This window comes from Streptomyces yaizuensis (assembly GCF_034961445.1).
Classification (GTDB): Bacteria; Actinomycetota; Actinomycetes; order Streptomycetales; family Streptomycetaceae; genus Streptomyces; species Streptomyces yaizuensis.
In genome coordinates this window covers 345,383-450,329 of the sequence record NZ_BSBI01000006.1, presented here as the reverse complement: position 1 = coordinate 450,329, position 104,947 = coordinate 345,383, and the positions used below count along the sequence as shown (strand labels likewise).

The 104,947-nt window shown below is 73.0% G+C and carries 88 protein-coding genes and 1 rRNA gene; 41 read left to right on the top strand and 48 right to left on the bottom strand.

Annotation, left to right across the window (positions count from 1 at the left end):
• Positions 1-67, bottom strand: a 16S ribosomal RNA gene (locus tag SYYSPA8_RS17655); the annotation flags it as partial.
• A gap of 885 nt (positions 68-952) precedes the next feature.
• Between SYYSPA8_RS17655 and trpS the strand changes: the two genes are divergently transcribed.
• Positions 953-1,951 (top strand): tryptophan--tRNA ligase, encoded by a 999-nt coding sequence (gene trpS, locus SYYSPA8_RS17650; RefSeq protein ID WP_323448142.1) that lies wholly within the window; start codon positions 953-955, stop codon positions 1,949-1,951.
• A 69-nt stretch (positions 1,952-2,020) separates the two neighbouring features.
• Here the strand turns inward: trpS and proC are convergent, their stop codons facing one another.
• From proC to SYYSPA8_RS17630, 4 genes are all read right to left on the bottom strand, one after another.
• A complete protein-coding gene (gene proC, locus SYYSPA8_RS17645; RefSeq protein WP_323448141.1) occupies positions 2,021-2,830 on the bottom strand; it encodes a pyrroline-5-carboxylate reductase in 810 nt (269 codons plus the stop codon).
• A gap of 188 nt (positions 2,831-3,018) precedes the next feature.
• Complete coding sequence (locus SYYSPA8_RS17640) at positions 3,019-3,861, bottom strand: class I SAM-dependent methyltransferase (RefSeq protein ID WP_323448140.1); 843 nt, start codon at positions 3,859-3,861, stop codon at positions 3,019-3,021.
• 163 nt (positions 3,862-4,024) lie between these two features.
• Positions 4,025-4,528, bottom strand: coding sequence for a hypothetical protein (locus tag SYYSPA8_RS17635; protein ID WP_323448139.1), 504 nt, complete (start codon positions 4,526-4,528; stop codon positions 4,025-4,027).
• A gap of 229 nt (positions 4,529-4,757) precedes the next feature.
• Positions 4,758-5,099, bottom strand: coding sequence for a peptidase (locus SYYSPA8_RS17630; RefSeq protein WP_323448138.1), 342 nt, complete (start codon positions 5,097-5,099; stop codon positions 4,758-4,760).
• Between the two features lie 138 nt (positions 5,100-5,237).
• Here SYYSPA8_RS17630 and SYYSPA8_RS17625 point away from each other — a divergent pair, with 138 nt between their 5' ends.
• Complete coding sequence (locus SYYSPA8_RS17625) at positions 5,238-7,415, top strand: serine/threonine-protein kinase (RefSeq protein WP_323448137.1); 2,178 nt, start codon at positions 5,238-5,240, stop codon at positions 7,413-7,415.
• A 143-nt stretch (positions 7,416-7,558) separates the two neighbouring features.
• On the opposite strand, the gene ilvD is transcribed toward SYYSPA8_RS17625, so the two are convergent.
• The 3 genes from ilvD to SYYSPA8_RS17610 form a co-directional block, all read right to left on the bottom strand.
• Positions 7,559-9,412 (bottom strand): dihydroxy-acid dehydratase, encoded by a 1,854-nt coding sequence (gene ilvD, locus SYYSPA8_RS17620; protein WP_323448136.1) that lies wholly within the window; start codon positions 9,410-9,412, stop codon positions 7,559-7,561.
• A 386-nt stretch (positions 9,413-9,798) separates the two neighbouring features.
• Positions 9,799-10,665, bottom strand: a complete 867-nt coding sequence (locus SYYSPA8_RS17615; protein WP_323448135.1) for a sugar phosphate isomerase/epimerase family protein — start codon at positions 10,663-10,665, stop codon at positions 9,799-9,801.
• A 167-nt stretch (positions 10,666-10,832) separates the two neighbouring features.
• Positions 10,833-11,789: a Ppx/GppA phosphatase family protein gene (locus SYYSPA8_RS17610; protein ID WP_323448134.1), complete on the bottom strand. Its 957-nt coding sequence runs from the start codon at positions 11,787-11,789 to the stop codon at positions 10,833-10,835.
• A 41-nt stretch (positions 11,790-11,830) separates the two neighbouring features.
• Here SYYSPA8_RS17610 and SYYSPA8_RS17605 point away from each other — a divergent pair, with 41 nt between their 5' ends.
• Positions 11,831-12,718, top strand: a complete 888-nt coding sequence (locus tag SYYSPA8_RS17605) for a hypothetical protein (protein ID WP_323448133.1) — start codon at positions 11,831-11,833, stop codon at positions 12,716-12,718.
• 25 nt (positions 12,719-12,743) lie between these two features.
• Here SYYSPA8_RS17605 and SYYSPA8_RS17600 read toward each other — a convergent pair whose 3' ends face one another.
• Positions 12,744-14,372, bottom strand: coding sequence for an RNA polymerase sigma factor (locus SYYSPA8_RS17600; protein ID WP_323448132.1), 1,629 nt, complete (start codon positions 14,370-14,372; stop codon positions 12,744-12,746).
• A 358-nt stretch (positions 14,373-14,730) separates the two neighbouring features.
• Between SYYSPA8_RS17600 and radA the strand changes: the two genes are divergently transcribed.
• Both radA and disA read left to right on the top strand, forming a co-directional pair.
• Complete coding sequence (radA, locus tag SYYSPA8_RS17595) at positions 14,731-16,227, top strand: DNA repair protein RadA (protein ID WP_323448131.1); 1,497 nt, start codon at positions 14,731-14,733, stop codon at positions 16,225-16,227.
• 157 nt (positions 16,228-16,384) lie between these two features.
• Positions 16,385-17,509, top strand: coding sequence for a DNA integrity scanning diadenylate cyclase DisA (gene disA / locus SYYSPA8_RS17590; protein ID WP_323448130.1), 1,125 nt, complete (start codon positions 16,385-16,387; stop codon positions 17,507-17,509).
• A gap of 129 nt (positions 17,510-17,638) precedes the next feature.
• Here disA and SYYSPA8_RS17585 read toward each other — a convergent pair whose 3' ends face one another.
• On the bottom strand, positions 17,639-18,535 hold the full coding sequence (locus SYYSPA8_RS17585) for a hypothetical protein (RefSeq protein WP_323448129.1): 897 nt from the start codon (positions 18,533-18,535) through the stop codon (positions 17,639-17,641).
• A 173-nt stretch (positions 18,536-18,708) separates the two neighbouring features.
• Here SYYSPA8_RS17585 and SYYSPA8_RS17580 point away from each other — a divergent pair, with 173 nt between their 5' ends.
• The 6 genes from SYYSPA8_RS17580 (at position 18,709) to cseC (ending at position 24,533) form a co-directional block, all read left to right on the top strand.
• Entirely contained in the window at positions 18,709-19,320 is a 612-nt protein-coding gene (locus SYYSPA8_RS17580) for a phosphatase PAP2 family protein (protein ID WP_323448128.1), read from the top strand.
• Between the two features lie 592 nt (positions 19,321-19,912).
• Positions 19,913-20,818, top strand: a complete 906-nt coding sequence (locus SYYSPA8_RS17575) for an HhH-GPD family protein (RefSeq protein ID WP_323448127.1) — start codon at positions 19,913-19,915, stop codon at positions 20,816-20,818.
• 273 nt (positions 20,819-21,091) lie between these two features.
• Positions 21,092-21,742, top strand: coding sequence for a SigE family RNA polymerase sigma factor (locus SYYSPA8_RS17570; RefSeq protein ID WP_323448126.1), 651 nt, complete (start codon positions 21,092-21,094; stop codon positions 21,740-21,742).
• A gap of 116 nt (positions 21,743-21,858) precedes the next feature.
• The gene (locus SYYSPA8_RS17565) at positions 21,859-22,488 is read left to right on the top strand and encodes a hypothetical protein (RefSeq protein WP_407706023.1); all 630 of its coding nucleotides are present in this window, start codon (positions 21,859-21,861) and stop codon (positions 22,486-22,488) included.
• Between the two features lie 9 nt (positions 22,489-22,497).
• Positions 22,498-23,190: a two-component system response regulator CseB gene (cseB, locus tag SYYSPA8_RS17560; RefSeq protein WP_323448124.1), complete on the top strand. Its 693-nt coding sequence runs from the start codon at positions 22,498-22,500 to the stop codon at positions 23,188-23,190.
• Positions 23,187-24,533 carry a two-component system sensor histidine kinase CseC gene (gene cseC, locus SYYSPA8_RS17555; protein ID WP_323448123.1) on the top strand — a complete coding sequence of 449 codons (1,347 nt, stop codon included), beginning with the start codon at positions 23,187-23,189 and terminating at the stop codon, positions 24,531-24,533. Before cseB ends, cseC begins: the two co-directional genes overlap by 4 nt.
• A 99-nt stretch (positions 24,534-24,632) precedes the next feature.
• Here cseC and SYYSPA8_RS17550 read toward each other — a convergent pair whose 3' ends face one another.
• Positions 24,633-25,292: a M23 family metallopeptidase gene (locus SYYSPA8_RS17550; protein ID WP_323448122.1), complete on the bottom strand. Its 660-nt coding sequence runs from the start codon at positions 25,290-25,292 to the stop codon at positions 24,633-24,635.
• A gap of 479 nt (positions 25,293-25,771) precedes the next feature.
• Between SYYSPA8_RS17550 and SYYSPA8_RS17545 the strand changes: the two genes are divergently transcribed.
• Positions 25,772-28,939: an NACHT domain-containing protein gene (locus tag SYYSPA8_RS17545; RefSeq protein WP_323448121.1), complete on the top strand. Its 3,168-nt coding sequence runs from the start codon at positions 25,772-25,774 to the stop codon at positions 28,937-28,939.
• Positions 28,940-29,023: 84 nt separating this feature from the next.
• Positions 29,024-30,664, top strand: a complete 1,641-nt coding sequence (gene dacB / locus SYYSPA8_RS17540; RefSeq protein WP_323448120.1) for a D-alanyl-D-alanine carboxypeptidase/D-alanyl-D-alanine endopeptidase — start codon at positions 29,024-29,026, stop codon at positions 30,662-30,664.
• A gap of 89 nt (positions 30,665-30,753) precedes the next feature.
• Here the strand turns inward: dacB (SYYSPA8_RS17540) and SYYSPA8_RS17535 are convergent, their stop codons facing one another.
• A complete protein-coding gene (locus tag SYYSPA8_RS17535) occupies positions 30,754-33,279 on the bottom strand; it encodes an ATP-dependent Clp protease ATP-binding subunit (RefSeq protein WP_323448119.1) in 2,526 nt (841 codons plus the stop codon).
• Between the two features lie 442 nt (positions 33,280-33,721).
• Between SYYSPA8_RS17535 and SYYSPA8_RS17530 the strand changes: the two genes are divergently transcribed.
• Entirely contained in the window at positions 33,722-34,348 is a 627-nt protein-coding gene (locus tag SYYSPA8_RS17530) for an SCO3374 family protein (protein WP_323448118.1), read from the top strand.
• A gap of 20 nt (positions 34,349-34,368) precedes the next feature.
• Here SYYSPA8_RS17530 and SYYSPA8_RS17525 read toward each other — a convergent pair whose 3' ends face one another.
• From SYYSPA8_RS17525 to SYYSPA8_RS17480, 10 genes are all read right to left on the bottom strand, one after another.
• The gene (locus SYYSPA8_RS17525; RefSeq protein ID WP_323448117.1) at positions 34,369-34,704 is read right to left on the bottom strand and encodes a histone-like nucleoid-structuring protein Lsr2; all 336 of its coding nucleotides are present in this window, start codon (positions 34,702-34,704) and stop codon (positions 34,369-34,371) included.
• A 156-nt stretch (positions 34,705-34,860) separates the two neighbouring features.
• Positions 34,861-35,385 carry an amino-acid N-acetyltransferase gene (locus SYYSPA8_RS17520; protein WP_323448116.1) on the bottom strand — a complete coding sequence of 175 codons (525 nt, stop codon included), beginning with the start codon at positions 35,383-35,385 and terminating at the stop codon, positions 34,861-34,863.
• Between the two features lie 9 nt (positions 35,386-35,394).
• Positions 35,395-35,937 carry a BlaI/MecI/CopY family transcriptional regulator gene (locus tag SYYSPA8_RS17515; protein ID WP_407706022.1) on the bottom strand — a complete coding sequence of 181 codons (543 nt, stop codon included), beginning with the start codon at positions 35,935-35,937 and terminating at the stop codon, positions 35,395-35,397.
• A gap of 185 nt (positions 35,938-36,122) precedes the next feature.
• A complete protein-coding gene (locus SYYSPA8_RS17510; protein WP_323448115.1) occupies positions 36,123-36,305 on the bottom strand; it encodes a hypothetical protein in 183 nt (60 codons plus the stop codon).
• A gap of 9 nt (positions 36,306-36,314) precedes the next feature.
• Positions 36,315-36,899 (bottom strand): hypothetical protein, encoded by a 585-nt coding sequence (locus SYYSPA8_RS17505; protein WP_323448165.1) that lies wholly within the window; start codon positions 36,897-36,899, stop codon positions 36,315-36,317.
• Positions 36,900-37,018: 119 nt separating this feature from the next.
• The gene (locus tag SYYSPA8_RS17500; RefSeq protein ID WP_323448114.1) at positions 37,019-37,819 is read right to left on the bottom strand and encodes a type III pantothenate kinase; all 801 of its coding nucleotides are present in this window, start codon (positions 37,817-37,819) and stop codon (positions 37,019-37,021) included.
• Entirely contained in the window at positions 37,819-38,820 is a 1,002-nt protein-coding gene (nadC, locus tag SYYSPA8_RS17495; protein ID WP_323448113.1) for a carboxylating nicotinate-nucleotide diphosphorylase, read from the bottom strand. Before nadC ends, SYYSPA8_RS17500 begins: the two co-directional genes overlap by 1 nt.
• On the bottom strand, positions 38,817-40,532 hold the full coding sequence (locus tag SYYSPA8_RS17490; RefSeq protein WP_323448112.1) for an L-aspartate oxidase: 1,716 nt from the start codon (positions 40,530-40,532) through the stop codon (positions 38,817-38,819). Before SYYSPA8_RS17490 ends, nadC begins: the two co-directional genes overlap by 4 nt.
• Positions 40,529-41,500, bottom strand: coding sequence for a pantoate--beta-alanine ligase (panC, locus tag SYYSPA8_RS17485; protein WP_323448164.1), 972 nt, complete (start codon positions 41,498-41,500; stop codon positions 40,529-40,531). The genes SYYSPA8_RS17490 and panC overlap by 4 nt, the downstream gene beginning before the upstream one ends.
• 62 nt (positions 41,501-41,562) lie before the next feature.
• Complete coding sequence (locus SYYSPA8_RS17480; protein WP_323448111.1) at positions 41,563-42,471, bottom strand: Rossmann-like and DUF2520 domain-containing protein; 909 nt, start codon at positions 42,469-42,471, stop codon at positions 41,563-41,565.
• 1,174 nt (positions 42,472-43,645) lie between these two features.
• Between SYYSPA8_RS17480 and SYYSPA8_RS17475 the strand changes: the two genes are divergently transcribed.
• Complete coding sequence (locus tag SYYSPA8_RS17475) at positions 43,646-44,785, top strand: DUF5937 family protein (RefSeq protein ID WP_323448110.1); 1,140 nt, start codon at positions 43,646-43,648, stop codon at positions 44,783-44,785.
• Between the two features lie 39 nt (positions 44,786-44,824).
• Here the strand turns inward: SYYSPA8_RS17475 and SYYSPA8_RS17470 are convergent, their stop codons facing one another.
• Together SYYSPA8_RS17470 and SYYSPA8_RS17465 are read right to left on the bottom strand one after the other, a co-directional pair.
• Positions 44,825-45,502, bottom strand: a complete 678-nt coding sequence (locus SYYSPA8_RS17470) for a response regulator transcription factor (protein WP_323448109.1) — start codon at positions 45,500-45,502, stop codon at positions 44,825-44,827.
• 52 nt (positions 45,503-45,554) lie between these two features.
• The gene (locus SYYSPA8_RS17465; RefSeq protein WP_323448108.1) at positions 45,555-46,748 is read right to left on the bottom strand and encodes a sensor histidine kinase; all 1,194 of its coding nucleotides are present in this window, start codon (positions 46,746-46,748) and stop codon (positions 45,555-45,557) included.
• Positions 46,749-46,890: 142 nt separating this feature from the next.
• On the opposite strand from SYYSPA8_RS17465, the gene SYYSPA8_RS17460 reads away from it, so the two are divergent.
• Together SYYSPA8_RS17460 and SYYSPA8_RS17455 are read left to right on the top strand one after the other, a co-directional pair.
• Positions 46,891-47,898, top strand: a complete 1,008-nt coding sequence (locus tag SYYSPA8_RS17460; protein WP_323448107.1) for an SAM-dependent methyltransferase — start codon at positions 46,891-46,893, stop codon at positions 47,896-47,898.
• A gap of 103 nt (positions 47,899-48,001) precedes the next feature.
• On the top strand, positions 48,002-49,144 hold the full coding sequence (locus SYYSPA8_RS17455; protein WP_323448106.1) for an NADH-quinone oxidoreductase subunit D: 1,143 nt from the start codon (positions 48,002-48,004) through the stop codon (positions 49,142-49,144).
• A 77-nt stretch (positions 49,145-49,221) separates the two neighbouring features.
• Here SYYSPA8_RS17455 and SYYSPA8_RS17450 read toward each other — a convergent pair whose 3' ends face one another.
• The 4 genes from SYYSPA8_RS17450 to SYYSPA8_RS17435 form a co-directional block, all read right to left on the bottom strand.
• Complete coding sequence (locus tag SYYSPA8_RS17450) at positions 49,222-50,709, bottom strand: hypothetical protein (RefSeq protein ID WP_323448105.1); 1,488 nt, start codon at positions 50,707-50,709, stop codon at positions 49,222-49,224.
• Positions 50,710-50,866: 157 nt separating this feature from the next.
• The gene (locus tag SYYSPA8_RS17445; protein ID WP_323448163.1) at positions 50,867-51,874 is read right to left on the bottom strand and encodes an ABC transporter substrate-binding protein; all 1,008 of its coding nucleotides are present in this window, start codon (positions 51,872-51,874) and stop codon (positions 50,867-50,869) included.
• Positions 51,875-51,955: 81 nt separating this feature from the next.
• On the bottom strand, positions 51,956-52,645 hold the full coding sequence (locus tag SYYSPA8_RS17440) for an ABC transporter permease (RefSeq protein WP_323448104.1): 690 nt from the start codon (positions 52,643-52,645) through the stop codon (positions 51,956-51,958).
• On the bottom strand, positions 52,645-53,346 hold the full coding sequence (locus SYYSPA8_RS17435; protein ID WP_323448103.1) for an ABC transporter permease: 702 nt from the start codon (positions 53,344-53,346) through the stop codon (positions 52,645-52,647). Before SYYSPA8_RS17435 ends, SYYSPA8_RS17440 begins: the two co-directional genes overlap by 1 nt.
• Before the next feature lie 128 nt (positions 53,347-53,474).
• Here SYYSPA8_RS17435 and SYYSPA8_RS17430 point away from each other — a divergent pair, with 128 nt between their 5' ends.
• A complete protein-coding gene (locus SYYSPA8_RS17430; protein ID WP_323448102.1) occupies positions 53,475-54,623 on the top strand; it encodes an ABC transporter ATP-binding protein in 1,149 nt (382 codons plus the stop codon).
• Between the two features lie 16 nt (positions 54,624-54,639).
• Here the strand turns inward: SYYSPA8_RS17430 and SYYSPA8_RS17425 are convergent, their stop codons facing one another.
• Positions 54,640-55,755 carry an alpha/beta hydrolase gene (locus SYYSPA8_RS17425; protein ID WP_323448101.1) on the bottom strand — a complete coding sequence of 372 codons (1,116 nt, stop codon included), beginning with the start codon at positions 55,753-55,755 and terminating at the stop codon, positions 54,640-54,642.
• A 263-nt stretch (positions 55,756-56,018) separates the two neighbouring features.
• On the opposite strand from SYYSPA8_RS17425, the gene SYYSPA8_RS17420 reads away from it, so the two are divergent.
• The 6 genes from SYYSPA8_RS17420 (at position 56,019) to SYYSPA8_RS17395 (ending at position 60,968) form a co-directional block, all read left to right on the top strand.
• Positions 56,019-57,884 (top strand): phosphatidylglycerol lysyltransferase domain-containing protein, encoded by a 1,866-nt coding sequence (locus SYYSPA8_RS17420; RefSeq protein WP_323448100.1) that lies wholly within the window; start codon positions 56,019-56,021, stop codon positions 57,882-57,884.
• A gap of 60 nt (positions 57,885-57,944) precedes the next feature.
• A complete protein-coding gene (gene folP, locus SYYSPA8_RS17415; RefSeq protein ID WP_323448099.1) occupies positions 57,945-58,784 on the top strand; it encodes a dihydropteroate synthase in 840 nt (279 codons plus the stop codon).
• Complete coding sequence (locus SYYSPA8_RS17410) at positions 58,781-59,233, top strand: nuclear transport factor 2 family protein (protein WP_323448098.1); 453 nt, start codon at positions 58,781-58,783, stop codon at positions 59,231-59,233. The genes folP and SYYSPA8_RS17410 overlap by 4 nt, the downstream gene beginning before the upstream one ends.
• A 247-nt stretch (positions 59,234-59,480) precedes the next feature.
• A complete protein-coding gene (gene folB, locus SYYSPA8_RS17405) occupies positions 59,481-59,840 on the top strand; it encodes a dihydroneopterin aldolase (protein WP_323448097.1) in 360 nt (119 codons plus the stop codon).
• Complete coding sequence (folK, locus tag SYYSPA8_RS17400) at positions 59,837-60,424, top strand: 2-amino-4-hydroxy-6-hydroxymethyldihydropteridine diphosphokinase (protein ID WP_323448096.1); 588 nt, start codon at positions 59,837-59,839, stop codon at positions 60,422-60,424. Before folB ends, folK begins: the two co-directional genes overlap by 4 nt.
• 49 nt (positions 60,425-60,473) lie before the next feature.
• Positions 60,474-60,968 (top strand): DUF3180 domain-containing protein, encoded by a 495-nt coding sequence (locus tag SYYSPA8_RS17395; protein WP_323448095.1) that lies wholly within the window; start codon positions 60,474-60,476, stop codon positions 60,966-60,968.
• Between the two features lie 35 nt (positions 60,969-61,003).
• Here SYYSPA8_RS17395 and folE read toward each other — a convergent pair whose 3' ends face one another.
• The 6 genes from folE to dacB (SYYSPA8_RS17365) form a co-directional block, all read right to left on the bottom strand.
• Positions 61,004-61,609, bottom strand: a complete 606-nt coding sequence (folE, locus tag SYYSPA8_RS17390; RefSeq protein ID WP_323448094.1) for a GTP cyclohydrolase I FolE — start codon at positions 61,607-61,609, stop codon at positions 61,004-61,006.
• 125 nt (positions 61,610-61,734) lie between these two features.
• Positions 61,735-63,756, bottom strand: coding sequence for an ATP-dependent zinc metalloprotease FtsH (ftsH, locus tag SYYSPA8_RS17385; protein ID WP_323448093.1), 2,022 nt, complete (start codon positions 63,754-63,756; stop codon positions 61,735-61,737).
• Between the two features lie 240 nt (positions 63,757-63,996).
• On the bottom strand, positions 63,997-64,536 hold the full coding sequence (hpt, locus tag SYYSPA8_RS17380) for a hypoxanthine phosphoribosyltransferase (protein WP_323448162.1): 540 nt from the start codon (positions 64,534-64,536) through the stop codon (positions 63,997-63,999).
• Positions 64,537-64,687: 151 nt separating this feature from the next.
• A complete protein-coding gene (gene tilS, locus SYYSPA8_RS17375) occupies positions 64,688-65,767 on the bottom strand; it encodes a tRNA lysidine(34) synthetase TilS (protein ID WP_323448092.1) in 1,080 nt (359 codons plus the stop codon).
• Positions 65,768-66,070: 303 nt separating this feature from the next.
• A complete protein-coding gene (locus SYYSPA8_RS17370; RefSeq protein ID WP_323448091.1) occupies positions 66,071-67,204 on the bottom strand; it encodes a zinc-dependent metalloprotease in 1,134 nt (377 codons plus the stop codon).
• A gap of 97 nt (positions 67,205-67,301) precedes the next feature.
• A complete protein-coding gene (gene dacB, locus SYYSPA8_RS17365) occupies positions 67,302-68,711 on the bottom strand; it encodes a D-alanyl-D-alanine carboxypeptidase/D-alanyl-D-alanine endopeptidase (RefSeq protein WP_323448090.1) in 1,410 nt (469 codons plus the stop codon).
• Positions 68,712-68,905: 194 nt separating this feature from the next.
• Between dacB (SYYSPA8_RS17365) and SYYSPA8_RS17360 the strand changes: the two genes are divergently transcribed.
• Together SYYSPA8_RS17360 and SYYSPA8_RS17355 are read left to right on the top strand one after the other, a co-directional pair.
• Positions 68,906-69,400, top strand: coding sequence for an inorganic diphosphatase (locus SYYSPA8_RS17360; RefSeq protein WP_003953602.1), 495 nt, complete (start codon positions 68,906-68,908; stop codon positions 69,398-69,400).
• 160 nt (positions 69,401-69,560) lie between these two features.
• Positions 69,561-71,504 carry a threonine/serine exporter family protein gene (locus tag SYYSPA8_RS17355; protein WP_323448089.1) on the top strand — a complete coding sequence of 648 codons (1,944 nt, stop codon included), beginning with the start codon at positions 69,561-69,563 and terminating at the stop codon, positions 71,502-71,504.
• Here the strand turns inward: SYYSPA8_RS17355 and SYYSPA8_RS17350 are convergent.
• A complete protein-coding gene (locus SYYSPA8_RS17350) occupies positions 71,427-72,170 on the bottom strand; it encodes a DedA family protein (RefSeq protein WP_323448088.1) in 744 nt (247 codons plus the stop codon). The genes SYYSPA8_RS17355 and SYYSPA8_RS17350 overlap by 78 nt on opposite strands.
• 261 nt (positions 72,171-72,431) lie before the next feature.
• Between SYYSPA8_RS17350 and SYYSPA8_RS17345 the strand changes: the two genes are divergently transcribed.
• Entirely contained in the window at positions 72,432-73,856 is a 1,425-nt protein-coding gene (locus SYYSPA8_RS17345) for a glutamate decarboxylase (protein ID WP_323448087.1), read from the top strand.
• Between the two features lie 212 nt (positions 73,857-74,068).
• Here the strand turns inward: SYYSPA8_RS17345 and SYYSPA8_RS17340 are convergent, their stop codons facing one another.
• Positions 74,069-74,710 carry a PadR family transcriptional regulator gene (locus SYYSPA8_RS17340; RefSeq protein WP_323448086.1) on the bottom strand — a complete coding sequence of 214 codons (642 nt, stop codon included), beginning with the start codon at positions 74,708-74,710 and terminating at the stop codon, positions 74,069-74,071.
• Between the two features lie 140 nt (positions 74,711-74,850).
• Here SYYSPA8_RS17340 and SYYSPA8_RS17335 point away from each other — a divergent pair, with 140 nt between their 5' ends.
• Positions 74,851-75,570: a bleomycin resistance protein gene (locus SYYSPA8_RS17335; RefSeq protein WP_323448085.1), complete on the top strand. Its 720-nt coding sequence runs from the start codon at positions 74,851-74,853 to the stop codon at positions 75,568-75,570.
• Positions 75,571-75,654: 84 nt separating this feature from the next.
• Here SYYSPA8_RS17335 and SYYSPA8_RS17330 read toward each other — a convergent pair whose 3' ends face one another.
• Together SYYSPA8_RS17330 and SYYSPA8_RS17325 are read right to left on the bottom strand one after the other, a co-directional pair.
• On the bottom strand, positions 75,655-77,112 hold the full coding sequence (locus SYYSPA8_RS17330; protein ID WP_323448084.1) for an aldehyde dehydrogenase family protein: 1,458 nt from the start codon (positions 77,110-77,112) through the stop codon (positions 75,655-75,657).
• A 148-nt stretch (positions 77,113-77,260) separates the two neighbouring features.
• Positions 77,261-78,169, bottom strand: coding sequence for a helix-turn-helix domain-containing protein (locus tag SYYSPA8_RS17325; protein ID WP_407706017.1), 909 nt, complete (start codon positions 78,167-78,169; stop codon positions 77,261-77,263).
• A 362-nt stretch (positions 78,170-78,531) separates the two neighbouring features.
• On the opposite strand from SYYSPA8_RS17325, the gene SYYSPA8_RS17320 reads away from it, so the two are divergent.
• Entirely contained in the window at positions 78,532-79,050 is a 519-nt protein-coding gene (locus SYYSPA8_RS17320) for an ATP-binding protein (protein WP_323448082.1), read from the top strand.
• A 223-nt stretch (positions 79,051-79,273) separates the two neighbouring features.
• Here the strand turns inward: SYYSPA8_RS17320 and SYYSPA8_RS17315 are convergent, their stop codons facing one another.
• Positions 79,274-79,516: a DUF397 domain-containing protein gene (locus tag SYYSPA8_RS17315; protein ID WP_323448161.1), complete on the bottom strand. Its 243-nt coding sequence runs from the start codon at positions 79,514-79,516 to the stop codon at positions 79,274-79,276.
• Positions 79,517-79,928: 412 nt separating this feature from the next.
• Here SYYSPA8_RS17315 and SYYSPA8_RS17310 point away from each other — a divergent pair, with 412 nt between their 5' ends.
• Positions 79,929-80,555, top strand: a complete 627-nt coding sequence (locus SYYSPA8_RS17310) for a hypothetical protein (RefSeq protein ID WP_323448081.1) — start codon at positions 79,929-79,931, stop codon at positions 80,553-80,555.
• A gap of 32 nt (positions 80,556-80,587) precedes the next feature.
• Here SYYSPA8_RS17310 and SYYSPA8_RS17305 read toward each other — a convergent pair whose 3' ends face one another.
• Entirely contained in the window at positions 80,588-82,645 is a 2,058-nt protein-coding gene (locus SYYSPA8_RS17305) for an FUSC family protein (protein ID WP_323448080.1), read from the bottom strand.
• A 131-nt stretch (positions 82,646-82,776) separates the two neighbouring features.
• Positions 82,777-83,889 carry a DUF2786 domain-containing protein gene (locus SYYSPA8_RS17300; RefSeq protein WP_323448079.1) on the bottom strand — a complete coding sequence of 371 codons (1,113 nt, stop codon included), beginning with the start codon at positions 83,887-83,889 and terminating at the stop codon, positions 82,777-82,779.
• Between the two features lie 207 nt (positions 83,890-84,096).
• Here SYYSPA8_RS17300 and bla (SYYSPA8_RS17295) point away from each other — a divergent pair, with 207 nt between their 5' ends.
• The 6 genes from bla (SYYSPA8_RS17295) (at position 84,097) to SYYSPA8_RS17270 (ending at position 93,036) form a co-directional block, all read left to right on the top strand.
• Positions 84,097-85,059, top strand: coding sequence for a class A beta-lactamase (gene bla / locus SYYSPA8_RS17295; protein WP_323448078.1), 963 nt, complete (start codon positions 84,097-84,099; stop codon positions 85,057-85,059).
• An 80-nt stretch (positions 85,060-85,139) separates the two neighbouring features.
• Positions 85,140-85,688: a sugar O-acetyltransferase gene (locus SYYSPA8_RS17290; RefSeq protein ID WP_323448077.1), complete on the top strand. Its 549-nt coding sequence runs from the start codon at positions 85,140-85,142 to the stop codon at positions 85,686-85,688.
• Positions 85,689-85,793: 105 nt separating this feature from the next.
• Positions 85,794-87,509 (top strand): bifunctional 3'-5' exonuclease/DNA polymerase, encoded by a 1,716-nt coding sequence (locus SYYSPA8_RS17285; protein ID WP_323448076.1) that lies wholly within the window; start codon positions 85,794-85,796, stop codon positions 87,507-87,509.
• Between the two features lie 839 nt (positions 87,510-88,348).
• Entirely contained in the window at positions 88,349-90,151 is a 1,803-nt protein-coding gene (locus SYYSPA8_RS17280) for an ABC transporter ATP-binding protein (RefSeq protein ID WP_323448160.1), read from the top strand.
• Between the two features lie 385 nt (positions 90,152-90,536).
• Positions 90,537-91,856: a glycosyltransferase family 2 protein gene (locus tag SYYSPA8_RS17275; RefSeq protein WP_323448075.1), complete on the top strand. Its 1,320-nt coding sequence runs from the start codon at positions 90,537-90,539 to the stop codon at positions 91,854-91,856.
• Positions 91,849-93,036, top strand: a complete 1,188-nt coding sequence (locus SYYSPA8_RS17270) for a glycoside hydrolase family 26 protein (protein WP_323448074.1) — start codon at positions 91,849-91,851, stop codon at positions 93,034-93,036. Before SYYSPA8_RS17275 ends, SYYSPA8_RS17270 begins: the two co-directional genes overlap by 8 nt.
• A gap of 46 nt (positions 93,037-93,082) precedes the next feature.
• On the opposite strand, the gene SYYSPA8_RS17265 is transcribed toward SYYSPA8_RS17270, so the two are convergent.
• The gene (locus SYYSPA8_RS17265) at positions 93,083-94,297 is read right to left on the bottom strand and encodes a glycoside hydrolase family 26 protein (protein ID WP_323448073.1); all 1,215 of its coding nucleotides are present in this window, start codon (positions 94,295-94,297) and stop codon (positions 93,083-93,085) included.
• 265 nt (positions 94,298-94,562) lie between these two features.
• On the opposite strand from SYYSPA8_RS17265, the gene SYYSPA8_RS17260 reads away from it, so the two are divergent.
• Complete coding sequence (locus SYYSPA8_RS17260; RefSeq protein ID WP_323448072.1) at positions 94,563-95,906, top strand: cytochrome P450; 1,344 nt, start codon at positions 94,563-94,565, stop codon at positions 95,904-95,906.
• A gap of 43 nt (positions 95,907-95,949) precedes the next feature.
• Here the strand turns inward: SYYSPA8_RS17260 and SYYSPA8_RS17255 are convergent, their stop codons facing one another.
• The 4 genes from SYYSPA8_RS17255 to bla (SYYSPA8_RS17240) form a co-directional block, all read right to left on the bottom strand.
• On the bottom strand, positions 95,950-96,927 hold the full coding sequence (locus tag SYYSPA8_RS17255; RefSeq protein WP_323448071.1) for a GlxA family transcriptional regulator: 978 nt from the start codon (positions 96,925-96,927) through the stop codon (positions 95,950-95,952).
• Positions 96,928-97,005: 78 nt separating this feature from the next.
• On the bottom strand, positions 97,006-97,482 hold the full coding sequence (locus tag SYYSPA8_RS17250; RefSeq protein ID WP_323448070.1) for a hypothetical protein: 477 nt from the start codon (positions 97,480-97,482) through the stop codon (positions 97,006-97,008).
• A gap of 84 nt (positions 97,483-97,566) precedes the next feature.
• Positions 97,567-97,848, bottom strand: a complete 282-nt coding sequence (locus SYYSPA8_RS17245) for a hypothetical protein (protein ID WP_323448069.1) — start codon at positions 97,846-97,848, stop codon at positions 97,567-97,569.
• 144 nt (positions 97,849-97,992) lie between these two features.
• The gene (gene bla / locus SYYSPA8_RS17240; protein WP_323448068.1) at positions 97,993-98,940 is read right to left on the bottom strand and encodes a class A beta-lactamase; all 948 of its coding nucleotides are present in this window, start codon (positions 98,938-98,940) and stop codon (positions 97,993-97,995) included.
• A 209-nt stretch (positions 98,941-99,149) separates the two neighbouring features.
• Here bla (SYYSPA8_RS17240) and SYYSPA8_RS17235 point away from each other — a divergent pair, with 209 nt between their 5' ends.
• The 4 genes from SYYSPA8_RS17235 to SYYSPA8_RS17220 all read left to right on the top strand — a co-directional run bounded on the left by SYYSPA8_RS17235 (position 99,150) and on the right by SYYSPA8_RS17220 (position 104,166).
• Complete coding sequence (locus SYYSPA8_RS17235) at positions 99,150-100,238, top strand: CdaR family transcriptional regulator (RefSeq protein ID WP_323448067.1); 1,089 nt, start codon at positions 99,150-99,152, stop codon at positions 100,236-100,238.
• Between the two features lie 223 nt (positions 100,239-100,461).
• Positions 100,462-101,589 carry a glycerate kinase gene (locus tag SYYSPA8_RS17230; RefSeq protein WP_323448066.1) on the top strand — a complete coding sequence of 376 codons (1,128 nt, stop codon included), beginning with the start codon at positions 100,462-100,464 and terminating at the stop codon, positions 101,587-101,589.
• Between the two features lie 130 nt (positions 101,590-101,719).
• Positions 101,720-103,147 carry a GntP family permease gene (locus SYYSPA8_RS17225; RefSeq protein WP_323448065.1) on the top strand — a complete coding sequence of 476 codons (1,428 nt, stop codon included), beginning with the start codon at positions 101,720-101,722 and terminating at the stop codon, positions 103,145-103,147.
• Between the two features lie 275 nt (positions 103,148-103,422).
• Positions 103,423-104,166: a L,D-transpeptidase gene (locus tag SYYSPA8_RS17220; protein WP_323448064.1), complete on the top strand. Its 744-nt coding sequence runs from the start codon at positions 103,423-103,425 to the stop codon at positions 104,164-104,166.
• 28 nt (positions 104,167-104,194) lie between these two features.
• Here the strand turns inward: SYYSPA8_RS17220 and SYYSPA8_RS17215 are convergent, their stop codons facing one another.
• Entirely contained in the window at positions 104,195-104,845 is a 651-nt protein-coding gene (locus tag SYYSPA8_RS17215) for a class F sortase (protein ID WP_323448063.1), read from the bottom strand.
• Positions 104,846-104,947 lie beyond the last annotated feature (102 nt).

Sequence of the window (104,947 nt, the reverse complement as noted above, 5' to 3'; positions counted from 1 at the left end):
GTTCGACTTGCATGTGTTAAGCACGCCGCCAGCGTTCGTCCTGAGCCAGGATCAAACTCTCCGTGAATGCTTCCAGGATATCCTGGTGACACATCACTCGGAGCGGAACCAGAAGACGAGGAATATCGCCTCCGGTTCACAGCGTCCTCGCTGTGTAATTGCCCCCTACCAGACCACCAAGTGGCCGGTCGGAGGACTTTTCAAAGGAACCTCCACCCGGAAGCAGATGCTCCCGGACGGGGTATCAACATATCTGGCGTTGACTTTTGGCACGCTGTTGAGTTCTCAAGGAACGGACGCTTCCTTCGGTCCTGTTTCACCAGGCCCTCCGGGCGCTTCCCTTCGGTTTTTCTTGCCTTTCGGCGTTTCCAACTCTACCAGATCCTTTTCCCGCCTCCCGGTCACCCGGGATTCGGACTTTCAGATCCGGCGGCCAGTTGGACCGGCCTTTCGCCTTTCGGCTGCTCCGACTTTATCAGATCCTTTCGGGCCTGATTCCCGGTCGAACTCGGGTTGTCTTTCCGACCCTTGGGCCGTTCCGACGAGTGAGACTTTAGCGGAATCTCCCGCCCCGACGCCAATCGGGGCGACGCTCCTTCGAGCGTGGATTCCTCATTCCGAAAAGACACACCAGAAACAGGCGACAGTTCGTCGCTTGCAGTGGTGAGGTCTTGCGGAATGGCTGCCCGGGGGACCAACCTGGGTCGGCGCTCACGTCGGGCAACTCGGAGGACACTACGGACTTCGTGTATCCACTGTCAACCCGGGTCCGGATCCCGTACGCTCCCGCCCATGACGACGCGTATGTGCTCCCAGCAGTGGTGGCCCGCCTGACGGCGGCCCCCCTACGAGCATGTACTCAACGGCCGCCGCTCCCGGCGGCCGTTCCTGTATCTCCCCCAGGGGTCGGCCCACCGGGTTCGGTGGCTCCGATCAGGACGGAGAGAACGGCGTGAAGCGAATCTTCAGCGGGCTGAAGCCCACGGGCCATCTGACGCTGGGCAACTATCTCGGGGCCCTGCGCCGCTGGGTCGAGACCGATCAGCACCAGGCGGACGCACTCTTCTGCGTGGTGGATCTGCACGCGCTGACCATGGAGCACGACCCGGGGCGGGTGCGCAGGCTCAGCCGGCAGACGGCGACGCTCATGCTCGCGGCGGGACTGGATCCGGAGCAGTGCACCCTTTTCGTCCAGAGCCATGTGGACGCGCACACCCGGCTCTCCTATCTCCTGGAGTGCACGGCGACGGACGGCGAGCTGCGGCGGATGATCCAGTACAAGGAGAAGGGCGAACGCGCGCGGGCCGCCGGGGAGAGTGTGCGGCTGTCGCTGCTGACGTACCCCGTGCTGATGGCGGCGGACATCCTGGCGTACGGGACGGACGAGGTGCCGGTGGGCGACGACCAGACCCAGCATGTGCAGCTGACCCGGGATCTGGCGACACGGTTCAACCAGAGGTACGGACACACCTTCACCGTGCCCCGGGCCACGCACCCGGTGGTGGCCGCGCGGGTCATGGATCTTCAGGACCCCACGTCGAAGATGGGGAAGTCGCACGATTCGGGGGCGGGCATCGTCTATCTGCTGGACGAGCCGGACGTCGTGCGGAAGAAGGTGGCGCGGGCCGTGACGGACAGCGGGCGGGAGGTCCGCTACGACCGGGAGGCGAGCCCGGGGGTCGCGAATCTGCTGGACATCCTGGCCGCGTGTTCGGGTGGGAACCCGGAGGAGCTGGCCGGTGTATATGAGTCGTACGGGGCCTTGAAGAGGGATACGGCCGAGGCGGTGGTGGAGCTGCTGCGGCCGATGAGGGGGCGGCATGCGGAGCTGGCGGCGGATACCGGGTTCGTGGACGAGGTGCTGAGGAAGGGAGCCGAGCGGGCGCGGGAGATCGCCCGGCCGAGGGTGGACGCGGCCTACGCGGCGATCGGTCTGCTGCCGGCGAGCTGAGCAGCCGGGCGGTCCGCTGCCCCGGGACGGGCGGTCCGGGGCGGCGGTGTCCGGGGACGGGCCGGCGGGTCAGCCGCTACCGGAGGCCAGTTCGCGGCTGCGGTCGCGGGCGGCTTCGAGAGCGGCGATCAGGGCGGCGCGGACACCGTGGTTCTCCAGCTCACGGATGGCACTGATGGTGGTTCCCGCAGGGGAGGTGACGGCTTCACGGAGCTTGACGGGGTGCTCGCCGCTGTCGCGGAGCATGACGGCGGCGCCGATGGCGGCCTGGACGATCAGGTCGTGGGCCTGGGCGCGGGGCAGGCCGAGGAGGATGCCCGCGTCGGTCATGGCCTCGACCAGGTAGTAGAAGTACGCCGGCCCGGAGCCGGAGAGCGCGGTGGCCGCGTCCTGCTGGGACTCGGGGACCCGGAGGGTCTTGCCGACGCCGCCGAAGATTGCCTCGGTGTGGGCGAGGTGGTCGGCGGTGGCGTGGCTGCCGCCGGAGATCACGGACATGCCCTCGTCCACGAGGACAGGGGTATTGGGCATGACACGGACGACAGGGGTACCGGAGGTGAGGCGTTCCTCGATGAAGGCGGTCGGAATACCGGCGGCGGCGCTGATGACCAGGCGGTCGGCGGTGAGATGCGGGGCCAGTTCCTCCAGCAGCCGTCCCATGTCCTGCGGCTTGACGGCGAGGATCAGGGTGTCGGCCCGCTTGGCGGCCTCGGCGTTGGTGACCGGCTCGACGCCGTAGCGGGTGCGCAGCTCCTCGGCGCGGTCGGCCCGGCGGGTGGTGACCAGCAGGTCGGCGGGGCGCCAGCCGGCGCGGATCATGCCGCTGAGAAGGGCCTCGCCGATCTTGCCGGTACCGAGGACTGCGACGGTCTGGGTCATGGCTCTGTACACCTCGCCGGTGGGGGTTCGTGGCCTCATCCTCGCACCGGGGGCCGGGCGGTGCCGGGGGTGTCCGAGGGGCGGAAGCGGCGGGGCCGGTGCGAGGGCGGGCGGCAGGGCCAGGCGGACCGGGCCAGGAAGGCCGAGCCACGAAGGCCGGGCCAGGAAGACCTGAGAAGGCCGGAGAGCTAGGAGGTGGGGCGGGGGCGCAGGGAGATCAGTTCGACGACGTATTCCTCGGTGACGTGTCCGTCGGGGAAGACCTCCGTCAGCGCGGCGCGCTCGCGGCGGAGGACGGCGGCGGCGGTGTCCGGGGCGGCGGTGAGGAAGACCGAGTGGGTGCTCAGGTTGGCGAGGTGGGTGTCGAGCGGGACCCGGCGGGTCCAGTGCAGCCGGTGCTCGGTGGCGCCGGGGGTTCCGGCCGGGAGTCTCCGGGTGGTGCCGGGGGCTCCGTGGGCGCTGTCGCCGAAGGTGTTGTGCAGGCGTTCCGCCTGGGCGGCGACCCAGGGGACGGTGCGGTCGGCGATGTTCCACCAGAGGGCGAGCAGTCCGTCGGGGCGCAGGACCCGCAGGGCCTCGGGGAGGGAGTGGAGGGGGTTGGTCCAGTGCCATGACTGGGCGTAGGTGATCAGGTCGGCGCTGTTGTCGGCGAGGGGAAGAAAGTCGCCGGTGGCGCGGACGAGGGGGGTGTGGGGGGCGCTGCGGCGGAAGCGGGCGGCCATGCCGTCGCCGGGTTCGACGGCGAGGACCCGGGCGCCCCGGTCCGTCAGCAGTCGGGTGGCGATGCCGGTGCCGGCGCCCACGTCGACGGCGTCCGCTCCGTGGAGGGGCCGGCCGATCAGGGTCTCGATGGTGTCGAAGAGGACGGGGGGATAGCCGGGGCGGGCCGTGTCGTACTCGTCGGCGGCCTGGTCGAAGGAGCGCGCGCGGCCGGTGTCGTGCCAGAGGCTGGTGGAGCGGTCGGGGCCGTCAGGACTGCCGGGGTCGGTGTCCGGGGCGAGGCGGAAGCTGCTCTCCGAGTGCGGGGCCATGGGGACCTTTCCGGGTGGGGCCGGGAAACGGCCGTCTCTGCGGATCGGACAAGCGGACCGGACAAGCGGACCGAATCAGTGGAACGGATCAGAGGGTCGGATCAGGGAGCCGGATCAGAGGGCCGGGCGGACAGGGCCCGGCGGGGGCGGGAGGGAGGAGGGGTCAGCGGCGCTTGCGCTTGCGGGCGGCCGGGTTGCCGCTGCGGGTGCTGCGGCGGCGCTCGTGCCGGGTGCGGGCCGTCTCGTACTCCTCGCGGTGGAGCTTCTCGCCCGGGGCCTCGATCAGGGCGCGGCAGAAGTAGGCCAGCAGGATGCCGACGAAGCCGATGGCCTTGAGGCTGTAGAGGGAGTCCGGGCCGGAGGTGCGGGCGGGGCGGCGGGTGAAGCCGGACCAGGTCTTGCGGAAGGCGATGGCGCTGCACACCGAGAACATCACGATGACGAGGGCGTTGACGAAGCCACCGACCCGGGCGATGGTCAGGCCCTGGTAGCCGAGGAGGAGCACGAAGGCACCGGCGGCGGCCGCCGCCAGGGCGCCGATGGCGACGCCCGCGCGGCGCAGCGCGTAACCCCCGTCGTGGTCGACCCAGGTCGTACCGAAGAAGCGGATGGGTTCGGGGCGCGGGGCCGCGACGTCGGGCCGGTCGGGGGCAGTCTCGTCACTCACGGGGTCGATTATCCCCTGCGAGGGGCAGGACCCCAGGGTCACGGGCCCCAGGGTCACGGGCCCCAGGGTCACGGGCCCCAGGGTCGCGGGCCCCATGCCCCGTACCCCGGGCCCGTACCCCGGGGCCCGTACCCCGGGGTACGGGCTCGGCGGCGGGGTCGGGGTCGGGGTGGGCGGCGGGGCGGGCCCGGGTGGGTAGCGGGGAACGGCCCCGGCCGCGGGGGCGTCCTCAGGAGCAGCGGATGGCGACGTATCCGTCGCTGCCCGTCTGTACATAGGCGTCGGAGATGAACTCTCCGTTGGCGATGCAGTCCCAGATGGAGGTGGTGCCGTAGGGGCCGCTGACGCGCTCGCCGGGCTTCTGGCAGTTGATCGGGACGCGGGCGTTGTAGGGCAGGACGCGGACGATGGCGTAGCCGGTGCCGGGGCCGCTGCGGACGTTCACCCGGTGGCCCGGGGCGACCGGGTAGCGCTTGGTGGTGCGGGGCGTGAGCAGGGGTTCGGTGGTGTCCTCTATGCGGTCGAGTCCGTCAAGATCGATCGTTTCAGGACGTACTTCTTCAAGTGCCATTGAAATCTCCCCCGTTGCTGTATGTGCGGATACGCACGGTACGTCGGAGGAAGGCTAACAAGCCACCCTCTGATCGCACGCGCCATCGTTTAAGCTCCGTGAGTCGCGTGCGCGCGCCCACAGGAACAGGGGTAGGAGATGCCGCCGCTGCGCAACCTCGGGCAGCCATCGGAAGCGGAACGTCCGGAATACGCCGGGCAGTACCGCCTTGAGGCATGTCTGGGCACCGGTGGCATGGGGGTGGTGCATCTGGCCGCCTCGGAGTCGGGGCTGCGGCTCGCGGTGAAGGTGATTCATGCCGAGCATGCGTCGGATCCGGAGTTCAGGGCTCGTTTCCGGCAGGAGGTCGCGGCCGCGCGGCGGGTCAGCGGGGCCTTCACCGCCTCGGTGGTCGATGCCGACCCGGAGGCCGGGCGGCCCTGGATGGCGACCCTCTTCATTGATGGCCCGACCCTTTCCGAGCGGGTGAAGCGGAATCCTCTGGAGGGGGCCGAGCTACGGCGGATGGGGGCGGGGCTCGCGGAGGCGCTGCGCGATATCCATCGTGCGGGTGTGGTGCACCGGGACCTCAAACCGAGCAATGTGCTGCTCGCCGCGGACGGCCCGAAGGTCATCGACTTCGGTATTTCCCGCCCTACGGACAGTGATCTGCGGACGGAGACGGGGAAGCTGATCGGGACACCGCCGTTCATGGCGCCCGAGCAGTTCCAGCGGCCCCGGGAGGTCGGTCCGGCGGCGGATGTCTTCGCGCTGGGTTCGGTGCTGGTGCACGCGGCGACCGGGCGCGGGCCCTTCGACTCGGACAGCCCGTACATAGTGGCGTACCAGGTCGTTCACGACGAGCCCGATCTGACGGGGGTGCCCGCCGATCTCGTACCGCTGCTGCGGCGCTGTCTGGAGAAGGATCCGGCGCTACGGCCGACGCCGTACGAGGTGATGGTGGCGCTGCGGGAGGCCACGTCCTCCGCCGCGTACGACACCCAGGCCCATATCCCGGTGCCGCGCACGCCCGATCCGGTGGAGAGCCTGCCCGGGGCGGACGACGCTGTGGGCGGCGCCGCGGGCGGGGGCCGGCGGCGGGTGCGGTGGGCGGTCGCCGTCGCGGGGGCGGTCGCCGTGGCGCTGGCCGTCACCGGGTTCCTCGCGCTGGGCGGCCCGGACGGCGGCGGGGACCCGGGGCCGGCGCGGTCGTCCGAGCGGCCGGTCTTCACCGGCTGGAGCGCGGAGCTGCACCGGGGCGGCGGCGAGAACCGGACGGCGGAGTGCGCGGCGGGGCCGGCGGGGCTGTTCTGCGCGAGCCCCGGGATCACGGCGGCCCGGCTGGACCCGGCGACCGGCCGTGTCCTCTGGTCGCTGCCGGCGGGCGGCGCGCGCGGCGGGGCGCCGGACCGGGGCGACCTGGCCATGACTCCCGTACTCGCGGGCGGGCTGCTCCATGTGGTGGCCCCCGGCGGCGGCCGGCTGACGGCCCTGGACCCGGCGACCGGCACGGTCCGCTGGGACACGGGCCGTGTCTCGTACGCCTCGGTCGGGCACATCGGCGATCTGGTGGTGCTCACCGGGAAGGACGGGCGGACCCGTGCCGTCGACGCGGCGACCGGCCGCGAGCGGTGGGCCCGGCCGAGCGAAGGTGTGGGGGCGCAGTGGGTGTCCGCGCCGGGTGCGGAGGGCGCCGGGCTGCCCGCGCTGACCTGGGCGCTGTCGGCGGACGGCGGCTCCACCCGGATCACGGCCGTGGACCGGGACGGCGGGCGCACGCTGTGGACCGAGCGGCTGACCGGCAATCTGCGCCCGGCGCAGCTGTCCCAGGGGGCTCTGTATCTGCTCTCCACCGACCGGGACGGGTACACGGACGCGGTGGTCCGGCTCGCTGTGCGGGGCCGGACCGCGGGTGGCGCGGTGGGCACTGCGGGCGCGGTGAAGAGGTTCCCCGTCACGGCCCCGGTGGACCAGGGGCAGGCGGCGGTGGCCGGGGACACCGTCTATGTCAGTGGCACCGGGGGCACGGGATCGGTCCTGGCGCTGGACGCGCGGACCGGGGAGCAGCGGTGGCGCCGGGAGACCATGGCGTCCCACCTGTCGCGGCCGGTGCCGGCCGGGGGCACGGTGTACGTGTCGGCGGGTGACGGGCGGTTGCTGGCCCTGGACACGCGGCGCGGTGCGCCGGCCGGGCAGACGAAGCCCCGGATGGACGGGGGCGAGCACACCTTCTCGGCGCGGCTGCCGGCGCCGGTCGTCCGGGACGGGCGGGTGTACGGGACCGCGCCGGACGGGTCGGTCTTCGCCCTGGACGCGGGGCGCCCCGCGCGCTGGTGACAGCCCCCGTACGAGGAGAGAACAGATACCCGGAGACAGGCGGCGGCGGAAAGCGCTCCGGCCCCCGCCCGGGGTGCGGGCGGGGGCCGGAGCGTCATCGGCTGGAGTCGTTCAGTACGTCACAGTCGCAGTCACCGTCGTCGTCACGGCAGCAGGGACACGTCGCGGACCGCGCCCCGGTCGGCGCTGGTGGCCATCGCGGCGTAGGCGCGCAGCGCGGCCGAGACCTTGCGTTCGCGGTTCTTCGGCGCGTACACCCCGTTCAGGGCCTCCCTGCGGGCGGCCAGCTCCTCGTCGGGGACGAGCAGGTCGATGCTGCGGGCGCTGATGTCGATGCGGATCCGGTCGCCGTTCTCGACGAGGGCGATGACTCCGCCGGACGCCGCCTCGGGCGAGACATGGCCGATGGAGAGGCCGGAGGTGCCGCCGGAGAAGCGGCCGTCGGTGACCAGCGCGCACGCCTTGCCGAGGCCCCGGCCCTTGAGGAAGGAGGTCGGGTAGAGCATCTCCTGCATGCCGGGGCCGCCCCGGGGGCCCTCGTAGCGGATGACGACGACGTCGCCCTCCTTGATCTCCTTGCGGAGGATCTTGTCGACGGCCTCGTCCTGGGAGTCGCAGACCACGGCGGGGCCCTCGAACGTCCAGATCGACTCGTCCACACCGGCGGTCTTCACGACACTGCCGTCGACGGCGATGTTGCCCTTGAGGACCGCGAGGCCGCCGTCCTGGCTGTAGGCGTGGGCGGCGTCGCGGATGCAGCCGCCGGCGGCGTCGGTGTCCAGGGACTCCCACCGCTCCGACTGCGAGAACGCCTCGGCGGAGCGCTTGCAGCCGGGGGCCGCGTGCCACAGCTCGACCGCTTCGTCGGAGGGGGAGCCGCCGCGCACGTCCCAGGTGTCCAGCCACTGCTTGATGGACGGGGAGTGGACGGTGTGGACGTCCTCGTTGAGCAGCCCGGCGCGGTACAGCTCGCCGAGGATGGCGGGGATGCCGCCGGCCCGGTGGACGTCCTCCATGTAGTAGGTGCCGCCGGGCGCGACGTTGGGCGCGACCTTCGCGAGGCAGGGCACCCGGCGGGAGACGGCGTCCATGTCGGCGAGGCCGTAGTCCAGCTCGGCCTCCTGGGCGGCGGCGAGCAGGTGGAGGATGGTGTTGGTGGAGCCGCCCATGGAGATGTCGAGGGCCATGGCGTTCTCGAAGGCGGCGCGGGTGGCGATGGAGCGCGGCAGCACGCTCGCATCGTCGTCCTCGTAGTACCGCTTGGTGATGTCCACGACCGTGCGGGCGGCGTTCTCGTAGAGCGCGCGGCGGGCGGTGTGGGTGGCGAGGACGGAGCCGTTGCCCGGCAGGGAGAGGCCGATGGCCTCGGTGAGGCAGTTCATGGAGTTGGCCGTGAACATGCCGGAACAGGAGCCGCAGGTCGGGCAGGCGTTCTCCTCGATCCGCAGGATGTCCTCGTCCGAGATGCTCTCGTCCACGGCGTCGACGATGGCGTTGACCAGGTCCAGCTTGCGGACGGTGCCGTCGACCAGGGTGGCCTTCCCGGCCTCCATGGGGCCGCCGGAGACGAAGACCGTGGGGATGTTCAGGCGCAGGGCGGCCATCAGCATCCCGGGGGTGATCTTGTCGCAGTTGGAGATGCAGATCAGGGCGTCGGCGCAGTGGGCTTCGACCATGTACTCCACGCTGTCGGCGATCAGGTCGCGGGAGGGCAGGGAGTAGAGCATGCCGCCGTGGCCCATGGCGATGCCGTCGTCGACCGCGATGGTGTTGAACTCGCGCGGGATCGCTCCGGCCGCCTTGATCGCCTCGCTGACGATCCGGCCGACGGGCTGGAGGTGGGTGTGGCCGGGGACGAACTCGGTGAAGGAGTTGGCGACGGCCACGATGGGCTTCCTGCCGATGTCCGCGCCGGGTACGCCCGAGGCGCGCATCAGGGCGCGGGCGCCCGCCATGTTGCGGCCATGGGTGACGGTGCGGGACCTCAGCTCGGGCATCTTCGCTCGCTCCTCGGGAAGTCAGAGAGTCTGAAGGACGGAAAGACCAGGTGAACCGGGCGAACCAGGCAAACCACAGCATCCGGGTGAACCGGGCGGACCGGGGAAGCCAGGGGCCCGGACAACCGGTGGGTGGTGTGCCGGCCGGTCGCCGCGCCGGCCCGGTGGGTGGTCCGGCGGCGCGGTGGACAGGGATATGACTCGCCAGGATACGAGCCTACGCCGGATGACCAAGATCCGGACATCATGTCCGCGATACGGAACGATCTGCCCAGGGCGGGCGATTCCCCGCCGATTCCGTACCGACTCCGCGCCGGCTCTGGTTCCCGGCCGGTTCCGGGCCGACTGCACGCGGCCCGCGGATCCCGTGGCCCGCCGCGGAGGGCTCAGGCTCCGCGTACGCCGTCCTGTACGGACCGTACGTCCGTCACCCCCGTGCCCCGCCGGGCGGCGGCGGACAGCTCGCGGCGGGCGAAGTCCAGCGCCTCCGCGAGGTCGGCCTCACGCACGGCGGGCGACTCGGCCCGGCGGGTGTTGACCTCGATCACCACATGGCCCTCGAAACCGGTCCGCACGAGGTGGTGCAGCACCTCCGCGCAGGGCTGGCTGCCCCGCCCCGGCACCAGGTGCTCGTCCTTCGCGGACCCCTTGCCGTCGGCGAGGTGGACATGGCCGAGCCGGTCGCCCATGCGGTCGAGCATCGCCAGGGTGTCGCTGCGGGAGGTCGCGGTGTGCGAGAGGTCGATCGTGAAGTGCCGGTAGTCGTCCTTGGTGACGTCCCACTCGGGGGCGTACGCCAGCATCTCGCGGTCGCGGTAGCGCCACGGGTACATGTTCTCCACGGCGAACCGGACGTCCGTCTCCTCCGCCATCCGCCAGATGCCGCCGACGAAGTCCCGCGCGTACTGCCGCTGCCAGCGGAACGGCGGATGGACGACGACCGTCGAGGCCCCGAGCCGCTCGGCGGCGGCCCGGGCGCGCTGGAGCTTCACCCAGGGGTCCGTCGACCACACCCGCTGGGTGATCAGCAGACAGGGCGCGTGGACGGCGAGGATCGGGACCCCGTGGTAGTCGGACAGCCGGCGCAGCGCCTCGACGTCCTGGCTGACGGGGTCGGTCCAGACCATCACCTCGACACCGTCGTAGCCGAGGCGCGCGGCGATCTCGAAGGCCGTCGCCGTCGACTCCGGATAGACCGAGGCGGTCGACAGGGCGACCTTCACATCGGGGGTACGCGCCACGGGATCTGCCACGGAGACAGGGTACGGGGCGGCGCGGCGCGGCGGTGCGGGCACCGGGACGGACTCGGACGCCACCGTTCCGGCCGGGGCCCGGGGCCCGGGGCCCGGGACGCCGGGGCGGAAAGCGGGCCACGGTCACCGGCCGCCGCCGGGGTGGTCACTGGCTGCCGCCGGCGGCGTCACACCCCGTGGGCGGCGGCGGTCACCCCGTTCGGCAGGTGGTCGAGCCGGCGCAGGATCACGCCCTCGCGCAGCGCCCAGGGGCAGATCTCCAGCGTCTGCGCGCCGAAGAGGTCCATCGCGCCCTCGGCGACCAGGGCCCCGGCCAGCAGCTGCCGGGCCCGCCCCAGGCTGACGCCGGGCAGCGCGGCCCGCTCCTCGACGGTCATGGTGGCGAGCTTGGGCACCCACTCCTGGAGCGACCTGCGGCTCAGCTCGCGCTGGACGTAAAGCCCCTCGGCGTCCCGGGCCGCCCCGGCGAGCCGCGCGAGCTGCTTGAAGGTCTTGGACGTGGCCACGATGTGGTCGGGCCGGCCGAAGCGGCTGAATTCGCCGACCGTACGGGCGATCTCGGTACGGACATGGCGGCGCAGCGCCCGTACGTCCTCGGGGCTGGGCGGGTCGCCGGGGAGGGAGGAGGCGGTGAGGCGGCCGGCGCCCAGCGGGAGCGACACGGCGGCGTCGGGCTCCTCGTCTATCCCGTACGCGATCTCCAGGGACCCCCCGCCGATGTCGAGGACGAGGAGCTTCCCGGCGGACCAGCCGAACCAGCGGCGGACGGCGAGGAAGGTGAGGCGGGCCTCCTCCTCGCCGGTGAGGACCTGGAGGTCGACCTCGGTCTCGGCCCGGACGCGGGCCAGGACGAGATCGGCGTTGCTGGCCTCGCGGACGGCGGAGGTGGCGAAGGCGAGCACCTGCTCACAGCCCTGGTCCTCGGCGGCCTGGACGGCGCGGTGGATCGTGGCCACGAGGCGGTCGACGCCGGTGGCGCCGATGGCGCCGTCCTGTTCCAGGAGTTCGGCGAGGCGCAGCTCGGCCTTGTGGGAGTGGGCGGGCAGGGGGCGGGCGCCGGGGTGCGCGTCCACTACCAGGAGGTGCACCGTGTTCGAACCGACGTCGAGGACTCCGAGTCTCATGGACTGACACGCTACTGCGACCACGGACATACCCTTACCGTGTGCCAAAGAAGAAAAAGGCGAAATCGACTAAAACGCCCAAGAACCAGAAGTCGCGTGTCGTAGCGGAGCCCCAGGACCAGCCCCAGGACAAGGCCCGGGGTGTGGTGTCCCTCGGACTCCCGGCCATGCCCGGGGCCCCCGAGGACGACGAGAAGGGCCTGGACTTCCCGCGGGCGTGGGTCGAGTTCCCGGACCCGGCCGACGACGAGCAGGTCTTCCGCTGCGACCTGACCTGGCTGACCTCGCGCTGGAACTGCATCTTCGGCAGCGGCTGCCAGGGGATCCAGGCGGGCCGGGCGGACGACGGCTGCTGCACCCTCGGCGCCCACTTCTCCGACGAGGACGACGAACGCCGGGTCGCCGGGCACGTGGCCAGGCTCACGCCCGAGATGTGGCAGTTCCACGGGGAGGGCTCCCGGACCGGCTGGGTCGGGGTGGACGACGACGGCGAGCGGCAGACCCGGCGGTGGAAGGGGTCCTGCATCTTCCAGAACCGGCCCGGGTTCGCCGGGGGCGCGGGCTGCGCGCTGCACATCCTGGCGCTGCGGGAGGGCCGGGAACCGCTGGAGACCAAGCCGGACGTGTGCTGGCAGCTGCCGGTGCGCCGGACCTACGACTGGATCGAGCGGCCGGACGACACCAAGGTGCTCCAGGTGTCGATCGGGGAGTACGACCGGCGGGGCTGGGGCCCTGGCGGCCATGACCTGCACTGGTGGTGCACGTCCGCGACGTCCGCGCACGGGGCCGGGAAGCCGGTGTACGAGTCGTACGGGCCGGAGCTGATCGAGATGATGGGCCGGGAGGCGTACGACGTGCTGGTGGAGCTGTGCGAGGCGCGGCTGGCCACCCGGCGGCCGCTGCTCGCCCCGCACCCGGCCGACGGCTGAGCACAGCCGCGCGGGGACTGGGGGATCAGGACGGGTCGGGTGTCGGGGGCTCCGCGGTCTCCGTCGGGGACGGCTGCTCCTCGGAGGGCGTGGGCGTCGGCGACGGCGGTACGGGTGTGGGTGCCACGGTCGGCGGCGCGGTCGTGGGCCGGGGCCTGGGCGGCGGTGGCACCCGGGGCCCCTGCCCGTCGATGGTGACGACGGCCCCGGCGGGCTCGACGCCGACCCGCGCCCGCCACGGCCCGGCGGGCTGCCGGGCGGGAACCACGGACACCAGGACGGTGGTGCTCCCGCCCGGCGCGAGCACTCCCGAGGTCCGGCTCGGCCGGAGCCAGGAGGCATCGGTCCACAGCGACCAGGAGACGGGGGTGCCGCCCCGGGCCCGCAGGGTGATCAGGGTGGCGTCGCCGTGCGGCCGGGCCTCGACCACGAGGTGCCCGGGGGCGCGGGGACCGGGCCGGGCCGGGGCCGCGGGCGGATCGCCGACCTCCACGGAGACATCGGGGGAACGGGAGCCCGCCGTGAAGCCCGGCGCCGGCTTCCCGCCGGATCTGCCGGTGTTCTGGTAGCGGTCGTACCCGTCGGCGGAACCGTCCGTGCCGTCGCCGGTGCCGTTCTCGGCGGCGGTGACCGGGCGGCCGCCACCGTGCCCCTCCCCCGTCAGCGGGGCGCCCCGGTACGCCGCCCAGAGGGTGAGCAGCGGCGCGGCGACGACCGCCGCGACGACCGTGGTGGTCACGGCGCGGGCCCGCAGCCGGTCGCGGCGGGCGGCGTGGTCCTTGGGGTCGAGCGGGAAGCCGTCGGGCCCGAAGCGGGGGACGGCGGGCCGGGCGCGGCGGCCGCGGCGTATCGAGAGACAGACGGCGCTGCGGGGCGCGGGCACCAGCGGCAGGGTGTCGGGCGTACGGGGCTGGCCCGGCCAGGGGGCCCCGGCCCCGGCGCGTTCGGCGGCGCGGCGGCAGCGCGGGCAGTCGTCCACGTGCCGGACGAGTTCGGTGCGGAGGGCCGGGGTGAGCCGGACCCGGTGGTCGCCCGCGAGCCGGGCGACGGCGGGACAGCCGCCGTCCTCCACGACGGCGAGGGCGGCGCGGGTGCGCTCGACCTCGCAGGCGGCGGTGGCCAGCAGCTCCCGGGCGGCGATGGTGTCCAGGCCGAGGACGGCGGCGACCTCGCGGTGGCCGAGGCCGTGCCGGACGGCGAGTTCGAGGGCGTCGCGCTGCTCGGGGGTGGTGCCGGCGGCCTCGGGCCAGGCCAGCAGGGCGAGTTCGGCGCGGCGGCGCTCGGCGGTGGCCGCCGTGACGCGGGGGCGTTCCCCGGGCGCGGGGCGGCCGGTGTGCGCGCCGGCCCGCTCCCGGCGCTGTTCGGCGAGGCGGCGCAGGCAGGCCCAGCGGGCGAGGGCGTAGAGCCAGGCCTTGCGGGTGGGTTCGCGCGCCGGGCAGCGACCGCTGTGGCGTTCGGCGATGGCGAGGACGTCGCGGAGGGTCGCGGAGGCGGCGTCGTGGTCGCAGAGCGCGGAGAGGCAGTAGGTGAACAGCCCGTCGAGGTGGGGTTCGTGGCGGGCGGGGGTCCGGTCGGCCGCCGACCGTGGCGCGCGCCGGGCCGCCCGGTGTGCGCCGGTGGTGTGCGTCGGTCGTTCCAGCCTGCTGCTCGTCACGCCGAGACGGTAGGCGCCGGGCGGACCCCGTTCGTCACTCTTGAGCGGTTTTAGCTCGGACGGGTGACGGGGGCGCTCGACGGGGGTCAGGAACGGACATTTCCGCCCCGCCTGTCCAGATTCGCGTTCAGATTCGGTCGTATATCGACACGGGGGACGTTCGAAGGGGTGCGGACCGTGGGCTGGATGCGGTCGGGATACGGGTGGGATACAGGCGGGTACCGACGCATACGTACGGGTACGGGGTCCCGGTGCCGGGGTGCCCGCAGGGGGGCGCGGACGGTACCGGAGGGGTGGCCGGCTCCCGTTGCCGGCCCACTGTCGGCCCGTTGTCAGTGGGGGCGGTTACGGTTTCCGCATGGCTGCCCGTACGAAATCCGCCAAGGACCGTCCGTCCTACCGCTGCACCGAGTGCGGATGGACCACGGCCAAGTGGCTCGGCCGCTGCCCCGAGTGCCAGGCGTGGGGCACGGTCGAGGAGTACGGCGGGGCGCCCGCCGTGCGCACCACGGCGGCGGGGCGGGTCACCACGGCCGCGCTGCCGATCGGCCAGGTCGACGGGCGGCAGGCGACCGCGCGCTCCACCGGCGTGGACGAGCTGGACCGGGTGCTCGGCGGGGGGCTGGTGCCCGGGGCGGTGGTGCTGCTCGCGGGCGAGCCCGGCGTCGGCAAGTCCACGCTGCTGCTGGACGTCGCCGCGAAGGCGGCGGGCCCGGAGCACCGGACGCTCTATGTCACGGGCGAGGAGTCCGCGAGCCAGGTGCGGCTGCGCGCCGACCGGATCGGGGCACTCCACGACGATCTGTATCTCGCTGCGGAGACCGATCTGTCGGCGGTGCTGGGGCATCTGGACGCGGTGAAGCCGTCGCTGCTGATCCTGGACTCGGTGCAGACGGTGGCCTCCCCGGAGATCGACGGGGCACCGGGCGGGATGGCGCAGGTCCGGGAGGTCGCGGGGGCCCTGATCCGGGCGTCCAAGGACCGCGGGATGTCCACGCTGCTCGTCGGCCATGTCACCAAGGACGGCGCCATCGCGGGCCCCCGGCTGCTGGAGCACCTGGTCGACGTGGTGCTCTCCTTCGAAGGCGACCGGCACGCCCGGCTGCGGCTGGTGCGCGGGGTGAAGAACCGCTACGGCGCGACGGACGAGGTGGGCTGCTTTGAACTGCACGACGAGGGGATCGTGGGGCTCGCCGATCCGTCGGGGCTCTTCCTCACCCGGCGGGCCGCCCCGGTGCCGGGCACCTGTCTGACGGTGACGCTGGAGGGGCGGCGGCCGCTGGTGGCGGAGGTGCAGGCGCTCACCGTCGACTCGCAGATCCCTTCCCCCCGGCGGACCACGTCGGGCCTGGAGACCTCGCGGGTGTCGATGATGCTCGCCGTGCTGGAGCAGCGCGGCCGGATCAGCGCGCTCGGCAAGCGGGACATCTACAGCGCGACCGTGGGCGGGGTGAAGCTCTCGGAGCCCGCCGCCGATCTGGCGATCGCGCTGGCGCTGGCGTCGGCGGCGAGCGACACCCCGCTGCCGAAGAATCTGGTGGCGATCGGCGAGGTGGGGCTCGCGGGCGAGGTCAGAAGGGTCACCGGCGTGCAGCGCCGGCTGGCGGAGGCGCACCGGCTGGGCTTCACGCACGCCCTGGTGCCGGGCGACCCGGGCAGAATTCCCGCCGGGATGCGGGTGACGGAGGTGGCGGACGTGGGGGAGGCGCTGCGGGTGCTGCCGCGCGGGCGCGGCCGCGCGGCGGAAGGAGCCGGCTCGGGCTCCGACTCGGGCTCAGGCTCCGGGGGCAAGGCCGACCGGGGGACGGATGGCGGAGCGGGCCGGGGAGGGCGCGGCGGCAGAGCCGGTGAATGAGGTCGGCGGCGGAGCCGGCGACAGGTCCGATTGACGGGCGCGGCGACACCGACAGCGGCGCTCCGGGCACGGAGCGCACGGACGCCCCACGGAGCGTCGACACTCGCCGGTAGACTTTGCCCTGGTCTCGCCCACCCGTACGAGCCGGAGGAGCGCAGTGGCAGCCAACGACCGGGCAGCAGCACCCGGAAAGTCCGGCGCGGGCTCCGGCAACGAAGCACGGATCCGCGCCGCCCTGAGCGCCGTCGCCCCCGGTACCGCCCTGCGGGACGGCCTGGAGCGCATCCTCCGTGGCAACACGGGCGCGCTGATCGTCCTCGGCATGGACAAGGCCGTCGAGTCGATGTGCACGGGCGGCTTCGTGCTGGACGTGGAGTTCACCGCGACCCGGCTGCGCGAGCTGTGCAAGCTGGACGGCGCGCTCATCCTGGACAAGGACATCAGCAGGATCCACCGGGCCGGGGTGCAGCTGGTGCCGGACGCGTCGATCCCCACGGAGGAGACCGGCACCCGGCACCGCACGGCGGACCGGGTCTCCAAGCAGTGCGGTTTCCCGGTGGTGTCGGTCTCCCAGTCGATGCGGCTGATCGCGCTCTATGTGGACGGCGAGCGGCGGGTGCTGGAGGAGTCGGCGGCGATCCTCTCCCGCGCCAATCAGGCGCTGGCCACCCTGGAGCGGTACAAGCTGCGGCTGGACGAGGTGGCGGGCACGCTCTCCGCGCTGGAGATCGAGGACCTGGTGACGGTCCGGGACGTGACGGCGGTCGCGCAGCGGCTGGAGATGGTCCGCCGGATCGCCACCGAGATCGCCGAGTACGTGGTGGAGTTGGGCACCGATGGACGGCTGCTCTCGCTCCAGCTGGACGAGTTGATCGCGGGCGTGGAGCCGGAGCGGGAGCTGGTGGTCCGGGACTACGTACCGGAGCCCACCGCGAAGCGGTCCCGCACGGTGGACGAGGCGCTGGCGGAGCTGGACGCCCTCACCCATGCCGAGCTGCTGGAACTGCCCATCGTGGCACGGGCGCTGGGGTACAGCGGCTCCCCCGAGACACTGGATTCGGCCGTCTCGCCGCGCGGTTACCGGCTGCTGGCCAAGGTGCCGAGGCTGCCGGGGGCCATCATCGAGCGGCTGGTGGAGCACTTCGGCGGTCTGCAGAAGCTGCTCGCGGCCAGTGTGGACGACCTCCAGGCGGTCGACGGCGTGGGCGAGGCGCGCGCCCGGAGCGTCCGGGAGGGGCTGTCCCGGCTGGCCGAGTCGTCCATCCTGGAACGGTACGTCTGACGCGGACGGGGATCCGCCCGGCGGACCGACGGACCGACGGACCGGCGGGTTGTGCCGGTCCGCCGCCTCATCCGCCCTGCTCTGTGGGGCCGGTGAGGCCGGGTCAGTCGTCGGCGTCAGTCCTTGGCGTCAGTCCTTGGCGAGGACGAACGACCGCTCCCAGGGCGTCTTTCCGGGGTAGGCCAGCTCCAGGACGTACGTACCGGCGGGGACCGCGCCGGCCCTCGGGGTGGCGCACTTCGGCTCGCTGCGGGTGCGGTCCCAGGTCACGGTGTGGCTGATGGTGCTTCCGGCGGGGACGCGCAGCACCGCGCTCTCGCCGGCCGCCGGGCAGTCCTCGGAGGACCAGACGGCGCCGGCCGGGTCGGTGATGGTGAAGACGGCCGTCCGGGGGCCGACGTCCGCCTTGCAGGTCTCCTTGGACTCGTTGGTCACGTTGAGCACGAAGGACGGCTTCTCCTCCGGCGCGAACTCGTTGCGGGTCCCGGGGGTCAACTTCAGTGTGCCGGACGGGCAGTCGGGCAGCGGGGAGCCGGCGGCGACCCGCTGGCCCGCGGGGAACACCGGGCCGGTGCCGTCCGTGCCGGTGCCGGAGCCCGTACCGCCGGTGCCGGAGCCGCCGTTCCCGCTCGCGGCGCCGGTCCCGGTGGTGGTGCCGTCGCCAGTGCCGTTCGTACCGCCGTCGGCGCCGGAGCCGTCCGTACCGCCGTCCGCACCGCCGTCCGTGCCGTCGGTGCTGCCGCCGCCCGGGCCGCCGGAGCCCGATCCCGGGTCACCGGACTCGTCCCGCCCGCCGGGCCGGCTGCTGATCGCCGGTCCGGACTGCGAGGGGCCCGGCCCGATGGTCGAAGGCACGGATTTGGAACTGCCGTTGGCGCTGTCGTCCTTGTCCCCGTCCCCGCCCCGGGTGGCGAACACCCAGATGCCGAGCAGGACGAGCACCGCGACCAGTGACAGCGCGACAGCCCTCCGGCGCCAGTAGATGGAGGAGGGAAGCGGCCCGATCGGATTGCGCAGAGATCCCACGGAGCAAACTCTACGAGAGAACGGGGCCGACTCAGGTCGTACCCGCCGCCCGGAGCGCGCGTTGGGCCGATGATCGGCCCGGAAGGCACCGTTCGGCCCCCGACTTTCGTCGGGGCGGGATCCGTACCTTCGCCCCGGGCGGGGCGGCGGGGCCGTGGCTACGGTCGTGGACCATGGACAGCAGCCTCACCCGCGGTCTCTACCGCGACATCACCGATCTCGCCGACTCCTCGCCCTCGTGGGTCCAGACCCTGGCCGAAATAGGCACCGAGGCGGGGATCGTCGTCTTCGCCGCGCTCTTCGTCGCCGTCTGGTGGCGGGCCCGGCGGGGGAGCCCCGCCGAGCTGGCGATCGCCGTGCTGGGCGGCCTCGGGACCGCCGTCGGATATGTGGTCAGCGAGTCGCTGAAGACGGTCTTCGACGAGGAGCGGCCGTGCCGGGCGGTCGCGGACGCGGCGGCGTCCCTGGCGGCCTGCCCGCCCACCGGCGACTGGTCCTTCCCCAGCAACCATTCCGCGATCGCGGGCGGCGCGGCGGTCGCGCTCGCCCTCGCCCGGCCCCGGCTGGTGTGGCTGACGGCGCCGCTGGCGCTGCTGATGGCGTTCTCGCGGGTCTTCGTCGGGGTGCACTACCCGCACGACGTCGCCGTCGGTCTGGTGGTCGGGGCCGTGGTGGCGGCCGTGGTCACGATCGCGCTGACCGGGGTGGGGACCACGCTGGCGGGTACGGTGCGGACGAGCCGCAGCCGCCCGGTGGCCTGGCTCGCGGGCCCGGGCCGCGACTGAGGCCGTACGCGTACCGCACGCCGCGGCCGGGGACCACCCGGTGCGGGCAGGGCGCCCGGGACGACCTCCGCCTGGGCGGGGACCACGAGGTCGCCATCACCGGCTTCCTCCAGTCGACGGGAACGACCCCGCGTGCGAGGAGCGGCGATCGGGCCCGCGAACCGTACCGCCGTGCGCCGGGGCCGTTGCCGGGGGACGGGGGACGGGGTCGCCACGACCGTAGGCCGACACCGTCGGCACCGCCGGCACAACGCGCCCGTACGCGGACCGGACCCACCGGACCCACCGGACCCACCGGACCCACCAGGTGCCGGGACGGCCGGACCGTACCGCCCGCCGACAGCCGTGCCCGCCCGCCCCGGCACCGCCGCGACCGGGCCGCAGCACCCCGTACCGCCTCCGACCGCCGGCCCCGCGGCCCGGGACCGGGGCCCACCACCGCCCCACCCGGTCCGCCCTCCGGTGGTCACGCGGTGACCGTCCCGTGACCGTCTGGTGGCTCCCCCCGCTGCGCCGCCCGGCCGATGCACCTCCGATGCCCCGGAGCGGATACGGCATCCGCTGCCCGGAGCATGCCAGGATCGGATGTGCCATGACTGACACCACCACAGACCTCCCCGCGACCGATGCCCACTCCCTCCATACGCCCGTCATCTCCTGGTTCGACCAGCACGCCCGCGACCTGCCGTGGCGGCGCCCCGAGGCAGGCGCGTGGGGGGTGATGGTCAGCGAGTTCATGCTCCAGCAGACCCCCGTCAACCGGGTGCTCCCCGTGTACGGGCAGTGGCTGGCCCGCTGGCCCCGCCCCGCCGACCTCGCCGCCGAGGCGCCCGGTGAGGCCGTGCGCGCCTGGGGCCGGCTCGGCTACCCCCGCCGGGCGCTGCGGCTGCACGGCGCGGCCCAGGCGATAGCGGAACGCCACGGCGGCGACGTACCGAGCGATCACGCGCAGCTGCTGGCGCTGCCCGGGATCGGCGAGTACACGGCGGCGGCCGTGGCCTCGTTCGCGTACGGCCAGCGCCATGCCGTCCTGGACACCAATGTGCGGCGGGTGTTCGCGCGCGCGGCGAGCGGCATCCAGTACCCGCCGACGGCGACCACGGCGGCGGAACGGAGGCTGGCGCGGGCGCTGCTGCCCGCCGACGAGGCCACCGCGTCCCGCTGGGCGGCTGCCTCGATGGAGCTGGGCGCCCTGGTGTGCACCGCGCGCAACGAGTCCTGCGGGCGCTGCCCCATCGCCGACCGGTGCGCGTGGCGGCTGGCCGGGAAGCCGGCCCACGAGGGCCCGGCCCGCCGGGGCCAGACCTACGCGGGCACCGACCGCCAGGTGCGGGGGAAGCTGCTCGCGGTATTGCGGGAGTCCCGGGGCCCGGTGCCGAGGCAGGCCCTGGACGCGGTCTGGCACGAGCCGGTGCAGCGGGCGCGGGCCCTGGACGGGCTGGTCGCCGACGGCCTGGTGGAACCGCTCGCGGACGGCCTCTACCGGCTGCCCGCCTGACCCGCGCACCCCACGCCGTCCCCTGCCGTCCCCGCACCGTCCCCGCCGTAACGGATCCCCGTCGTAACGGATCCCCGCCGTCATGTGACAGTCCCTGGTCAGGCACCGGTTTCACCCTCCGGGCCAGGGACTTCTCCCTCGGCTGTTACACAACCGATGGTTGCCCGTGCGCCGTCCGACGGCTTCCGCGCACAGCGCCGTGACAACCGCTCCGTACCGTCCTTGTTCATCAGCGGAAACGCGGGTTGGTCGCGGGGACGGGAGGGGTCGGAGATGACGCACGGCGAGGTACTCGGCTTTGAGGAGTACGTCCGTACCCGGCAGGAGGCACTGCTGCGCAGCGCCCGGCGACTCGTGCCCGACCCGATCGACGCCCAGGACCTGCTCCAGACCGCGCTGGCCCGTACCTACGGCCGCTGGGACGGCATCGCGGACAAGTCGCTCGCCGACGCCTACCTCCGCCGGGTGATGATCAATACGCGTACGGAGTGGTGGCGCGCCCGCAAGCTGGAGGAGGTGCCCACCGAGCAGCTGCCCGACGCCCGTATCGAGGACGGCAGTGACCAGCGCGCCGATCGCGCGCTGCTGATGGACGTGCTCAAGGTGCTCGCCCCCAAGCAGCGCAGTGTGGTCGTGCTGCGGCACTGGGAGCAGATGAGCACCGAGGAGACCGCTGCCGCGCTGGGCATGTCGGCGGGTACCGTGAAGAGCACCCTGCACCGGGCGCTGGCCCGGCTCCGTCAGGAGTTGGAGAGCCGGGATCTGGACTTCCGCGCCCTGGAGCGCGGCGGATCCGGCGGATCCGCTGCAACGGACGGCGTCGGCGACGACGGCTCCGGTGACGACGTACGGTCGTTCCACAGGGGGCGGGGACGGCATGGTCTGCGGGACGAGGAGCGGGGGCAGGAGCGGTGCGCGGCCTGACAGGCGCGACAGAGCCGGTGGGCGTGCCGCCGGACCGGGAGGTCCGGCGGGGCGGCCCGATCGGCGGCCGGCGGACGCCGGGGGGCGGGCGACGAGGACGACCGGCGGTGGGTGCGATGATCGCGCTCGCCGCCTTCGGGCTGTTCGCCGCCGGGTGCTCGGCGGGGGGCGACGGGGTCAAGGACGAGGGTTCGGCCCCCACGGCCCAGGTCGCGGCGGAGACGTCGCCCGGGCCGAAGGCCTCCGGAGGGCTCACGGACGTCCGGGTGAAGGATCCCCTCGAAGTCGACGCGGTGGAGCTGCTGCGCGGCGACCCCAAGGTCGCCGCCTGGCTGACGGAGGATCTGGAGCCGTGCACGCCGGAGGGCTACCCGATCGACGTCTCCTACGGCTTCCTCACCGGTGGCCGTGATCCCGATGTCGTGATCAATGTGCTGACGTGCACCGACACGGTCGGGCTCGCGAGCTTTGTGTACCGGGTCAACGGCGAGCGGTACGAGAACGTCTACCGCACGGAGGAGCCGGCGAGCCGGGCCGTGATCGACCGTGGCGATCTGCTGGTGACCCAGGAGATCCCCGGCGGGAAGGACCCGGACTCCGGGCCGGCCGCGGTGGATCGCACCACGCTGCGCTGGGACGGCACGAAGTTCGACCGGGTGCACTGGGCACGCGAGGTGAACAGTACGACGGTCGGGCAGGACGAGCTGTCCGGCTTGGAGAAGACCGAGACACGGAACGAGAGCTGAGAGCGCCGGATGGCCGACACCCATGTCCTGTTCGTCGAGGACGACGATGTCATTCGCGAGGCGACCCAGCTGGCTCTGGAGCGGCACGGCTTCGTGGTCACCGCGATGCCCGACGGGCTCCTGGGCCTGGAGGCGTTCCGGGCCGACCGCCCGGACATCGCGCTGCTCGACGTGATGGTGCCCGGTCTCGACGGGGTGAGCCTGTGCCGTCGTATCCGGGACGAGTCCACCGTGCCGGTGATCATGCTGTCGGCGCGGGCCGACTCGATCGACGTGGTGCTCGGCCTGGAGGCGGGCGCCGACGACTACGTCACCAAGCCCTTCGACGGGGCGGTGCTGGTGGCCCGGATCCGGGCCGTGCTGCGCCGGTTCGGGCGCGCGGGCGACGCGGACGGCGGCGCTCCGGGCACCGGGGCGGCGGTGCTGACCTTCGGTGACCTGGAGGTCGACACGGACGGGATGGAGGTCCGGCGGAACGGCGCCCCGGTGGCGCTGACCCCGACGGAGATGCGGCTGCTGCTGGAGTTCTCCGCGGCGCCGGGCACCGTGCTCTCCCGCGACAAGCTCCTGGAGCGGGTCTGGGACTACGACTGGGGCGGGGACACCCGGGTCGTGGACGTCCATGTCCAGCGGCTGCGCGCCAAGATCGGCCAGGACCGGATCGAGACGGTCCGCGGCTTCGGCTACAAGCTCAAGGGATGAGGCTGCCCGTCCTGCGCTCCGGCGTCCGCTGGAAGATCGCGATCGCGATCACCGCCGTCGGGGCGCTCACGGCGGCGGCGCTGAGTCTGGTCGTACGGAACGCGGCCCAGGTGTCGATGCTGGACAACGCGCGCGAGGTGCAGATGGAGCGGGTCCGCACCGCCCAGCGGTACTTCGAGCCGCCGGCGAACCAGCCCGCCCGGACCCAGGCCCGGCTGAACGACCCCGCCCTCCCGAAGGAACTCCAGCAGCTGATGAAGGAGAAGCGCCGGGGCACCTATGTGGAGGACAGCGGCGGCACGCCCCGGATCTGGGCGGCGGTGCCGCTCTCCAACGGCGACGTGCTCTCGCTCCAGACCGGGATCAGCCCCAGCAGCCGGACCATCCTCAAGGACCTCGACCGGGCGCTGATCATCGGTTCGGTGTCGGTGGTGGTCGGCGGCGGCGCGCTGGGCGTGCTGATCGGCGGGCAGCTCTCGCGCCGGCTGCGGAAGGCGGCCTCGGCGGCGTCCCAGGTGGCGGAGGGGCAGACGGACGTCCGGGTGCGGGACGCGATCGGCGGGATGGTCCGGGACGAGACGGACGAGCTGGCGCGGGCGATCGACGCGCTGACCGATGCCCTGAACGCGCGGATCGAGGCCGAGCGCCGGGTGACGGCGGACATCGCGCACGAGCTGCGGACCCCGGTGACCGGGCTGCTGACGGCGGCGGAGCTGCTGCCGCCGGGGCGCCCGTCGGAGCTGGTACGGGACCGGGCGCAGGCGATGCGGACGCTGGTCGAGGACGTCCTGGAGGTGGCCAGGCTGGACAGCGCGTCGGAGCGGGCGGAACTCCAGGAGATCGCGCTGGGCGAGTTCGTCACCCGCCGGATAGCGGCGCTGAACCCGGATGTGCCGGTGCATGTGGTGCACGAGTCGTGGGTGAGCACCGATCCGCGGCGGCTGGAGCGGATCCTGCTGAATCTGCTGACGAACGCGGCGAAGTACGGGAAGCCGCCGGTCGAGGTGACGGTGGAGGGCCGGGTGGTGCGGGTGCGCGACCACGGGCCCGGTTTCCCGGAGGCGCTGCTGCGGGAGGGCCCGAGCCGGTTCCGTACGGGGGCGAGCGACCGGGCGGGCACCGGCCACGGTCTGGGGCTGACGATCGCGGCGGGGCAGGCGCGGGTGCTGGGGGCGCGGCTCACGTTCCGCAATGTGGAAGCGGGCCCGCCGCCGTCGCCGGAGGAGGGGGCCGTGGTGGCCGACGGCGCGATCGCGGTGCTGTGGCTGCCCGAGCACGCTCCGACGAACACGGGCAGCTTTCCGATGCTGCCGCTGGACGACGGGGTCCGCGACAAGGAGTGACCGTACCGCGTCACAGAGGTACGGGCGGGGATGGCCGACGGCCCCCCGGCGCGGGTGCGCCGGGGGGCCGTCGGTCGTGGGTGGTGCTGTCGCCGCTGGTCAGAGGGTGATGCCCTCGGCACGCAGGTGGGCGACCGGGTTCACGGCGCTGCCGTAGTTCGGGGTGGTGCGGATCTCGAAGTGCAGGTGCGGACCGCTGGAGTTGCCGGTGTTGCCGGACAGGGCTATCTGCTGCCCGCCCTTGACCTGCTGGCCGATCTTCACGTCGACGCGGGACAGGTGGGCGTACTGCGAGTAGGTGTTGTTGTCGTGCTTGACGACGACGGCGTTGCCGTAGGCGGGGCCGTCACCGGCGCCGTTCGGGCCGGCCTTCACGACGGTGCCGGGGCCGACGGACTTGACCGGGGTGCCGGTCGGGACGGCGAAGTCCTGGCCGGAGTGGTTGCTGGCCCACATGCCGCCGGCCTTGCCGTAGGTGGCGCTCAGCGTGTACGCGTCGACCGGCTTGGCCCAGCCGCTGGTGGAGACGGCGGCGACGGGCTTGGCGACGGTCTTCTTCGCCTCGGCGGCCTTGGTCTGGGCCTTGGCCTGGGCGGCGACGGCGGCCGACACCTTGGCGGGGGACGCCGGAGCGGCCGCCTCGGCGGCGAACGCGGCTCCCGCGCCGAGCACCGCCACCGATCCCACACCGGCTGCCAGCACGGCGGAACGGGTACGGAGGTCGGCAAGACGGGGACGGCGGATGGTGAAGCGCGACATTCGGTATGCCTCCGGGCAATAAGGGACCCGGCACGGGAACGTGTGCCGGGATGGCGTTGCCCTACCTTGGTAACCGAATCGCCCAATTCACCTCAACCCCCCCATCTACGACATAAGGCCGTAGTGGCGGCACAGTGATTCACACCCTTGACACCGATTTGCCATGATCCGCACTCCGTCGGGCCGGGCACCGGGATCCACCCCGAATGCCGTTTAACCGCACGCCCGGGGCCCTGGCACCGAGTGCCGACCCCCGCTGGAAAGGCTGCCGCCCGCGCCGGGACCAAAGTCCCGCCCCGCGCGGGACCGAAGGGCCTCCCCCGCGCCCCGGCCGCGCTACGGCACCGCCTAGTAGGCCCGAAACGGCCTGTGTGCCTTGTCACCGGCGGGCCCGGTCCGGCTGTGGCCCGGGTCACCGGATTCACCGGCGGAAAGTGGCCTGGGCCACTAACCTCGGGCGGGGAGAAGGGGGCTGGGGAGTGAACATCACCGTGCGATGGCGCGCGGTCCTGGTCCGTGGCCGGGGCTTGGCCACCGGCCTGCTCATCGACCCCAGACACATCCTGACCAGCGCCGATGCGGTACAGGGCCGGGAGGCCGTCGAGATCGCCCGCCACGGGACCGGCGACCGCCTCTCCTGCCGGGTGGTCTGGACCGGCGGCCCGGGGGACGGCATCGCCCTGCTCGCGGGCGAGACCGACCTCGTCGCACCCCAGGAACTGGGGCCCCTGCGGCTCGGACGGCTGGACCACAGCCGGCCCCTGACCGGCTGCGGGGTGTACGGCTTCGTGGACGACGGCTTCATGGCGATCCAGGCCACCGGCACCGTCCTCCCCCTCGCCGACCGGGACCACGGCGTCCTCCGGCTGGACGACACCCGCACCGGACGGTTCTTCACGGATCCCGCCGCCGCCCTGGTCTACGCCGGACCCGCGCTCCTCGGCATCGCCACCGGACCAAGCAGCGCCCACGGGGACGGCTGGGACATCGGCTTCGTCCCGATCGGCGCCGTCCGCGACGCCCTGCACGCCGGCACGGACGTCCTGCTGCCGCCCCTGCGCGACCCCGCCACCCTCGACACCACCGACTCCCGTTGGGAGGCCGAGTACGCGCAAGCCCTCACCCGCCACTACGGCCGCCTGGAGGTCTTCGGCGTCGACGAACTCGGCGTCAGCGAGGCCACCTGGGACCTCGACACCGCCTATCTCAGCCTGCGGGCCACCCGGCTCCCCGAGGACGAAGGCCCCCGGTTCGGCGCGGACGGCCCCGCCCTCGACCCCGGCGCCGGACCCCAGCGCGTCGAGGACCTGCTCGGCCGCCGCCCCCGCACCCTGCTGCGCGGCGAGGCCGGCGCGGGCAAGACCACCCTCGTGTGGTGGCTCGCCGCGCACGCCGCACGCGGCACCCTCCCCGCCCGCCTCAACGAACTCAACGGGCTCGTCCCCTTCGTCGTACCACTGCGCAGCGTCCACGCCCGGGGCGAGGGCTTCCCCGGCCCCGAAGGGCTCGCCCACGCCGCCGGGCTCGCCACCGGCCCCGCCCCCGACGGCTGGGCACAGCGGGTCCTCGCCTCCGGGCGGGCCCTCCTCCTCGTCGACGGCCTGGACGAACTCCCCCAGGCCGACCGGCCCGCCGCCCGCGACTGGCTCGCCTCGCTCCTGCGCCACCACGGCGCGACCCGGGTCCTCGCGACCGTCCGCCCCGGCGCCGTCGAGGCCCAGTGGCTCGCCGACGAGGGCTTCACCGACCTGCTGCTCCTGCCCATGAGCGACGGGGACATCACCCGCTTCGTCACCGCCTGGCACCGGGCCGCCCGCCTGGAGTACGCGGCCCTCGACACCGCCCGCGCCGACGCCGAGAACCACCGCCTGGACGAACTGGAACGGAAGCTGGGCCGCGAACTCGCCGGCAACCGCGTCCTGCGCGACCTCGCCCGTACCCCCCTGCTCTGCGCCGTCATCTGCGCCCTGCACCGCAAACGCCGGGGCGCGCTCCCCCACACCCTGCGCGAGCTGTACCGGGCCACCCTCGACATGCTCCTCGGCAACCGCGACCGGGGCCGGGGCATCGAAGCGCCCGAGGGCCTCACCCTCGGCGTCGAGGAACACAAACTCCTCCTCCAGCACATCGCGGTCTGGCTGGTGCGCTGCGGACGCACCCAGCTCACCCCCGAGGAGGCCGTCACCCAGATCGACCTGGCGCTCGCGGGCATGCCCCAGGTCCGCGCCCAGGGCGGCCCCCGCCGTGTCCTCACCCATCTGCTGAACCGCAGCGGCCTGCTCCAGCAGCGCACCGGCGACGCCGTCCAGTTCATCCACCGCACCTTCCAGGACTACCTGGCCGCCAAGGAGTTCGCCGAGACCGGCAGCGTCGGGGAACTCCTCCAGCACGCCGGGGACGAGCAGTGGCGGGACGTCATCCGGCTCTCCGTCGCCCACTTCGACCGCACCCAGGCGAGCGCCCTCATCCGGGACCTGATCGCCCTGGGCGACCGGGAGCCGGACGGCCGCTCCGCCCATCTCCTCGCCGGGTACTGCGCCGTCTCCTCCGTCTACCTCGCGGGCCCGGTCCGCGCCCTCGCCGACGACCGGATCCGGGCCCTGATGCCGCCCCGGGACCAGGACGAGGTACGGGAGCTGGCCTCCTTCGGGGCGGCCGTACTGCCGCTGCTCCCCGGCCCGTCGGACGACGGCGCCGCCGACGCCCTCGTGGTGGAGACCATCGCCGGCGCCGACGACTCCGCCGCCCTCGAACAGCTCGCCGCGTTCGCCGACCACCCCGACCAGGCACCGCGCCGGGCCCTGATGAAGGCCTGGTCGCGGCAGCCCGCCGAGCCCTACGCCCGTACGGTCCTCTCCCGGCTCGACATGACCGGCATCGACCTGGAGGTCCACACCGACGAACAGCTCCGGCTGATTCCGCACTGTGCTCCCGCGTCCCTGTTCGTGGTGCACGGGCCGCACCCGGAGGAGGCGCTGGACACCTGGCTGCCACGCACCGGGATGCGCCATCTCGCTCTCGTGAACAACCCGCTGGTCACCCGGCTCGGCCCGGTCCGTGACCGGGACTCCATCCGCAGTCTCGGCTTCTACGGCTGCCCCGGTCTTGAGACCTTGGACGATCTCGCCGGCCGCCCCCTCGCCATCCTGGCCATCCTGGCCGGGCAGCTGGAGCTCCCCGGCGGGCTGCCGCTCCCCCGAACCCTGATACTCACCGGCCCTCAGGAGGTCCCCTACCCGGCCCTGGAGCAGCACTGGAACGAGATCGAACGGCTGGTCGTCAGCGCCCCCGCGTCGCTCCCGGACCTGCTGGACACCGTCGCCCGGCTGCCCCAGCTGCACGAACTGGCGCTCAGCGAACTGACCGACCAGGCAGCGCAACCGGTGGTCCCCGCGCCCCGGATCACCACGCTCACCCTCCGGCAGGACGCCTGCCGGCTCCCCACCGACCTCCTGCCCCGCCTCTTCCCCGCCCTGCGCAAACTGCGGCTGATCCTGGAGGCGCCGGACGAGCAGAGCGTCGACCTGGCCCCGCTGCGGGACCTGCCCGACCTGTCGGTGAGCATCCGTCACCCGGCGGGCACCCAGGTGAAGGTGACGGGCCGGGAGTTCTTCGGCGACCGCCTGCGGATCACCCAGGACCTCTGAGCCGGACCTCTGAGCCGGGCCACCGCACGCGGGCCGGGGCAGACCCCTTCTCCCGGCTCCTCCCTTCCGGGATCCTCCTGTCCCATGACCGCACGCGAGAACCGACCGAGACCATCGCTGACCCCGCCGCTCCGGGGCCCGGCCCGCCGCCGGGTCCGGCCGCTGCTGACCGCCGCCGTGTGCGTCCTCGCGGCCTCCCTCACCTGGAGCGCCCCCGCCGGAGCCGGCCCCTCCGACACGGGGCTCAAGAAGGCCGTCGACACGATCCTCGCCGACAGCCGGCTGACCGGCGGGGCCGTGAGCGTCGTCATCGCGGACGCCACCACCGGGGAACGCCTCTACCAGCGCGACAGCGGCGACCGGCTGATGCCCGCGTCCAATACGAAGCTGCTCACCTCGGCCGCCGCGATGGCCCTGCTCGGGCCGGACCACCGCTTCACCACCGATGTGCTCTCCCCGGGCCGCCGGGACGGCGCCACCCTCCGTGGCGACCTCTATCTGCGCGGCGGCGGCGACCCCACCACCCTCGCCAAGGACTACGAGCGGCTCGCCGCCGACATCGCCGCCACCGGGATCACCCGGGTCACCGGGCGGGTGATCCCCGACGACACCCTCTTCGACCGCGAACGCCTGGGCCGCTCCTGGGCCGCCGACGACGAGGCCTCGTACTACTCGGCCCAGATCTCCCCGCTCACCGTGGCCCCCGACACCGACTACGACTCGGGAACGGTGGTGGTCGAGGCGGTGCCCGGCGCCCGCCCCGGTGACCGGCCGAAGGTGACCGTGACGCCGAAGACCTCGTATGTGAAGGTCGCCAACCGGGGCACCACCATCGACCGGGGCGGCGCCGACACCCTCTCCGTCGGCCGGGAGCACGGCGGCAACACGATCACCATCAGCGGCTCCATCCCCCTCGGCGCGAGCGTCACCAAGGAGTGGATCACGGTCTGGGAGCCCACGGGCTACGCGACCGCCGTCTTCACGGACGCCCTGAAGGCCCATGGGGTACGGATCGGCAAGGCCCCGAAGCCGGGCCGGGCCACCCCCGCCGACGCGCGCGTCCTCGCCTCGCACCGGTCGATGCCGCTGCGGGAGCTGCTGCTGCCCTTCATGAAGCTGTCGAACAACATGCACGGCGAGACCCTGACGAAGGCCATCGGGAAGGCGAAGGCCGGCAGCGGCACCTGGAGTGCCGGGCTCGCGCAGATCGGCGGCTATCTGCGTACGGAGGGCGTGGACACGACGACCCTGCGGCAGGCGGACGGCTCCGGGCTCTCCCGGATGAGCGTCGTCCCGGCGGAGCAGCTGGCGCGGCTGCTGCTGGGCGTGCGGGACGCGCCCTGGTACGCGGACTGGCACGCCTCGCTGCCGGTGGCCTGTGCTGCCGACCGGGCCGTCGGCGGGACCCTGCGGACCCGGCTGTGCGGAACCCCGGCGGCCCTGAACGTCCGGGCGAAGACCGGTTCGCTCACGGGGGCGTCCGGGCTCTCCGGCTATGTGAAGGACGCGGCCGGGCGGGAGCTGGTGTTCAGCATCCTGCTCAACGACTATCTCGCGTCGTCGGTGAAGAGCGTCGAGGACGCGATCGTGGTGACGCTGGCCCGTTCGGACACGGCGGCGGGGCGGATAGCGGCCGTGGCGCCCGCCCGGCAGGCCCGGGGCGCGGCCGGGGACGGGCCGGCCGGGGAGCTGGAGTGTTCCTGGCGCAAGCCGGTCCGCTGCTGACGCGAGGCAGGGCAGGGGTGGAAAACGGGGGCTGCCCCGGACCGGTCAGTACGGTCCGGGGCAGCCCCTGGTGCGTGTGCCGGGGAGGCTCACGCCTCCTTGGAGAGGTTCGGGCCGGGCCCGCCGGCCGCCTCGATCGGCGGCGCGTCGGGCAGCGCCGACTTCTCCTCGCCACGGAAGGTGAACTTCTTCTCCTCGCCGTCGCCCTCGGTGTCCACGACCACGATGTGACCGGGGCGCAGCTCACCGAAGAGGATCTTCTCGGAGAGGATGTCCTCGATCTCGCGCTGGATCGTCCGGCGCAGCGGCCGGGCGCCCAGGACCGGGTCGTAGCCCTTCTTCGCGAGCAGCGACTTGGCCGTGGGGCTCAGCTCCAGGCCCATGTCGCGGTCCTTGAGCCGCTCGTCCACCTTGGCGATCATCAGATCCACGATCTGGATGATGTCTTCCTCGGTGAGCTGGTGGAAGACCACGGTGTCGTCGACACGGTTGAGGAACTCGGGCCGGAAGTGCTGCTTCAGCTCTTCGTTGACCTTGGCCTTCATCCGGTCGTAGCCGGTCTTGACATCGCCCTGGGCGGCGAAGCCCAGGTTGAATCCCTTGGAGATGTCCCGGGTCCCGAGGTTGGTCGTCATGATGATGACCGTGTTCTTGAAGTCCACGACCCGGCCCTGGGAGTCGGTCAGGCGACCGTCCTCCAGGATCTGGAGAAGGGAATTGAAGATATCGGGGTGGGCCTTCTCGACCTCGTCGAAGAGGACGACGGAGAACGGCTTGCGGCGCACCTTCTCGGTGAGCTGGCCGCCCTCTTCGTAGCCCACGTATCCGGGCGGGGAACCGAAGAGCCGGGAAACCGTGTGCTTCTCGCTGAACTCCGACATGTCGAGGGAGATCAGCGCGTCCTCGTCGCCGAAGAGGAATTCGGCGAGCGTCTTGGACAGCTCGGTCTTACCGACACCGGACGGACCGGCGAAGATGAACGAGCCACCGGGACGCTTCGGGTCCTTCAGACCCGCGCGGGTACGGCGAATGGCCTGCGAGAGCGCCTTGATGGCGTCCTTCTGGCCGATGACGCGCTTGTGCAGCTCGTCTTCCATGCGCAGCAGCCGGGAGGACTCCTCCTCGGTGAGCTTGAAGACGGGAATGCCGGTCGCCGTGGCGAGGACTTCGGCGATCAGCTCGCCGTCGACCTCGGCGACGACGTCCATGTCGCCGGCCTTCCACTCCTTCTCGCGCTTGGCCTTCGCGGCGAGGAGCTGCTTCTCCTTGTCGCGGAGCGAGGCCGCCTTCTCGAAGTCCTGGGAGTCGATCGCCGACTCCTTGTCCCGGCGGACGCCCGCGATCTTCTCGTCGAACTCGCGGAGGTCCGGCGGCGCGGTCATCCGGCGGATGCGCATCCGGGAGCCGGCCTCGTCGATCAGGTCGATCGCCTTGTCCGGCAGGAAGCGGTCCGAGATGTACCGGTCGGCCAGGGTGGCGGCCTGGACCAGGGCCTCGTCGGTGATGGAGACCCGGTGGTGGGCCTCGTAGCGGTCGCGCAGACCCTTGAGGATCTCGATGGTGTGCGGCAGCGACGGCTCGGCGACCTGGATGGGCTGGAAGCGGCGCTCCAGCGCGGCGTCCTTCTCCAGGTGCTTGCGGTACTCGTCCAGCGTGGTGGCGCCGATGGTCTGGAGCTCACCGCGGGCGAGCATCGGCTTGAGGATGCTGGCCGCGTCGATCGCGCCCTCGGCGGCGCCCGCTCCGACGAGCGTGTGCAGCTCGTCGATGAACAGGATGATGTCGCCGCGGGTGCGGATCTCCTTGAGGACCTTCTTCAGGCGCTCCTCGAAGTCACCGCGGTAGCGGGAGCCGGCGACGAGCGCGCCGAGGTCGAGGGTGTAGAGGTGCTTGTCCTTGAGGGTCTCGGGCACCTCGCCCTTGACGATGGCCTGCGCCAGGCCCTCGACGACCGCCGTCTTGCCGACGCCGGGCTCGCCGATGAGCACGGGGTTGTTCTTGGTGCGGCGGGACAGCACCTGCATGACCCGCTCGATCTCCTTCTCGCGCCCGATGACCGGGTCGAGCTTGGACTCGCGGGCGGCCTGGGTGAGATTGCGGCCGAACTGGTCCAGGACGAGCGAGGTCGAGGGCGTGCCCTCGGCGGGGCCGCCCGCGGTGGCCGCCTCCTTGCCGCCCGAGTAGCCGGAGAGCAGTTGGATGACCTGCTGCCGGACCCGGTTGAGATCGGCGCCCAGCTTCACGAGGACCTGGGCGGCGACGCCCTCGCCCTCGCGGATCAGGCCGAGCAGGATGTGCTCGGTGCCGATGTAGTTGTGGCCCAGCTGGAGAGCCTCGCGCAGCGAGAGCTCCAGGACCTTCTTGGCACGGGGGGTGAAGGGGATGTGCCCGGACGGGGCCTGCTGGCCCTGGCCGATGATCTCCTCCACCTGCTGGCGGACCGCCTCGAGCGAAATCCCGAGGCTCTCCAGGGCCTTAGCGGCGACACCCTCACCCTCGTGGATAAGGCCCAGGAGGATGTGCTCGGTGCCGATGTAGTTGTGGTTGAGCATCCGGGCTTCTTCCTGAGCCAGGACGACAACCCGCCGCGCGCGGTCGGTGAACCTCTCGAACATCGTTAATCGCTCCTCAGAGCGGTCAGGCAGTAAGGGGTCGGTCCCCTCCCTGTCCTTCCGCAGCTTAGTCCCGCAAGCGGGGACCGCTCATTCCAACTGCCGACACCCGTCTGTGGCCTCCTGACCCCTGAACGCCGACAACTGCTCCAACCCGATGGTGCGAGACGATGTTCCCGCAGGCCAGGCAGTTACTCGCACCATCACTACGCCGATGGCGAACGTGAGACCGACCTGGGGGCGTGTCGCCCCTCCCCACGAGGAAAGTCTTACCCGCAACCACTGACAGTCCATGCGGCGCGCACCGGTTCCCTCAGCTACGGGCGAACAACGGCACGCCCTCCATGAGCGCCGGACGCCCCCCATTTCGCGACACAGGGTCACATTGAGGACACATTGCGTGACCTGGCGTTACTGATGGGGTCGCGCGGCCGTTTCCGGGGATATGCCGTCGAGCCCGCCCGTCACCGCGCCGGACGCCCTTCCCGGTGAACCGGGGGCTCCGTGGGGTGAATGGGCCCGCTGGTACGGGAGGGCACTCGGGTGGGCGACCGCCGCCGGACCTCCGCTGGGGCTGCCGACCGGGCTGCGCTTCGACACGCTGGCCCTGCCCGCCGACGCGGGGCACGCCGTGCTGCGCACCGGGACCCCGACGGGGCCGGTGGCGCTGCTGGGCGGCCGGATGCACCTGCTGGTGGCCGCCGGGAGCGCGGAGGAGCTGCCGGGGCTCCTGGAGTGGCTCCAGTGGGGCGGGATCACCCTCGGCCTGACCGCCCTGGGCACGGGCGGCCGGCTGACCGCCCCGCCCCCGCCGGGACGGTCCGGTTCCCGGGGGGCCGCCCGCTGGCTGCGGCCCCCCGCGCCGGGGCACGAGGTGGAGCCGACCCTGCCGTCCCTCGCCCCGTTCGGGCGCGGCACGGGGGCCGAACGGGGCGCCGGCCCCGATCTCGTACGGCTCCTGGACACGGTGGCCACACAGTGCCACCGGACCCGTTTGCTGCGCGCGAATGCCCGCACGCACGGATGTGCGAACACGTACAAATACGCAGCCTGCGAATACTCGGCCGATTAAGAGCCCGCTGAGCCCGGCGCTCAGCCGTTCGCCTTCTCGTATGCCTCACGAACCGTGGCGGGCACGCGGCCGCGGTCGTTGACCTCGTAGCCGTTCGCCTTGGCCCACGCGCGGATTTCCGCCGTGTCCTTGTTGCCGCCCGCCGCCACACGGCCCTTGCCCCGCCCGGAGGCGGCGCGGCCACCGGTGCGCCGGCCGTTCTTCGCGTACGGCTCAAGGAGGCCGCGGAGCTTGTCCGCATTGGCGGTGGTGAGGTCGATCTCGTAGGTCTTGCCGTCCAGTGCGAACGTCACCGTCTCGTCCGCCTCGCCACCGTCGAGGTCATCGACAAGAAGGACCTGAACCTTCTGTGCCACCGGATTTCCTTTCATCGAAAAAGCACTACGCGGAAAGGAAACCGCCTTTCCCCGAAAAACACAAACCCTTGGGAGAGGTTCAGAACCTCAAGAACGCGGGAAACGTACGCGATTCGGACATAGGGATCGCCGCGGGGGCACTCCGTCAAGAGGTGATCACAGGTGCAGAAGCATCCGGCTGTTGCCCAAGGTGTTCGGCTTCACACGTTCGAGTCCCAGGAACTCGGCGACACCCTCGTCATAGGAACGGAGCAGCTCGGCGTAGACATCTGTGTCGACGGGGGTCTCCCCGATCTCCTGGAAGCCGTGCTTGGCGAAGAAGTCCACTTCGAAGGTGAGGCAGAATACCCGCCGCACCTCCAGTCTGCGGGCACATCCGAGCAGCTCGTCCAGGAGCAGATGGCCGATCCCCCGGCCCTTGAAGGCGGGGTCGACGGCGAGAGTGCGCACTTCCGCGAGGTCTTCCCACATGACGTGGAGCGCACCGCAGCCGACCACCGTACCGTCGTCGTCGCGTTCCGCGACCCAGAACTCCTGGATGGACTCGTAAAGAGTGACGGTCGCTTTGTCGAGCAGGATGCCTTCCCCGACATACGGATCGACGAGCCGGCGCACCGCGTGCACATCGGGCGTCCGGGCCCGGCGGACGGTGACACCGGCATTCGGGGCGGTATAAGACATGGGCCGACGCTATCGCCCGGCCGGTGCCCCCTCGCCACCACCCCGGTCACCTGGAACTTCGCCGTCGGGCGCGGGGTCTTCGGCCGGGACTTCGGCGGCGACTTCACCAGGCACTTCGCCAGGCACTTCGGCGGCCACTTCACCAGGTGCTTCACCGGGTGCTTCACCAGGTGCTCCGCCGGGGACTTCGGCGGGGACTTCGCCGGGAACGGCCCCGCCGGTGTCGTCGTCGTCCGCGACGATACGGACGGCGGCCCGCAGGGACTCGCGCTGCTCCTGCGACATCATCCCGAAGAAGGCGACGAGTGCGGCCGCGGGGTTGTCACTCTTGGACCAGGCTTCGTTCATCAGTGCGGCCGAGTAGGCGGCCCGGGTGGAGACGGCCGTATATCGATAGGCGCGGCCCTCGACTTCCCGGCGGACCCAGCCCTTCTGATGGAGATTGTCCATTACGGTCATGACGGTCGTGTAGGCGATGGACCGTTCCTGCTGAAGGTCTTCCAGGACTTCCCGGACGGTGACCGGCCGGTTCCATTGCCAGACCCGGGTCATGACGGCGTCTTCCAGATCTCCCAATTGACGGGGCACATTAACACCATAGTTGGAGAATCTGGATTTCCTGGTAATGACGTAACAAAAAGGACGCACGATCGACCGTGAGGTCTTCCGTGCGTCCTCGTGACGCCATGACGCGCCCGCGCTCCGTCATCCGCGCGCGGGCGGGTGGCGGCGCGGGATCAGCTGCCGCTGTCGCCGCTGTCGGACCGGCTCCCGGCGGCGGCGCGGGCGAGCGCCGCGTCCACGAACGCGTCCTCCTTGGCCTTGTTCGGGCCGCCCTGGGTGCGGACGATCGTCACGATCAGGGCGGTGAAGAAGCTCGCCATCACGACGGGCGGCAGCAGCGCGGATACGTAGTCCATGGAGCCAGATTAGACGGCCCGCTGTTGCGGCGGGGGCGCGGGGCGGCGGCGGGGCGGGAAGACCTCGGACGGCTTGGGCACCGGCCGCTCGCCCGGCGGGGCGGGGCGGGGCGCGGGCCGCGCGGGCTCGGGCGCCGGCTTCGGCCTGGGCGCGGGCTTCGGCTCCTGGCCGGAGGCCGCGAGGCCGCCCGGCAGCGCCAGCAGCCGCGCGCGCGGCACCCGGACGCCCTGCCGGGCGGGGAGGGCCGCCCCGGGCCGCTCCGCGAGCGCCCGGCACCGCTCCAGCAGCGCCGCGGCCGGCGGGGTGCCGTCCAGCGCGCGCAGCGCGGCCAGGTCCTCGGGCGCCGGGTCGTGCCCGGCCGCCAGGGCGTCCTGGAGCAGCTCCAGATAGCTCACGGCCGAGCCGGGCAGGGCCGAGCGGTAGCGGGCGAGGTCGGCGACGAGGAAGGCGCGCAGCCGCCCGGCCTCGCGGGCGGCCTCGTCGACGGAGTCGGCCAGCCTGAGACAGTCCTGCGCGTCCTCGGCGGGGAGCGGACCGGGGGCGGCGGCGAGGACGCGGCGGAGCACACGCAGCTCGTCTGCGCTGAAGGCCATGCCGCCGCGGGAACCGTATGGCGTGGGCATGCGCCGACCATACGTGCGACTTCGACAAAATCGACTTAATCAACCCAAGTCGGGCGTGCCGCGCCGCCCCCGCACCTTCACCCGCGCGATCACATGCGCGCGATGTTCCGCTCGTACACCAGACGCAGTCCGATCAGCGTCAGCCAGGGCTCGTGCTCGTCGATCTCGGAGGACTCGCCCAGCACCATCGGGGCGAGACCGCCGGTGGCGATCACCGTCACGTCCTGGGGGCGCTGCGGGGCCAGCTCGGTCTTCATCCGGCGGACGACTCCGTCGACCTGGCCCGCGAAGCCGTACACGATCCCGGCCTGCATCGCCTCGACCGTGTTCTTGCCGATCACGCTGCGCGGCCGGGCCAGCTCGATCTTGCGGAGCTGGGCGCCCTTGACGCCCAGGGCCTCGACGGAGATCTCGATGCCGGGGGCGATCACCCCGCCGGTGTAGGCGCCGGACGTGCTCACCGCGTCGAAGGTGGTCGCCGTGCCGAAGTCCACGACGATCGCGGGCCCCCCGTACAGCTCGACGGCGGCGACCGCGTTGATGATCCGGTCCGCGCCGACCTCCTTGGGGTTGTCCATCAGGATCGGTACGCCGGTCTTGATGCCGGGCTCGACCAGGACCGCCGGGACGTCGCCGTAGTAGCGGCGGGTGACCTCGCGCAGCTCGTGCAGGACGGAGGGGACGGTGGCGCAGATCGAGATGCCCTCGATCCCGTCGCCCAGCTCGACGCCGAGCAGCGGGTGCATGCCCATCAGCCCCTGGAGCAGCACGGCCAGCTCGTCGGCGGTGCGCCGGGCGTCCGTCGAGATCCGCCAGTGCTCCACGATCTCGTCGCCGTCGAAGAGACCGAGGACGGTGTGGGTGTTGCCGACGTCGATGGTGAGCAGCATCAGTGCTCCGCCTCCCGCAGGTCGAGCCCGATGTCCAGGATCGGCGCGGAGTGGGTGAGCGCGCCCACGGCGAGGAAGTCCACGCCGGTCTCCGCGTAGGCGCGGGCGTTGCGGAGGGTGAGCCGGCCGGAGGACTCCAGCAGGGCGCGGCCCGCGACGAGGGCCACGGCCTCGGCGGTCGCTGCGGGCGTGAAGTTGTCCAGCAGGATCAGATCGGCGCCCGCGTCCAGCACCTCGCGGACCTGGTCGAGGGTGTCGGCCTCGACCTCGATCGGCAGCTCCGGGAACGCCTTGCGGACCAGGGTGAACGCCTCGGCGATGCCGCCGGCCGCGACCACGTGGTTGTCCTTGACGAGGGCGGCGTCGGAGAGCGACATCCGGTGGTTGACGCCGCCGCCGCAGCGGACCGCGTACTTCTCCAGGGCGCGCAGCCCCGCGGTGGTCTTGCGGGTGTCGCGGACCTTCGCCCCGGTGCCCTCCAGGGCGTCCGCCCAGGCGCGGGTCGCGGTCGCGATCCCGGAGAGCCGGCAGAGCAGGTTCAGGGCGCTGCGTTCGCCGGTGAGGAGTTCGCGGGTGGTGGTGGTGACGGAGAGCAGCTTCTGCCCGGCCTCGACCCGGTCGCCGTCGTCGACGTGCCGCTCGACCGTGAACTCGTCGGTGGCGACGACCGAGAGCACCGCTTCCGCGATCTGGAGCCCGGCGACCGTGCCGGCCTCGCGGGCGGTGAAGTCGGCGGTGGCGATCGCGTCCTCGGGGACGGTGGCGACGCTGGTGACGTCGACGCCGCCGTCCAGGTCCTCGCCGAGGGCCACATGGGCGATGTCCTCGACCAGGACGGGGTCGAGCCCCTGGGCGGCCAGGAGCGCGGCCAGCGCCGGGTCGAGCCCGCACTCGATCCCGTCGGCCCCCCCGTCGCCGGAACAGCCGCAGCCGTCGCCGCAGCCGGTCTCGATCAGCGGTACGGGCGCGGGGGTCGGCCGGCTGTCGTCGGGCGTGCTCACTGCTGGTGCTCCCTCGGGGCGGTGGATGGGAATTCCGTGGTGTCGGTACGGGTGACGACCAGCGAACGGTCGGGGGCGAGCCGGACGACCAGGTGCCGCCGCCAGGCGGTGTCGTCCCGCTCGGGGTGGTCCTCGCGCCAGTGGCAGCCCCGGGTCTCCTCGCGGGCGAGGGCGGCGGCGGTCAGGACGCGGGCGACGCACAGGAGGTTCGCGGTCTCCCAGGAGTCGACGCCGGGCACGGCGGGCTTGGCGCCGGCGGCCCCGGCGGCGGCGCGGTCGACCTCCTCCAGGGCGGCGGCGGCCTCCCGCAGGCTGGCGTCCGAGCGGAGCACGCCCGCGCCGAGGGACATGATCCGCTGGATGGCGGGGCGGGCCGCCGGGTCGATCGGGGGGAGCGCGGTGGCGGCGGCCGCGCCGGCACCGCGCACGGCACCGGCGGCGCCGGCGGTGATGCCGGTGATGTCAGCGGCGACGCCGGTGATGTCGGCGGCGATCCGCTCCGCGAAGACCAGGCCCTCCAGCAGCGAGTTCGACGCGAGACGGTTGGCGCCGTGCACCCCCGTACAGGCCACCTCGCCGCAGGCCCACAGGCCCGGGACGGTGGTGCGGCCGCTCAGGTCCGTGACGACCCCGCCGGACGCGTAGTGCGCCGCCGGGGCGACCGGCACCGGCTCGGTCACCGGGTCGATGCCGTGCGAGCGGCAGGCCGCGAGGATGGTCGGGAAGCGGTGCTCCCACATCTCGGCGCCGAAGTGCCGGGCGTCGAGATACATGTGGTCGGCTCCCTGCTCCCGCATCCGCCGCATGATCGCCTTGGCGACGACGTCCCGGGGCGCCAGCTCGGCCAGCTCGTGCGTCCCCACCATGAAGCGGACGCCCGCCGCGTCCACGAGATGGGCGCCCTCCCCCCGTACCGCCTCGGACACCAGCGGCTGCTGGCCCTCCGACTCCGTACCGAGGAACAGCACCGTGGGGTGGAACTGCACGAACTCCAGGTCCGAGACCTCCGCCCCGGCGCGCAGCGCGAGCGCCACGCCGTCGCCGGTGGAGACGGCCGGATTGGTCGTGGCCGAGAAGACCTGGCCCATGCCGCCGGTCGCGAGCACCACGGCCGGGGCGCGGACGGCGCCGACGCCGTCGTGCTGGCCCTCGCCCATCACATGCAGGGTGACACCGGCCGTACGGCCGGTGTCGTCGGTGAGGAGATCCAGGACCAGCGCGTTCTCGATGGTCCGCAGCCCGGCCCCGCGCACCGCGCCGACCAGGGCGCGGGAGATCTCCGCGCCGGTCGCGTCGCCGCCGGCGTGCGCTATCCGGCGGCGGTGGTGGCCGCCCTCGCGGGTGAGCGCGATGCCGCCGCCCGCGTCCAGGTCGAAGCGGGCGCCGGTGGCGATCAACCGCTGCACGGCGCCCGGACCCTCCGTGACCAGGGCGTCCACCGCGGTCCGCGCGCACAGGCCGGCCCCGGCGACCAGGGTGTCGTCCCGGTGCTGGGCGGGAGTGTCGCCGTCGCCGAGCGCGGCGGCGATCCCGCCCTGCGCCCAGCGGGTGGAACCGTCGTCGAGCCGGGCCTTCGTCACCACGACCGTGGCGAGCCCGGCGGCGGCGCAGCGCAGCGCCGCGGTCAGACCGGCCACACCGGAGCCGACCACGACGACATCGGCGTCGATGGACCAGCCGGGGGCGGGGGCGTCCAGCCGTATGCCGGTCACGGGCGGGCTCCGAAGTGCAGGGAGATGTTGTCGATCAGCCGGGTGGTGCCGACGCGGGCGGCGACGGCGAGCACCGCGTCGCCCTCGTGATCGGCGCCGACCTCGGTGAAGTCGGCCGGGTCGACCAGGGCCAGATAGTCCAGATCGAGCGGCGGGGTGGCACGGGCCGCCTCGTCCAGGACGATACGGGCCGCCGCCCGGACCGCGTCGGCGTGGCCGGGCACGGCCTGGGCGACCGCCGCGGCATCGGCCGCGAGCCGGGCCTCACCCAGCGCGGACAGCGCCGCCGCGCGCCCCAGCGTGCCGCCGGTGGCCTCTGCCCTGGCACACAGCGCCTGCTGCGCGGCGAGCCGGTCACGGGCCGCGAACAGGGCGCGGGAGAGCGCGAGCGCGGTCTCCCGCTCGGCGGGCGAGAGATAGCGGTTGCGGCTGGAGAGCGCGAGCCCGTCGTCCTCCCGGACCGTCTCCACACCGACGATCTCCACCGGGAAGTCCAGGTCATGGACCATCCGGCGGATCAGCGCGAGCTGCTGGGCGTCCTTCTGGCCGAAGAAGGCCAGGTCCGGGCAGGTGAGATGGAGCAGCTTGGCCACGACGGTCAGCATCCCGTCGAAGTGCCCGGGGCGGCTGGCACCCTCCAGCGGCTCCCCCATGGGGCCCGCCGTGATCCCCACCAGCGGCCTGCCGCCGGGGTACATGTCCGCCACGGCCGGCGCGAAGACGACGTCCGCGCCCGCCTCCCGCGCCAGAGCGAGATCGGCGTCGAGAGTACGGGGATAGCGGTCCAGGTCCTCGCCCGCGCCGAACTGGAGCGGATTGACGAACACCGTCACCGTGACGAACCCGTCCGCGCCCACACGGTCACGGGCGGCCCGCACCAGGGCGGCATGGCCCCGGTGGAGCGCGCCCATGGTCATCACGACGGCGGTACGGCCCGGTACGGCGCGGTCCGCGAGGGTCCGGCGCAGCGTGGCGGAGTCGGGTACGAGGACGAGGTCGTGCCCGGCGGCGTCGTCGCGTCGTGTGGTCGTCACAGGTCGTCCTCCGCCAGTACGCCGAGCAGGTCCTCCGCCAGCTCCGGCCTGAGCAGTCCATGGGCCAGCGCCCGATCGGCCGTGGTCCGCGCCATCGCCCGGTATCCGGCGACAGCGGCCGGGGCGTGCCGCCGCAACTCGGCGATATGCGCGGCGACCGTCCCGGCGTCGCCCCGGGCCACCGGCCCGGTCAGGGCCGCGTCCCCGGAACGCAACGCGTTGTCCAGAGCGGCACCCAGCAGCGGGCCCAGCATCCGGTCGGGGGCCGCGACCCCCGCCGCACGCAGCAGCTCCATCGCCTGGGCGACCAGCGTGACCAGGTGGTTCGCACCCAGCGCGAGAGCCGCGTGATACAGCGGACGGGACTCCTCCGCGATCCACTCGGGCTCACCGCCCATCTCGATCACCAGCGCCTCGGCCGCGAGCCGCAACTCGTCGGGGGCGGTGACCCCGAAGGAGCAGCCCGCCAGACGCTGCACATCCACCGCGGTGCCCGTGAACGTCATCGCCGGGTGCAGCGCCAGCGGCAGCGCCCCCGCCCGGGTCGCCGGATCGAGCACGGCGGCGCCGTACCGGCCCGACGTGTGCACCAGCAGCTGACCCGGGCGGACCGCCCCCGTCTCCACCAGGCCCTCCACCAGCGCGGGCAGAGCGTCGTCGGGGACGGTCAGCAGCACCAGCTCACTGCGGGCCAGCACCTCCGCGGGCGTGACCAGCGGGACATCCGGCAGCAGCTCCGCCGCACGGCGACGGGACGCGTCGGACACACCCGACACGGCGACCGGGCGGTGCCCGGCGAGACGCAGCGACGCGGCGAGCGCGGGGCCGACACGGCCGGCGCCGACGACGCCGACGGTGAGACGGGCGGGGCGGTCCCGGGGGTCGGGGGGGGCGGTGGGGTTCACGCGGTGCCTTCCGTTCCAGTCCGCGGTGGGTACCGGACGATGTGCCGTCATGCTACGCCAGCGGCCTGCCCCTGCTCGGGCCGGAACACCCGCCCCCCACGGGCCCCGGACCACCTCCAGCGGGCCTCCTGCCCCAGCCCCGTACGAGTCCCGGGCGTGCGGTGCCCGACCCGCGTCGGTCCGTGTGCGTGGCGCTCGTCCGGGGGTCCGGTGGCCCGCCCGTGTCGGTACGGGGTCCCGCACCCTACTTTTCCCCGGCTCGGGGTACCGGTCTGCTGTGCTGGCTTCGTGGGTGGGGGGTGCAGGGTCGCCCCCGCAGGGGATCGGCGGGAAGTCCTGCTCGCGCTGACCGTGGGCCTTCGGTCCGCCGACCCCGAGGAGGTGAGCCCGGAGGCCACCACCAACCCGCACCACACGGTGCGCCGGGTCGACCCGAGCAAAATCCAGCCTCTTGGGGGTCCCCCCGGACGGAGTCTGGGGGAGATTGAGGCGCGGGGGCCTCGGGGGCTGGCCCCCGACGACGACCCGAGCAATTCCAGCCGGTCCGGCGATTGAGGACGGACCGGCACCCTGCCCCGCCGCACAGGCGAAGCACCCCGCAGTGTGCGGGCCCGTGTCGGGGACCAGTCCCCGAACCCCTGCGCCTCAAACGCCGGCGGGGCTGAATTTTGCCCAGGTCGCCGCAGGGGCGGACAGGCCCCCGGGCACATGGCATGTGCGGCCCCGTGTCGAGGGCCAGCCCCCGAGCCCCCGCGCCTCAAACGCCGGCGAGGCTGGATTTTGCTCGGGTCGACCCGGCCCGGGTGGTGGTGCGGGTTGGCGGGGCCTCCGGGCTCACCTCCTCGGGGTCGGCGAGCGTACTCACCAAGTCCTGTGCGGGTCCGCCTCCGCCGATCCCCTGCGGGGGCGACCCTGCACCCCCACCCACGCAGCAAGCGAAGGCGGACCCTACCCCCGGCGGGGGGAAAGACAGGTGCGGGACCCCGTACCAACACGGGCCGGACAGCCGGGACCCCGGACGAGCGCGGCGTCCTCGTACCGACGCAGGTCGGGCAGCGCAAGGCCGAACCCGTACAGGCGCGGGACCCCGTACCGACACGGGTCGGACACCGCGAGGCCCCCCTCGGGGGAAAACGGGTGTCCCGGGTGGTGGCCCGGGAGACAGGATGGGGGCGTGAGCGTCACCATCGATATCCGCGGGCTGCCCCCCGACCGCATCGCCTTCGAGGTCTCCCCCCTCGCCGAGCTGGGCGTCGCCCTGCACGCGCTCGCCGAGCCCGCGCACCATCCGGGGCTGCACGGCTGGGCGACGGCCACGGCCGCCGGGCTGAAGCCGGATCTGGCGGAGCGGCTGTGCGAGGCGGATTTTCTCTGGCGGTCGACGTTCTCCGATGTGTTCATGCCGTTCGCCGGGCTGCCGGCGGGGGCGGTGCCCGCCGGGGGCCCGGGTGCGCACGGTCCGCGGACGCTCGCCGGGGATCTCGATCTGCTCGATCTGCTCGATGACGACCGTTTCGTGTCGGCGGCGCTGGAGTTCACGTGCGGCGCCACGTACGCGGAGGGCGGGCCCTCGGCGCTGACGGACCCGGGGCGCCGGGACCGGGCGCTGGAGCTGGCCGCGCACCGGGGTCCGCAGCAGCTGGATTTCACGCGGCGGCTGCTGCGGGAGCCGGGGTCGGTGCGGGCCTGGGTGCGGCGGCTGTTCGAGGACTGTGACCGGGCGTTCTTCGCGGACACCTGGGCGCGGACCGCGCCCCAGCTCGCGGCCGACGCCCGGCACAAGACGGAGCTGTTGCGCCGCAGGGGTCTGGCGGAGGCGTTGCACGCGGTGTCGCCGTCGCTGACGGTGGACGAGGAGGGGGCCCGGATCCACGCCGACAAGATGGCGGAGGGCCGGACCACGGCCGTGGATCCGGCGGTCGGTGCCGGGCTGACGCTGGTGCCGTCGAGTTTCGGCTGGCCGCATCTGATGATCCTGCATGCCCCGGGGTGGCAGCCGGTGATCCACTATCCGGTGGCGGCGCCCGCGCTGCCGGGTCCGGCCACGGTGGATGTGCTCCGGCGGCGGATGGAGGCGCTGGCGCACCCGATGCGGATGCGGCTGTGCCGGAGTCTGGCCCGTGCCCCGTACACGACGAGTGAGCTGGCGGAGGCGTACGGGATCACCGCGCCGGAGGTCTCGCGCCATCTGGGGGTGCTGAAGCGGGCGGGTCTGGTGACGACGCGCCGGCGCGGCCGGTATGTGCTGCACCAGCTGGATGTGGGTCCGGTGGCGCGGCTGGGCAGCGATTTCCTGGAGACGGTGCTGCGCTGACCCCCCAAGCCCCCGAAGCCCCCAAAGCCCCCGGCAGGGTCAGCGCTGCGGGCCGCCGCCGGCCCGCACCAGGCCGGTCTCGTACGCGAGGACCACGACCTGGACCCGGTCGCGGAGGTTCAGTTTGGTGAGGATCCGTCCCACGTGGGTCTTCACGGTGGCCTCGGAGAGCACCAGCCGCCCGGCGATCTCCCCGTTCGAGAGGCCCTGGGCGACGAGCATCATCACTTCGCGTTCGCGTTCGGTGAGCCGGTCGACGTCCTTGTTGCGGGGCTCGGGGCCGCCGCTCGGGAGCATCGGGGAGAAGCGGTCGAGGAGCCGGCGGGTGGTGGAGGGGGCGACGACCGCGTCGCCGCTGTGCACGGAGCGGATCGCCGCCAGGAGTTCCCCGGGCGGTACGTCCTTGAGCATGAAGCCGCTGGCGCCCGCCTTCAGCCCGGAGAAGGCGTATTCGTCCAGGTCGAAGGTGGTGAGGATGAGGACCTTGGGCGGGTTCTGCTGGGCGCAGATCCGCCGGGTGGCCTCGACGCCGTCGAGCCGGGGCATGCGGACGTCCATCAGGACCACGTCGACGGCCGTCGACCGGAGCAGTTCGATGGCCTCGGCGCCGTCCCCGGCCTCCGCGACGACCTCCATGTCCGGCTGGGCGGCGAGCACCATGCGGAATCCGGTGCGCAGCAGCACCTGGTCGTCCACGAGCATCACCTTGATGGACATGTCAGCCGGTCCTCTTCTCTCGGGGTGCGGGTCTGTCGGGGACGGTACGGGGTCACGCGGGTTTGAGGGGGAGCAGGGCGCTGATGCGGAAGCCGCCCCCGGGCCGGGGCCCGGCGTCGAGCGTGCCGCCGACCATACCGACCCGCTCCCGCATGCCGATCAGCCCGTGGCCGCTGCCGTCGGCGCCGCCGTCCTCGTACAGCTCGTGTGCGGAGCCGCGCCCGTCGTCCTCGACCAGCAGGCCGAGCCCGTCGTCGAAGTAGACGAGCCGGACGCTGGCGCCGACCTGGGGCCCGCCGTGCTTGCGGGTGTTGGTCAGTGCCTCCTGCACGATCCGGTACGCGGTCAGCTCGACCCCGCTGGGCAGCGGGCGCGGGGTGCCCTCGATCCGGAAGTCGACGGTGGTGCCCGCCTTGCGCACCTGTTCGACGAGGTCCTCGATCTGCTGCACATCGGGCTGGGGGACGTACTCGCCGGTCTCGGGGCCGTCGCCGGTGCGCAGCACCCCGAGCAGGCGGCGCATCTCGGCGAGGGCCTGGCGGCCGGTGGTGGAGATCGTCTCCAGGGCCTTCCTGGCCTGGTCGGGGGCGGCCTCCAGGACATAGGCGGCGCCGTCGGCCTGGACGACCATCACGGAGACGTTGTGGGCGACCACGTCGTGCAGCTCCCGGGCGATCCGGGCGCGTTCGGCGGCGACGGCGACCTTGGCCTGGGCCTCGCGCTCCTTCTCCAGCTGGAGCGCGCGCTCCTCCAGCTGGGCGAAGTAGGCGCGCCGGGTCCTGATCGAGTCGCCGAGGACCCAGGCGAGGACGAACGGCACGATCAGGATGACCACCAGGAAGATCCGGGTGCCGAGGGTCAGCTCCTCCGTCGGCCAGGTCAGCTGGGAGACGGGGGCGGCGGCGATACCGGCGGTCAGGGCGAGCCGGCGGGCCCAGCGGGGGGTGTCGTGGGCGGCGACCGTGTAGATGATCGCCAGCATGGCCAGGTCGCCGGGGTACATCTGGATGCCCGCGACCAGCTGGACCAGGCCCAGCGCGACGGTCAGGAGCAGCATCTTCTCCGGCATGCGGCGGCGCAGGGCCACCACGGCGCCGAAGCCCAGGGACAGGGGCACGCCGACCCAGCCCGCCTGGTACTGGGTCACCGTGGACAGTTCCAGCAGGGCGACCGCCAGGAGCACGACACCCCAGAAGGTGTCGGTCCCTGTCGGGTGTCTGCGGACGAAGTCATAGACGCGATGCACGTAACCCAGCGTAGGGAAAGGTGGCAGCCGCCGGGGTCAGCCGTCAGGGCGATCCCCGGGGCGGCGGCATACTCCCCAAGGTGGAGACCTCCGGGCGGGCCGGGGGCGTGGATGTGGCGGCGCGGTGAATACGGTGACCTCGATGAACGTGGTGAACGGCGGTTCAGGAGCCGGCATCGGGAACGCCGGGGAGGCGGACGGGTCCGGTGCGTGGCGGGGGTGGCGGGAGGCGACCGCGGCCGCCCTGTACGGACCGGACGGCTTCTACCGGCGCCCCGAGGGCCCGGCGGGCCACTTCCGTACGTCGGTGCACGCGTCGCCGCTGTTCGCCGGGGCCGTCGCCCGGCTGCTGCGGGAGACGGCCGGGCGGCTGGGCGCCGGCGCGGGCCCGGTGGCCCTCGTGGACGTGGGCGCGGGCCGGGGCGAGCTGCTGACGGGGGTGCTGGCGGCGCTGCCCCCCGGTTTCCCGGTCCGGGCGTACGCGGTCGAACGCGCGGACCGGCCCGCCGGCCTGGACGAACGCATCGTCTGGACGGACGAGCCCCCGCGCGGGGTCAGCGGGCTGCTCTTCGCCAACGAGTGGCTGGACAACGTGCCCGCCGACGTCGTGGAGATGGACGGGGACGGGGTGGTGCGCCGGGTGCTGGTGCGCCGGGACGGTACGGAGCGGCCGGGCCCGCCGGTCGACGGCGCGGACGCGGCCTGGCTGGAGCGCTGGTGGCCGCTGGCGGGGCCGGGGGCACGGGCGGAGATCGGGCGGCCCCGGGACGAGGCGTGGGCGGCGGCGGTGGACACGCTGCGGGCGGGGCTCGCGGTGGCCGTGGACTACGCCCATCGCGCCGGGGACCGGCCCTTCGGCGGCACGCTGACCGGCTTCCGGGCGGGGCGCGAGGTCCGGCCGGTGCCGGACGGGAGCTGCGACATCACCGCGCATGTGGCGCTGGACTCCGCGCTGCTGCCCGGGGGGACGCTGACCACCCAGCGGGACGAGCTGCGCGCCCTCGGGGTCACCGGGGAGCGGCCGCCGCTGGCGCTGGCCTCGGCGGATCCGGCAGGGTACGTGCGCGCGCTCGCGGCGGCGGGCGAGGCGGCGGAGCTGACCGCCCGGGGCGGCCTGGGGGACTTCCTGTGGCTGCGGCAGCCGAAGTGAGCCCCGCCGCGGCGGAGCAGCGGCTGCGGCAGCCGAGGCGGACCCGTACCGCAGCCCGCCGCCCCCTCCGCCGGCCGGTCCCGGCCCGGGGGATACTGGCCGCATGACGGAGACGACGTTCGGCATCGGCGGCGCGGCGGAGAGCACCGACATGGTGCTCAACATCGGCCCCCAGCACCCCTCCACCCACGGCGTGCTCCGCCTCCGCCTGGTGCTCGACGGCGAGGTGATCCAGCACGCCGAACCCGTCGTCGGCTATATGCACCGGGGCGCGGAGAAGCTGTTCGAGGCCCGTGACTACCGCCAGATCGTGATGCTGGCCAACCGCCACGACTGGCTCTCCGCCTTCTCCAACGAGCTGGGCGTCGTCATGGCCGTCGAGCGGATGCTCGGCATGGAGGTCCCCGAGCGGGCGGTGTGGATCCGTACCCTGCTCGCCGAGTTGAACCGGATCCTCAACCATCTGATGTTCCTCGGCTCCTACCCGCTGGAGCTGGGCGGCATCACCCCCGTCTTCCACGCCTTCCGGGAGCGCGAGGTACTCCAGAACGTCATGGAGGAGGTCTCCGGCGGCCGGATGCACTACATGTTCAATCGCGTCGGCGGGTTGAAGGAGGACCTTCCGGCGGGGTGGCTGGGCCGGGTCCGGCACGCCGTGTCCGAGGTCCGCTCCCGGATGGACGTGTACGACCGGCTGGTGCTCGGCAACGAGATCTTCCGGGGCCGGACCCGCGCGGTCGGGGTGCTGCCGGCCGCGGCCGTCCACGCGTACGGCGTCAGCGGGCCCATCGCCCGCGCCTCCGGGGTCGATTTCGACCTGCGGCGGGACGAGCCGTATCTCGCGTACGGGGAGCTGGGCGACACCCTGAAGGTGGTCACCCGTGCCGAGGGGGACTGCCTGGCCCGGTTCGAGGTGCTGCTCGACCAGTCGCACAACGCGCTGGACCTGGCGGACGCCTGCCTGGACCGGCTCGCGGAGCTGCCGCCGGGGCCCGTCAACCAGCGGCTGCCCAAGGTGCTCAAGGCCCCCGAGGGCCACACCTACGCCTGGACCGAGAACCCGCTCGGGATCAACGGCTACTACCTGGTCTCCAAGGGCGAGAAGACCCCGTACCGGCTGAAACTGCGCTCAGCGTCGTACAACAACATCCAGGCGCTGGCCGAGCTGCTGCCGGGGACGCAGGTGGCGGACATGGTGGCGATCCTGGGGTCGCTCTTCTTCGTCGTCGGCGACATCGACAAGTAGCGGCCCATCCACCGCATGGCGAAGGCCCCCGGGGAGCGTTCCCCGGGGGCCTTCGCCATGCGGTGGATGGGCCGGTCTCAGGAGCTGACGGCGTTCCGCAGCTCGCCGAGGTCCAGCTTCTCGGTCTCGTCGTGGGCGGTCAGGTCGATGACGTCCCCGGCGGCGCCCCGCGCGGTGTCGTCGGCGGCCGGGCCGTCCTGCGGGGCCGGCTGCGGAGCGGTCTGCTCCGCGGCCGCCGGCGCCGGCGGACGGGCCGGGCCGGGCGCGGCCTTGCGCTCGGTGCGCCGGGCGTGCTTCGGGGCCGCCGGCTCGCGGCCGTTCTTCCGCCGGGCCACCGCTCCGGCCTGCTGCTCGGCCAGGGCCTCCGCGCCGACGACATCGGCGAGGTCTTCCTCCTGCACGGCCTCGATGGCCGTGCGGGCCCGCTCCGGGACGGCGACCTGCCCGGTGTGGTTGCCGAAGAAGTCGAAGTTCCCCTCGGGCCGGGCGCCCGCGCGGCGGGGGCCGTAGGGAACGATCGCGGCGGCAGCGGCGGACGCCGAGGACCCGGAGGGCCCGGCGGACCCTGCGGCCTTGTCTGCGGACGGGGTCGGCTGCGGGAGCTGTGCGGACGGTACGGGCGTGGCGACCGCGGTCGTGACGGGCGCGGCGGCGGGGACGGCGGGGGTCGCGGGGGCGGCGGGGGTGGCGGGGACGGTGGTGTGCACGGACGCGGTGGCGGGCGGGACCGGAGGCGTGGCCTTCGGGGCGGTGGCCGGGGCGGGCACGCTGTCCGGCCGGGGAGCCGCGGCGGGCCGGGGCACGGAGGCCCCCGGCGCGTCGGCGGGCGCCGGGGCGCCACCGCCCCTCGGCGGCTGCCCGGGACCCGGGTCCGCCGGCTTCGGCAGGGCCGGGGCCGGGGCCGGTCCGGCGGTCACCGCCGGGCGGGCGGCCGGCTCGGCGGGCCGGGCCGCGGGCAGTGCCCCGGGCCGTCCGCCGGGTCGTACCGGCTCCCCCGGGGCGCCGACCGGCGCGGCCGGAGCACCGATCCGCTGTCCGGCGGCGTTGCGGGACAGGTTCTCCAGCGCGCGGGCGGCCTGGAGGTAGCGGGCCGGGGTCGGGGTGGAGCCGGCGGCGGGCAGTGCCTTCGGCGCGCCCCCGCCCGCTTTCGCGATTGTGTTCGCACCCGGGCTCGCGTCGACCTCAAGTTGACGACGGTCCTCCAGCACGCTGGCCCGGTCGGTCTCGGCGGTCGCGTACCGGCGGAGCAGAGCGGCGTGCTCGCCCCGCAGTCCGGCCAGCTCCACCCGTTTGGCGCGCAGTTTGGCCTCCAGCCTGGTGCGCGCCTCCCGGAATTCCTCGGCGGTGTTCTCCAGCTCGGCGATGCGCTCCTCGGCCCGCCAGGCGTCGCTGGCCCGGCCCCGGGTCAGATCGGCGACCTGACGGCCCGCCGAGCGGTCCCAACGGCGCATCAGAACGGCGCCGGTGACGGCCGTGGCGGCGGATACGGTGACCAGGGCCTGGAGCAGGACCGGTTCCGTCAGCAGCCACGAGCCGGTGGCGCACACCACCGCAACTCCGGCCACCGCTGAGGGCGGAAGCAGCCTGTGCAGGGGCGGTGAATGACGATGGCGTCCACGTGGCATGGCCAGAAATTTACCGTGCGAACAAGCCGAAGGGGATATCGACCCGGCACTTGTACGCAAGTCGCGTCGAACCGGTCGGGCTATCCGACAGCCATTCCTACTTCTTGAGCAGCCCCCTGGAGTCCAGATACTCCTTGGCCACGTCCTTGGGCTTGGCCCGTTCGGCATCGACCTTACGGTTCAACTCGGCGAGGTCGTCGGTGGTCAGCGCCTGTGTCAGCCGGTCGAGTGCACTCGCTATCCGGGTGTCGCCGGCGTCCTTCGCATTGACGACGGGCAGGACGTTGTCCGCGTTCTGGAGCTTCTTGTCGTCGGCGAGGAAGACCAGCCCTTCGATGACGGCGTCGGTCGTGGTCGTCAGCACCAGGTGCGCCGCGCCGTCCCTGACGGCCTGTTTGGACTGCGGTGTGCCGACGCCCTTGGCGTCGATCCCGGTGACGTCGATGCCGTAGGTGGCCTTGAGGCCGGGCGCGCAGAACGGCCTGACGGCGCACTCGTCGCCTGCCGCGACCTTGACCTTCAGGCCCGATTCGCCAAGGTCCGAAAGACTCTTCAGGTTGTTCTTCTCCGCGAATTCCCGGCTCACCGCGAACGCGTTCTGATCGACCGCCTTCCCGGCCGGAAGCACCTTCAGTCCACGCGGTTCCGCGAGCTTGGAGAGTGCGGCGACGGTGGCGTTCACATCACTGGAGGCGACCGGCTTCCGCTCCGGCGCCTCGGGCCCGTTCACCTTCGCATTGAGAAATTCCGCGAGGGTGGCGGCATATTCGGGTACGACGTCGATCTCGCCCTTCTCCAGGGACGGCTCGTACAGTTCGCGGTTCTTCACGGTGGTGATGGACGTCCGGTAGCCGGCGTCGGAGAGCACCCCCGCGTACAGCTCGGCGAGGATCCTGGACTCGGTGAAGGAGGCGGAGCCGACGACGAGGGAGCCCTTCTCGTCCGATCCGCCGCCGGAGCCCCCCGACTTCTCCAGGCTGTCGCCGCCGCACGCGGCGAGGGTGGCGGTCAGCGCCGTCGCGGCCAGTACCGCCCCGGCGGCCCGTACGGACCGCCGGTGGTGAGGGGCGCCGCCGGGCCGGGTGGTATCACCGGTCGTCAGCATGGTCTTGGGCATCAGCTGCTCCGTCCAGAGGGTTCGCATGAGGGTGGTCCGGGTGGTCCGGGGCGTGGGCGTGGCGCCGGTTCAGGAGGTCGCGCGCCGGGCGGCGGCGACCCGCCGGCGGGGGTCGAGCAGCCGGTCGGCGACGACGAGCACGGCCTCGACCAGCAGCGCCAGCACCGCGGCGAGCAGCGCGCCGGCCACCACCTGGGGCGTGTTGAGGGTGTTGAAGCCGGCCGTGATGATGCGGCCGAGGCCGCCCTGTCCGACCATGGAGGCGATGGTGGCGGTGGCGACGACCTGCACGGCGGCCGACCGCACCCCGGTCATCACCAGCGGGTGGGCGAGCGGCAGCTCGACCCGGAGGAAGACCTGCCGGCCGGACATGCCCATGCCGCGCGCGGCCTCGACCACGGCCCGGTCCACCTCCCGCATCCCGACATAGGCGTTGGTGAGGACGGGCGGGATCGCGAAGAGCACCAGGGCGATGACGGTCGGCGTCTGGCCGGCGGTCCGCAGCGGGGTGAGCATCAGCAGCGCGAGGACCGCGAAGACCGGGATCGCCCGCCCCACGTTGGAGAGGTTGACGGCGAGGGCGCCCCCCTTGCCGATGTGCCCGAGCCAGAGCGCGAGCGGCAGCGCGATCGCGCAGGCCAGGCCGAGGGCGACCCCGCTGACGTACACATGCTCGCCGAGCCGGTGCCACACCCCGCTCTCGCCCGCCCAGTTGGACCCGGTGGCGAGCCAGGTCCAGGCGTCGGCCAGTACCCCCATCAGACGGCCTCCCCGGCCCGGCGTATTCGGGTCCACGGCGTCAGCAGCCGCTGGAGCCCGAGGAGCAGCAGATCGGCGACGACGGCGAGCAGCACGCAGAGCACGGACGCGGTGAGCACCTGTGCCTTGAAGGTGGTCTGCACGCCCTCGTCGATGAGGTCGCCGAGCCCGCCCCGGCCGATGAGCGCGCCGACCGTGGTCAGCGCGACGGTGGAGACGGTGGCCATCCGCACGCCCGCCATCAGCGCGGGCAGCGCGAGCGGCAGCTCGACCTCCCAGAGGATCCTGACCGGCCCGTATCCCATGCCGCGGGCGGCCTCGCGGGCCTCGTCGGGCACGGCGGCGAGCCCGGCCAGGATGTTCCGTACGAGGATGGTGAGGGAGTAGAGCACCAGGCCGGTGACGACGAGCGCGGCGGAGAGCCCGAAGAGGGGCAGCAGCAGCGAGAACATCGCCAGGGACGGGATCGTGTAGAGCAAAGTGGTCAGCCCGAGCAGGGGCCCGGCGAAGGCGGGCCGCGCGCGGGCCAGCAGCGCCAGCGGCAGGGCGACGGCCACGCCGATCAGCACGGAGACGACGGTGATCCACAGATGCTCGACGGTGGCGTCGGTCAGCTCCGGTGCACGGGTGCGCAGATATTCGCCGCAGATCCAGTCATTGGCCGTCAGACAGTTCTCCGTCACGGCCGCGCGTGTACTCATCTCCCCCCGCCTCCCCGTACATTCCGACCATATGTCTGGTGACCTTAACCTGAGCCACTGACAGTCGGCGGTATCCGCCACAGGCGCGCAACACGGCCTTCACACATCACCCACCACAAGGGGGAGTCATGATCCGCTTCGAGCACGTCACCAAGCGATATCCGGACGGCACGACCGCGGTCGACGATCTGTCGTTCGAGGTCGCCCGGGGTGAGCTGGTCACTCTGGTCGGGCCGTCGGGCTGTGGCAAAACGACGACGATGAAAATGGTCAACCGGCTGATCGAGCCCACCAGCGGCCGGATATCCGTGGACGGCGAGGACATCTCCGGGGCCGACCCCGTCGAGCTGCGCCGCCGGATCGGCTATGTCATCCAGCAGGTCGGCCTGTTCCCGCACAAGACGGTGCTGGAGAACACGGCGACCGTCCCCCATCTCCTCGGCTGGAAGCGCTCCCGGGCCCGGGAGCGGGCGGCCGAACTCCTCGAACTCGTCGGCCTGGACCCCGCCGTCCACGGCTCCCGCTATCCGGAGCAGCTCTCCGGCGGCCAGCGCCAGCGCGTCGGTGTGGCCCGCGCGCTCGCCGCCGACCCGCCCGTCCTGCTGATGGACGAGCCCTTCGGCGCGGTCGACCCCGTCGTCCGCGAGCACCTCCAGAACGAGTTCCTGCGGCTGCGGGCCCGGCTCGGCACGACGGTGCTGCTGGTCACCCACGACATCGAGGAGGCCGTCCGGCTCGGGGACCGGATCGCCGTCTACGGCCAGGGCCGGATCGAGCAGTTCGACGCGCCCGCCGCGGTGCTGGGGACGCCCGCGACCCCGTACGTGGCCGATTTCGTGGGGGCGGACCGTGGCCTGAAGCGGCTGTCGGTCACCCCCATCGAGGAGAGCGACCTCGAACAGCCCCCCGTCGTCCGGCTCGGCGACACCCTCCCCCGGGAGCTGGGCGCCCGCTGGGCGGTGGTCCTCGACGAGGCGGGCGATCTGCACGGCTGGATCTCCGCCGAGCAGGCCCGCGAGCGGGGCACGGTCCGGGAGCACGCCCGCCGGATGGACGCCTGGCTGCCCCTGGGCTCCTCGCTCAAGCAGGCGTTCTCGACCATGCTCCAGCACGACGCCGGCTGGATCGCGGTGATCGACGCGGAGGGCGCGGGACAGTTCCTCGGGGTGCTGACCCCGGCCCGGCTGCACGAGGCGCTGCGCCGGTCCATCGACGCCGACGCCCAGGCCATCGCCCGTGCGGAGGTCTCCCTGGAGTCGATCGCGTCCACGGGCTGAGAAGGTCCCCGGCTGCTCAGGAGGCGTGCAGCCGCCCGCTCAGCCACTCCAGGGCGGGCGGCACCTCCCGTCCCCAGGTGTTGAAGTTGTGGCCGCCGGTGTCGAGGATGATCGAGGAGACCCGGGCCGGCGGCCGTACCTTCTTGATGAACTCCACGGTCTCGTCCAGGTTGTCCTCGCCCTTGCGGGAGCTGGTCACCAGGAACGACGAGCCCTTGGGCTGCGGCAGCCGGTCCAGGCTCCACAGCAGGTCGGCCCGGTTCCGCGCGGCCTGGTCGCCGTGGAAGAGGTCGCCGGTGGTCCGGTCCTCGGCCGCCCGGTAGTACGCGGAGAGCCCGGCGCCCGCCGCGTAGCGGTCCGGATGGTGGTACGCGATCTTCAGCGCGCAGTAGCCGCCGGTCGAGTTGCCGATGATCCCCCAGCCGCGCGCGTCCCGGGCGACCCGGTAGGCGGCCGTGACCGCCGCCGGCAGGTCCTCGCCGATGAAGGTCTCCGCCTGCGGCCCGCCGGGGATGTCGACGCACTCGGTGTCCCGGGGCGGCGCCACCGTCGAGCGCAGCATCACCAGCACCATGGGCTGCATCCGCCCCTGCCTCACCTTGGCGAAGGCGGTCTGCGGGTACTTCAGCCCTTTGATCAGGTTCTCCGCCGTCCCCGGGTAGCCGGTCATCGCCACCGTCACGGGGAAGACGCGGTCGCGGTGCTCGGGCCGGAAGTACTCCGGCGGCAGATAGACGTACGCCGGGACGGTGAGCCCGGAGTCCGCGCCCGCCACCGCGACCTTGTGGATCTGGCCGCCCCGCTCCGGCCGGGAGCCGCCCTCGACAGGTGCCTTGCGGCGTTCCAGGACCGTCAGTCCGCCCTTCCCGGCCGGGTGGTCGACCACCACGCCCGGCTCGTCCTCCCGGCCCAGCAGGTCCGACCAGGAGCCGTAGAACAAAAAGGCGTTGTTCGCGAGCAGCCCCACCGAGACGATGATCGCCAGCTGGGTGGTGAGCAGCAGCCCGATCCGCCCCGTGACCGCCCGCCAGGTCCGCCGGGCCAGCCGGGGCCAGAGCCAGACGGTCGCGGCGAACAGCGCGACGGCCGCCCCGAGGGCCGTGGCGAGGACAGAACCACTGGTCAGGTCCATGGATCCGGCATACTCCCGTTCTCGCGTGTGCTCCGGCTCCCCCGGATGCCCGCATCATCAAAATCCTAGGATTTCCCGATTTTGGACGACGGAGTAAACCCGCCGTCCCCGGGCCACGTCTAGGACAACGCACAGCGCCCCCGTGTCACCTGACCGCGGCCTTGGGCGGGGACAGGTCGAGGAGCACACGGGAAGCGATGTCCGACACGGTGAACACGGTAGATGCAGTAGCCAAGAAAGATCAGGAAATATCCCCACCCCCGATGCCTGCTCCCCGCCGTGCGGCGGAGGCGGTACGCCGCACCGGGCGGGCGGTGCTCCGGGCGCTGCGGCACCCCCGGCCCGGTGCCGTCCCCGCGTGGGCCGCCCGGGCCTGCGCCCTCGCCGGACTGGTCGTCGTCGTGACGGGCCTCCTCCCCGCGCTCCGCGACAGCGGGGTGTACGAGGCGGCCACGCTGCTGCCCGGCACCACCGGGCCGTTCCCCGCCGCCCTCCCACCGGCGGCTGGCGTGCTGCTGCTCGTCCTCGCCCACGGCCTCAAACGCGGCAAGCGCCGGGCCTGGCGGGCCGCCGTCGCCGTACTCCCGCTGGGGGCCGCCGGCCAGCTCCTCCACCACGACTCCGCCGCCGGCGCGGTGCTCGCGCTCGCCGCCCTGGCGCTGCTGCTGGCCCACCGGCGGCACTTCGCCGCCCTGCCCGACCCGCGCACCCGCCGCACCGCTCCGGCCGCCCTCGTCCTGCTGGCCGTCGCCTCCCTCGGCCTCGGCCTCGCCGTCGTCGCCGCCCACTCCGCCGCGCCGCGCGGCGAACACGGCCTCGGCGACCTGCTCAAGCACGTGGTGTACGGGCTCGTGGGCGTCGAAGGCCCCCTCCACCACGGCGGCGGCACGGACACCGCCGTCGCCTCCTGCCTGGGGGCCCTCGGCCTGCTCACCGCCCTGACCACGGCCCTGCTCACGCTGCGGACCGAACGCCCGGCGGCCCGGCTCGCCGAGGACGACGAGCTGCGGCTGCGCGCCCTGCTGGAGCGGCACGGCGAGCGGGACTCCCTCGGCCACTTCGCGCTCCGCCGCGACAAGGCCGCCGTCTTCTCCCCCAGCGGCAAGGCCGCCGTCTCCTACCGGGTGGTCTCGGGCGTGATGCTCGCGAGCGGCGACCCGATCGGCGACATCGAGGCCTGGCCCGGCGCGATCGAACGCTTCATGGCCGAGGCCCGCGCCCACGCCTGGACCCCCGCCGTCATGGGCTGCTCGCTGCGCGGCGGCGAGGTGTGGACCCGGGAGACCGGCCTGGACGCCCTGGAGCTGGGCGACGAGGCCGTCGTCGACGTCGCCGGCTTCTCGCTCGGCGGGCGGGCCATGCGCAACGTGCGCCAGATGGTCAACCGGATCGAGCGGGGCGGCTGCACCACCCGGGTGCGCCGGGTCCGCGACCTCGGCCCCGGCGAGCTGGACCGGATCCGCCGCGCCGCCGCCGACTGGCGGGGCACCCCGAACGAGCGCGGCTTCTCCATGGCGCTGGGCCGCATCGGCGACCCGGCGGACGGCGACGCGGTCGTCGCCACCGCCCACCAGGCCCCCGAACCGGGCGCCCCCGCCCCGTACGGCGATCTGAAGGCGGTGCTCCACTTCGTCCCCTGGGGCGGCGACGGCATGTCCCTGGAACTGATGCGGCGGGACCGGGCCGCCGACCCCGGTCTCAACGAGCTGCTGATCGTCGCCGCGCTGAAGGCCGCGCCCGCGCTGGGCGTCTCCCGCGTCTCGCTGAACTTCGCGATGTTCCGCGCCGCGCTCGCCCGGGGCGAGCGGCTCGGCGCCGGGCCGGTGCTCCGGCTCTGGCGCGGGCTGCTGATCTTCCTCTCCCGCTGGTTCCAGATCGAGTCGCTGTACAAGTTCAACGCCAAGTTCCGGCCGGGCTGGGAGCCCCGGTTCGTGGTCTTCCCCGGCGCCCTGGACCTGCCCAGGATCGCGCTGGCCGCGATGCGCGCCGAGGGCTTCCTCGACCTGGAGCTGCCCCGTCCGCTCGCCGGCCGCCGGCGGAGGCGGCCGCCCCGGCCCTGTCCCCATGTGGTGCCGCTGCCGGAGAAGCCCCCGGCCGGAGCCGCCCGGCAGGCCGTGCCCGCCGCGTAGCGCCCGCCCCCGGTCCGGGGGCGGGCCGCGCCTGTCGGTGGACGGCCCTACGCTGGGCGTATGAGGACGTTGAGCGGGTTGCCGGAGTGGGATCACTGCGGGGTCATGGGGGTCGTCAATGTGACACCCGACTCCTTCTCGGACGGCGGACGCTGGTTCGACACCACCGCCGCGATCAAACGCGGGCTCGACCTGGTCGCCGACGGCGCCGATCTGGTGGACGTCGGCGGCGAGTCCACCCGCCCCGGCGCCAGCCGGGTGGACGAGGAGGAGGAGCTGCGCCGGGTCGTCCCCGTGGTGCGCGGCCTCGCCGCCGAGGGCGTCGCCGTCTCCGTCGACACCATGCGCGCCACCGTGGCCGCCCGCGCCGTCGAAGCGGGCGCCGTCCTGGTCAACGATGTGAGCGGCGGCCTCGCCGACCCGCGGATGGTGCCCGCCGTCGCCGCCGCCGAGGTCCCGTTCGTGGTGATGCACTGGCGCGGCTTCAGCGCGGACATGAACAGCCGCGCGGTCTACGGGGACGTGGTCGCCGAGGTCATGTCCGAGCTGCGGACCAGGATGGAGGCCGTGGTCGACGGCGGGATCGCGCCCGAGCGGATCGTGCTGGACCCGGGTCTCGGCTTCGCCAAGGACGCCTCCCACGACCTCGCCCTCGTCGCCCACATGCGCGACTTCCACGCCCTGGGCCGGCCGCTGCTGATCGCCGCGTCCCGCAAGCGTTTCCTCGGCCGGGTCCTCGCGAAGGACGGCACCCCGCCCAGGGCCCGCGAGCGGGACGCCGCCACCGCCGCCGTCTCCGCGATCGTCGCCCACGAGGGCGCCTGGGCCGTCCGGGTGCACGAGGTACGGGCCACGGCGGACGCCGTGCGGGTCGCGCGGGCCGTCGGGGCCGCGCGGTGAGCGGGAGCGACATCGAGGAGGTCGAGGCGGCCAACACCGCCTTCTACGAGACGATGGAGCGCGGCGACTTCGACACGCTCTCCGGGCTCTGGCTGGACGACGAGATCTCCTGCGTCCACCCCGGGTGGCCGGTGCTCTCCGGCCGGGGCGAGGTGCTGCGCTCCTACGCCCTGATCATGGCGAACACGGAGTACATCCAGTTCTTCCTGACCGATGTGAAGGTCGCCGTCGCCGGTGACACCGCGCTGGTCACCTGCACGGAGAACATCCTCAGCGGCGGCCCCGCCGAGGCCGCCGGGGAGCTGGGGCCGCTGATGGGCCAGCTGGTCGTCGCCACGAATGTGTTCCGCCGCACACCCGACGGCTGGCGGATCTGGTCCCACCACGGCTCCCCCGTGCTGACGGAGAGCGACGACGAGGGCGAGCAGGACGAGGAAAGCCCCGCGTAGCGCGGGAATCCCCGGCGTGGGCCGGAGCGCGGGACGGCGCACCGGGGCACGGCCGGGTTTGACCGGCGCGGCCCGGGGCAGGGGCGGATCCCGGACGGTTTGACCGGGGGAGCGGCGGGACACCGCCCCCCTCGGGCGGGCGGCGTCGGTGCCCGCAGGTAGATTCGCATGGACGCGCCGGGTGCGTACGTACGTACACGTACCGCCCGCCGAGCCCGTCGGACGAACGAGAGCAGGAGTGATTCGCGTGGATCGTGTCGCGCTGCGCGGCCTCAAGGCCCGTGGGCACCATGGTGTCTTCCCCCGGGAGCGCGAGGAGGGCCAGACCTTCATCGTGGACCTGGTGCTCGGTCTGGACACCCGTCCCGCCGCGGCCGACGACGACCTGGCGAAGACCGTGCACTACGGCGTGGTGGCCGAGGAGGTCGTCGCCGTCGTCGAGGGCGAGCCGGTGGACCTGATCGAGACGCTGGCCGAGCGGATCGCCGGGATCTGCCTCAAGCACGACGGCGTCCAGGAGGTGGAGGTGGTGGTGCACAAGCCGGACGCGCCGATCACCGTCCCCTTCGACGACGTGACCGTCACGATCACCCGGAGGCGGGCATGAGCGACCCCACGGTGCAGCCCGTCCACCCGTCCGTCGTCGCCCAGGTCGACGCGGCCGACGTGACCCTCTCCAACCCCCGGGTCGCGGTCCTCTCCCTCGGCTCCAACCTGGGCAACCGGCTGGAGACGATCCAGGGCGCCGTCGACGCCCTGGAGGACACCCCGGGCGTCCGGGTCAAGGGCGTCTCGCCGGTGTACGAGACGGACCCGTGGGGCGTCGAGCCCGGCTCCCAGCCCGCGTACTTCAACGCGGTCGTGGTGCTGAAGACGACGCTGCCGCCCGATTCGCTCCTGGAGCGGGCCCAGGCCGTCGAGGAGGCGTTCGACCGGGTGCGCACGGAGCGCTGGGGTCCGCGCACGATCGACGTCGACATCGTGACCTACGCGGGCATCGTCTCGGACGATCCCCGGCTCACCCTGCCGCACCCCCGGGCGCACGAGCGGGCCTTCGTCCTGGTGCCCTGGCACGATCTGGACCCGGCCGCGGAGCTGGTGGGCCACGGCCCGGTCGCCGCCCTGCTGGCCGGTCTCGACCGCAGCGGCGTACGGCCCCGTACCGACCTGGAACTCCGGCTGCCCGAGTAGTCGTTAGGCTCATGGTCCACACAGGGTGACGGAAGGACGGCGGCGGTCCGTGAAGCAACTACGGCTCGGGGTACTGGCCGGTCTCTTCGCCGGGGCGGGCGTGCTGTCCTGGGCGGGCGCACGGCTGTGGGAGTCGTTCGGCACGCTGCCGAGCGTGCCGCTGGCCGCGCCGATCGTGCTCGCCGCCATCGCGGCGGTGCTCTCCGCGACGGCGCTGTCGCTGCGCGCCCGGCTCAGGGCCCAGCGGGAGCGCCGGCCGGGCGCCAAGGGCGTGGAGCCGCTGATGGCGGCCCGCGCGGTGGTCTTCGGCCAGGCGAGCGCGCTGGTCGCCGCCCTGGTGAGCGGGGTGTACGGGGGCGTGGGCGTGGTCCTGCTGGGCTCCCTGGACCTGCCCGTCCGCCGGGACCAGGCGATCTACGCGGGCTTCTCGGTGCTCGCCGGGGCCGCCGTCATCGCCGCCGCCCTCTTCCTGGAGCGCGTCTGCCGGCTCCCGGACGACCCGGACACCTCCCGCCCCGAGGGCACCGGCCCCGCCCACGCCTAGGTCCTCTGCGGGCGGGACTCGGGGCCCTGGACGTCTCAGCGGGCGAGGATGAGGCTCATCGCCTCCGCGCGGGTGGTGGCGTCCCGCAGCTGGCCCCGGACGGCCGATGTGGTGGTCTTCGCGCCGGGCTTGCGGATGCCGCGCACCGACATGCACATGTGCTCGGCCTCGATGACCACGATGGCGCCCCGCGCGTCCAGGATCCGCATCAGGGAGTCCGCGACCTGCGTCGTCAGCCGCTCCTGCACCTGCGGGCGGCGCGCGAACACCTCCACCAGCCGGGCCAGCTTCGACAGCCCGGTGATCTTCCCGGAGTCGGCCGGGATGTAGCCGACGTGCGCCACGCCGTGGAACGGCAGCAGATGGTGCTCGCACAGGCTCACGATCTCGATGTCCTTCACCAGGACCATTTCGTCGTGCCCCAGGTCGAACGTGGTGGTGAGCACGTCCTCGGGCTGCTGGCGCAGACCGGCCAGCAGCTCCCGGTAGGCGCGGGCCACCCGCGCCGGGGTCTCCCGGAGCCCCTCCCGGTCCGGGTCCTCCCCCACGGCTATCAGCAGCTCGCGAACGGCGTTCTCGGCACGCTTCTCGTCGAACTCACCGATCGTGCCCTCGCCGTCCAGCGTCACCGGGTCCGTCATCGTGTGCCTCGTTCCTGTCGCTCTGCGTCCACGGCGCAGAAATGCCGCGTCCCCCCAGGCTAGAACCTGGGGGGACGCGGCATGCATTCCGGGGCGGGTGCGACAGGAGCGCGCCCGCTTTGCCGTCAGCTCTCGGGACGCTCCTCGGGGGCGGTGGTGCCGGCCCCCTTGGTGAGGTCCGCCGCCGCCGTGGCCGCGTTCAGCGCGCCGTTGGTGAGGGCCAGCTCCTTCGGCGAGAGCACCGGGGGCCGCGTCGACGGGGTGCGCCGGGACGAGCCCGTCCACGCCGGGCGGGCCGGGCGCTTGACGATGGGAGCGAAGATCTCCGCGATCTCCTCCTTGCCCAGCGTCTCCTTCTCCAGCAGCTGGAGGACGAGGCTGTCCAGGACGTCGCGGTTCTCGACCAGGATCTCCCAGGCCTCGTTGTGCGCGGTCTCGATCAGCTTCTTGACCTCTTCGTCCACCAGCGCGGCGACCTCTTCCGAGTAGTCGCGCTGGTGCGCCATCTCCCGGCCGAGGAAGGGCTCGGTGTTGTCGCCACCGAACTTGATCGCGCCCAGCCGCTCGGTCATGCCGTACTGGGTGACCATGGCCCGCGCGGTGGTGGTCGCCTTCTCGATGTCGTTGGCGGCGCCGGTGGTCGGGTCGTGGAAGACCAGCTCCTCCGCCGCGCGCCCGCCCAGCATGTAGGCCAGCTGGTCGAGCATCTCGTTGCGCGTGGTCGAGTACTTGTCCTCTTCCGGCAGGACCATCGTGTAGCCCAGGGCCCGGCCGCGCGAGAGGATCGTGATCTTGTGCACCGGGTCGGAGTTCGGTGAGGCCGCCGCGACCAGGGCGTGACCGCCCTCGTGGTACGCGGTGATCTTCTTTTCCTTGTCCGACATGATCCGGGTCCGCTTCTGCGGTCCCGCGACCACCCGGTCGATCGCCTCGTCCAGCGCCTGGTTGTCGATGAGCTTCTTGTCGCTGCGCGCGGTGAGCAGCGCGGCCTCGTTCAGCACGTTCGACAGGTCGGCACCGGTGAAGCCGGGGGTGCGGCGGGCGACCGCGCCGAGGTCGACGTCCGGCGCGACCGGCTTGCCCTTCTGGTGGACCTTGAGGATCTCCAGCCGGCCCTGCATGTCCGGACGGTCGACCGCGATCTGGCGGTCGAACCGGCCCGGGCGCAGCAGCGCCGGGTCGAGGATGTCCGGGCGGTTGGTGGCGGCGATCAGGATGACCCCGCCCTTGACGTCGAAGCCGTCCATCTCCACGAGGAGCTGGTTGAGCGTCTGCTCGCGCTCGTCGTGGCCGCCGCCGAGGCCCGCGCCGCGGTGCCGGCCGACGGCGTCGATCTCGTCCACGAAGACGATCGCGGGGGCGTTCGCCTTGGCCTGCTCGAAGAGGTCGCGCACCCGGGAGGCGCCGACACCGACGAACATCTCCACGAAGTCGGAGCCGGAGATCGAGTAGAAGGGGACGCCGGCCTCGCCCGCGACGGCGCGCGCGAGGAGCGTCTTGCCGGTGCCGGGCGGGCCGTACAGCAGCACACCCTTGGGAATCTTGGCGCCGACGGCCTGGAACTTGGCCGGCTCCTGGAGGAACTCCTTGATCTCGTGGAGCTCCTCGACCGCCTCGTCGGACCCGGCCACGTCGGCGAAGGTCGTCTTGGGGGTGTCCTTGGTGATCAGCTTGGCCTTGGACTTCCCGAAGTTCATGACCCGGGAGCCGCCGCCCTGCATCTGGTTCATCAGGAAGAGGAAGACCAGCACGATCAGGACGAAGGGCAGCAGGGAGAGCAGCACCGAGATGAACGGGCTCTGCTTCGACGGCGAGACGGTGTATCCCTTGGGGATGTCACCCGCCTCGTACTTCGACTGGAGCTTGTCGGCCAGGTCGGAGCCCTGGCTGCCGATGTAGCTCGCCTGGATCTTGTCGCTGCCCTTGACCTTGTTGCCGTCCTTGAGGTCGACCTTGACGATCTGCTCGTCACCGGTCGTCAGCTTGACCTGGTCGACCTGGTTCTTGTCGATCGCCTGGACGACCTGGCCGGTGTCCACTGTCTTGTAGCCGCCCGACGAGCCGACGACCTGCATCAACACGACCACGGCGAGGACGGCCAGCACGATCCACATGACCGGCCCACGGAAGTATCGCTTCACGTCCATCCATACGGAGCGAATTCGCCCCGTCCCTCCTGCCCGTAGGTAAATGCTGCTGTGAGAAAAGACTGTTCTTCGGACGGTACCCCAGCATCGCGGCGGTGACCGCACGCTGTGGGCGACAAACCTGTCCTCCCGGGGTCCAACGCCCGGACCGGGCCCTTGGTTCCCACCGGGTGGGCGGGGACCTGTACGGCGGGCCCGGCACCCGCCCGTGCGGGCGCCGGACGCGGCGGACGGGGGCGGTCAGCCGCCGTAGACGTGCGGGGCGAGCGTGCCGACGAAGGGCAGGTTGCGGTACTTCTCCGCGTAGTCCAGCCCGTAGCCGACGACGAACTCGTTCGGAATGTCGAAGCCGATCCACTTGACGTCGATCGCGACCTTGGCCGCCTCCGGCTTGCGCAGGAGGGTGCACACCTCCAGGGAGGCGGGCTCGCGCGAGCCCAGGTTGGACAGCAGCCAGGAGAGGGTCAGACCGGAGTCGATGATGTCCTCGACGATCAGGACGTGCTTGCCCTTGATGTCGGTGTCGAGGTCCTTGAGGATCCGTACGACACCGGAGGACTGGGTGCCCGCGCCGTAGGACGACACCGCCATCCAGTCCATGGTGACGGGGGTGGAGAGGGCGCGTGCCAGGTCGGCCATGACCATCACCGCGCCCTTGAGGACACCGACGAGGAGCAGGTCCTTGCCCGCGTACTCCGCGTCGATCTTCGCGGCCAGCTCGGCCAGCTTCGCGTCGATCTCTTCCTTGGTGATGAGCACCGACTGGAGGTCGGTGCCCATGTCCTTCTCGTTCACGCGGTCGCTTTCTCTTCGCCGGGGTCCGGGGTCCGTCCCCGGAGCGGCGCCGGGGCCGGATCCGGGGGGCCGGGCTCCGGAAGCCCGCAGCGGGGCTCCCGGTCGACCTCAGCCGCCGTCTGGTGCCGGGGCTCGGTCAGCCTTGCCGGATGACAAGTCTGCCACTCTGCCGCCGCGCCTCGACGCGACCCGGCAGATTGATCGCCCCCTGACCACGCCATCCGGTGATCAGCCGGTCGACCTCCTCAACATGGCGGGCGAAGAGGGAGCCCGCCGGGGCCCCCGCGTCGATGACGGCCCGGCGCAGCACCCGGCGGCGCACGGCGGGCGGCAGCGCGTACAGCTTGGCGCACTCCAGCCGGCCGCTCTCGTCGCGTACGGCGCCGTCGGCGTCGGCGGCCCAGGTGTCGAGGGCGTCGGCGTCGTCGCGGGAGAGCCGGGCGGTCCGGGCCAGGGCCTCGACCACGCCCTTGCCGAGGGCCTTCTCCAGCGCGGGCAGGCCCTCGTGGCGGAGCCGGGAGCGGGTGTAGGCGGGGTCGGTGTTGTGGGGGTCGTCCCACACCGGCAGCGACTGGACCATGCACGCCTTGCGGGCGGTCTGCCGGTCGATCCCGAGGAAGGGGCGGCGGTAGCGGCCCCGGGGGCCGGAGACCTCGGCCATGCCGGCCAGGGAGCGGATGCCGGAGCCCCTGGCGAGCCCCAGCAGGACGGTCTCGGCCTGGTCGTCGCGGGTGTGGCCGAGGAGGACGGCGGCGGCTCCCAGGCGGGTCGCGGCCTCGTCCAGGGCGGCGTAGCGGGCGTCGCGGGCGGCGGCCTCGGGGCCTCCCCCGCGGCCGACCCGTACGGTGACCGCCTCCACGGGGTCGAGTCCCATGGCGGTGAGCCGGGCGGCGACCTCGGCGGCGCGCTGGGCGGAGCCGTCCTGGAGGCCGTGGTCGACGGTGACGCCGCCGGCGCGGACGGAGAGTTTGCGGGCCTCGAAGGCGAGGGCCGAGGCGAGCGCCATGGAGTCGGCGCCCCCGGAGCAGGCCACGAGCACCAGGGGGGTGGGCCGGGCGGCGGCGGGGAGGCCGGGTCCGGCGGGGGCCGGGGCGGGGCTCGGGGGGAGGTGCGCGGGGGTCTGCGGGGGGAGCTGGGGGGTGTGCTCGGTCAGGACGTCGTGGAGTACGCGGCGGACCGCCAGGCGTATCGCCGCGACCGCAGGATGGGGACCCATGTCCGGTGCCCTTCGTGAAGAGGTGGGGGTACCTCGGTTCGGAGACGGTGCGGGGGGTGTGTCGGTGCTCTCGGCGGACCGGCCCGGCCGCTGCCGGGAGGGTCGCCGATCCGGCCCGGCCCCGGCCCGGGCCGAGGAGTGCGAGAAGATTCGGTCACTGAGAGTGCGTCGATGGTGACAGAACCGGGCCGTTCTCCGAGCATCGCACGGCTGCCCAGGCCCCCAGGGTCCCTCGGATGGGTGATGCTGTGCCCCCGAGGGGGCGTCCCCCGGTCCCCCGGGGGCGTACGGAGGCGCCCCGTCTCACGCCTCGGGCCGTCGGTGCACCCGCGCGACCCAATCCGCCGGTTTGGAGATCTCCGCCTTGGTGGGGAGGGTGTTGGGGGAGGTCCAGACCCGGTTGAAGCCGTCCATGCCGACCTCGTCGACGACGGCGCGGACGAACCGCTCCCCGTCGCGGTACTGGCGCAGCTTGGCGTCGAGCCCGAGCAGCTTGCGCAGGGCGACGTCGAGCCGTCCGGCGCCCTTGGCCCGGCGCTGCTGGAACTTCTCCCGGATCTCCCCGACCGAGGGGACGACCTCGGGTCCCACGCCGTCCATCACATAGTCGGCGTGCCCCTCCAGCAGGGACATGACGGCGGTGAGCCGGCCCAGGATCTCCCGCTGGGCGGGGGACTGCACCAGCTCCACGAGCGAGCGGCCGTCGTCCTCGCCCGCCTCGCCCTCGGGGCGGGCCCCGGCCAGCGACTGGGCGGCCTCGCGCAGCCGCTCCAGGAAGGTCATCGGGTCGACGTCGGTCTCGCCGAGGAAGGACTGGATCTCGCCGGCGAGGTGGTCGCGGAGCCAGGGCACGCCGGTGAACTGGGTGCGGTGGGTCTCCTCGTGGAGGGCGACCCAGAGCCGGAAGTCGTGCGGGTCGACGTCGAGTTCCCGTTCGACGTGGACGATGTTGGGGGCGACGAGCAGCAGCCGGCCGCCGCCGTCGGCCCCGGCGGGCAGCTCCCGGGTGGCGGGCGCGAACGTCTCGTACTGGCCGAGCACGCGGGAGGCGAGGAACGACAGCAGCATCCCCAGCTCGACGCCGGTGACCTTGCCGCCGACGGCGCCGAGGACCGCGCCGGTGGGTCCGCCGGTGCGGCGGCCCTGCATCTTGTCCAGGAGCGGGGTGAGGAGTTCGCGGAAGCCGGCGACATTGGCCTTGATCCAGCCGGCCCGGTCCACGACGAGGACGGGGGTGTCCTCGGGCTCGTGGCCGTCGGGGATCATCCGGGTGAAGCCCCGGACGTGCTCCTCGGACGCCTTGGCGTGCCGCCGCAGCTCGGCGACGACCTGGCGCGCCTCGTCCTTGCTCACCTCCGGACCCGGCCGCACGAAGCGGATCGCGGTCGCCACCGCGAGGTTCCAGTCGACCATCTCGGCCCCACCGATGCTCGTCATGCGTCAACCGTACGTGGTGGGCCCGCCGGCCGGTGAGGTGTCACCTCCCCGCCGCCCGGCCGCGCGCCCCGGGGAGGCGGCCCCCGGGGCACGCGGGTCAGGAGACGAGGGCCCCGGCGAGCCGGTCGAGGGCGTCCTGCGCGCTCTCCCGGCCGGGGGTCCCGCCGGCCAGGAAGGCGAAGGCGAGGAGTCGTCCGTCCGGGCCGGGCGCGGTGCCGGAGAGGGCGCCGACGCCGGTCAGGGTGCCGGTCTTGGCGCGGACGACGCCGCCGCCGGGGGCGGTTCCGGCGTACCTGGACTGGAGGGTTCCGGTGAAGCCGGCGACGGGGAGGCCGGTGAGCACCGGCCGCAGCGCGGGGCGGCCCGGTTCGGCGGCGCGGGTGAGCAGGGCGGTGAGCAGCCGGGCGGAGAGCCGGTCCCTGCGGTCGAGCCCGCTGCCGTCGGCGAAGCGGGCGCCCGCGAGGGGGAGTCCGAGTCCGGAGAGTCGTTTCCGCACGGCGCGCTCGCCGCCCGCGAAGCTGGCGGGTTCACCGCTCGCGAGCGCGGTCTGCCGGGCCAGCGCTTCGGCGAGGTCGTTGTCGCTGTCGGTGAGCATCCGTTCGACCAGCGCGGAGAGCGGCGGGGAGTGCACCCCGGCGAGCGGCCGGGAGCCCTTGGCGGGCCTGCCGGGCCGGGCCGCGTCGGCGACCCGTACCCCCCGGTCGTCCAGCATCCGGGCGAAGGCGCGGGACGCGTCGCCCGCAGGATCGTCACTGCGGTCGGCGTAGCCGGTGCTCTTCGGATCGATCCGGCCCGCGTCGGCCATCAGGGCGGTGACGGGGGCCAGATTGCCGTTCCTGCCGATCGGATGGAGGGGATTGCCCCGGTAGAGGGAGGTGTCGTACGCGAGCCGTACGGGTTTGGGCTCCCCGGCGTCGCGCGCGCGCAGCGCGCGGGCGGTGCGCTCGGCGAGGTCGGCGAGGCCCGTCCGGGTGAGGGAGGCGTCGCCGCCGCCGACCAGGGTGAGCCGGTCGCCCGCGGCGACGACGGTGGTGGGGACGCGGTGGTCGGGCCCGAGCGCGTCCAGTGCGGCGACAGCGGTGGCGATCTTGATGGTGGAGGCCGGGGTCATGGCCACCGTGTCGCCCTGCCCGTACAGCAGGCGCCCGGTGGCGACGTCGACGACGGAGGCGCCGCGGAGCGGTCCGAGGCCGGGGTCGCGCAGCAGCGGGGCCAGTTCCTCGCCGAGGCCGCGGGGTTTGCCGTCGGCGGGTCCCGCGGGGGTCGGGGTCCCGAGGGCGCCGAGCACCCGGGGGGCGCTGGGCGCGGGAGCGGGCCGGTCCGGGCCCGCCGCGCCCAGCGGGGGAACGCGCGTACCGGTGTCGCTCCCCAGTTCAGCCGCCCTGAGGTGTTCGGCGGTGCGGCGGCCCGACTCCCAGGGGCCCGCGAGGGCGACGGCTCCGGCGGCGAGGGCGAGTCCCACAGCGGTCGCACCCGTCGCGAGCTGCCATGTTCTGATGATCGGCATCTCGCACCAGCCCCTTTCGCGATCACACACCTGCGTGAGAGACACTTAATCACCAGAACTGCGTCTTGCCGTGTGCACGGCACCCCGGTCGGCACCCGGTCAGCGTCGGCGACCATACGGCTGGGGGTCCGGGCATCGCACCCGGAGGGGCACAGCATCACCGGACGTATGTGTTGATCATGGAGGAGTCACCCGTGGAGTTCGACGTCACCATCGAGATCCCGAAGGGTTCGCGGAACAAGTACGAAGTGGACCACGAGACGGGTCGCATCCGTCTGGACCGTCGACTCTTCACCTCGACCAGCTACCCGGCCGACTACGGCTTCGTCGAGAACACCCTGGGCGAGGACGGCGACCCGCTGGACGCCCTCGTCCTGCTGGACGAGCCGACCTTCCCGGGCTGCCTCATCAAGTGCCGGGCCATCGGCATGTTCCGGATGACCGACGAGGCGGGCGGCGACGACAAGCTGCTCTGCGTCCCGGCGTCCGACCCGCGCGTGGAGCACCTGCGCGACATCCACCACGTGTCGGAGTTCGACCGCCTGGAGATCCAGCACTTCTTCGAGGTCTACAAGGACCTGGAGCCGGGCAAGTCCGTCGAGGGCGCCGACTGGGTCGGCCGCGCCGAGGCCGAGGCCGAGATCGAGGCGTCCTTCAAGCGCCTGGAGGCGCAGGGCGGCGCCCACTGACACCGGCGCGCACCGCGCCGAGCGCACCTCGCCACGGGCGGGCACCTCTCGCAGGTGCCCGCCCGTGGTGCGCGGGGCAGAAGATCCCGAAGTCGTGACGGTCCGGGTCGCCGCACATACTGGGCTGACACCGGCGACGGACGAGGGAGCGAGGTCGGACGTGGTGGCGGAACCGGACGTTCCGGAGGATCGGAGTCCCCAGGGCGCGCGGCGCCCGCAGGGCCCGAACGGCGGGGAGGGCCCGCACGCCGGGGCCGGGGCCGGGGCCGACTCCGGCCACAGCACCGACAGCACCGACGGCACCGACGGCACGGGCAGCACCACCGACGCCGACGGCACCACCGGCGCCGCGGACGGCGGGGCCGGCGCGGACAGGGGCACCGGTACCGACGGGCCGCGCCCCGAGCGCCCCGCCGCCCAGGAGACCCCCAGGCCCCCCGCCCCCGCTCCCGCTCCCCGCCCCACCCGTCCCCCCGAGGACCGCAAACCGGTCCCCGACGAGGCCCGCAGCGCCTTCACCCCGCCCACCGGGGTCGCGCTGCCCGACGCCCCGGAGGAGGACCACACCACCTCCGAGTTCTCCCTTCCCGACGGCGCCGTCCCCGAGCCCCCGCCGGAGCAGGAAGGTTCCGCCTTCGCCACGCCCAGCGTCTACAGCGCCAAGCACTCCCCGCCCGCGTACACCCCCTCCCAGGGCCTGCCCAAGGTCCGGCTGACCAAGGACGCCCCCTGGCAGGACCGGATGCGGACCATGCTGCGGATGCCGGTGGGCGAGCGCCCGGTCCCGGAGGCCGTGCAGAAGCACGACGAGGCCGGTCCCGCCGTCCCCCGGGTGCTCGACCTGACCCTGCGCATCGGCGAGCTGCTGCTCGCGGGCGGCGAGGGGGCCGAGGACGTCGAGGCGGCGATGTTCGCGATCTCCCGCTCGTACGGACTCGACCGCTGCGAGCCCACCGTCACGTTCACGCTGCTCTCGATCACGTACCAGCCGTCCCTGGTGGACGACCCGGTCACGGCCAACCGGACCGTACGCCGCCGGGGCACCGACTACACCCGGCTGGCGGCCGTCTACCGGCTGGTCCACGACATCAGCTCGCCCGACACCGGGATCACCCTGGAGGACGCGTACCGCCGGCTCGCGGAGATCCGGCGGAACCGGCACCCCTATCCCGGCTGGGCGCTCACCGTCGCCGGCGGGCTGCTCGCCGGCTCCGCTTCCGTCCTCGTCGGCGGTGATGTGCTCGTCTTCCTGGCCGCCACGGTCGGCGCCATGCTCGGCGACCGGTTCGCCTGGTTCTGCGCCGGGCGCGGACTGCCCGAGTTCTACCAGTTCGTGGCGGCGGCCATGCCCCCGGCGGCCATGGGCGTCGCGCTCTCCCTCTCCCCGCTGGACGTCCGCGCCTCCGCCGTCATCACCGGTGGGCTCTTCGCCCTGATCCCCGGGCGGGCGCTGGTCGCCGGCGTCCAGGACGGGCTGACCGGCTTCTACATCACCGCCGCCGCCCGGCTCCTCGAAGTCGGCTATCTGATCGTCGGCATCGTCATCGGCGTGCTCACCGTGCTCTCCATCGGCATCGGCCTCGGCGCCGGCCTCACCCCGGAGACGGCCCTCCAGGCCGTGGAACGCCCGGAGGTGCAGCTGCTCGCGGCGATGGGGCTCTCGCTCTGCTTCGCCGTCCTGCTCCAGCAGGAGCGGGACACGGTCTGGCTGGTGACCCTCAACGGCGGGGTCGGCTGGGTCGTGTTCGGCGCGCTCGCGCACACCTCCGATGTGAACCCGGTCGTGGCGACGGCGGCCGCCGCCGGTCTCGTCGGCCTCTTCGGGCAGATGCTCTCCCGCTACCGGTTCGCGTCGGCGCTGCCGTACGTGACCGCCGCCATCGGCCCGCTGCTGCCCGGTAGCGCGACCTACTTCGGTCTGCTCGCGATGGCGCAGGGCGATCTCAACACGGGGCTCGCCTCGCTCTCCAAGGCCGCGGCCGTGGCCCTGGCGATCGCCATCGGGGTCAACCTCGGCAGCGAGACCTCACGGCTCTTCCTCCGGGTGCCGGGCGCCGCCCCCGCCGAGCCGCGCCGCGCCGCCAAGCGGACCCGCGGCTTCTGACCCCGGGACCCCCTCGGTGCCCCCGGCCCGCCGGGCCCGCCGGGCGCGGGCCCGCAGCAGCTCAACGGCGATGGGCAGCACCGAGACCACCACGATGAGGACGAGCAGCGCCTCGATGTGCCGGTGGACGAAGCCGATCCGGCCGAGGGCCGCGCCGAGGAGGGTGACCCCCGCCCCCCAGAGCACCCCGCCGACGACATTGAAGACCACGAAGGTGCGGTACTCCATCCGGCTGACCCCGGCGATCACGGGGACGAAGGTCCGTACGACCGGTACGAAACGGGCCAGGACCAGCGACTTGCGCCCGTACGCGGCGAAGAAGCCGTGCGCGCGCTCCACGTTCTCCCGCCGGAAGAGCCGGGAGTCGGGCCGGGTGAAGAGCGCCGGGCCCACCTTGCGGCCGAAGAGGTAGCCGGTCTGGTCGCCGGCGACGGCGGCGAGCACGATCAGCGCGCACACGGCCCACAGGGGTACGCCGCCGAGCCGGCCGGAGGCGACCAGCAGCCCCGTGGTGAACAGCAGCGAGTCGCCGGGCAGGAAGAAGCCGACGAGCAGGCCGGACTCGGCGTAGACGATGACCAGCACGCCCACCAGACCGAAGGCGCCGATCAGCTGGTCCGGATCCAGCCAGGCCGGTCCGAGCGCGAGGGCGGCGAGGGTTGTCACGGGGTGGGGACTCCTTGGCTCACCGGACCCGGCGGAGTGCATCATCCGCAGGGCGGACAAACGAAAGAAAGGGTGCAAAGGGGGTGCCCGGTCACGCTATCAACGGGACGGCCCGCCGGACGCGGACGGCCGCGCCCGCGTTGCGGGCGGCACCCGGCCGTACCAGCCTGGTGCGTGGCCCCGTACCCGAAGGGCCTTGGGTCGTGTGGGTGACGGACCGACGGACGGACCGACGGACGGACCGATGGACGGGAGGCCCGGATGCCACTCCACCAGGGCGAGGCCAAGGGGTCCGCCCGCTCCGCCGAGGTGCGCCGGCTCTCGCTCAACCCCTTCTACGGGGAGGCCGACCCGGTCAGCGGCATGACCTCGGCGCCGCCCACGCACCGGCTGCCCGAGAACCCGATGCCGCCGACGACGGCGTACCGGCTGGTCCACGACGAGCTGATGCTCGACGGCAACTCCCGGCTCAACCTCGCCACCTTCGTCACCACCTGGATGGAGCCCCAGGCCGGGGTGCTGATGGACGAGTGCCGCGACAAGAACATGATCGACAAGGACGAGTACCCCCGCACCGCCGAGCTGGAGCGCCGGTGCGTGGCGATGCTCGCCGACCTCTGGCAGGCCCCCGATCCCGCGGCCGTCGTGGGCTGCTCCACCACCGGCTCCAGCGAGGCGTGCATGCTCGCCGGGCTGGCCCTCAAGCGCCGCTGGACGAAGCGGAACGCGGACCGCTATCCGGCGAGTGCCCGGCCCAATCTGGTCATGGGGGTGAATGTGCAGGTCTGCTGGGACAAATTCTGCACGTTCTGGGAGGTCGAGCCCCGGCTGGTGCCGATGGAGGGCGAGCGTTTCCATCTCGATCCGGCGGCCGCCGCCGAGCTGTGCGACGAGAACACCATCGGTGTGGTGGCCGTGCTCGGTTCGACCTTCGACGGTTCGTACGAGCCGGTCGCCGAGGTGTGCGCGGCCCTCGACGCGCTCCAGGAACGGACCGGGATCGATGTGCCGGTCCATGTCGACGGCGCGTCGGGCGCGATGGTCGCCCCCTTCCTCGACCCGGACCTGGTGTGGGACTTCCGGCTGCCCCGGGTCTCGTCCATCAACACCTCGGGGCACAAGTACGGGCTCGTCTACCCGGGCGTCGGCTGGGCGCTGTGGCGCTCGCCCGCCGAACTCCCGGAGGAACTGGTCTTCCGGGTGAACTACCTCGGCGGGGACATGCCGACCTTCGCCCTCAACTTCTCCCGGCCCGGCGCCCAGGTCGTGGCGCAGTACTACACCTTCCTGCGGTTGGGCCGGGAGGGATACCGGGCGGTCCAGCAGGCGTCCCGGGACGTGGCGGGCGGGCTCGCCGACCGCATCGGCGAGCTGCCCGACTTCCGGCTGCTGACCCGGGGCGACCAGCTGCCGGTGTTCGCGGTGACCACGGCGCCGGAGGTGACGGCGTTCGATGTCTTCGACGTGTCAAGGCGGCTGCGCGAGTTCGGCTGGCTGGTTCCCGCGTATACGTTCCCCGCAAACCGGGAGGATCTGTCCGTGCTGCGGGTGGTCTGCCGCAACGGCTTCTCCGCCGATCTCGCCACGCTGCTGATGGAGGATCTGCGGACGGTGCTGCCGGAGCTGCGCGGCCAGTCCCACCCGCAGACCACGGACACGGCACGGGCGACGGCGTTCCACCACTGAGCGCCGGGGCAGGGGGCCAGGGTCTGTCTGACGGATCAGGCTGGGTCAGGGAGCGGGGTCTGGTGCATGGGGTCTCCCCAGGCCCGCCAGGGCCGAGGGGACGGATCGCAAGGCGGAGGAGGGAGTCCCTGCGGAGCAGCGGCGACTGACGACAACGCGGCGAGGCGCGGTGCCAGGGCACGCGAGCCCCAGCAAGATCCGTCAGACAGGCCCTAGCGGTCGTCCCCCGGGTGGTGCTCCCCGGTGCGGTACGGGTTCTCGTCGTCGTCGCCGAGGATCAGCGCGGGCCGCTCGCCCTCCCCCGCGAAGACATAGGCCCCGCCCTCGATCCGTTCGATCAGACCGAGGGTCCACTCGGCGCCGGAGTCCGCCGACGCCACCCACAGATTCATGATCTCGCCGATGTGGCCGAGCGATCCGGGCCCCTCCTCGGGGGTGTAGTACTCGGTCACCGACGACCGCCACTCGCGCATCCCCGCGACCCGCTCCTTCAGCAGCTCGACGGCCTCCGCGCGGGGCAGGTCCACGATGAAGCCGACGCCGGCCGACAGCACGTCCATCTTCTGGTCGTAGTGGGTCAGGGCCTCGCGCAGCAGCCGCAGATACTCCTCGTCGCCGAGCGGGGTCATCTCGTACTCCGTGCGCGGCGGGCCGCCCACGGTGGAGGGCGCTACCTCGTGGGCGTGCAGGAGTCCCTGCTTCGCCATCTGCTTGAGGGCGTGATAGATCGAGCCGGGCTTCGCGTTGGACCACTCGTGCGCGCCCCAGAACTCCAGGTCGTTGCGGACCTGGTAGCCGTGGGCCCGGCCGTGCTGGCGCACCGCGCCGAGGACCAGCAGACGGATCGCTGACATGGAACGGATTCTCCTCTCCTCAGCCCCCGGCCCCATGATTCCCGACCGCGCTCCGGGGCCGCACGGAGGGGAGGCCGCCGGCCCACAGCCCCGGCTATTCAACTTTGACCATCGTACTCAATTTTGACTAGCCTGGCAGTATGACCGAGAAGACGATCCCGCTCCTCCCCTGCCAGACGCGGTTGCTCCAGCCGGTCGTCGACTTCTACACGGCCCTCGGCTTCGAGGTGACCTACCACCAGAAGAGCCCCTACCCGTACGCCGTCGTCGAGCGCGGCACCGTCGAGCTCCAGTTCTACGGAATGAAGGAGTACGACCCGGCCGGGTCCCACTCGGGGTGCTATGTCCTCACCGACGACGTGGAGGGGCTGTACGAGTCCTTCCGCGCGGGGCTGCGCCGGGCGTACGGGAGGATCCCCACACGCGGGCTGCCCCGGATCGGCCCGCTGAAGGACATGTCGTACGGGGTGCGGCAGTTCCTGATGACCGACCCCACCGGCAACACCATCCGCGTGGGGCAGCCGTTCAGCGACGATCCCAGCCTGCGCCCGGTGCCGAAGGAGCGGTACGCGAAGGCCCTGCACCTGGCGGACCTCTTCGTGGACTCCAAGGAGGACCTGCCGGGGGCGGCCCGGATCATCGACCGCGCGCTGGAGCGGACGGACGAGGAGCCGCCGGAGCCCGCCGTGCTGCTGCGGCTGCTGGTGCTGCGCGGGGACCTCGCACAGCGGCTCGGCGACGGCGCAGGGGCCGCCGGCTGGCTGGAGCGGGCGGCGGCGATCGATCCGGCGGGGCTGACGGAGACCGGCCGGGCGGAGGTACGGGACGCGCTGGCGCGGCTGGCGGAGCTGCGGGCCTGAAGGGGGCGCGCTCCCGCCGCCCGGCGCCACCCACGGTCACGGCCATGGCGGACAGAGCCTGTCCGCCATGGCGGCGCCAGAAGGTCAGAAGGGGAACCGCGACCGGCCGTGCTGGACCGAGATCCACTTCTGGGTGGTGAACGCCTCGATCATCGACTCGCCGTTCAGCCGGCCGCTGCCGGAGTGCTTCTCGCCGCCGAAGGGCACGATCGGCTCGTCGTGGACGGTGGAGTCATTGATGTGGATCATGCCGGTGTTGATCCGCTTGGCGATCCGCACCCCGCGCTCGATGTCGGCGGTGTGCACGGCGCCGCTCAGCCCGTAAGGGGTGTCGTTGGCGATCCGGACCGCCTCGTCCTCCCCGTCGAAGGGCACGATCAGCGCCACCGGGCCGAAGATCTCCTGGCCGAGGACGGGCGAGTCGGTGGCGATCCCGGTGAGCACCGAGGGCTCCACGAGATTGCCGACGGCGCCGCCCTTCAGCAGCGCCGTGGCACCCGCCGCGAGGGTCTGCTCCACCAGCGCGGTGACGGAGTCCGCCTGCCGCGAGTTGATCAGCGGGCCGATATGGGTGGCCGGGTCGGCCGGGTCGCCGACCTTCAGCGTGCGCACCTTGGCGACGAACTTCTCGGTGAACTCCTTCTCGACGCTCCGGTCCACCAGCACCCGGTTGGCGGCCATGCAGACCTGCCCCTGGTGCACGAAACGGCTGAAGACCGCCGCGTCGACGGCGTAGTCGATATCGGCGTCGTCCAGGACGATGAGGGCGCTGTTGCCGCCGAGTTCCAGGATCGCCCGCTTGAAATTGGCGGCGCAGACGGTGGCGACATGCTGGCCGACCTTGTCGGAGCCGGTGAAGGAGATCGCCTTCGGCACCGGGTGCTCGATCAGCGCGTCACCGATCTCGGCGATATCGGTGATGACGACATTCAGCAGCCCCGCCGGCAGTCCGGCGTCCTCGAACAACTTGCCCACCAGTGAACCGCCGCAGATCGGGGTGTTCTGGTGCGGCTTGAGGACGACGCCGTTGCCCAGCGCGAGCGAGGGCGCGACCGACTTGATGGAGAGCAGGAAGGGGAAGTTGAAGGGGCTGATGACCCCGACGACACCGACCGGCAGCCGGTAGACCCGGTTCTCCTTGCCGTCGACCGGCGAGGGGAGGATCCGGCCCTCGGGCCGGAGCGCCAGCTGAACCGCCTCGCGCAGGAATTCCTTCGCGAGGTGCAGCTCGAATCCGGCCTTGATCCGGGTGCCGCCCAGCTCGGCGATGATGGCCTGGGTGATCTCCTCCTCGCGCTCCTCGATGAGGCGCAGCGCCTTCTCGAAGACGGCCCGGCGGGTGTACGGACTGGTCTCGCCCCAGGCCACCTGGGCCCGCTCGGCGGCGCGATAGGCCAGGTCGACCTCGGCGGCCGTGGCGACGGTTATGGAGGCCAGTTTCTCCCCGTCGTACGGATTGAAATCGATGATGTCCCAGGAGCCGCTCCCGGGCCGCCACTCGCCGTCGATGTACTGGTAGGCCAGATCGGTGAACAAGGACATATGATCCGATTCCCTTACCCGTCGGAACTCGTCAGAACTCGGCAGGACCGGTCGGGTCCCCCGGAACGCCTGAACGCCGGAACGTCACTCAGAACGTCAGAACCTCACAAAGGGCACGTGCCTGATGTGACGTCACTATACGGCCGCGCTAGGTGAGTTGGAGTAGACCACGCAGAACATCACGGCTTTCCGCGGCGTCCGGACTGTCCTCCCGGAGGCGGGTCATCACCTTCTCGTACTGCGCGACTTCTTCCCGCTTGTCCAGATAGAGCGCGCTGGTGAGCTGTTCCAGATAGACGATGTCGGACAGGTCCGACTCCGGAAAGGTGAGCATCGCGAAAGAGCCGCTCTCCCCGGCGTGCCCGCCGAAACTGAAGGGCATCACCTGGAGCGTCACATGCGGCTGTTCGGAGATCTCGATGAGATGCCGCAACTGCCCTTGCATCACCGCGCGGTCACCGTAGGGGCGGCGCAGCGCGGCCTCGTCGAGCACGGCGTGCAGCCGCGGGGCCCGCTCGGAGACGAGCAGCTTCTGCCGTTCGAGCCGGAGCGCGACCCTGCGGTCGATCTCGGCCCGGGGCGCGCCGGGCATGCCGCGGGCGACCACGGCGTGGGCGTAGGACTCGGTCTGGAGCAGACCGTGCACGAACTGCACCTCGTAGAGGCGGATATGCGAGGCCGCCGCCTCCAGCCCCACATATGTCTGAAACCAGCCGGGCAGGACATCGCCGTAGCTGTGCCACCACCCGGCGACATTGGCCTCCCGGGCGAGGCCGAGCAGAGCACCGCGTTCCGCTTCGTCGGCGACCCCGTAGAGCGTGAGCAGGTCCTCCACGTCGCGTGCCTTGAAGCTCACCCGGCCCAACTCCATACGGCTGATCTTTGATTCCGAAGCGCGGATCGAGTAGCCGGCGGCCTCACGGGTGATGCCGCGCGATTCGCGCAGTCTCCGCAGCTGCGAGCCCAACAGGATGCGCCGCACCACGGAACCCCCACCAGGACCTTCGGCCCACGACTCGGCTGCGGTCACGACTCCAACCCTCCCCATCCTCGTCATCCGTCTCGTTCGGTTCCTCTACAGACCCTCTACAGACTGAGGCACCCCCCGGACCTCAAGTGCGGGATTCTGCCACCAAAACACTTCGGGGCGTACTCACCCAGTTACGGAAATGGGAAGCACTTGGGGAAGCCATGGAAGAGATCGGCGAAAGATATCATCCGTAACTGTGATGGAGACGGACATGGCGGGCACGTGCACGTGCATCTGCCCTTGCATCTGCCTGACGCATTCGGAACCATGGTCCTCGCCGCACCTGTGTGCTCGTCCGTCGTGCTCGTCCGTGTTGTTGCAGTTCTTGCAGTTGTTGCAGTTCTTGCAGTTGTTGCACCACAGCCGCGATTCCCCCGGGAGTGCCTCGCATGGGAACGAATGGATCGACCATGCTCGCGCCGTTACGGCAGGGCCTCCCCCCCATCGATCCCGCACGGGTGTCCAGCTCGGCGTCCTGCTCGCTGCCCGCCCGCTACGAAGCGGTGCGCGGGGCACGGCAGTTCACCCGGACCACCCTCGGCGAGTGGAGCCTCGGGGACCGCTTCGACGACATCGCGCTGGTCGTGTCCGAGCTGGTGACGAACGCGCTGCGGCACGCCCTGCCCGGTGAACCCCCGCGCGAGACCCAGGACCCGCCCGTCCGGCTGCATCTGATGCGCTGGCCGGGACGGCTGGTGTGCGCGGTACGCGACCCGAGCCCCCAGTCGCCCGGCGACACGGACGGGCCGGGCAGCGCCTTTCCCGACCCCCGGGGCACGGCGGAGTCGGGGCGCGGACTCTTCCTGGTCGACTCGTTCAGCGACAGCTGGGGCTGGCACCCGCTGGCGGGGGCCCTGCACGGCAAGGTCGTGTGGGCGCTCTTCCGGCTGGGGCAGGCGGGGCACTAGTGACGCGGGCGGTACGGGCCGGCCCGGACCCGTACCGCGCACCGGCCGGGGGGATTCCCCGCGTACGGCCACCGGGTGAACGGCAGTACGGGAGCGGCGTGAAGCGGACCGCCGCACACGGAGCCGGGAAGGCGGGCCCGGCTATCGGGGGGCGGGCCCGCTTTCCCTCAGTACCTCCCCGTACACCCCCGCACATCCCCCGTACACCCTGGTACGCAGGGGCTCAGGCGCCCGCGATCAAGTGGTCGAACTCCCCGTCCTTGACGCCCAGGAGCATCGCCTCGATCTCGGCGGGCGTATAGACGAGGGCGGGCCCTTCCGGGTGCCGCGAGTTGCGCATGGCGACATTCCCACCGGGCAGTTTGGCGAACTCCACACAGGAACCCTGGGAGTTGCTGTGCTTGCTCTTCTGCCAGACGGCCCCCCGCAACTCGGTGGCCGCCATGCCGTTGTACGCGTGGTGCACAGGACGCTCCCGGGCTACAAGATGCATTCGTCAACTGTCCCGGATCATAGCTCTGTTTCACATGCCAATGCATGAGCATCAGCACGGGCATATGCACGTGCACGCGGTGTATTACCGCGGTTACAGGTTCAACGCGTTACAGGGCAGGTTCCATCCGGATCGGTGGCGCAGAGGACACCGGGGGAACCGTGGGCACCGGCCGCCGCCCATGACGCGACCGCGCCATACGGGCCGGGGCTTCCACGTCGAATCCCCCGGTACCGATGAAAGACGACCGAAGGGCCGTTGGGGATGCGCCACTCCGCGTGATAGCCCAATTTCCTTCGCCCACAGGGCGTTACGTATCTCACAGGGCCCGGAGGAACACCCTGGTAGCTTGGCGCGGATCTCTCCAACTACCAAGGGGCGTTCCGTGCGCATACGTACATTCGCGGGTCACCGGGGTCACCGGAGTCACCGGGGTTCCTGGGCGGCAGCCGGTCTGGTCGCGGCGGCGGCGCTCGTCCTGACCGGCTGCGGCGGTGACGACGGCGGCAGTGGCGACGACAAGAAGAAGGAGGAGAAGGGGCAGTCGGCACCGGCGGACCCGGGTTCGGAGCACTCGGGCCACGACTCCGGCGACAGCTCCGGCTCCGGCTCCAGCTCCGGCTCCAGTTCCGGTTCCGGCGGGGACGGCGGGGACGGCGGTACGGGCCCGGTGGACTCCGCCGCGTTCCAGGGCCAGTGGGCGGGGAAGACGGACGGCACGGCGGTCACCGTCGCGATCACGGGCACCCAGGTGGTCATGCTGGCGGACGGCGCCTCCTGTTCGGGCGAGGTGGCCGACCACGGCTCGCAGATGCTCTCGATGAAGTGCCCCGGCGGGCAGGGCTCGCGGACCATGGGGACGATCAAGTCCGCCGACGGGAAGCAGCTGGTCGTCGACTGGGGCAACGGCCTCACGGACAACCTGGCCAAGGCCGGACTGAAGCCCGGGGACCCGGCGAAGCTGCCGAGCGGCCTGCCCAGCATGAAGCTGGAGGGCGCCCCGGCGTCGTGACCCGACGGCCCGGGCCGGTCGGCCCCGAGGGGTCAGCCCTTGGGGGCGCGGCCGCCGGAGAGCGCGTCGGTCAGCTCGTCCAGCGCCTCCGCCAGCAGCGCGGCCCCGCTGCCGAGGACGGGGTGGCCGCGCTCGACCTCCTCCCACTCGGCCAGGGCCGCCCGGACCCGGTCCCAGTCCGGGGTCCGGCGCTCCCGGACGGCCTTCGCCGCGCGCTCGGTGTCCTGCCGCAGCGCCGTGGCGAGGGAGCGCGCGGCCGGCACCGGCACCGCGCCGTGCTCGGGCAGATGGGCCTCCAGCAGCATCGCGCTCCGCCCCATCTGGGCGAGCGCGTGCTCGGCGCCCTCCGCCGCCGCCCGGGTCAGCCCCCGGCTCCGTACCGGCTCGTGCACCGCCCGGGCCAGCGCGTCCTGCCAGGCGATCCGGGCGTCGCGCGCGTCGAGCAGGGCCGTGCGGATGTCCTGGCTGTCCCGGTCGGCGGGGTGGGCGTAGTGGTCGAAGACGGCCGCCACGTACCGGCCGTCGGCCTTCAGCCACTCCGCGAGCCGGTTCCGCAGCCGGGGGGTCTCCCAGGCCGGGTAGAGGGCGTACGAGACCATCGCGAGCAGACCGCCGAGCAGGGTCAGCAGCACCCGTTCGGGCACGGTCTGGCCGGCCTCCTGGCCCGCCATGCCGAGCAGGAACACCACGTACGCCGAGATCGCGACATTGGCCGCCACGTACCCCGTGCGCATCACGAGATACATGACGAACGCGCACAGGACCGCGAGCGCGCCGGAGAGCCACACCCCCGGGTCGGCGGTCTGCACGACGGCGGTGGCGACCCCCACGCCGACGAGCGTGCCGCCGAAGCGGGCGACGGAACGGGCGTACGTCTGGGAGAAGTCGGGCCGCATCACCATGACGGAGGTCATGGGCGCCCAGTAGCCGTGGCCCAGCGGCAGGGCGGCGCCGAGCAGATAGCCGGCGCAGACGACCGCCGTGACGCGCAGGGCGTGGCGGAGCACCGGGGAGTCCCGGCGCAGTTCCTTCCGTACGCGGCGGACCGCGCCCGGGAGCAGCCGTGCGAGGGGTGGGCGGTCGCGGTAGGGGCCTTCGTCATCGCTCTCGCCCCGGGTCTCCTCGACCACGTCGTCCAGGAGGGCCGCCAGCCGGATCGCGGCCCGGCGGGGCGGGCCGCTCAGCAGCTTCAGGGTGTCGGGGGTCTTCAGGGTGGCGAGCGCGTCGGGCGGGATGCGGACGGGGTCCCCGTACCGGATGGCGTGCGCCGCCGCGTCCAGCACCCGGCCCGCCGCCGCCAGGAGTTCGCGGCAGCGGTCCCGTTCCGGGCCCTCCTCGGGGACGCCGACGGCGGGGTCGGCCAGCGACGCGAGCACCGGCCGGATCCGTTCGGCGACACCCCGGGTCCCGTGCAGCTCCGCCGGGCGGCGCCGGGCCTGGCGGGGGGTGACGACGGCGGCGCTGCGGGCGACCATCAGCGGCTGCGGGTCGAAGGAGGCGGTGGGGTCGTGGCGCAGCCGCCGCGCGTAGTCGGCCTCCGCCGCCAGCGCGTCGGCGAGGGCGTCGCGCTGGGCGGCCCAGCGCCGTACGGGGAAGAGCAGCACCAGCAGGGCCTGCACCGCACCGCCGACGGCGATCACGGCGGCATGGCCCGCCGCGGTGGCCACGGACGTCGGCAGGGTGATGGTGACCAGCATGATCGCGACGTTGGAGGCGGCGATGACGCCGACGGTGGTGCCGAGCGCCCAGGCGAGTCCGGCGGCGAACGTCCAGGCGGCGAGGACCAGGACGAACAGGGGCAGGCTCCCGCCGGCGAGATAGCCGACGAACGTGGAGAGGGCGAGGCTGGCCCCGGAGGCGAGCGCGAGCACGGGCCGGGGCCGCCAGCTGCGCTGATAGGTCGCGATGGCCGCCTGGAAGGCGCCGAAGGCGGAGCTGACCGCGACCACGGGCCCGAAGAGCGCGAGCGCCCCGCCGACGGTGATCGCGAGCCCGGCGGCCCCCCGCAGCGCGACGAGCGGTTCCAGCCGCCGCCGTTCGAGGGTGAGTCCGAAGCGGGCGGTCTCCTTGAGCGCCCGGAGCCAGGTCATGGCCCGAGCGTAACCCCATGATCGGTAGATAACGGGCATTCCGCCGGGAGGCCGGGGCAGGTCCGGGCGGGCCGGGGCGCGCCGGGGAGGAGCGGGGTCGGGCCAGGGCAGGGCCGGACCCGGACCCGGGCCTACCGCCGGCCGTGCACCTCGCGCCGCTCCCCCGACACCGACGCCGCGTCGGCCGCCTCCCGCCCCTCGTGCCAGCCGGACTCGTCGGTGGCCCCCCGGATGCGGGTCGACGTGGTGTGCGGGAACAGCTCGTCGGCGCGGGAGGAGACGGCGATCTCGCGGGTGGCGAGCACCGGCAGCAGATCGGCCGGCGCGTGGACGCTCTCCGTGGCGCGGGCCAGCCGCTCCCCGAGCCGGACCGCGTAGGCCAGCAGGAAGGACTGCCGGAAGGTCTTCGTCCGCCGCCGTCCGCCGGCGCGCTGCGCGGCCTCGGCCCGGGTCATGGCCGTCGTGCCCTGGACGAGGAGGGAGGTGTACAGCAGCTCCACCGCCTCCAGATCGCTCTCGAAGCCGACGACGGTGGTGAATCCGAGGTCCCCGTTCCACACGGCGCGGCAGCGGTTCGCGTCCGCGATGGCGTCGAGCAGGATCGCCTTCGCCTCCTCGTACGGGGCGTCGACGCCGATGCGGGCGGCCGACGGGGTGTCCGCGCGGTGCTCGGGCAGCGACGCCTCGTCCAGGGCGTGGCGGGCCATCAGCTCCTGGGCCTTGGCGGTGAGGGCCTCGGCCTCCTCGGGGAAGGTGGTGGCCTCGGCCTTGGCGAGCAGGGCCCGTATCCGCGCGAGCATGCGCGGCTCGTACCCGGTGGCGGGGACGAAGGCCGTGCCCGGCACCGGCCCCACCGGCTCGATGGAGGGCAGCCGCACGAGCAGCCGGTACAGCTCCAGGACGGCGGTGGCGTACGAGAAGCGGTCGGCGCTCCAGTGCCCGGGGTCGAGGGCGTCGAGCTGAGTGGCCCAGCGCGGCGGCAGCACCCCGTACCGTCCGCACTCGGCGCGGATCAGGTCGGCGAGGAGCTGCCCGTGGTGGGGCGCGAGGTCGCGGCGGACCAGCCGGGCGAGGTCGGCGGGGTGCCAGCCGCGCTCCCAGGCCCGGCGGACGAGATCATGGCCCCGGCGGGTCAGCTCCGCGTCGGCGCCGGGCGCGGCGGCGAGCAGGGAGGCGCCCGCGTCGAGGGAGGCGTCGCCGTCCGTGTACAGCGCGGCCGCCAGCGCGTCGTCGACGGTCGTCATCGGGGGCACCTCCTTCGTCTCCTCCGATCATCTCAGGCGGCACCGACAGCCCGCCCGGGGGCGGCGTGTCCGCCGCCGTGTCCGTCCACAGGCTGTGGACAATCACCGCCGGTGGGAAGGGGTACGGGAAGGGGCGCGGAACCGGGCGGCGCCGAACCGGGCTCTTCCTCTGCGTCGATCGATCATGACAACCCCTGGGAGATGTGGATGATCCGCCGGTCGAACAGCCCCCGCCCGTCCCGCCGTTCGCTGCTCACCGCCGGGACGGCACTGGCCGCCACCACCGTGGCCGCGGGAACCGCCGGAACCGCGCGGGCCGCCGGGCCCGCCCGGGCGCCACAGCGGGAGGAAATCCCCGCGCGATGGCGCGAACAGCTGAGCGCGCTGGAGCAGGAGCACTCCGCGCGGATCGGCGTCTACGGCCATAATCCGGCCACCGGCCGGACCGTGGTCCACCGCGCGGACGAGCTGTTCCCGATGTGTTCCCTCTTCAAGACGGTCGCCGCGGCGGCCGTCCTGCGCTACCACGACAGCGAGTTCCTGGCCCGCCGGATCCGGTACACCCTGGACGAGGTCGTCGAGGACTCCCCCATCACCAAGGAGCACGTGGCCACCGGGATGACGGTCGTGGAGCTGTGCGCCGCCGCCGTCCGCCACAGCGACAACACCGCCGCCAATCTGCTCCTGCGCGAGCTGGGCGGTCCGTCCGCGATCACCTCGTTCTGCCGTTCGCTGGGGGACCGGGTGACCCGGCTGGACCGCTGGGAGCCGCAGCTGAACTCCTCCGAACCCGGGCGCGTGGAGGACACCACCAGCCCGCGCGCCATCGGCGGCACCTACGCCGAGCTGGTCCTCGGTGGCGCCCTGGCCGGGCCGGACCTGCGGCGGCTGACGGGGTGGCTCACGTCCAGCACCACCGGTGAGAAGCGGCTCCGCAAGGGCCTGCCGGTGGACTGGACGCTCGGCGAGAAGACCGGCGCCAGCCGCACGTACGGCACCAACAACGACGCGGGCGTCGCCTGGACGCCCGAGGGCACGCCCCTCGTCCTGGTGGTGATGACGACCAAGCCGGGCCACCCCCACACGCCCGACCCCGACCACCCCGTCGTCGCGAAGACGGCCGCGCTGCTGGGCGAGGCACTGGTGCGGCGGGCCGGTCGGAACAGGTGAACCGGGGGTAGACCGACGGACGACGACCCGTATCCCTATCCGAGTCCGTACCCGAGTCCCGTATCCAGGAGGAGAAGCACATGGGCGTGAACAAGGAACGCATGCTGGCGGGCGACTGGTACCTCCCCGACGATGCCGAACTGGCGGCGGACACCCTGCGCCGGGACGAGCTGTGCGCCGCGTACGGGGCCGCCGCGCGGGAGGACCGGAACGCGATCCTGGCCGAGCTGTTCGCGTCGGTCGGGGAGGACGTCCGGATCCGGCCGCCCTTCTTCTGCGACTACGGCTACGGCATCACCGTCGGGGACCGCACCTTCATGAACGTCGGAGCGGTCCTCCTGGACACCGCCCCCATCACCATCGGCTCCGATGTCCAGATCGGCCCGAACGTGCAGCTGCTCACGCCCGCGCACGAGCTGGACACCGAACGCCGCCGGGCCGGCTGGGAGAAGGGGCTGCCGATCACCATCGGCGACAACGTGTGGCTGGGCGGCGGGGTGATCGTCTGCCCCGGGGTGACGATCGGTGAGAACACCGTCGTGGGGGCGGGGTCGGTCGTGGCCAAGGACCTGCCCGCCGGGGTCCTGGCGGTGGGCAATCCGGCCCGGGTGGTCCGCGCCCTGGACTGAGAGCCGGCGGACCGGGCCGGCCACTCCCGCGCGCGCTCACTCGTACGGGTGGACCGCCGGCCGGGCCGCCGGGCATTGTCAGACCCCCCTGCCAGAATCGAACCCATGAGCGATACGAGGGTCCGGTGGGCCGTGGCGGCGGAGGAGGACGGCGGGGCGCGGCTCGTCCCGCTCGGCCCCGCCGGCCTGCCCGCCGGCCCGGTGCTCAGGGAGCCCGACCTGGTCACGGCGGTCCGCGCGCGGCCGGACGTGGAGCGCTGGGTCTGGCGGTCGACCGCCGGGATCCACCCCCGGCTGCTGGCCGCCGGGGTCCACGTCGAGCGGTGCTACGACATCGAGGCGGCCGAGCAGCTGCTGCTGGGGCACGAGGGGCGGCTCGGGGAGCCCCGCTCCGCCGCCGCGGCGCTCGCCCGGCTGCGCGGCGGTCCCGTCCCGCCGGATCCGCCCCCGCGGTCGGCGGAGCCCGGGGCGCAGTCCTCCCTCTTCGATCCGCAGCCGGTGCCGCTCCCGCTGGAGTCCCTCCTGGAGGTGTACGCGGAGCAGCAGCGCCGCCATGACGCCGCCGAGCACCCGGGGCGGATGCGGCTGCTGACGGCCGCCGAGTCGGCGGGCACCCTGGTGGCCGGCGAGATGTTCCGGGCGGGGCTGCCCTGGCGGGCCGATGTGCACCGCCGGGTCCTCGGCGAGCTGCTGGGCGAGCGGTACGCGGGCGGTGGCGAGCCGCGCCGTCTGGCGGAGCTGGCGGACGAGGTGTCGGCCGCGTTCGGGCGGCGGGTGCGGCCGGAGCTGGCGGCCGATGTGATCAAGGCGTTCGCGGGGGCGGGGGTGCGGCTGCGGTCGACCCGCCGGTGGGAGCTGGAGGAGGTCGACCACCCGGCCGTGCGGCCGCTGCTGGAGTACAAGAAGCTGTACCGCATCTGGGTGGCGCACGGCTGGGGCTGGCTCCAGGACTGGGTGCGGGAGGGCCGGTTCCGGCCCGTCTATGTGCCCGGCGGCACGGTCTCGGGCCGGTGGACCACGCAGGGCGGCGGCGCGCTCCAGATTCCCCGCGTGATACGGCGTGCGGTCGTCGCGGACGAGGGCTGGCGGCTGGTGGTCGCCGATGTCGACCAGATGGAGCCGAGGGTGCTGGCGGCGGTCTCCCGCGACCCCGGTCTGATGGAGCTGGCGGGCCACGGCGGCGATCTCTACACCGCCCTGTCCGACCGCGCCTTCTCGGGCGACCGCGAGCAGGCCAAGCTGGCGCTGCTCGGCGCGATCTACGGCCAGACCTCGGGCGACGGCCTGAAGAACCTGGCGGCGCTGCGGCGCCGGTTCCCGGCGGCGGTGGCCCATGTGGACGAGGCGGCGCGGGCGGGCGAGGAGGGCCGCCTGGTGCGGACCTGGCTCGGGCGGACCAGCCCCCGCGCGGTCGGGGACGACGACGCGGCGGGCGAGGCGGGCATCCCGCAGGAGGCGCCGGAGGAGCCCTCGGCCACCGCCGACGCGGGCACGGGCACGGGATTCGTCCCCGGCTATGCCTCCGCCGACGCGCGGGCGCGGGGCCGGTTCACGCGGAACTTCGTCGTGCAGGGCAGCGCGGCGGACTGGGCGCTGGTGCTGCTCGCGGCGGTGCGGCGGTCCCTCGCGGGGATGCGGGCGGAGCTGGTCTTCTTCCAGCACGACGAGGTGATCGTGCACTGCCCGGCCGAGGAGGCCCCGGCGGTGGTCGCGGCGATCGCGAGGGCGGGTGAGGTCGCGGGAGAGGTGACGTTCGGCAGGACCCCGGTCAGGTTTCCCATGACGACGGCGGTGGTGGAGTGCTACGCGGACGCGAAATGAACCGTACGGCCGGACACGGACGGACGGGACAGGGACGGACGGGACAAGGACGGACCAGCCAGGAACGGACGAGTCGGCCGGGGCGGCGGGGTCGACCGGCCCGGGCGGAAGGAGCGGACCGATGACGCGGACGGGACGGGCGGAGCCGATGGTGCCGACAGGACGGACGGGCCGGACAGGGCAGGCGGACCAGGCGGGACGGAGAGGGCGGGCCCGGCGGGGGGCTTCCGTGGGGCGGGAGGGCCGCGCGTACCGGCTGCGCCGGCGGTCGGACGAATCGTGGGACCCGGGCGCGGTGGGCGCCGCGCGCCGGGTGGCGGCCCGGAAGCGGACGCACTGCCCGCGCGGGCGGGGAGCGTGCTTCCGGGGCCCCAGTGCCCCCAGTGCCACCGGCCACCCGGAGCCCACCCCCCATTGAGGCATTGACCCGTGACGCGACGGTGACCGGCCGCGTTGGGCCTGAGCCAGGGGCCAGGGACAGCGCGGGACGGGGTCGTATGACACAGCGGACGGAAGACACGTCTGAGGCGCAGAAGGCGGAGAAAGCGGAGAAAGGCGAGAAGGGCGAGGGCGGGGAGCGAGGGAGGAGTGGGGGGAAGCCGGACCCCGTGGAGTCCGTCCCGGCGGGCTCCGCCGCTCCTCCCGCCGGCTCCGGCGGTGCTGCCGGCGGCCGCCGGGGCCGGCGGGCCGGGCGGCGGAAGGGCGGCCGGGGCCCGGGCCCCGCGCCGGACACCGGGGAGGTCTCGGAGTCCGAGCGGCTGCTCTTCGGCGGCCCGCTCCGCTACGACGCCGGCTGGGACCAGCACACGGGCTCGTTCCTGGAGCTGAACCTCCGCACCATGATCGCCCGGATGCCCCGGCTGATCGCCTCCACAGTCCGGCTGGCCCACCGCGCCGACCCGCGCGCCCTGCGCCGGGTGGCGGGTGCCGAGCTGGGCGGCGGCATCGCCCAGGCGGTCGGTCTGGTGGCGGTCAACCAGGTCCTCGTCCAGGTGCTGGCCCCCGGCGACACGAGCGAAAGACTCGTCGCCGCCGGGCCCGCCCTGATCGCGGTGGCGGTCACGGCGCTGATCGGCGCGCTGCTGCGGTCCGCGTCCACGGCGGGTACGGGCCGGCTGGAGCCCAAGGTGTTCCGGGTGGCGACCGAGGAGTATCTGGGCCGGGTGGCGCGGGTCGAGCTGACCGCCGTGGAGGACGAGGAGTTCCACAAGCTGCTGGACTCGGCGCAGTGGGGCGCCGAGTCCGCCCGCCGGATGATCAAGTTCTGTACGTCGGTGGTCACCGCCGCGATCTCGCTGATCGCGGCGGCCGGGGTGCTGACGGTGCTGCATCCGGCGCTGCTGCCGCTGCTGGTGCTGATGACCCTGCCCAGCGCGTGGAGTTCGCTGACGATCGCCCGCCGCCGGTACGTCTCCTTCCATATCTGGGTGCAGCACGCGCGCGCCGGCCAGCTGCTGGGGCGGCTGCTCACGGACGCACAGGCGGCCCCCGAGGTCCGGGTGCACAACATCGGCCCGTTCCTGCTGCGGCACTTCCGGACCATGGCCGAGACCGGCGAGAGGGAACAGACCCGGCTGGCGCGGCTCGCCGCCCGTACCGGACTGATCGCCTCCGGGTGGACGGGGCTGACCACGGCCGGCGCGTACGGGACCCTCGGGCTGCTGCTGTGGACCGGCGCCATGGATCTCGCCGTGGCGGGCACGGCGGTCATCGCCATCCGCACCGGCTCCACCAATCTGGAGGCGCTGGTCGTCCAGCTCAACTACCTCTACGAGGAGAGCCTGTTCGTCGCCGACCTGGAGCGGCTCTGCGAGGAGGCGGACCGGCGGCTGATCCCGCCCACAGGCCGCACCCTGCCCCGGGAGGTGGGGACCATCCGCTTCGAGAAGGTCTCCTTCACCTACCCCGGCGAGGACGGCGAGCCGGCGCTCGACGATGTGGACGTCACCATCCCGGCGGGCCGGATCATCGCCCTCGTCGGCAACAACGGCAGCGGCAAGTCCACCCTGGCCAAGCTGCTCTGCGGGCTCTACGCGCCCGACTCGGGCCGGATCATGTGGGACGGGGTGGACGCGGCGGAGGCGGACCGGGCCGAGCTGTTCGACCGGATCGCCGTGGTGGCGCAGGACTTCTACCGCTGGCCGTTCACCGCCCGTATCAATGTGGCGATCGGCCGGCCGGAGGCGCCGTACGACGACGACCGGCTGGACGCGGCGGCGCGGTACGCGGGCGCGGACCAGACGATCGGGTCGCTCCCGCACGGCTGGGACACCCTGCTCGCCCGGGGGTACAAGGGCGGGCACCAGATCTCCGGCGGCCAGTGGCAGCGCCTGGGCATCGCCCGCGCCCGGCACCGGGACGCCCGGATCCTGGTGGTGGACGAGCCCACCAGCGCCCTGGACGCGGAGGCGGAGCAGCGGGTCTTCGACCAGATCCGGGCACTCGCCGCCGAGGGGCAGACGGTCGTCCTCATCACCCACCGGCTGCACAGCGTCCGGCACGCCGACGAGATCTACGTCCTGGAGCGGGGCCGGGTGATCGAGCACGGCTCGTTCGAGGAGCTGATGCGGCCGGCGGGCGGGGCGTTCCGCCGGATGTACCGGGTCCAGTCGAGCCAGTACGCGTACGCGGGAGAGGACTGAGGCGCGGGCGGGGAGACCGAGGGGGCGACGGGGGGCCGGGGCGGCGGGGGCGGGGGCGGGGGCACTGAGGGGGACCGGGGCGGCGGGGGCGGCCGGAGCGCTCTCGTACGGCAGCGGCCGGGCCGGGCCGCCGGGGATCGATCCGACCAGTTGTGGTCGAAGGGGTTTCTGTTCCGCATCGATTGCAGAACACTTGTGAATCTGTGGAACGATCACGGCGTGGCATGACTGATTTTTTGCACTTTGTCACCCAGTTGCCCGGCTAACGTAGCGGTTCTACCTGCCGTCCACGACGCCGCGTCGTGCCCCATCTACCCCTTTTACTCACACAAATGGACAGCTGCGGTCGTGCCCAGTGCTGGATCGCCCGCTCCGGGAATGGCCCATGCTCGCGTTTCTGCTGGAGATCAGGGAATGGTGGATCGACGGGACGGTTTATCCGTTCGCCGTCTTCATGACCATGATCTGGGCGCTGTGGGTGCTGCGCATCCTGCTGGCCCGCCGCTACAAGCCCTGGACCCGGCCGCACTCGGCGACGACCTCCGTGATCATCCCGGTGGTGGACGAGCCGGAGGACCTCTTCCGCTCCGTGCTCCAGCGGATCATCCAGCAGCAGCCCACCGAGATCATCGTCGTGATCAACGGCCGCAGGAATCCGGACCTGGAACGGATCTGCGCCGATCTCGACGTCATGTGGGTGTGGACCGAGACGCCCGGCAAGCGCAACGCGCTGCGGGTGGGCCTGGAGCACGCGACCGGTGAGATATCCGTCCTCGTCGACTCCGACACGATCTGGACCAAGGACACCCTGACCGAGCTGATCAAGCCGTTCCGGGACCCGGAGGTCGGCGGGGTGACCACCCGCCAGCGCATATTGGAGCCGGGCCGCTCCGTGCTCACCCGCTGGGCCGACTGGCTGGAGTCCGTCCGCTGCCAGTACTCGATGCCCGCCATGAGCGTCATGGGCACCGTCGGCTGTCTGCCCGGCCGGACCATCGCGTTCCGCAAGCGGATACTCGACGACTGCATGCACGACTTCCTGAACGAGAAGTTCCTCGGGGTGTTCCTGGAGGTCAGCGACGACCGGACGCTGACGAACTACACCCTCAAGGCCGGCTACAAGACCGTCTACCAGTCCACGTCACTGGTCTACACGGACGCCCCGCTGGAGCTGGGGAAGCTGGCCAAGCAGCAGTACCGCTGGGCGCGCGGCTCGCAGTACAACAGCCTGCGGATGTTCTGGTGGATGCTGCGCCACGCGAAGATCCTCTGGCTCTTCTACATCGCGGACATCCTGGTCCCCTTCGTCCTCCTGGGCACCTTCGCCTCCTGGGGCATGGCCGCCTTCGAGCGCAGCCGCCCCGGCATCTACAACGAACTCCCGCTGCCCGAGGCCGGCTGGCAGGCCCTCCTCTTCATCCTGGTGCTGGCCGCCGTGATGTCGCTGATCTCCATGGCCGTCCGCTTCGGCCGGCACTTCGCCTACCGGCCGAACGACATGTTCTTCCTGCCGGTCTTCATGCTGATCAACACGCTGCTGCTGCTTCCGGTGCGCCTGCTCGGCTTCTTCCGGATGGCCCACAACGCGAGCTGGGGCACCCGCGCCGACAGCTTCGCGGGCGAGCGGGCGCGCAGCCCCCTGGTCGTCGTTCCCTATCTGCTGGGCGGAGCCATGCTGTTCGGGTCGGTGATGATGAGTGTCTAGAAGGTCTGCCGTACAGAGCGACGCCCCCACGGGCGGGCGGTCCCCGGGCCGGGTCCCGGACCCCACCCGGCGGAAGAAGAAGCTCCACTGGTGGAACCGGGGCACCGGAGTCCGGCTGCGGCTCTGGATGGCGTTCAACATGGTGCTGCTCTCCGGCCTCAGCTACGGCGTCTATCTGCTGGTGCAGTCCAACTCCGACCCCGCCTTCACCGGCTTCGGCCGGCCGGAGAACCGGAGCATCACCGACCGGCTGCTGCCCTCGAACGGCTCCCCGATACCCAGCCGGGCCGAGCTGCTGAAGCCCGAGGGCCGGCACTTCGGGGTCAGCACCTACGAGGCGCCCTGGTCCAAGGAGGAGATCACCCGGGTCTCCGCCGCCGCCGGCACCCGGCCCACCATGGTCGAGTACTTCGTGAAGTGGACCGAGGAGTTCGACCCGGAGGCGATCGACGCTTCCTACCGGCAGGGAATGCTGCCGGTCCTCTCCTGGGAGCCCTGGGGCGGCGAGGAGAACGGCGGCACCGACCAGCCCGAGTACCGGCTGAGCGCCATCCTCGCGGGCAAGCACGACGCGTACATCGAGCGCTTCGCCCGGGACGTCGCCGCGCACGACTGGCCCCTCGCCATCCGCTTCGCGCACGAGATGAACGGCGAGTGGTACCCGTGGTCCGAGCAGTACAACGACAACAAGCTGGGTGAGTACGCGAAGGTCTGGCGCCATGTGCACGGCATCTTCGAGAAGGCCGGGGCCGGCAACGTCATCTGGCTCTGGAGCCCCAACATCCTGCGCCCGGTGCCGGACATCTCCCTGGAGCAGCTCTACCCGGGCAAGGAGTACGTGGACTGGGTCGGAATGGTCGGGTACGCCGTGAAGGAGAAGAAGGCGGCGGCGGTCTTCGAGCCCACCCTGAAGGCGCTGCGGAAATTCACCGACCAGCCGATCTTCATCACCGAGACGGGGGCGCAGCCGACCCCGCACAAGCACGCGTGGACCGCCGACTTCTTCGACTGGCTCAACCGGACGCCGGACATCTCCGGATTCATCTGGTTCGAGCGGGATACGGAGGAGGGCGGCAAGGCGGACTGGCGGTTCACCGCCGACCCGCGCACGACGGAGGCGTTCCAGCAGGGCATCCGGACCGTGGACCTCGTGTCGGCGGGCGCCCGGGACTCCGGCTGACGCGGTCGCCCCACTGTACGAAGTCACGGGGTGGGGTACGGGCCGGTCAGCCGGCCCGGCCCAGGCCCGACTTCTCCCGGTCCGACTCGCCCAGCTGTGAGTCCCCCACCCGTACCGGCTCGCCGTCGGGCGCCGTGGCCAGGTCCACCCAGGCGAGCCCGCCCTTGAACGCCCGCTGGGTGCCCGGGGTCTCCGCGAACCGCCAGTCCTGCTTCCCGCCGTGGACGGTGTCGCGCTCGAACCAGACGAAGCCGACGACATCCGGGTTGCGGTCCAGCCACTGGAAGAAGTCCGCTATCCAGCCGGCCTTCTCGACGCCGGGCTTCGCGCCGGTCTCCGCGATCAGGACCGGCCGCCGGGTGAACTCCCGGATCTCCTTCAGCGTCGGGTCGAAGACCTCACCGGCGCTCGCCTCGTTCCTGCGGTAGCCGCTGACGCCGACGAGATCGACGTACCGGTCGCCCGGGTAGAGCGGGCGCAGCCGGGTCCCCTCCACCGTACGCAGGATGTTGGGGCTCCAGTGCCAGACCACGTTGTCGGCGCCGGCCTCGGTGAACACGTCGTGGACGTACCGCCACGCCTTCACATAGTCGCCGGGGCTGTTGCCGTTGCGGGCCTCGGCCCAGGGGAACCAGGTCCCGTTCATCTCGTGGGCGAACCGCAGGATCAGCGGCCGCCCGTGCTCGCGTATGTCCTCGGCGAACTTCCGCAGATACGGATCGTGCCGGCCCTCGGTGATGGCGCTCAGCCGGTAGGCGGGCTGCTCGGTGCCGCCCGCGAGGGAGGTCCAGGGCTCCCAGGTCAGCAGGGGGACGGCGTTCTGTCGATAGGACGCGTCCACGGCCTCCGGCCGGTACTCCTCGTTCCATTTGACGAAGTACTCCAGCAGGTTGGGCCGGACCCCGGCCCGGTCGGCGACCAGGTCGGTCTCCTCGGGCGCGAAGGGGGTCTTCAGGGTGCTGATCCCGAAGTAGACGCCCTTCTCGGGGATGAGCCGCGCGGCGGCGTCCGAGTTCACCGGCGCGGTGGGGATGGCCGATTCCCCGCTCTCCCCCGGCGCACCCCTGTCCGGTCCGCCGGCCTGGCCTGCGGCCCCGGTGGCGGCCGGGCGGTCCGGGTCCGCCTCCGTCGTACAGCCCGTCAGCAGCGTCAGCAGACAGACCGGGAGGACGAACAGGGCCCGCCGGGCGGACCGCCGCAGTCCGCGCGGCGCCCCGGTGGCCGGCCGGACAGCAGGTGGGAAGGGTTCTCTGGGCAGCACATGAGCAACCTACCGGTCCGTTCCGGGAGCGAGTACGCCCAGCTCCGCCGTGATCGGGCGGGGTACGGGAAGGGGACGCGGCTGCGGGGGCCACGGGGGCGGGGCCGTGAGTGCGGCGGCAGGGACTCTCGTACGGGCGATCGATCCAGGCCGGGACAGACGGTCTATTTCCGGCCATACGGGCGCGGGGAGGTGTGTGCTGCGGCCGGTGAACCAGCTGGGGTGGTGGGCCGTGCCTCCGGGTGGGGGAGAAGGGGAGTCGTTCATGCCGGACCACCTTCTGGAGCAGGGGCCGGAACGAAAGCCGGAGCGAAAGCCGGAACGAGAACCGGAGCGAGAACCGGAACGGGAGCCGGAACGGGAACGGGAACGGGAGCCGGAACGGGAACGGGAACGCGAGCCGGAGCGGGGCACGGAGCGGGGCGGGTTGCGGAGGCTGCCGTTCCGCCGGGCGAATGTCCTCGACCCCCCGGCGGAGTTCGCCGCCCTGCGCGCGGAGGGCCCCGTACGACAGGTCCGTACCCTCAGCGGGGCCACCGCCTGGGCCGTGACCGGCCACGATGCCGCGTACCGGCTCTTCGCCGACCCCCGGCTGGGGCGTTCGTACCCCGGCCCCGATCCGGACCGCGCGCCCCGCGTCTCCGCGTCGCCCTTCGCGGGCCGGCCGTACGGCGACCCGGTCACCGAGCGGGAACGGCATCTGCGGATGCGTCAGGTGCTCGCGCCCTCCTTCTCCACCCGGCGGGTGCGGCTGCTGGCCGGCCGGGCGGACGCGCTCGTCGACGGCCTGCTGGAGGCGATGGCGGCCCGGACCCCGCCCGGCGATCTCCACCAGCTGGTCTCCGAGCCGCTGCCGGTGCTGATGATGTGCGAGCTGTTCGGTGTCCCGTACGAGGACCGCGACCGTTTCCGCGCCTGGTCGGGGGCGTACGCGCGGTTCGACGCCCCCGAGGTCGCGCGGGCCGCCCAGCGCGAGCTGTTCAGCTATGTCCGGGAGCTGGTGGAGCAGCGCCGCGATCGGCCGGCCGACGATGTGATCTCGGACCTGGCCGCGCTGGAGGGCCTGCCCGAGGCCGAGATCGTGCAGCTCACGATGTTGCTGATGTTCGCGGGGCACGACACGGCGGTGACCCGGATCGACTACGGGGCCCTGCTGCTGCTCCGCCATCCCGAGCAGTACGCGGCGCTGGGCGCCGATCCCTCGCTGGTGCCGGGCGCCGTGGAGGAGATGCTGCGGATGAGCGTCCCCAGCGACCACGGTCTGGTCCGGTACGCGCACGCGGACATCGAGACCGACGGGGTGACCATCCGGACCGGGGACGCGGTGCTGATCTTCCACGGGGTGGCCAACCGGGATCCGGCCGCGTTTCCCGACCCGGACCGGTTCGACATCACCCGGGTACGGGAGAGCGCGCGGCCGAGCCTGGCGTTCGGGTACGCGACGCACTTCTGCGTCGGGGCGCAGCTGGCGCGGGCGCAGCTGGGGTCCGTCTTCGGCCGGCTGGCCCGGCGTTTCCCGGCGCTGCGGCCGGCGGTGCCGCTGTCGGAGCTGCGGGCGACGGCGAACACGGTCACGGGCGGGCTGACGGCGCTCCCCGTGACCTGGTGAGTCCTGGTGAGTCCTGGTGTACGGGCTTCGATGAAGCGGCGGCTCAGGGGGCGGGGGCCGGCACCGGGCCGCGGAAGGCGGCCCGGTACGCCTGCGGGGAGACCCCGGTGTGGCGCGTGAAGTGCTGGCGGAAGGTGGACGGGGAGCCGAAGCCGGTCTCCCCCGCGATCCGTTCGACGGGGATGGCCGTGGTCTCCAGCAGTTGCTGGGCGCGGTGCACCCGGGCGCGCAGCAGCCATTGGAGCGGGGTGGTCCCGGTCTGGGCGCGGAAGTGGCGGTTGAGGCTGCGGATGCTCATCGCGGCGTGATGGGCGATGTCCCCGAGGGTCAGTTCGTGCCGCAGCCGGGCCTCCATCCAGCGCAGGGTGGGCTGGAGCGTACTGCCGGGACCGGCCTCGGGGTCGGGGTGCTCGATGTACTGGCTCTGCCCGCCGTCCCGGTGCAGCGGCATGACCGTCATCCGGGCGGTGCTCGCGGCGGGCGCGGCGCCCAGGTCGCGGCGGACGAGGTGGAGACAGAGATCGAGCGCCGCCGCGACCCCGGCGGAGGTGATCACGGGGCCGTTGTCGATGTAGAGGCTGTCCCGGTCCACCTCGACGGCGGGGTGCCGGCGGGCGAGTTCGGCCGCGTACAGCCAGTGGGTGGTGGCGCGGTGGCCGTCGAGCAGCCCGGTGGCGGCGAGGGTGAAGGCCCCGACGCAGACGGAGGCGAGCCGGGCGCCCCGCCCGGCGGCCGCGCGGAGGGCTTCGACCACGGCGGCGGGCTGGCGCTCGTCCAGGCTGGCCGCGTGTCCGGGGATCACCACGGTGTCGGCGTCGAGGACCCCGTCCAGGTCCCACTCCGTCTCCAGCCGGAACCGGCCGAGGCCGTCGGCCGTGGCCACCCGGCGGCCGGGGGCGCAGATCCGCAGCCGGTAGTGCTCGTACCCGGCGGCCTCGTTGGCCACGCCGAAGACCTGCCCGGGGACGGACAGCTCGAACGGGACGACGCCGTCGAGCGCGAGGACCGCCACCACCGTCATATCGCCATCACCGTCATGCCATCACCGTCATAACGGGAACGCTAACGCGCGGCGGTGGGCGGGAGGACACGGTCACAGTCACGCTCCTGTGGTGGATCCCGGCCTGACGATCATCAGGACGGTGACGACGGTCCAGAGCAGGTTGAAGACGCCGGTGAGCAGGGCGAGGCGGGCGGCGGAGGCGGCGGGTCCGGGTGTCTCGCCGTCCTGGGCGGCGGCGAGGGCCTGTTCCTGCCCGGGGAGGAGGAGCAGGAGGAGGATCGCGGCGGCACCGGCGGTGAGCACGATCGACGTGATCAGCCAGGCGCTGCCGAGGACGCCGAGACTGCTCGCGGTGGCGAAGCCGAAGACGGGGACGGCGATGCCCACGGCGGCGTACACCCGGCAGATCCGGTGCAGGGTCCGCAGGGTGACCAGCGGGCCGGGTGCGCCGGGTGGTCCGGGCGCGGCGAGGGCCTGGCGCAGGGCGGGCGGGAACATGCTCGCGGCGACGGTGACCGGGCCGACAGCGATGATCGCGGCGAGTACGTGGAGGGAGAGGAAGAACTTGGTCATACGGGCTCCCGGGGCGTCGTTGGCGGAAAGAGGGGCGGGGGGCGGTCCGCAGTCCCACGGGCGGGACCGCCCCGGCTCAGCGGCTCACCTGCTGCCGGCGTGGTGGGCGATGCTCTCCACGCGGGCGGCGAGGGGCGAGTCGTCGGGGGCGTCGATCCGTCCGGCCGCCCCCGGGACCACGATCAGGTCGGCCCTCCGGGGCCCCTCGGCGGTGACCGGTTCCACCGTCAGGTCACCGCCGGTGAGCAGAGTCCCGGCGAATGGGGCCTCGTGCGGGCCCAGGGCGTCCAGGGCCTCCAGGGCCTCCAGGGCCTCCAGGGCCTCCAGGGCGTCGAATCTGTCGAAGAGAACTGTCTGTGCCGGCATGCCGCGCCGCTCCCTGCCCCGTCCGGTTGTCACGAACGCCGCAAAACTATGGCGCCGTCGACAGAGCGGACAGTGGCAAAAATGCCCCCTGCCGCCGGATTCCGGCCAGCACGGCTCGTACAGCCCGCACGGCCAGAGGCTTGTTCAGGACGTCTCGAACACCTCCAGGGCGACGGAGGCGGCCCGTGCGATGAGGGTGTCGTCGTGTTCCGCGTCCTTGGCGTCGCGGCTGGAGAGGACGGCGAGCACGATCGGGGCCCGGCGGGGCGGCCAGAGGACGGCGATGTCGTTGCGGGTCCCGTAACCGCCGTTGCCGGTCTTGTCGCCGACCACCCACCCCTCGGGCGCACCGGCCCGGATGAGGGCGTCACCTGTGGTGTTGCGCCGGAGCCAGTCCGCGAGCAGGGTCCGCTGGGCGGCGGTGAGGGCGTCGCCGAGGACGTACGTCCGCAGATCGGCGGCGAGGGCGCGGGCCGTGCTGGTGTCACGGAGGTCGCCGGGGGTGGCCTCGCTGAGGTCGGGTTCGTACCGGTCGCAGCGGGTGACGCGGTCGCCGATGGCGGCCAGGGCGGCCTGGAGCCCCCGGGGGCCGCCCACTTCCTCGAAGAGGAGGTTGGCGGCGGCGTTGTCGCTGAAGCGGACGGTGGCGTCGCACAGTTCGCGCAGGGTCATGCCGGTGGTGAGGTGCTTCTCGGTGACGGGCGAGTGGTGGACGAGGACGTCGGGGCCGAAGCGCACCCGGCGGTCCATCCGTGCGAGGGGGGTGCGGTCGAGTACGGCGGCGGCGAGCAGCGCCTTGCAGGTGGAGGCGTACGCGAAGCGGTCGTCGGGGCGGTGGGAGACGGTCTGTCCGCTGCCGGTGTCGACGGCGTGGACGCCGAGGCGGGCGTCGAACTCCCGCTCCAGGGCGGCGAACGCCCCTCGCGTACCGTCCCCGGGGCCGGTCGCCGAGGCCCGGGAGGGCGCCGGACGTGAGGAGTCCGGTTCGGCGGAGGTGCCGCATCCGGCGAGCGGGACGGCGGCGGCGAGCCCGGCCAGGGCGGTGAGCGCACTGCGGCGCGGAACACTGCGGTGAGGGTGACGAGTGGTCATGTCCCGAGAAGAACAACGTCCGCGCGGTCCCGTCCAAGACCGCTCTGACACGCGCACGGCTCCGTTCTTCCTATGATCGCTGGTCGCGGGCGTGGAACGGGGCCCCGGGCGCGCGGCGGCTGTTGCGGAGGAGTGACATTCGGGCCCGCCGGCCGTGCCCGCCGCCGCTCGGACCCCGGGGGCCGGGACCCCGGGGCTATATTCCGGGAATGTTCGCGGATGCCGTCGCCCAGTCGATCGTCGATGACGTCGTGACCCGTCTCGGGGTCAGCGTGAACATCATGGACGAACACGGGGTGATCGTCGCCAGCAGCGACCGCAGCCGTCTGGGCACGGTGCACGAGGGCGCGCTGCGGGTGCTGCGGACCGGGACGCCCCTGGCCCTGAGCCAGGACGCGGCGCGCACGCTGGGCGGGACCCGGGCCGGGGTGAACCTGCCGCTGTGGGTGGACGGGCGGGTCGTCGGCGTCGTCGGGGTCCGGGGCGAGCCCGGGGAGGTGGGCGAGATCGCGCGGGCGGTCGCCCGGCTCGCCGAGCTGATGGTGATGCGGGAGACGTTCGCGGGCGAGACCGGGTGGCGGCACCAGGTGCGGCGGCAGGTGGTCCGCGATCTGCTGGCGGGCCGGCTGACCGAGGAGGGCTGGCGGCAGGGGCAGCAGCTGGGCGGCTGCCGCGTCGACCCCCCGTACACGCTCTTCGCCGTACGCGGTGGCACGCCGGCGCCGATGGGCGAGCCGCGCGAGCTGTACCGGCTGCTGGAGGCCGACGAACGGTCCGCGCTGATCGCCCCCGACAGCACCGGCATCGTCTGGACCGTGACCGGAGGCAGTGACTCCGTCGCCCTGCGCCACCGGCTCGCCCGGCTCTGCGAGACGGACCCCGGGGCCGGTGTGCTGGACGCCGGACCGGCCGACGACTTCCCCGCTCTGCTGGAACGGGCCGGTCAGGCGCGGCTCGCCGTACGCCGCAGACTCGCCGGACAGGTACGGCTGGCCGACCTCGAACTGCCGGTGCTGCTCGCCCGTCTCGACCGGGAGACCCGGGTCACGGCGGCGGAGCGCGTACTCGGCCCGCTGTCCGCCGAACTCCGCCGGACGCTGGGCGTCTACTTCGCGCACAACTGCGGCGCCGCCGAGTCGGCCGACCTGCTGCGGATCCACCGCAACACCCTCGCCTACCGCCTGGGCCGGGTCACCGAGCTGACCGGCAAGGACCCGCGGGTCTTCCAGGACGCCGTCGCCCTCCAGGTGGCGCTGCACCTGTGCGACATCGACGACCCTGCCGACAGCCCCGCGTGAGACTCCCCGGGGCGACGCTTTCCCCGGGCTTCCCACGGGTGTGACTTCCCACGGGCGGGGCTTCCCCCGGCCACTTGTGCACGGCGCATAATTCCGGGTGGTGAAGGAGGGGCGAATTCCGTTCACCGCACCAGTATTCGCGCGTGAGCGGAGTGCCTAGAGTGCCGACACGGCTCATCGGAGAGCCCGCTTCACCCCCTTCCTCCCGGAAAGGCCGCCGCGTATGCGTGTCGTCGTCGCTCCCGACTCCTTCAAGGGCAGCCTGACCGCCGCGGCCGCCTGCGCGGCGATGGAGACCGGTGTACTGCGTGCCGTCCCCGGGGCCGAGGTCGCCCGGGTGCCGATGGCCGACGGCGGCGAGGGGACGCTCGACTGCATCGGCGCGGCCACCGGCGGCGCGGAGATCCGGCTCGACGTCGGCGGCCCCCTCGGCGACCCGGTCACCGCCCGCTATCTCCTCGCCGCCGACGCGTCGTCCGCCGTGGTCGAACTGGCCGCCGCGTCCGGCCTCCCCCTGGTCGACCCCGCACGGCTCGACCCCCTGCGCGCCGACACCGAGGGCACCGGCCGGCTCATCGCCGACGCGATCCGCCGGGGCGCCCGTTCCGTCCTGGTCTGCGTCGGCGGCAGCGCCAGCACCGACGGCGGTACGGGGCTGCTGCGCGCGCTGGGCGTCCGCTTCCTCGACGCCGCGGGGGCCGAACTGCCGCCCGGCGGGGGCTCCCTCGCCGGCCTCGCCCGCGTGGACTTCACCCGGGTGCCCGCCGAGGTCCGCGCCACCCGGTTCGACATCGCCTGCGACGTGACCAACCCGCTGATCGGCCCGCAGGGCGCCGCCGCCGTCTTCGGCCCGCAGAAGGGCGCGGGCCCGGCCGATGTCCGGCGGCTCGAACGGGGCCTGGTCCGGCTGGCGGACGTCCTCGCCGACCAGCTCGGCATCGCCGTGCACCACCTCCCGGGCGCCGGAGCGGCCGGCGGCACCTGCGGCGGCATGCTCGCCGTCCTGGACGCGACCGCCCAGCCCGGCTGCGAACTGGTCGCCCGGAGCGTCGGCCTCCCCGACGCCATGACCGGCGCCGACCTGGTCCTCACCGGCGAGGGCCGGCTCGACCGGCAGAGCGCCGACGGCAAGGTCGTCTCCCATGTCGCCCGGCTCGCCGCCGAGCGGGGCATCCCCGTCGTCGCCCTGGCCGGTCAGGTCGTACCGCCGCTGACCACCCTGTACGACCTGGGCCTGACCGCCGCCTTCAGCATCGCGGACGGGCCGCGCACGCTGGAGGCCATGACCGGATCGGCCGCCGGACTGCTGGCGCACGCGGCCGAACAGACCCTGCGGCTGCGCACCGGCTGACCTCTCCCGTACCCCGTACCCCGTAGGCATCCCCGTCCCCATCCCCGTCCCCGTGCCCGACAGGCCACGGCCACGGCACCCCCTTGCCCCGCCCGCCCCTTCCCGCCTTCCCGTCCCTGGTAGGAGTTGCATGAGCACCGCCGGCCCCGCCCTGTTGGCCGCCCTCGCGGCGAGCATCGCGCTGATCATCGTTCTGTGCGGACGGTTCCGTCTGCACCCCTTCCTCGCCATCGTGCTGGCGACCTACGCCTTCGGGCTGCTCGCGATGGGCGTCGGCGTCGCCACCGACGCGGACCGGAAGTTCGTCGACAACCTCGCCGGGACCATCGCCGAGGGCTTCGGCTCCATCCTCGCCAGCATCGGACTGGTGATCCTCTTCGGCACGATCATCGGCAAGGTGCTGGAGCGCACGGGCGCGGCCGTCACCCTCGCCGAGGGCGTCCTCAAGGTCGTCGGCAAACGCCACCCGGCCCTCGCCATGTCCCTGATGGGGTGGGTCGTCTCGGTGCCGGTCTTCTGCGACTCCGGCTATGTGGTGCTCTCGCCGCTCCAGCGCTCCATCGCCCGCAAGACCGGCAAGAACCCGGTGGTCCTGGGCACCGCGCTGGCCACCGGCCTGTACGCGTCGCACACCTTCGTCCCCCCGACGCCCGGGCCGATCGCGGCCGCCGGCAATGTCGGCATCGGCTCCGACGGGCTGATCTGGGTCATCCTCTTCAGCATCCCCGTCTCCCTCGTCGCCGCCGCGGCCGGCCTCGTCTGGGCCCTGCGCCGCACGGGGGACCTGGAGAGCAGGCTGCCGGACGCACAGCAGACCTTCGAGGAGTACAAGGCCCAGTTCGAGCGGCTGCCGAGCATGGGCAGCGCGCTGGCCCCGATCATCGTCCCGATCGTCCTGATGGCGGTCGGCTCGGTGGCCGCCTTCCCCGCCGACGGCGGCACCCTCGTCGGCGGCGCCTTCGGCGCGTTCCTCACCGACCTCGGCAACCCGGTGAACGCGCTCCTCATCGGCGTACTCCTGGCCCTGGCCCTGCTCCCGCCGAAGCGCGACGCCCAGGCCCTGACCACCTGGGTCGCCGAAGGCCTCGTGGACGCCGCGCCCATCCTGGTCATCACCGGCGCGGGCGGCGCCTTCGGCGCGGTCATCAAGGGCACGCCGATCGCCGACTACATCGCCTCCCTCATCGGCGACGGCTCCTCGGTCAGCGGCGTCACCGCCCTCCTGGTCCTCTTCGGCCTCGCGGCCCTCCTGAAGACCGCCCAGGGCAGCAGCACCGCCGCCCTGATCATCACCTCGACCCTCGCCCAGCCCCTGCTGCCCGCCCTCGGCCTCGACGGAACCATGGGCTCCATCCCGATCGGCCAGGTGATGGCCGTCCTCGCCATCGGCGCCGGGGCCATGGTCGTCAGCCATGTCAACGACTCGTACTTCTGGGTCGTCTCCCAGTTCTCCGGCATGGACGTGAAGACGGCCTACCGCGCCCAGACGGCGGCCACCCTCGTCCAGGGCCTGACCGCGCTGGCCTTCGTGCTGCTCCTGGGCCTGGTGGTGCTGTAACGGCGGCCGGCCGCCGCGCCGCTGACCGCCCCGTTCCCCTGAGCCGGGTACGGGGCAGTCGCTGCGCGCGCCGGGTGCCGGGTGTCGAGTCCCGCGTGCCGCGTGCCCGATTGGGTGCCATCCGGGTGGTTGTGTGCACCTGTGCGGGGTCTTTGTGGTGCGTGTGCGCCTGGCGTGCGGGGCTGTGGTGAAGGAGAACGCTGCGTTCCGGGGTGTGCCCCTGCCAGGGCTGTCCGCGCCGGGGTCTGAGCCGAAGCGGCGAGGAGGGTGTGGGCATGAGACCAGAGCGGTCGGCTCCGCTGGGGGCGGGGCTGTTGGTGGCGCTGGCCTTCCTGGGCTCGCCCGGTGCGTCTCCGGCACATGCCGCCGGGTGGGGCGGGAGCCCTGCCCGCCCGCCCGGAGTGATGGTCCCGGCGGCGGTGGCGGTCGCGGCGGAGTGCAGCGGGGAGACGGGACCGTACCAGAGGGAGGCCGAGGCACATCTGGGCCTGGTGGTCGACGGACGGCAGTCGGCCGGGGACTGCGAGGCGATCGCGGCGTTCCAGCGGAAGCACGGGATCGAGCCCGCCGAGGGGTACGCGGGCCTGTACACCCACCGCGCGGTGGTGTGGGAGCGGGCGCTTTCCGAGGGCGATGCGATCAGGGGCTGTCCGGACACCGGGGGCGTGGTGGTGTGTGTGGACATGAACCGGCAGATCCTGTGGGTGGAGGACGCGGGCCGGGTGGTCTTCCGGCCGGTTCCGGCGCGTACGGGGATGCCGGGGTACGGGACGCGGACGGGCTGGTTCGAGATCTTCCAGCGGGAGAGGGAGTTCTGGTCCACCCAGTTCGAGGGGCCGATGCCCTTCGCCCAGTTCTTCAGCGGTGGGCAGGCGCTGCACGCCAGCTACCGGCCCATCTTCGAGGACCCCGGCTCCCACGGCTGCGTCAACCTCCGCTACGACGACGCCCAAACGTTGTGGAACGGCCTGCGGATCGGCGACCAGGTGTATGTGTGGGGGACCAGGGCCGGCGACTGAGCCCGGGAGGGACGGTCCGGTCGGAAGGTCAGCGGGAGACGGTGGCGGACACCAGCAGTCCGACCTGCTCCGAGACGGCCATGGGTTCCTCGGCCCCTTCCTCCGTCCCCTCCTCCGCCTCCGCCTCCTCGTCGTCGTTCTCCTTGGGCGGCGGGGTGAGGGCGACGACGCGGAGTTCGCGCCCGTCCGGCTTCGTCGCGGCCTCGGCGGCGGTCGGAAGCTCCCGGCTGATCATTTGGATGCGGCCGATGGTGAAGGTGGTCGTGGTGCCGTCCATGTGCGTGATCTTCGCCTGGTCGCCGACTGCGGCCCGGACGAGATCGTAGAGAGGGCCGGGGCTGTCCTTCGTACCGACCCGGCCGCTGAGCACCGCCGCGCCCTTGTTCCCGGGGGCGACGCCGGTGGCCAGCCAGCCGATCCGGCCGGCGCCGTCGGGGGCGGTGACCTTCCGGTCCGCCCCGCCCTTGAGTTCCACCACATCCACCGGGTCCGCGCCCTGGCCACCGGCTCGGACCAGGGAGAAGGCACGGGGGGTCTTCGAACCGCCCGCCCGCTGGTCGTCGGAGCCGGGAGGACCACCGCCGGTCGGCGCACCGCAGGCGGTGAGGAACAGGGACAGCGTGATCAGGGCCGCGATCCTCGGCGAGGATCTGGTCCCGGGCCGGACTGGACCGTACACCGGACTCCTCCTCGACTTCTTCATCGACTTCATCGGGCCGCTGACGGCAACCGAGCCTAGGAGACGACGCGTACGGCCGGGCCCGACACCGCCGGAGGACAT

Bases quoted from the DNA above. Each gene is read 5' to 3' on its own strand.
- proC (WP_323448141.1), bottom strand. From the start codon at position 2,830: ATGACCCAGACCGTCGCAGTCCTCGGTACCGGCAAGATCGGCGAGGCC.
- SYYSPA8_RS17640 (WP_323448140.1), bottom strand. From the start codon at position 3,861: ATGGCCCCGCACTCGGAGAGCAGCTTCCGCCTCGCCCCGGACACCGAC.
- SYYSPA8_RS17630 (WP_323448138.1), bottom strand. From the start codon at position 5,099: ATGGCACTTGAAGAAGTACGTCCTGAAACGATCGATCTTGACGGACTC.
- SYYSPA8_RS17625 (WP_323448137.1), top strand. From the start codon at position 5,238: ATGCCGCCGCTGCGCAACCTCGGGCAGCCATCGGAAGCGGAACGTCCG.
- ilvD (WP_323448136.1), bottom strand. From the start codon at position 9,412: ATGCCCGAGCTGAGGTCCCGCACCGTCACCCATGGCCGCAACATGGCG.
- SYYSPA8_RS17610 (WP_323448134.1), bottom strand. From the start codon at position 11,789: ATGAGACTCGGAGTCCTCGACGTCGGTTCGAACACGGTGCACCTCCTG.
- radA (WP_323448131.1), top strand. From the start codon at position 14,731: ATGGCTGCCCGTACGAAATCCGCCAAGGACCGTCCGTCCTACCGCTGC.
- SYYSPA8_RS17580 (WP_323448128.1), top strand. From the start codon at position 18,709: ATGGACAGCAGCCTCACCCGCGGTCTCTACCGCGACATCACCGATCTC.
- SYYSPA8_RS17575 (WP_323448127.1), top strand. From the start codon at position 19,913: ATGACTGACACCACCACAGACCTCCCCGCGACCGATGCCCACTCCCTC.
- SYYSPA8_RS17570 (WP_323448126.1), top strand. From the start codon at position 21,092: ATGACGCACGGCGAGGTACTCGGCTTTGAGGAGTACGTCCGTACCCGG.
- SYYSPA8_RS17565 (WP_407706023.1), top strand. From the start codon at position 21,859: ATGATCGCGCTCGCCGCCTTCGGGCTGTTCGCCGCCGGGTGCTCGGCG.
- cseB (WP_323448124.1), top strand. From the start codon at position 22,498: ATGGCCGACACCCATGTCCTGTTCGTCGAGGACGACGATGTCATTCGC.
- cseC (WP_323448123.1), top strand. From the start codon at position 23,187: ATGAGGCTGCCCGTCCTGCGCTCCGGCGTCCGCTGGAAGATCGCGATC.
- SYYSPA8_RS17550 (WP_323448122.1), bottom strand. From the start codon at position 25,292: ATGTCGCGCTTCACCATCCGCCGTCCCCGTCTTGCCGACCTCCGTACC.
- dacB (WP_323448120.1), top strand. From the start codon at position 29,024: ATGACCGCACGCGAGAACCGACCGAGACCATCGCTGACCCCGCCGCTC.
- SYYSPA8_RS17535 (WP_323448119.1), bottom strand. From the start codon at position 33,279: ATGTTCGAGAGGTTCACCGACCGCGCGCGGCGGGTTGTCGTCCTGGCT.
- SYYSPA8_RS17530 (WP_323448118.1), top strand. From the start codon at position 33,722: ATGCCGTCGAGCCCGCCCGTCACCGCGCCGGACGCCCTTCCCGGTGAA.
- SYYSPA8_RS17520 (WP_323448116.1), bottom strand. From the start codon at position 35,385: ATGTCTTATACCGCCCCGAATGCCGGTGTCACCGTCCGCCGGGCCCGG.
- SYYSPA8_RS17515 (WP_407706022.1), bottom strand. From the start codon at position 35,937: ATGACCCGGGTCTGGCAATGGAACCGGCCGGTCACCGTCCGGGAAGTC.
- SYYSPA8_RS17510 (WP_323448115.1), bottom strand. From the start codon at position 36,305: ATGGACTACGTATCCGCGCTGCTGCCGCCCGTCGTGATGGCGAGCTTC.
- SYYSPA8_RS17505 (WP_323448165.1), bottom strand. From the start codon at position 36,899: ATGGCCTTCAGCGCAGACGAGCTGCGTGTGCTCCGCCGCGTCCTCGCC.
- SYYSPA8_RS17500 (WP_323448114.1), bottom strand. From the start codon at position 37,819: ATGCTGCTCACCATCGACGTCGGCAACACCCACACCGTCCTCGGTCTC.
- SYYSPA8_RS17470 (WP_323448109.1), bottom strand. From the start codon at position 45,502: ATGTCCATCAAGGTGATGCTCGTGGACGACCAGGTGCTGCTGCGCACC.
- SYYSPA8_RS17460 (WP_323448107.1), top strand. From the start codon at position 46,891: ATGAACGTGGTGAACGGCGGTTCAGGAGCCGGCATCGGGAACGCCGGG.
- SYYSPA8_RS17455 (WP_323448106.1), top strand. From the start codon at position 48,002: ATGACGGAGACGACGTTCGGCATCGGCGGCGCGGCGGAGAGCACCGAC.
- SYYSPA8_RS17445 (WP_323448163.1), bottom strand. From the start codon at position 51,874: ATGCTGACGACCGGTGATACCACCCGGCCCGGCGGCGCCCCTCACCAC.
- SYYSPA8_RS17440 (WP_323448104.1), bottom strand. From the start codon at position 52,645: ATGGGGGTACTGGCCGACGCCTGGACCTGGCTCGCCACCGGGTCCAAC.
- SYYSPA8_RS17435 (WP_323448103.1), bottom strand. From the start codon at position 53,346: ATGAGTACACGCGCGGCCGTGACGGAGAACTGTCTGACGGCCAATGAC.
- SYYSPA8_RS17430 (WP_323448102.1), top strand. From the start codon at position 53,475: ATGATCCGCTTCGAGCACGTCACCAAGCGATATCCGGACGGCACGACC.
- SYYSPA8_RS17425 (WP_323448101.1), bottom strand. From the start codon at position 55,755: ATGGACCTGACCAGTGGTTCTGTCCTCGCCACGGCCCTCGGGGCGGCC.
- SYYSPA8_RS17420 (WP_323448100.1), top strand. From the start codon at position 56,019: ATGCCTGCTCCCCGCCGTGCGGCGGAGGCGGTACGCCGCACCGGGCGG.
- folP (WP_323448099.1), top strand. From the start codon at position 57,945: ATGAGGACGTTGAGCGGGTTGCCGGAGTGGGATCACTGCGGGGTCATG.
- folK (WP_323448096.1), top strand. From the start codon at position 59,837: ATGAGCGACCCCACGGTGCAGCCCGTCCACCCGTCCGTCGTCGCCCAG.
- folE (WP_323448094.1), bottom strand. From the start codon at position 61,609: ATGACGGACCCGGTGACGCTGGACGGCGAGGGCACGATCGGTGAGTTC.
- ftsH (WP_323448093.1), bottom strand. From the start codon at position 63,756: ATGGACGTGAAGCGATACTTCCGTGGGCCGGTCATGTGGATCGTGCTG.
- hpt (WP_323448162.1), bottom strand. From the start codon at position 64,536: ATGGGCACCGACCTCCAGTCGGTGCTCATCACCAAGGAAGAGATCGAC.
- tilS (WP_323448092.1), bottom strand. From the start codon at position 65,767: ATGGGTCCCCATCCTGCGGTCGCGGCGATACGCCTGGCGGTCCGCCGC.
- SYYSPA8_RS17370 (WP_323448091.1), bottom strand. From the start codon at position 67,204: ATGACGAGCATCGGTGGGGCCGAGATGGTCGACTGGAACCTCGCGGTG.
- dacB (WP_323448090.1), bottom strand. From the start codon at position 68,711: ATGCCGATCATCAGAACATGGCAGCTCGCGACGGGTGCGACCGCTGTG.
- SYYSPA8_RS17345 (WP_323448087.1), top strand. From the start codon at position 72,432: ATGCCACTCCACCAGGGCGAGGCCAAGGGGTCCGCCCGCTCCGCCGAG.
- SYYSPA8_RS17340 (WP_323448086.1), bottom strand. From the start codon at position 74,710: ATGTCAGCGATCCGTCTGCTGGTCCTCGGCGCGGTGCGCCAGCACGGC.
- SYYSPA8_RS17335 (WP_323448085.1), top strand. From the start codon at position 74,851: ATGACCGAGAAGACGATCCCGCTCCTCCCCTGCCAGACGCGGTTGCTC.
- SYYSPA8_RS17330 (WP_323448084.1), bottom strand. From the start codon at position 77,112: ATGTCCTTGTTCACCGATCTGGCCTACCAGTACATCGACGGCGAGTGG.
- SYYSPA8_RS17325 (WP_407706017.1), bottom strand. From the start codon at position 78,169: ATGACGAGGATGGGGAGGGTTGGAGTCGTGACCGCAGCCGAGTCGTGG.
- SYYSPA8_RS17320 (WP_323448082.1), top strand. From the start codon at position 78,532: ATGGGAACGAATGGATCGACCATGCTCGCGCCGTTACGGCAGGGCCTC.
- SYYSPA8_RS17305 (WP_323448080.1), bottom strand. From the start codon at position 82,645: ATGACCTGGCTCCGGGCGCTCAAGGAGACCGCCCGCTTCGGACTCACC.
- SYYSPA8_RS17300 (WP_323448079.1), bottom strand. From the start codon at position 83,889: ATGACGACCGTCGACGACGCGCTGGCGGCCGCGCTGTACACGGACGGC.
- bla (WP_323448078.1), top strand. From the start codon at position 84,097: ATGATCCGCCGGTCGAACAGCCCCCGCCCGTCCCGCCGTTCGCTGCTC.
- SYYSPA8_RS17290 (WP_323448077.1), top strand. From the start codon at position 85,140: ATGGGCGTGAACAAGGAACGCATGCTGGCGGGCGACTGGTACCTCCCC.
- SYYSPA8_RS17285 (WP_323448076.1), top strand. From the start codon at position 85,794: ATGAGCGATACGAGGGTCCGGTGGGCCGTGGCGGCGGAGGAGGACGGC.
- SYYSPA8_RS17280 (WP_323448160.1), top strand. From the start codon at position 88,349: ATGATCGCCCGGATGCCCCGGCTGATCGCCTCCACAGTCCGGCTGGCC.
- SYYSPA8_RS17275 (WP_323448075.1), top strand. From the start codon at position 90,537: ATGCTCGCGTTTCTGCTGGAGATCAGGGAATGGTGGATCGACGGGACG.
- SYYSPA8_RS17260 (WP_323448072.1), top strand. From the start codon at position 94,563: ATGCCGGACCACCTTCTGGAGCAGGGGCCGGAACGAAAGCCGGAGCGA.
- SYYSPA8_RS17255 (WP_323448071.1), bottom strand. From the start codon at position 96,927: ATGACGGTGGTGGCGGTCCTCGCGCTCGACGGCGTCGTCCCGTTCGAG.
- SYYSPA8_RS17250 (WP_323448070.1), bottom strand. From the start codon at position 97,482: ATGACCAAGTTCTTCCTCTCCCTCCACGTACTCGCCGCGATCATCGCT.
- SYYSPA8_RS17245 (WP_323448069.1), bottom strand. From the start codon at position 97,848: ATGCCGGCACAGACAGTTCTCTTCGACAGATTCGACGCCCTGGAGGCC.
- bla (WP_323448068.1), bottom strand. From the start codon at position 98,940: ATGACCACTCGTCACCCTCACCGCAGTGTTCCGCGCCGCAGTGCGCTC.
- SYYSPA8_RS17235 (WP_323448067.1), top strand. From the start codon at position 99,150: ATGTTCGCGGATGCCGTCGCCCAGTCGATCGTCGATGACGTCGTGACC.
- SYYSPA8_RS17230 (WP_323448066.1), top strand. From the start codon at position 100,462: ATGCGTGTCGTCGTCGCTCCCGACTCCTTCAAGGGCAGCCTGACCGCC.
- SYYSPA8_RS17225 (WP_323448065.1), top strand. From the start codon at position 101,720: ATGAGCACCGCCGGCCCCGCCCTGTTGGCCGCCCTCGCGGCGAGCATC.
- SYYSPA8_RS17220 (WP_323448064.1), top strand. From the start codon at position 103,423: ATGAGACCAGAGCGGTCGGCTCCGCTGGGGGCGGGGCTGTTGGTGGCG.